We start from the raw sequence: 114,168 nt of genomic DNA on the forward strand, positions 1-114,168 counted from the left end.
TTCTGCAGCCATCCGCCAGGCACGCGAAAAGGCGCCTGCGGTCCAGCCGCACATCTTTAACGTCCAGTGTCCCACGTCCGCGACCCCGCCACCGCATCCCGGCTCGCCCGTGCACGCTGTTTCAACGCCAGCCCCGCCGATAGGCTGTCGGGATGGCCATTGATCTCCGCTCCCTGGGAAACGCCGTCCGCCGCGGCCTGCGCATGCTGCAGAAACGGCCCACGGCCCCGCGGCCGGGCGAGGACCAGCGGCCCGGCGGCAGTCGGCGGGCCGCCGAAGGTGCTCGTGGCGAAGCAGCGTCCTATCCCGGCGATTACCGCGGCCGCGTGTCCGTCCGCTACGCCCCGCAGCCTGACGGCGACCCCGATCCGGGCGAGGTGGTGTGGGCCTGGGTGCCCTATGAGGAGGATCACGGCAAGGGGAAGGACCGGCCGGTGCTGCTGGTGGGGCACAACGGCCCTTTCCTCCTGGGGCTGATGCTGACCAGCAAGGACAGGGTTCCTGCCGGGACGTCGTCCGCGGACTACGTGGATCTCGGCTCCGGGGGTTGGGACAACCAGGGCAGGGCAAGTGAGGTGCGGCTGGACCGTATCCTGCAGATCCGCCCGGACAGCATCCGGCGCGAAGGCGCGGTATTGGACAAGGCGCGCTTTGAAAAGGTGGCGTCCGGGCTTCGGCGGCGACACGGCTGGGCCTGACCCGCTGAAATGGCCAGAGCCGCCGCTGACCTGCTAGTCTTTATTGCTGTGTGTCCGTGCAGGTCGACGGTCACTGATGGTTGGCCGCCATAGGTATCCCCACGCCGCTCAGTCAAGGCCAGCCTGAAAGCCCTCTAGACCATTTCCGCATTACAAAGAGAGTTCACACGTGGCGAATATCAAGTCCCAGAAGAAGCGCATCCTGACCAACGAGAAGGCCCGCCTGCGCAACAACGCAGTCAAGTCTGAGCTGAAGACGGCCATCCGCGCCGTCAACACCGCTGTTGAGTCCGCTGACAAGGAAGCTGCTACTACTGCGCTCGTTTCTGCCAGCCGTAAGCTGGACAAGGCTGTCAGCAAGGGTGTTCTGCACAAGAACAACGCAGCGAACCGTAAGTCGGCGATCTCCAAGAAGGTCAACGCACTCTAAGGTTTCCAGTTCCCACGAACTGATGGTGTGGCCGGTACCCTCGGGTACCGGCCACACGCTTTTAAGCCGGCCGTCCAGGGAGCCACGGCAGCACGCCGTCGGATATTTCCAGCAGTACCGGAACACCCTGCAAGGCGCGTCCGGACCCGATGAACCTTGAGGGGCTATCTGCCCTGGACGGACATGGCGATCACGGTTACGGCATGTTCCACGGCGTAGACCGGGTCCCGGGACAAGCCCTTGACCTGTGCGTCCGCCTCTGCGGTGGCTTGGATGGACCGCACCAGGCCCTCGGGAGTCCAGCGCCGGACGGCCCGCTGCGCCTGCTCCACCAGCCAGGGCTGCATCCCCAGTTCCGCCGCGATCTGCGCGGACGATCCGGAGGCACCCGCCACCCGCGCCACCGTCCGCAGCTTCGACGCGAGGGCCGCCACCAGCGGCACGGGATCCGCGCCGGTGGCAAGGGCATGGCGCAGCGTCGAAAGTGCCACGGGCGCGTTTCCAGCCATGGCGGCGTCGGCCACCTTGAAGGCGGTGGCTTCCACCCGGCCGCCGTAGTACTTGTCCACGGTGTCAGTGGTTACGGTGCTTCCCGCATCGGCGATCAGTTGGGCGCAGGCGGCAGCGAGTTCTGACAGGTCTGCTCCTACGGCATTCACCAGCGCCTGCACGGCGTCCTGGTTGATCCGGCGTCCGGCGCCCTTGAATTCAGCGGTGACGAACTGGACCTTGTCCGCATCCTTCTTCAGCGGCTGGCAGTCGACCACCGGCCAGCCGCCCTTCCTGACGGCGTCGAGGAGCTTCTTTCCGCGGACGCCGCCGGCGTGGCGAAGCACGACGACGGCATCCTCCTCCGGGTGCTGCAGGTAGGCGAGGGCATCGGCAAGGAAGGCATCGTTCATGCCTTCCACGGCTTCCACCTCGATGAGCTTGCTTTCGCCGAACAGTGAAGGGCTCACCTGCATGGTCAGGGTGCCGGCCTCATACCCGGCCGCGTTGACGCGGCTCACTTCCACGTCCGGCGCCGCTGCCCTGACCTGGGACCGGATCCTGTCCATGGCCCTGATGCCCAGGTACTCTTCCGGGCCGCTCACCAGGACGATCCGGGCCGGGGCTACGTCCCGCCAGGAGGCTGAGTTCGACGCCGGGGAGCGGGGTGCTCGCTTTTGCGCAGCGGCCATCGACAGTCCCTTCCGGAGGTTTTATTGCAGTATCCCAGCCTGCCACGTCTGCGGCCGGGGTCCAAGCTGCGCATACCGCGGAACCGTTGCAACCGCAGCTCCAGCAACTCGATGGATGCCACGGTAGCGCTGTGCACTTTCCGGACATTGTGGATGAACCGCAGGGGCCGTGCCGCCGCCCAGATGGCGCCCAGCGACAGCACCGACAGCAACACCATGGACAGCAGCCCGGGCACCCCTTCCGGCCAGGGAAGGGCGGAACCCGGCAGCTGGGCAGCGATCCTGGCCGTGGCGGCGACGCCGGCACTAAAGGTTCCAGCAACAGCTATGAGCGCCGTCGCGGCCCATGGCAGCACGACCACCAAAGGCACCGCTGCTGTCCCCAGCAGGGTCACAGGGGCCACCAGGGGCGAGGCGACGACATTGGCCACCAGCGAGTAGGTTGCGAACTGGGGCTGCAGGAGGACGATGACTGGTCCGCACAGCAACTGGGCGGACAAGGGAACCGCAACCGCGGCAGCCAACCACCGTGGCACTGCCACGGGTATCCAGCCGATGATCCGCCGTCCCAGGAGAATGATCCCCAGTGTGGCCAGCACGGACAGCAGGAAGCCGAAGCTCGCGCCAAGGGCCGGATCCATCAGTAGAAGACCCGTGACAGCCAGGCAAAGGAAGCTCAACCCGCGTCCTGAGCGTCCGCCGGCCAGGGAGGCCACTCCGATGGCACCCATCAGCGCTGCGCGCAGGACGCTGGCATCAGGCCCCACCAGAACCACGAACAGGGCCAGGCCGGCAAGGGCCGTGGCTGCGGCAGGGGCACGAGGCAACCGGACCCGCCGGCATAGCAGCAGCAGCGCTCCCAGCACCAGGCTGCAGTTTGCCCCGCTGACCGCTGTCAGGTGCGTCATGCCCACGGCCTTCATGGCATTGTTCAGTCCCTCGTCCAGCGCACTGGTGTCACCGGTGACCATTCCCGGAAGGAGCCCGCGGGCATCGGGTACCAGGAAAGCTGAGGCTGAAACGAAATGGGCCCGAAGTTCTTTGGCTGACCCTTCCAGCAGCGAGCCGTCCGAGGCCTTGCCGGGAGCCGTTGAGGCGGCCAGGCTTCCTGCCTCCTGCTCTCCGGGGTCCGCCGGCCGCAGCTTGCCCGCTGCGCGCAGTGTTTGCCCTGGCACAACACCGCCCCACCCCTGCCCGCCCATTACGATGAGCCGGGCCCGGGTACGCACCAGGACACCGCCGGTGGTCACTTCCCGCGTCCACACCGGCACCGACCAGCGTCCCGCTGTCCCCCGGGAACCGGCGACGGCCCGCGGGTTTCCGGCAACCTCAACGATGGCCACCGCTGACTTGCCGGCCGCAATCGCATCGGCCAGTGGCCCATTGAACCGCTGGCTGGACGATGTCGCAGAGTGCGCTGCAGCCGCTGCGGCCAGCACAAGGGAGACGCCCAACGCTGCCCGAAGGCTCCGGCCGCTGGCGATGTGGCTCCGCGGCCTTGATGCGCGGCCGACGACGGCACGGACGTTTCCTCTCCGTCCAACCCTCGCCGCCCGGGCCAGGAAGACGCCGCCGAGCGCCGCCAGAGCGCAGCACAGGGCGGCGAGTCCCGCGGGCGGGAGCCAGAGCCCGGCCACCGAGGCGGTCCATACCAGGGCCGCCGGGAGGGCAAGCCGGAGGTCCGTGCGGCGCCGTGGTCCCACGGTGCCGGAGTCAGCCTCCTCCTGGGCCTTGGCGCTATCGGCTATCCGCGTGCGAACGTAGCCCACGCCCTGTTCCCAGTAGCTTTGGTGTTTCCGCGGGCGGCGTGCGGGCAGCCCTGGACGCACTGTTCCTGAGGAAGCCGGGGCTTTCGGCGCTGCCTCCGCGCCCTGAACGGCAGATTCGACGAACCGGCTCCAGGCACTTCGGGCTTCCTTTCCGCCGCGTTGATCCGTCACCGGACGCCCCTGCCCGGTATCCCTGGTGATCCTGCCCCTTTTCGCTGCCACCCGGCGTCCTTACACCGTTACCAGGGGCAGCAGGGTTTCGAGCATTTTCGGCCCGACCCCGTCCACCGCATCCAGCTCTTCGACACTCTTGAAAGGTCCATGTTCTTTTCGCCAGTCAACGATCCGTTGCGCCAGCACCGGCCCGACTTTTGGCAGCGTGTCCAACACCGCCGCATCGGCGGTGTTGAGATTGATCTTTCCGCCGGCGGCGCCGTGTGCCGCCCCCTGCTGCCCTGCGCCGCTGGCCCCCGGGCCGCTGGACCCATCGTCGTTGGGCCCCGCGCCGCCCGGGCCGGTTCCACCGGCTCCTGGGGTATCAGGCGTGGAGGAGGCCGGCTCCCCACGACGTGGGACGTAGATCTTCTGGCCGTCCTCCAGCACGAGGGCGAGGTTAAGCCTGTTCACGTCTGCCTCGGGAGCCGGACCGCCGGCCGCAGCAATGGCGTCGTCAACGCGGCTGCCCTGCTGGAGCCGGATCACACCGGGCGTGGCCACGGCTCCGGCCACGTGCACCACCACCAGACCGCCGGGCGTGGGCTCTCCTTTCCCAGGCTCAGGATCCGATAGCGACGTGCCGTCCGCAGAGGATCCCCCCGGACCTGCGGTGTTCCCGCCGGAACTCACACCGCTGAGGGGCAGGACCTCCGGAGTTGCCGCACCGGCCTGCCACCAGAACCAGGCTCCGGCCGCCAGGGCAAGGGTAGCCAGCAGCAGCGCAACACGCAGCCCTACCCGCCACCGGAACGACGGAACGCCACCGGAACCGCCCTCGGCGCCGCTGACGGCTTCGGTTTCCCCTGTCTCCCCGGCGCCCCGGTACTCAAAACCGCCCGGGCCGGACCCCTCCTCCAGGAGCCCGGGAGGCGCCTCCCCCAGCGTCGCCTGCAGCCGGGCCCTCGCATGCCGGGCCTGCTGACGTGCTGCTCCAGCATCCCGGCGTGACATAGCTCCACCCTAGGAACCGCCCTGTCACACGGCGAGAAGCAAAAGGCCCTATGTGGAAAGGTGTGCCTGCGAATGCACCCAATCGGCCCCTCTGCCCGGGCCGGCTCTTCCCGCCCCGGCGCCGGCGTGTCATCCCCGCATAGTGGCCCGGACTCCGTCGCCAGCGGCACCACCCGGACGGCCCTACAGGGACGGTTGGCCGGCGCCGTCGGGCCCGCTGGCCAGCCTGCCGACAATTACGGCGAGGACACCAAGCCCTGCATGCGCGGCAAGGACCGCGGGAAGGGAGCTGATCTGGGCCGGCGGGCAGCCTGGAAGCGCCGCTTCCAATCTGGCAGCCAGGCTCTCAGCCTCCTCCGGATTACCAAAGTGATGGACGGCCAGGAACACCGAGTCATCCGGACGCGGTTCGGCCGCGGCCACCACGATTTCCTCGAGCCGCGCCACAGCCCTGGCGGCGGAACGCACCTTTTCCAGCGGGACGATCCTGCCGCCGTCGACTGCCAGGATGGGTTTGATGGCAAGCATGGTCCCCAGGAGCGACGCCGCCGCCCCGATCCGCCCGCCGCGCCGCAACTGCTCAAGGCTGGGCACATAGAAAAAGACCTTGGTACGTTCTGCCTGGGCCGCTGCGGCAGCGGCCACCGCGGCCAGGTCGCCACCCGCCGACGCCGCCTCTACGGCCGCCTGGACCGCCATTCCCTGCGCCATGCCAACGGTGCCCGTGTCCACCACTTCCACCGGAATGCCCACCCTGGCCGCAGCCAGCCGGGCTGCGTCCGCGGTGCCCGAAAGTTCCCCTGAGATGTGGACCGAAACGATTCCCTCGAATCCCTGGAGTTCGGCGGCACGGTAGGCGTGCTCGAACTGCCCCGGTGAGGGCCTGGACGTTTTGACGGGCGTCCCGGCGGCCAGGGCCACGGCAATGGTCTCCAGGATGTCGTCCTCACCCTCGCCGTAGATTTCGGCGCCGACCATGACGGGCATCGGAGTCACCGTCAGGATCCCCTCCCGCGGCAGTCCGCTGACATAGTCCGCCGGCAGGGCGGCAGCTGAGTCGGTGACGACGGCGGTGCGCACCACCGCGCTCCCACTAGGCCGCCGGGTTCCCGGCCGGGCCGCGGGACGAAGGCCTGACAGCCGTGCACGGACCCACGGCCAGGCGGCGGCGTTACTGTCAGGCAAGGGGCCTCCTGGAGACTGTGTACGGCTCAACGGGCACCGGCCGCCGGGACATTCCCGGCGGCCGGTGCGTTACTGCGGATGCAGCAGCTATGCCGGAACGATGTTCACCAGCTTAGGGGCCCGGACGATCACCGTGCGGATGCCCCGGCCGTCCAGGGCACGCTGGACGTTCTCCGAGGCCAGGGCCAGCTCGCGCAACTGGTCCTCGGAGACGTCCGGGGACACCTCCAGCCGGTCCCGGACTTTGCCCTGCACCTGGACAACGGCTGTGACCGTGTCCTGGACCAGGAGGGCGGGATCGTGGGCCGGCCAACCAGCGTTGGCAACCGAGGCCGGGTGGCCCAGCAGGTTCCACATGTCCTCGGCGGTGTAGGGCGCGAACAGGCTGAGGATCACGGCAACCGCTTCGGTGGCTTCGCGGACTGCAGGATCAGCTGCGCCTGCACCCGAGTCGATCGCCTTGCGGGTGGCGTTGACCAACTCCATCAGCTTGGCCACCACCACGTTGAATTTGTTGGCATCCAGCAGTTCCGCGGCGTCGGCGATGGTGCGGTGCGTAACCGAACGCAGCCCGCGGTCACCTGTAGTGGCGTCCACGCCGGGCTCGCTGGCCACGTCCTGGGCCAGGCGCCAGGCGCGGGCCAGGAACTTCGCAGAACCCGACGGCGAGACGTCGGCCCAGTCGACGTCGTCTTCCGGCGGGGAGGCGAAGACCATGGTCAGGCGGACGGCGTCCACACCGTACTTGTCCAGCTGCTCGCCGAGGTCAACGCCGTTGCCCAGCGACTTGCTCATGGCCTTGCCGCCGTTGAGCACCTGGCCCTGGTTGAGCAGGGCGCTGAAGGGTTCGTCGGCGTCGATCAGGCCGAGGTCGTGGATGACCTTGGTGAAGAAGCGCGCGTACAACAGGTGCAGGATGGCGTGCTCCACACCGCCGACGTACTGGCCCACCGGCATCCAGTCGTTGATCTTCGCCGGATCGAAGGGTCCCTCGGTGTAGTGCGGGGAGACGAAGCGCAGGAAGTACCAGGAGGAGTCGACGAAGGTGTCCATGGTGTCGGTGTCCCGCTTGGCAGGTCCGTGGCAGGTGGGGCATTCCACGTTAACCCAGGACTCGGCCGCGGCCAGCGGCGAGGTGCCCTTGGGGGCGAGGTCCTCGCCACGGAGGTCCGCGGGCAGGGTTACCGGCAGCTGCTCGTCGGGAACCGGAACTTCGCCGCAGGACGGGCAGTGGATGATGGGGATGGGCGTGCCCCAGAACCGCTGGCGGCTCAGGAGCCAGTCGCGGAGCCGGAAGTTCACGAACTTCTCGCCGGTGCCCTGCTGCTCCAGCATGGCGATGGCGGCCGGGATGGCCTCGGTCTTTGGCAGGCCGTCCAGCTCACCGGAGTTGATCAGGGTGCCCTCCCCCGCCGTGGCGGTACCGGACACGGCCGGATCCTCTTCGCCGGTGTCCAGGACGGCGCGGACCGGCAGGTCGAAGGTCTTTGCGAAGTCCAGGTCGCGCTGGTCGTGGGCGGGCACGGCCATGATGGCGCCGGTGCCGTAATCCGCCAAGACGTAGTCGGCGGCCCAGACGGGCAGCTTTTCGCCGTTCAGCGGGTTGATGGCGTAGCGGCCGGTGAAGACGCCGGTCTTTTCACGCTCGGTGGACTGGCGTTCGATCTCGGAGAGCGCCTTGACCCGTTCACGGTACTCGTCCAGGGCGGCAGCATGCTCGTCAGTGACGAGTTCGACGGCGAGCGGAGCGTCAGCGGCCACCACGAAGAAGGTTGCCCCGTACAGGGTGTCCGGGCGGGTGGTGAACACCGTGACGTCCTTGGCGGGCTTGCCGCCGTCGGCCTCGATCACAAAGTTCACGTGCGCACCCTCGGACCGGCCGATCCAGTTCTTCTGCATGGCCAGGACGCGCTCAGGCCAGTGGCCGCGCAGCTCATCCATGTCGTCCAGCAGGCGGTCGGCGTAGTCGGTGATCTTGAAGTACCACTGGTTGAGCGACTTCTTGGTCACGGTGGTGCCGCAGCGCTCGCAGGCACCGTTGACAACCTGCTCGTTGGCCAGGACAGTCTGGTCCTTGGGGCACCAGTTGACCGGGGAGTTTTTCCGGTACGCCAGGCCGCGCTCGTAGAAGCGCTTGAACAGCCACTGGGTCCAGCGGTAGTACCCGGGATCGGAGGTGTGCAGGCGGCGCGACCAGTCGGCGGAAATGGCGTACCGCTTGAAGGACGCTGCCTGGGTGTCGATGTTGGCGTAGGTCCACTCGCTGGGGTGGGCGTTGCGCTTGATGGCGGCGTTTTCCGCGGGCAGCCCAAAGGAGTCCCAACCGATGGGGTGCAGGACGTCGTACCCCTTCTGACGCAGGTAGCGGGCCACCACGTCACCCATGGCGAACGCTTCGGCGTGGCCCATGTGCAGGTCGCCCGACGGGTACGGGAACATGTCAAGCACGTAGCGGCGCTCCCGGGACCCGTCATCCACCGGGGTGAAGACCTTGAGGTCTTCCCACACCTGGGGCCATTTGGCCTCCATGGCGGTGAAACTGTAGGTGCCCTCTTCAGGCTCCGCCGATACTGTTGTTGCTGTTCCGGTCTCTGTCTCCGGCTGAACGCCCACTGCTGCCCTCTTCTGTTCTGTTACGGCATCTGTGCTGCCATAACGGCCTGATCCCCTGCTGGCGGCCCGGCGCATTGCCCCGGACACACAAAAGCCCCTCTCCATGGAGGGGCTGCCGCTCAGCTGTCCGATATCCGGAAGCCGGCGGCTAACTAAGCAGAAGGATCGCACGCATGGATCTACTTTAGCGCACCGGCAGGTTGCCTGCCTCAGCCGGGCCGTCCGGCCCGTTGCTTTACCCGGGGCAAGCGCGCATGATCATCCCAAAACGTTGGGAGGCGGCACACGATGTCAGATGAAACCACCGCCGGCTCCCCTGACGGGCAACCACTCTCCCTGTGGCTGGCAACGGCCAGCGCCACCGATTTCCCGGAACTGAGCGGCACCGTGGAAGTGGATGTGGCAGTCATCGGCGGCGGCATGGCCGGGCTCACGGCAGCGCTGGCCCTGAAACGTTCGGGCCGCTCGGTGGCCGTCCTTGAGGCGGGCCGGATCGGCACCGGCGTGACCGGCCACACCACCGGCAAAGTGACATCCCTGCACCGCCTTGCGTATACGGACCTGCAGCACAGTCACGACGCGTCCACCGCACGGATCTATGGACTGGCAAACCAGGCTGCCGTCGAACACATCGCCGGCGTGGTGGCAGCGGAAGACATCTCCTGCGGGTTCCGGCGGGTGTCTAACTACACCTTCGCCGCGAGCCATGAAGCGCTGCCGCAGGTACGGGCTGAAGCCGAACTTGCTGCCACATTTGGCCTTCCGGCAACGTTCACTGCCGACGTACCCCTGCCGTTTCCCGTGGCCGGTGCCGTCCGGTTCGACGGCCAGGCACAGATTCATGCTGTCCAATACCTCCAGGGGCTGGCCGGAAGAGTGGACGGAGACGGCAGCTTCGTCTTCGAACGGACGCGCGCGCTGGAACTGCGCGAGGGCACGCCCGTCACAGTGGCCGCCGGGAACGGGACAGTACTGGCCCGGGATGCGATTGTGGCCACGAATGTTCCGTTCGGGGACCATGGCCGGTTCGAAGCACTCTGCCCGCCGCACCGCTCCTACATCGTCGCCGCGCCGGTGGACACTCCTCCCCTGGACGCCACCTTCATCAGTGCCGATGAACCAATGCGTTCTTTGCTGACGGTTGGCCTGAACGGTATGACGTACCTGCTGGCCGGCGGCGAGGGCCACCCCGCAAGCGAGCACGTGGATCCCGCACCGCGCCATGCCAGCCTGGCAGCGTTCGCGCGCAGCCAATTCGGCGCCGGACCCGTTGCCTACCGCTGGTCCACCCAGGACGCGATGCCCCTGGACGGCCTGCCCTACGTCGGGCCGCTGAACCCGGACAGCCGGCACGCCTTCGTCATCACGGGCCTGCGCAAATGGGGCCTGACAAACGGGACCGCCGCCGCCCTGATGTTGGCAGACCTGCTCAATGGCACACCCAACGAATGGGCGGCCCTGTTTGACAGCAACCGGGCACCGTCACGGGCCTCCGTCTCAGCAGCGGCAGCGGCGCCGGCCGGGACCGGGGACGCCGTTTCCCGGGGCGGTTCCGCGCGTCGGCTCGCGGACCTGGGTCCTGACGACGGCACGGTGCTTGAAACCGACGGGACCAGTACGGCCTGCTACAGGGATCATGCGGGTCATCTCCACGCCGTGTCCGCAATCTGCACCCATCTGGGCTGCACAGTCGGCTTCAACCGGGGTGAAAGGACGTGGGACTGCCCCTGCCACGGCTCCCGGTTCGATGTGGACGGCAAGGTCATCCAGGGGCCGGCCACTGAGGATTTGCCGTCGCGCCCCGCGCCCTGACGTGCTGCGCAACCCCAGCCCGACGCCGGCGCACCCCGGAAAGGTTCGCCGGACATGGCAAGGGGCCGCCCTGCCTGGATCGGCAGGGCGGCCCCTTGGGGTGCATGGACTCTACTTGACGTCCTCGTCGACCCAATCCATGGACTTGGTGACCGCCTTCTTCCAGAGCCGCATCTGGCGTTCCTGCTCGGCCTTGTCCATCTGCGGTTCCCAGCGCTTGTCCTCGGACCAGTTGGCGGAGCATTCACCCAGGTCCTTCCAGAATCCAACCGCCAGGCCCGCCGCATAGGCAGCACCCAGCGCCGTGGTCTCAATGACCTTGGGACGGATTACCGGGACGCCCAGGATGTCCGCCTGGAACTGCATGAGGGCGTCGTTGGCGACCATGCCGCCGTCGACCTTCAACTCGCTCAGCGGGACGCCGGAGTCCGCGTTGACCGCATCCAGCACCTCGCGGGTCTGGAATGCGGTGGCCTCCAGCGCCGCCCGGGCGATGTGGTTCTTGTTGACGAACCGGGTCAGGCCCACGATCGCACCGCGGGCGTCCGAGCGCCAGTACGGGGCAAACAGGCCGGAGAACGCCGGGACGATGTACACGCCGCCGTTGTCCTTCACCGACGCGGCAAGGGTTTCCACCTCGGGGGCGCTGCTGATCATGCCCAGGTTGTCACGCAGCCACTGGACCAGGGAGCCGGTGACAGCGATGGATCCTTCCAGGGCGTAGTGCGGTTTGGCGTCGCCCAGCTTGTAGCCCACCGTGGTGAGGAGCCCGTTCTTCGAGTGGACGATTTCCTCGCCCGTGTTGAAGATCAGGAAGCAGCCCGTGCCGTAGGTGTTCTTCGCTTCGCCGGCGTCGAAGGCGGCCTGGCCGAAGGTTGCGGCCTGCTGGTCGCCCAGGATGCCCGCCACCGGCGTCTCGCGGAGCAGCTGGGAGCTGTGGACGGTGCCGTACACCTCCGAGGAGGACTTGATCTCCGGCATCATGCTGCGGGGCACACCGAAGATGCCGAGGATTTCGTCGTCCCACTGCAGCGTTTCGAGGTCCATGAACAGGGTCCGCGAGGCGTTGGTGACATCGGTGACATGCACGCCACCGTCCACGCCGCCGGTCAGGTTCCACAGGACCCAGGCGTCGGTGTTGCCAAAGACCAGGTCCCCGGCCTCTGCTTTTTCCCGGGCGCCGTCGACGTTGTCCAGGATCCATTTGATCTTGGTCCCGGAGAAATAGGTGGCCAGCGGCAGGCCCACTTTCTGCTTGAAGCGTTCCGCGCCGCCGTCCTTGGCCAGTTCGTCCACAATGTCCTGGGTGCGGGTGTCCTGCCACACGATGGCGTTGTACACCGGCTTGCCCGTGGTCTTGTCCCACACCACAGCGGTTTCGCGCTGGTTGGTGATGCCGACGGCGGCGATATCGTGCCGCGTAAGGTTCGCCTTTGAGAGGGCCGAGCCGATGACCTCGCGGGTGTTGTTCCAGATCTCCGCAGCGTCGTGCTCCACCCACCCTGCCTGCGGGAAGATCTGCTCGTGTTCCATTTGGCCGGATGAGACAATGGCGCCGCTGTGGTCAAAGATGATGGCGCGGGTGCTGGTGGTGCCCTGGTCGATGGCGATTACGTACTGGTTCATAATGACGTCCTTGTCTTGTTGGTTGAACTGATTGCCGAGGGTTTAGGAGGCGGCGGTGACGATGATCGGAGCGATCCTTGCAACAACACCGGCCAAGGCTCCGCCTACAAGCGGGCCAACCACCGGGATCCAGGAATAGCTCCAGTCGCTGGAACCCTTACCTTTGATGGGCAGAAGTGCATGGGCGATGCGGGGTCCGAGGTCGCGGGCAGGGTTGATGGCGTAGCCGGTGGGGCCACCAAGGGAAACACCAATGCCCACCACCAGCAGCGCCACTGCGAGCGGCCCAAGGCCGGAGGGTGTTCCGCCGAGGGTGAGGATGACGAAGACCAGGACGAAAGTACCGATGATCTCGGTGATCAGGTTCCACGGGGTGGAACGGATGGCAGGGCCCGTGGAAAAGGTCCCGAGCTTGCCGGCAGGCTCGGGTTCGTCATCGAAATGTTGCTTGTATGCCAGCCAGCAGACCACGGCGCCGAGGAATGCACCCACCATCTCACCCCCGAAGTAGGTCAGGGTTGAGGCGAAATCGACGGCGACTCCCGGTGCGTACTCAGCCTTGCCGTTGAGCAGCAGGCCGAGCGTGACGGCGGGATTCAGGTGCGCGCCCGACTTGGCCGCAACGAAGACACCACAGAAGACGGCAATGCCCCATCCCCAGGTGACCATCAGGAACCCGCCGTTGTTGCCTTTCGTCCCCCGCAAAGCCACGTTGGCAACGACGCCGCAACCCAACAGGGTCAGCATGCCCGTGCCAAAGACTTCGGAGAGGAAGACTATTCCTAGAGACATCTTTGACTCCTTCTTTGTTTAGTTGTCGGTCCTCCTCAGGTGAAGGACCGTTGGGCCGGGACGCTGGCGCGCCCCGGCCGGCCGCCTGGCCTCAGGAGACCAGGCTGTGCGTTTCCACGCGGTGGAAACGCTGGAGCACGTCCTGGGCGTGCTTGATCTCAGCGGCGCGCGCCGACGCGTCCCACTTGAGGGGGACGGACAGCACCTCCGCCACCTCGTTGAGGAGTTCTCCGGTGACCAGCCCCCGGAAGGCCAGGGAGGTGCGCCGGATGAGGACATCCACCAGGTGCCCCACCTGCTCGTTGGCCGCCATGAATTCCAGTTCGCGGACGCTGAGCTCGCGGGTGGACCGCAGTGCCTGGTCGGGTTCGGCGTCGAGGTATTCGATGACGGCTTCGGCCCGGGTCCCGTAACGGGTCAGCAGCCCGCCCGTGCGGTCTGCGTCCCGGCCGGCAGCCATGTGCGCCTTGATCCACTTCTGCACGCCCGCCTCGTCAGCAGGGAATCCGGCGCCGCCGCCGATGGGGAGCTGCGCGGTCGAAACTTTGCGCTGCACGCCGAGTTCGGCGAGGACGTCGTTGGTCAGGTGTTCGGCGAGGGCACGGAAGGTGGTCCACTTGCCGCCCACCAGGCTCAGCACGACGGCGCCGCTTCCGTTTGTCCCGGACGCGCGGCGTTCAATGCGGTAGTCACGGGAGACGAACCCCGGCTGGGTGGCGTCATGGCTCGGCAGGGGGCGCACGCCTGAGAACGTGTAGACGATGTCCTCAGGCGTCACGTCGACGGACGGGAAGACGTGTCCGATCAGGTCGAAGAAGTACTGGATCTCCTCGTCGGTGCAGACGGCGTCCTGGGACATGTCGGCGTCGACGTCGGTGGTGCCCACCAGGACCCGGTCACCCATGGGATAGATGAGGACAATCCGGCCGTCGGTGTGCTCGAAGAAGATTTCCCGGCCGCGGCAGGCGGCGAGGAGGCCGGGGTGGTCCAGCACGATGTGGGACCCCTTGGTGCCGCCCATGAAGGCCGAGGCTGCGCCCATTGCTTCATTGGTCAGGTCCACCCAGGCCCCGGTGGTATTGACGATGATGTCCGCGGTGAAGTCGAACTCTTCCCCCGTGAGTTCGTCGCGAAGCCGGACGGTGCTCCCCCGGCCGGTCCCCGGGTTGGGGGCGGAGGACATGGACTGCAGTGAAAGGTAGTTGCTGGCACGGGCCGTATCACCCTGCCCGCCGGCGCCCTGGGAGGTGCCCGCGCGGCCGGCTTTTTCGCCGTCCTGCAGGACGTCGAGTGTCAGCCGTTCCGGGTTGTGCACGGAGGCGTCGAAGTAGGTGGCGGTGTACTTGACGTCGGGGCGGAGGGCAGGCAGTTCCTGGAGGGCTGCCTTGTGGGTCCGGAACTGGTGCCGCGGCACAGTCCCGCCGTCCCGGGAAAACGAATCGTAGAGGCTGAGGCCCGCCTTGATCAGGAACGCGCCGCGCTCCTTGGGCTTGCCCTGCTGCTTGTGGGTGAGGAAACGCAGCGGGGCGGAGAGGATGCCGGAGAATGTGCTGAAGATCGGGATGGTTGTCTGCAGCGGCTTGACGTAATGCGGGGCAATCTTCAGCAGGCGGTTACGCTCCACCACGGATTCCCGGACCAGGCGGAACTCGCCGTTTTCCAGGTACCGGATACCGCCGTGGATCATGTGCGAGGACGCACCGCTTGCGCCCTGGCAGTAGTCACCGCGCTCCACCAGCGCAACATCGACGCCCTGAAGTGCCAGATCACGGAAGGTGCCCACGCCGTTAATGCCACCGCCAACCACCAGCACCTTTGCGTGCGGCCGGCGCCGCAGGCTGTGGACCGATGCGCGTTCGGCACCTGGCCGGGGGGCAGTAACAGATGGTTGGACAGTTGAATCCTTGGGTCCCAAAACGAACTCCCTTGGGGCTTTGTGTGATGCGGACACACGCTGCGCGGCGCCGCCGTTCTGCTCTATTGTTTGGAGAAATGGAAAATGGAGTCAAGCACTATGCACAAACGTGCAGAAGGGAAGTGAGATGGCACTTTCGCGGGACGCAGATGCCCTCCGAGCTGCACAAATGTACTATCTGCAGGACCTCACCATGGACGCGATCGCACGCGAGCTGCGCACGTCCCGGTCCACCGTTTCCCGCCTCTTGTCCTCGGCAAGGGAGTCAGGCCTGGTGCAGATCCAGATCCGCAACCCGTTGGACACGGGTCCCGAACTTGAGGGCATGATCCGGCGCCGGTACAACCTGGATGTCCACGTGGTTCCCATCCTTGGGACGCTCAATGAAGCCGAGACCCTGGACCGGGTGGCCATGCAGGCCGCGCGGACCATAGGGCCCCTGGTGGACTCCAACGCCATCATCGGCGTGGCCTGGGGATCAACGCTGAGTGCAGTGAGCAGGCACCTCACCAGGAAGATCACCCACGACAGCGTGATCGTCCAGCTCAACGGTGCCGGGAACATGCACACCACCGGCATCACCTATGCGAGCGACATCATGCGCAGGTTCGGCAGCGCCTACGGGGCGCGGGTGGAGCAGTTCCCCGTCCCCGCCTTCTTCGACCATGCCGCCACCAAGACAGCCATGTGGAACGAGCGCAGCGTGCAGCGGGTCCTGGAACTCCAGGCCAAGATGAGCATCGCCATTTTCGGAGTCGGTTCCGTGCACGCCGACTATCCCAGCCACGTCTACGCCGGTGGGTACCTCGACGAGGACGACCTCAACGCCCTTGCCAACTCTGACGTGGTGGGAGACGTTGCCACCGTGTTCTTCCGGGCCGACGGATCCTCCGATGGCATCGTCCTCAACGAACGGTCCACCGGCCCCGCACTTGCCCAGCTCCGCGAGGTGCGCCGCAGGATCTGCGTGGTATCAGGAGTCTCAAAGATCAACGGCCTGCGCGGAGCCCTGGCAGCCAGGCTCGCCACCGACCTGATCCTGGACGAAGCCACCGCACGCCGCCTTGTCGATTACGAGGGCCTGACCAGCTGAAGTGGGTAGAGTCGTTGCCATGAGAACCTCACCCCGGCTCAGCCTGAACAACGGTGTGCTGATAGACCAGCTCGGCTTTGGGCTGTACAAGGTGCCGGCAGCAGACGCGGAAGGGCTCGTGGCCACTGCGCTCGCCGCCGGCTACCGCCACTTCGATACCGCCGCCATGTACGGGAACGAAACCGGGGTGGCCCGCGGCATCAGTTCACAGTTGGGCGACGGGACGGGCAGCGGCGGCTCCGGGGAGCTGTCCCCGTCCCTGACGCGGGAAGATATCTTCATCACCACGAAGGTGTGGAACGACCATCACGGCTACGATGCGACGCTGCGTGCTTTCGATGATTCCATGGTCAACCTGGGCCTGGACTATGTGGACATGTACCTCATCCATTGGCCCTGCCCCCGGCGGGGACTGTTCCCGGATACCTACCGCGCCCTGGAAACGCTGTACCGCGAAGGCAGGGTCCGTGCCATCGGCGTCAGCAACTTCCAGCCGGCCCACCTTGACCGCCTGCTGCAAAGCGCCGAAGTGGTCCCCGCCGTTAACCAGATCGAACTGCACCCTTGGCTGCAGCAGGAGGAACTGCGCAGCAAGCACGCGGAACTGGGTATCCGGACGGAAGCGTGGAGCCCGCTGGGCCGCGGCCAGGTGCTGGCCGATCCCGTCATCCAGGCCTGCGCTGCCGAGCATGGCCGGACACCCGCGCAGGTGATCCTCCGCTGGCACATGCAGCTGGGGAACGTCGCCATCCCCAAGGCCAGTTCGGAGGCGCGCATCCGGGAAAACCTCAACGTCTTCAATTTCGAACTCTCCGAACGCGACCTCACGGCCATCAACGCCCTGGACCGCGGGCAGCGGACCGGGTCCCACCCGGACAACGTCAACTAGGCCCGCCATGGATACCGTGAACCCGGAGACCTCCCCTGTGCCTGCGTACCTAAGCGCTGAACTTTCAACCCGCACCTCTGCCTCCACAGTGACGCTCGACGGCGGCACGGTGGCCTTCTGGACCTACGAGCCCCTGCAGGAGACGCCGGAAACCCGGACCATCCTCGTGGTGCATGGGTTCCGCGGCGACCACCACGGGCTCCTGCGCGTGGCGGACCAGCTGCCGGACATGCGCATCATCATGCCTGACCTGCCCGGCTTCGGCAGTTCGGACGCCTTTGTCGGGGAGCCGCACTCCGTGGCGCGTTACGGGCAATTCATCACCGACTTCATGGCTGCGCGGGAGCTGGGTCCGGACACTGTGCTGCTGGGGCACTCCTTCGGCTCCATCGTGGCCTCGCACTTCGTGGCCAACAACCCTGAAGCGGTGCGCCCCCTGATTCTCATCAACCCCATCGCCGCTCCGGCGCTGGAGGGGCCCAAGGGCGTGATGACCCGGCTGGCGGTCCTGTACTACCGGCTGGCGGCGCGGCTTCCCCGCGGCCCGGGGCTGGCGCTGCTGCGCAATCCACTGATTGTGCGGGTGATGAGCGAGACCATGGCCAAGACCCGCGACCCCGGGCTGAGGGCCTTCATACACGGCCAGCACCACGCCTACTTCAGTTCGTTCGCCGACCGGGAGAGCCTCCTGGAGTCCTTCACCGCCTCCGTCAGCAACCATGTGGCCGAGGTGGCAGGACAACTGGAACTGCCCGTGCTGCTGATTGCCGGCGAAAAGGATGAAATCGCCACCCTCCCCAACCAGCACCGCCTCCTGGAGCTGCTTCCGGACGGTGAATTGAAGGTGATTGCCGGCGTCGGGCATCTAATCCACTACGAAACCCCCGAGCCTGCCGCCCGCTACATCCGCAGCTTCCTGGAGGACCATCCCGCGTGAAGATCGTCATTGATGCCCGTTTCACCCGTACTGACCATCACGACGGCATCAGCCGCTACGGAGCCAGCCTGATCGCCGCCACGGCAAAGATCGCTGATGTCTCCATGCTGGTTTCCGACGAGCGGCAACTCGCCCTGCTGCCGGACGTGCCTTACACGCTCATCAGCAGCCCGCTCTCGCCGCTGGAACTGTTCGTAGCCCGGAAGGTCAACGCCATCGGGGCGGACGTGGTGGTGTGCCCCATGCAGACCATGGGCACCTGGGGCCGGAAGTATGGGCTGATCCTGACCCTGCACGACCTCATCTACTACGAGCACCCCGCTCCCCCGGGATTTTTGCCGGCCCCGGTCCGCCTGCTGTGGCGCCTCTACCACAAGGCGTTCTGGCCGCAGCGGCTCCTCCTCAACCGGGCCGATACCGTGGCCACGATCAGCCGGACCACCGAGGCACTGATGGCCAAATACCGGCTGACCCGCAGGCCGGTGCGCATCATCGCCAACGCCCCGCAGCCGGCGCAGGAACCCCGCAATCCCGCTGGCGGTGCGGATAGAACGATCATCTACATGGGTTCGTTCATGCCCTACAAAAACGTGGAAACCATGGTGGCCGGCATGGCCGGGCTGCCTGGGTACACCCTGCACCTGCTCAGCCGGATTACGCCGCAGCGGCGGGCGGAACTGGAAGGACTCGTCCCGGCGGGTGCCGCCGTGGTGTTCCACAACGGCGTGACGGATGCTGAGTATGACGGCCTCCTGCGCCGGGCAACGGCACTGGTGAGCCTGTCCCGGGCCGAAGGATACGGGCTTCCCCTGGTGGAGGCCATGGCGGTGGGCACGCCCGTGATCGCCAGCGACATTCCCATCTTCCGCGAAGTGGGCGCGGACGCCGCACTCTACGTGGATCCTGAGTCACCCGGGCAGTTCGCGGACGCTGTGCGACAACTGCAGGACGATGCGCACTGGCAGGACATGTCGCGCCGTTCCATTGCGCGGGCATCGGAGTTCAGCTGGGATGAGTCGGCGCGCCAACTGGTGGATGCCGCGCACGAGGTCGTGGCGAAAAGGCGCCGGGCCTAGCGCCCATCAACCCCTAAAGCACATCGACACCGTCCAGCCGCAGCTGCACGGGCTCCATGGCACGCTTGGCTGCCACGGCGGCGCGGGTGACCCGCAGGACGCGGACGACGGCGGCCGCCTGGCCGTACGGAAAGAACAGCAGGGTCCGGACGTCCTCGGCTGAGCGCCTGCCGGAGGGCGGAGCGGTGAGCAGCAGCGGCGCGGGCCCCGCGGTACGCACCGTGATGCCCGCGCCAGCGAGGTCCGCTTCCACCGCACCGGTGTAGTGTTCGACGGCGGCCCGCGGCCCGGTCACCGAAGCAATGCGCACTGCCGGGGGAAGCTGAAGCTCCATCCGCAGCGACAGCTCCCGCTGGGCGTAGCCGGCCGGATCCCACCGCAGCAGCGCCCCGGTAGCGGCCGTGTCCGTGGCCGTGACCACCACCAGGCCTTTGTCTGGAGCGGGGCGGACCAGGGCGGCGGCGTTGAACCAGCGGCGCAGGGTGTCTTCGCCCGCCCGGAGGGTCTCCCGGCGCAGCAGGGAATCGCCGTCCAGCAGCAGGGCGGCGGCATATCCGCCGTCCGCGACAGGTTCAGCCCCCACCGTTGCCACAACGAGCGCCTTGCCGGCACCCACCGCGGCTTTCACCTGGTCCCCCGAGGACGTGATGACGGTGGTGCCGGGAAACGCGCGGCCAAGCTCTTCGGCGGTGCGCAGGACTCCGGTGGCACCTTTTCGAAGCCGCCGCCCGCCGCAATGCGAACATTTCCAGTCCGGGGCCGGGGTGGAACACCAGCGGCACTGGGGCAAGGCGGAGGTCCCGGCCAGCGCCAGGGGCCCCTGGCAGTGCCCGCAGCGGGCAGGTTCGCGGCACGTTTCGCAGACGAGCGAGGGCGCGTAGCCGGCCCTGGCAACCTGGACCAGGACGGGGCCACGCTCCAGCCCTTCTTTGGCCGCCTGCCATGCGGCGTGCGGCAGCCTGGCGATGGTGGCCAGCGGGTCCCGCCCCTGCTCGAAGCTGTCGGCAGTGCTGACCACGCGGGGAACCGTCCTGCGGACGGTGGCACGCTCGGTTTCCACGGGCACTGCCCAGCCGGCCTCCACCAGCCGCTGGACCTCGGTGCTGCGGGCGTGCCCCGCAAGGAGGCAGGACGTACCCTCCTGCTCTGCCCGCAGGAGGAGGACCTCCCGGGCGTGGGCGTACGGTGCGCGCTGCTCGATGTGGAGGTCGTCGCCATCGTCCCAGCAGGCAACAAGTCCCAGGTCCTGTACCGGGGCGAAGGCGGCCGACCGTGTACCGATGGCTACCCTGGCCCGGCCCGCCAGCAGGCGCAGGAAGTTCCGGTACCGGGGAGTGGGACCGTCGTCAGCTGTGAGCCGGGCCACGGCCTCTTCCGGCACCAGGTCCTTAAGCGCCTCTTCCAGGCGGTTCAGGTCCCGGTAGTCGGGCACCACCAGCAGCGCGCCCCTGCCGGAGGCGTAGGCGGCCGCGGCAGCCTGGGCAAGCAGGTCCGGCCAGCCGGCGGGCCCGTAACCTTGGAGCGGATTGATGACGGCGCGCGGAGAGCCCCCGCCGGCCAGGTGCCCCAGGAAGGCAGCACCGGTGCGGTATGCGGCCCACGCTGAAGCCCCGGGGGCACCGGAAGTGGCCGGGGTGCCCGCCGCTTCGGCCGGGTCCAGCGAGGCGGGATAATCCTTTTCCAGCCTTGCCACCCGGGGCGGGACTGCGAGGCGGAGTACGTCACTGACCGTGCCGGCGTACCGTGCAGCGACGGCGGTGGCAAGGTCCCTGACGGCGGGCGTGAGGACCGGAACCGGGGACACCACCTTTGCCAACGGGACCAGGGTGTGTCCGGCGTCGGATTCCGCCACCCGCTCAAGGATGAATCCGTTGAGGTCCTGGCCGTTGAACTTGACCTTGACCCTGACTCCCGGCTGGGCCGCCTGGTCCAGCGCAACCGGCACTGCATAGTCGAAGGGGCGGTCCAGGTGTGGCAGCGAGGACTCAACGAGGACCCTGGCAACGGGGAGCTGTTCTGCCACGGCAACGCCGCCGGGCAGCGCGCGTGCGGGGAAGCCCTGCAGCAGGGACGGCTGGACGGAGCTGTCAGCAACCATTTTGGCTACCTCCGTTCAGCTACCGGGTTGGACATGAACAGCCAAGCACCAGGCACTGACATTGGTCTTCCGGCCTGGGTCTTTGGGCCTACGGCAGGAGCGCCATTAGGCGTTGAAGAACGCCTTCAAGTCGTCCACCCGGTCCAGGCGCTCCCAGGTGAAGTCGGGGTCATCGCGGCCGAAGTGCCCGTGGGCAGCGGTCTTGGCGTAGATGGGCCGCTTCAGGTCCAGGGCGTCGATGATGGCCCGCGGACGGAGATCGAAGATTTCCGCGATGGCTTCGCTGATCCGGGCGGGATCCACGGTCTCGGTGCCGAACGTCTCCACATAGGTTCCCACGGGCCGGGCCTGGCCGATCGCGTAGGCGATCTGGATTTCGGCACGCTTGGCCAGTCCCGCGGCCACGACGTTCTTGGCGACCCAGCGCATGGCGTACGCAGCGGAGCGGTCCACCTTGGACGGATCCTTGCCGGAGAAGGCACCGCCGCCGTGGCGTGCCATGCCGCCATAGGTGTCGACAATGATCTTGCGGCCGGTGAGGCCGGCGTCGCCCACAGGCCCGCCGATGACGAACTCACCGGCAGGGTTGAGGATGTTTGCGGCGCGTGAGATGTCCAGGTTGGCGGCGGCCAGGACGGGTTCGATCACGACAGCGGCGAGGTCGGCGCGCAGCTGCTCAAGGCTTGCCCCCTCGGCGTGCTGGCTGGAAATCACCACTGTTTCCACGGATACCGGGACGTCTTTGTCGTAGCCGACCGTGACCTGGGTCTTGCCGTCCGGGCGAAGGTAGGACAGCTGCCCGGTCTTGCGGACGTCAGTGAGCCGCTCGGAAAGCCGGTGGGCCAGCCAGATGGGCGTGGGCATATAGGAAGGGGTCTCGTCGCTGGCGTAGCCGAACATCAGGCCCTGGTCGCCCGCACCCTGGAGGTCGTAGTCGTCCTCCTGGCGGCCTTCGCGTGCCTCGAGGGAGTTGAAGACGCCGCCGGCGATGTCGTTGGACTGCTGGCCGATGGACACGGAAACGCCACAGCGGGCGCCGTCGAAGCCGTTGGCCGAGGAGTCGTAACCGATGCCCAGGATGGTCTCGCGGACGATCTGCGGGATTTCAACGTAGGCGTCCGTAGTGACTTCGCCTGCCACGTGAACCAGGCCCGTGGTGGCCATGGTCTCAACGGCCACGCGGGACTCGGGATCCGCTGACAGCAGCGCGTCCAGGATGGCGTCGCTGATCTGGTCGCAGATCTTGTCCGGATGGCCTTCGGTGACCGACTCGGACGTGAAAAGCCGGAGCGCGGAAGATGTGGCCCCATGGGTCTTGGGAAGGTGCAGCGGTAAAGTCACTCAACTACCTTACTGGTTGGTGTAGGCACTCCCGTCAGGGAGAAGTCGGCAGATGTCCCCGTGCTAAGCAAAGGTGGCCGGAAACACTTCAGGGGGGCGAAGCAGGTTCAGTCGAAAGAAACCCGGTTCACGTGGATGAAACGCGGTTCAGTTCAAAGCTGATGCGGGTGATGATGGCCTCAGAAACCTCAGTCTTGGTTCCCGACGCTTCCTGTGGTTCGGAGCCGGAGCGCGAGAGGATGACGACAGAGTTGGAATCCTGCCCGAAGACCTTATCCGTCCCCACATGGTTGACCACCAGCAGATCGCAGCCTTTCCGCTGCAGTTTCGCTTCCGCATAGGCCAGGACGTCGCCCTCGCTGTCACCGGTCTCCGCGGCGAAGCCGACGATGAGCTGACCGGACACGGCAGCACCGGCATTGCGCTGCTCAACGAGCTCCTGCAGGATGTCAGGATTGCGGACCAGGGTGATGACGGGATCTGCGGTGTCGTCACGCTTCTTGATCTTGGTATCCGAGACTTCGGCCGGGCGGAAATCGGCGACGGCTGCGGACATGATGACGACGTCGGACCCGGCAGCGGCGTCGAGCGCAGCTTCGCGGAGTTGCAGCGCAGTCTCCACGCGCACCACCTCCACGCCGGCCGGCGGCGGAACGTCCATGTGGGCTGCCAGCAACCGTACTGTGGCGCCGGCGTTCCGTGCCGCCACCGCAAGTGCCACCCCCTGCTTGCCGGACGACCGGTTGCCAAGGAAGCGCACGGGGTCCAGCGGTTCGCGGGTGCCGCCGGCACTGATGGTGACGGTGCGGCCGGCGAGGGGCAACTGGTAGTCAGACTGTCCCTGCAACAGGGCCATTGCCGCGTCGAAGATTACTTGGGGTTCCGGAAGCCTGCCAGGGCCTGAGTCTGCGCCCGTCAACCTGCCCGACGCGGGTTCCAGGACAGCCGCACCGCGGCTGCGGAGCGTTTCAACGTTTGCCCGGGTCGCGGCATGCTGCCACATTTCCGTGTGCATCGCAGGGGCGAACAGCACGGGGCCGTGGGCCATCAGCAGCGTATTGGTGAGCAAGTCCCCGGCCTGGCCTGCGGCGGCCTTCGCCAGAAGGTCCGCCGTGGCGGGTGCCACCACCACCAAGTCCGCCTCATGGCCAAGGCGCACGTGGTTGACCAGGTGCACGTCATCGAAAACGCTGTTGCTGACCGGGTTGCCGGACAGCGCCTCCCAGGTGGCGGTACCGATGAAGCGGGTGGACGCCTCCGTGGGAATCACCGTGACGTCATGGCCGGCTTCAGTAAAAAGCCGGAGGAGCGATGCCACCTTGTAGGCGGCAATCCCTCCCCCGACTCCGAGGACTATGCGCACGTGACCTCCGTCAACAGCAAGTCAGTTCAGCGGCAGGATTACTCTGCGGCTTCGATCGGCGTGGAAACCAGCTTGCCTTCGTTGATCTCGCGCAGTGCGATCGAGAGCGACTTTTCGTTCAGCTTGGTGTCAACCAGGGGGCCGACGTATTCGAAAAGGCCCTCGTGCAGCTGGGCGTAGTAAGCGTTGATCTGACGAGCGCGCTTGGCACCGAAGATCACCAGGCCGTACTTGGAATCAGCTACCTTCAGCAGATCGTCGATCGGCGGGTTGATGATGCCTTCAAGGTTCGTGGACACGAATTCTCCAAATTCCTAGCGGGCTGACGGTTCCGGCAGGTGTGGATGCGGAGTCAGCCCCATGAGTGAAACAAGCTCGTCCGCTGCCCGGCGGACGTCGTCATTGATGACGGTGTGGTCGAACTCCGGTTCAGCAGCAAGTTCCAGTTTAGCGGTTTCCAGCCGCCGCTGCTGTTCTTCGGGTGTTTCGGTGCCGCGGCCCACCAGCCGGCGGACCATCTCGTCCCAGGTGGGCGGGGCCAGGAAGACGAACTGGGCGTCGGGAACGGCGGCCTTGACCTGGCGCGCACCCTGGAGGTCGATCTCCAGCAGCACGGAACGGCCGTCCGCGATGGCCCCGTTCACGGTGCTTTTCAGGGTGCCGTACGTGTTCTGGCCGTGGACCACGGCCCATTCCAGGAGTTCACCGTCGGCAATGAGCTGTTCGAACTCCTCCTTGGTCTTGAAGAAGTAGTGGACGCCGTCCAGCTCCCCCGGCCGGGGCGCGCGGGTGGTGGCTGAGACGGAAAGCCAAACCTCGGGATAGTTGTCCCGGATGTAGGTGGACACGGTGCCTTTGCCAACAGCCGTCGGTCCTGCGAGGACTGTCAGTCCCGGTTTCTTGCTCACGTATTCCTTTTGCCGCAGTTGGGGAAGGACAGGCGCCGCCTGCCTCAGTGCTCGTCTATAAAATCTACCAGCGCCCGGCGCTGGTGGACGCCCAGCCCGCGGACCCTGCGGGACGTGGCAATGCCGAGCTGCTGCATGATTGCGGCGGCCCGCACCTTCCCGATGCCGGGAAGGGCTTCGAGCAATTCCGAAACCCTCATGCGGGCCAGCGCGTCGTCCTCCACCGCGGAGCTGATGATGTCCGCCGCGGACCTGTCTCCGTTCCGGAGGCTCTCCTTGGCAGCGGCACGGGTGGCCCTGGCTGCTGCTGCCTTGCCCAGGGCGTCGGCCCGTTCAGACGCGGATAAAGGTCGCAGGACCATCACGGACACCCCCGAAGTCGGCGGATTTCATCCAAGGGCGGCCGCCCTAGGACCTGTCCTGAAACTACCCTCTGGTGCAGCCCGAATCAATGCATCCGGACAATTGCAGGGCTATCGTCCGCGCAGCCCCTCCAGTGTCCGCCGGGCGGCCTCGCGCAGTCCCCGGGTCTCCGGTCCCGCCGACAGGATGTCACGGCTGGACGTTGCCAGGACCAGCGGGTAGGCGTCGCCGAAGGTGGTCCTCAAGTCCGCGGGCGTTGCTCCCTGGGCACCGAGCCCGGGTGCCAGGATGGGGCCGCGGACTGCAGCCAGGTCCAGTTCCAGCTCCGCCAAGGCGCTGCCAACGGTGGCGCCCACAACCAGGCCCACAGACCCCAGGCCTTCCGCGTACCCGGAGTTTTCCGCTGCTGCCGCAAGGGTAATCCTGCGCGCAACGGAGTCCTTTCCGCCCACGTGCTGGACGGAGGCACCCTCAGGGTTGGACGTCAGTGCCAGCACGAACACGCCGCGCCCGGTTTCCGCCGCGAGGTCCAGCGCAGGGCGCAGTGACTCGAAGCCAAGGTACGGGCTCAGTGTGACGGAGTCCGCCGCCAGCGGGGACTCATCCCTGAGCCAGGCGTCGGCGTAGGCGGCCATGGTGGATCCGATGTCGCCGCGTTTTGCGTCGGCGATGGTCAGTACCGATTGGTCACGCGACTCAGCCAGGACCTCCTCCAGCACCGCCATGCCGGCCGATCCGTGGCGCTCGTAGAGCGCCACCTGGGGCTTCACCGCGGCAGCCAGCGAAGCCACCGCCTCAAGGACGGTCAGGGAGAAGCGCCTGAGCCCCTCGACGTCGTCGTCCAGCCCCCAGCTCTTCAGCAGCGCCGGGTGCGGATCGATGCCCACGCACAGGGGGCCGCGGGCGGCCATGGCCGCGCCGAGCCGGGAGCCGAAGGGCTCCCGGCCGGCGGGCACCGGACGTGTGCCGGGTTGCTGCTCAGGCATGCTGCAGGGCCGCTTTCTGCGACTCGGCAAGCGCTGCGGCGTGCTCCTGCAGGCTGGTGACGGACCACTCATAGGTGCGCATGGCTTCGATGGCCTGGACTGCGGCGTTGAACTCGGCCACGGTGGTGATGCACGGAATGCCGATGGACGTTGCCGCGGCGCGGAGCTCGTAGCCGTCGCTGCGGGCTTCGCCGCCGGAGGGCGTGTTGAACACCATGTCGATCTCGCCGGCCACGATGAGGTCGGCGATGGTGCCCTCACCCTCGGCGCTGCTGCCCTCGGCGACCTTGCGCACCGGAGTGGCCTGGATGCCGTTGCGGCGCAGGACGTCGGCGGTGCCTCCGGTGGAGACGATCTCGAAGCCGAGGTCGGAGAGCCGCTTGACGCCCATGATCACGGAGCGCTTGTCCCGGTTGGCCACGGAGACGAACACCTTGCCCTCGGTGGGCAGGGCGTTGTTGGCGCCGGCCTGGCTCTTGGCGAAGGCGGTGTCGAAGTGCTTGTCGATGCCCATGACTTCACCCGTGGAGCGCATTTCAGGCCCGAGCAGGGAGTCAACGACCTTGCCTTCGAGGGTACGGAACCGGCTGAACGGCAGGACGGCTTCCTTGACGGCGACGGGGGCGTCCAGGGGCAGGGTGGAGCCGTCACCGGTCTCCGGCAGCATCTTGTAGGCGCTGCGGAGCTGGTTGATGGTCACCCCGGTGCCGATCAGGGCGGCCGCCTTGGCCATCTGGACGCCGGTGGCCTTGGACACGAACGGCACGGTCCGGGAGGCGCGCGGATTGGCTTCCAGGACGTACAGGACGTCAGAGGCCAACGCGAACTGGATGTTGATCAGGCCCCGGACGCCCACGCCTTCGGCGATGGCGCGGGTGGCGGTGCGGACGCGTTCGACGACGTTGCTCCCCAGGGTGATGGGCGGCAGGACACATGCGGAGTCACCGGAGTGGATGCCGGCTTCCTCGATGTGCTCCATGATGCCGCCCAGGTACATGTCGGTGCCGTCATAGAGGGCGTCGACATCGATTTCGACGGCGTCCTCCAGGAACCGGTCAATCAGGACCGGGTGGTCTGGAGTGATTTCCGTGGCGTTGGCGATGTAGCGGGAGAGGTTGGGCTCGTCGTAGACAATTTCCATGCCGCGGCCGCCCAGCACGTAGGACGGGCGGACCAGGACTGGGTAACCGATCTCGTCCGCGATCTTCTTGGCGTCCTCGAAGGAGACGGCGGTGCCGTTCTTGGGCGCCACCAGGCCTGCCTTGTCCAGCACGCGGGAGAACGCCCCGCGGTGCTCGGCGAGGTCGATGGCCTCCGGAGAGGTGCCCAGGATGGGCACGCCGGCGTCGGCCAGCTGCTGGGCCAGCTTCAGGGGGGTCTGGCCGCCGAGCTGGACGAAGACGCCCATGACGCCGCCGGTGCGTTCCTCGGCCGCGATGACCTCCAGCACGTCCTCGAGCGTGAGCGGCTCGAAGTACAGCCGGGTGGAGACGTCGTAGTCGGTGGAGACGGTTTCCGGGTTGCAGTTGACCATGACGGTCTCGTAGCCGGCCTTGCGCAGCGCCATGGAGGCGTGGACGCAGGAGTAGTCGAACTCGATGCCCTGGCCGATGCGGTTGGGGCCCGAGCCGAGGATCAGGATGGACGGCTTGGAGTGCAGCGCAACCTCGTCCTCCTCGTCGTAGGCCGAGTAGTGGTACGGCGTGTAGGCGGCGAACTCGGCGGCGCAGGTGTCAACGGTCTTGTAGACCGGGCGGATGCCCAGCGCCTGGCGGACGCCGCGGACAACTGCCTCGGGGTTGTGCGTCAGGGCGCCGATCTGTTCGTCCGAGAAGCCGTGCCGCTTTGCGCGCTTGAGCATGTCAAGCGTCAACGCACCGGCCTGGCGGATTTCATGGGAGATCTCGTTGAGCAGCTGGAGCTGGTCCAGGAACCACGGGTCGATCTTGGTGGCTTCGAAGAGCTGTTCCACGGTGGCGCCGCCCAGGAGGGCGCGCTGGACCTGGTGCAGGCGTTCGGTGGTGGGGCGCTTGGCCTTTTCGATGAGTTCCGGGACTTCCCATTCGGGAACGCTGCTGAAGTCCAGCTGCGAGCCCTTTTGCTCAAGGGAGCGGAGGGCCTTCTGGAGGGCCTCGGTGAAGTTGCGGCCCATGGCCATGGCCTCGCCCACCGACTTCATGGTGGTGGTGAGGGTGTTGTCCGCCGCCGGGAACTTCTCGAAGGCGAACCGCGGGACCTTGACCACCACGTAGTCCAGGGTGGGTTCGAAGGACGCGGGGGTCTTCTGCGTGATGTCGTTGGGGATCTCGTCCAGGGTGTAGCCCAGCGAGAGCTTGGTGGCGATCTTGGCGATGGCGAAGCCGGTGGCCTTGGACGCCAGTGCCGAGGAGCGGGAAACGCGCGGGTTCATCTCGATGACCACAACGCGGCCGGTGGCGGGGTCGATGGCGAACTGGATGTTGCAGCCGCCGGTGTCAACGCCCACCTCGCGGATGACGGCGATGGCAACGTCGCGCAGCTTCTGGTATTCGCGGTCGGTGAGGGTCAGCGCCGGAGCCACGGTGATGGAGTCGCCGGTGTGGACGCCCACGGGGTCGAAGTTTTCGATGGAGCAGACAACAACCACGTTGTCGTTCTTGTCCCGCATCATTTCGAGCTCGTATTCCTTCCAGCCCAGGATGCTCTCTTCGAGCAGCACCTCGGACGTGGGGCTGTACTGCAGGCCCTGGCCGACGATACGGCGCAGGTCCTCCTCGTTGTAGGCCAGGCCGGAGCCCAGTCCGCCCATGGTGAAGGAGGGGCGGACCACCATGGGGTAGCCAAGGTCCACGGCCGCGGTGAGCGCCTCGTCCATGGTGTGGATGATGTGGCTGCGGGCGGATTCGGCGCCGCAGCGCTCCACGACGCCCTTGAACTTCTCACGGTCCTCGCCGAGTTCGATCGCGGCGATGTTGGCGCCGATCAGCTCGACGTTGTACTTCTCCAGGACGCCGTTCTTGTCCAGGGCGATGGCGGTGTTCAACGCGGTCTGGCCACCCAGGGTGGGCAGGACGGCGTCCGGGCGTTCCTTGGCGATGATCTTTTCCACCACCTCGGGGGTGATGGGTTCAACGTAGGTGGCGTCGGCGAACTCGGGGTCGGTCATGATGGTGGCCGGGTTGGAGTTCACGAGGATGACGCGCAGGCCTTCCTCCTTGAGGACCCGCAGTGCCTGCGTGCCGGAGTAGTCGAATTCGGCGGCCTGGCCGATGACGATCGGGCCGGAACCAATGACGAGGACGCTCTTGAGATCTGTACGTTTCGGCATTACTTCTTGTCCTCAGTCTTGTTGTCGTTTTTGGTGTCAGCACCGGCGGGGTGGGCGGCGTCCACCGGTTCCTTGGACAGGTTGGCACTCTTGCCGTCCCGCGTACCCTCCATGAGGTCGATGAACCGGTCGAACAGGTAGGCGGCGTCGTGCGGGCCGGCCGCAGCCTCGGGGTGGTACTGCACGGAGAACGCCGGGATGTCCAGGCAGGCGAGGCCTTCCACGACCTCGTCGTTCAGGCTGATGTGGCTGACTTCCACCCGGCCGTAGCGTTCCTCCGGAGCCTGCGTGGCGCCGTCGAGCGGGGCGTCCACGGCAAAGCCGTGGTTCTGGGAGGTGATCTCCACCTTGCCGGTGCGGCGGTCCATCACAGGCTGGTTGATGCCGCGGTGGCCGTACCGGAGCTTGTAGGTGCCAAAGCCCAGGGCGCGGCCCAGGATCTGGTTGCCGAAGCAGATGCCGAAGTAAGGCAGTTTCTCATCCAGGACCGAGCGCAGCAGCTTCACCTGGGCGTCGGCCGTGGCGGGGTCCCCGGGGCCGTTGGACATGAAGAAGCCGTCCGGGTTCACTGCCTTGACGTCTTCCAGGGTGGCCGTGGCCGGGAGCACGTGGACGCGGACTCCGCGTTCGGCGAAGCGGATGGGGGTCATGCGCTTGATCCCGAGGTCGATCGCGGCGATGGTGAACCGCGGCTCGCCGTCCCAGCCCCAGTCCTTGGGCTCCACGACGTAGGCTTCGTCGACGCTGACCTCCTCTGCCAGGCGTGAACCCTCCATGGGCGCACTGGCCAGGACGGCGTCGAGCAGTTCCTTGTCCGTGGCCTGGGCTGCGTCGCCGGAGAAGATGCCGGCGCGCATGGTCTTGTGCTCGCGCAGGTGCCGGGTGATGGCGCGGGTGTCAACGCCCTGGATGCCTACGATGCCCTGGGCCACCAGCTCCTCATCCAGCGACCGCTCGGAGCGCCAGTTGGAGGGCCGGCGCGCGGCGTCGCGCACGATGTAGCCGGCTACCCAGATGCGCCGGGACTCGGCGTCGTCATCATTCACACCGGTGTTGCCGATGTGCGGGGCCGTCTGCACCACCAGCTGGCGGGCGTACGACGGATCGGTGATGGTTTCCTGGTAGCCGGTCATGCCGGTGGCGAAGACGGCCTCGCCCAGTGCGGTGCCCGTGGCGCCGTAGCTGGTGCCGCGGAAAATGCGCCCGTCTTCGAGAACCAGCGTTGCCGGAGCGGAGGTGGTTGCTGTCAATGTATTCGCTTTCACTGTCTTACTTTCCACTGGTGGCACCAGCCGCTGGGGCTGACGAAATCAAATCCTGAAGGGCCTGGTACAGCTTGTCCTTGTCCGCGGCGCGGCGGGTGCGGAAGCCGGTGTCCAGCTCATGCGCGCCGAGCGTCCACGCCAGCACCAGGAGGCCGTCCTTTTCCACGAACTTACCCGCCATGCCGCTGTCCTGCCGGACATCCGCAAGGGATGCAGCCGGAATGTACAGGGCAGGGGCACCGGACCGCTCGTAGAGGACCCCGTGCGGGTAGACCTCAAGGGTGGAATTGGTGCGGATGCCCAACCCGTGCACTGCGATCCGGTCAAGCCAGTCACCGGCCGTTGTGGTGGCCACGTACTGCCCGTCGGCAGCGGCGGTGGGCTCACCCGGCGCGGCAGGCACCTGGGGCAGTTGTTCGACGTCGGACTGGCGCTTCAGGCGGTTGCGCCAGCCTACTGCGAGGAGGACAAAGACGACGGCGACCACCGCCAGCATGGCGAGTCCGGGAAGAATCTTGTCCATCAGGCAGCGCCTGCCGGGGTTGCGGCGGCATCCGGGTGGGGCGTGTTGAGCGCACCGTCAAGGACGGTGGGGTGCCCCCTGAAGAAGGTGGCCACCACCTTGCCCGGAAGTTCCCTGCCCTTGAACGGCGAGTTGCGGCCCATGGTGGCCATCTTGAAAGGATCAACCGTCCAGCGTGCGGCCGGATCCACCAGGATGAGGTTGGCCGGTTCCCCCGCCTCGATGGGCCGGCCCTGGTCGCTCAAGCGGCCAATCTTCGCGGCTGCGGAGGACGTGACCCTGGCGAAGTCAGCCCAGGTCATCAGGCCGGTCTCGATCATGGCGTGCTGCACCACTGACAAGGCAGTTTCCAGCCCGGTCATGCCCATGGCAGCCTGCGCCCACTCGCATTCCTTGTGCTCGCTGGGGTGCGGTGCGTGGTCGGTGCCCACAACGTCGATCGTGCCGTCTGCCAGGCCGGCGCGCAACGCCTGGACGTCGGCGTCGGTGCGCAGCGGCGGGTTGACCTTGAAGACGGGGTCGTAGCTGCGCACCAGGTCGTCGGTCAGGAGCAAGTGGTGCGGGGTGACCTCCGCGGTGACGTCGATTCCCCGTTCCTTGGCCCAGCGGATGATCTCCACCGACCCTGCCGTGGACACGTGGCACACGTGCAGGCGGGAGCCGACGTGCTGGGCCAGGAGGACGTCGCGGGCAATGATGCTTTCCTCGGCGACAGCGGGCCAGCCGGTGAGGCCCAGGACGGCGGAGACGTCGCCCTCGTTCATCTGTGCACCGGCGGTGAGGCGCGGTTCCTGCGCATGCTGGGCCACCACGCCGTCGAACGCCTTGACGTATTCCAGCGCGCGGCGCATGAGCACGGGGTCGTGGACGCAGATGCCGTCGTCGGAGAACATCCGGACCCGGGCACGGGAATCGGCCATGGCGCCAAGCTCGGCCAGCTGCTCCCCCGCGAGGCCCACGGTGACGGCGCCTACCGGGCGCACGTCCACCCAGCCTGCGGTCTGGCCCAGCGTGTAGACCTGCTCCACGACGCCGGCGGTGTCGGCCACCGGGGTGCTGTTGGCCATCGCATGGACGGCGGTGTAGCCGCCGAGCGCGGCAGCGCGGGTGCCGGTCTCCACGGTCTCGGCATCCTCGCGGCCGGGTTCGCGCAGGTGCGTGTGGACGTCCACCATGCCGGGCAGGACCACCAGGCCGGCGGCGTCGATGACGGTGGCGCCGTCAGCTGACAGGCCGCTGCCGATCTCGGCGATGATGCCGTCGCGGACCAGCAGGTCCGTGGGGTCTCCGCCCAGGATGGCGGCGCCCTGGATGAGGTACGTTCCGGTGTTGCCTGCCATCAGTTGCTCTCCTTGGTGACGGGGGCGGCGGCATAGGCCGGTGCCCGGGTTGCGGCTGGTTCCCGGGTGTCCCCGGAGAGCAGCAGGTACAGTGCGGCCATGCGCACGGACACGCCGTTGCGGACCTGGGCCAGGACGGTGGAGCGGGGCGAGTCCGCGGCGGCCGCGCTGATCTCAAGGCCCCGGTTCATGGGCCCCGGGTGCATGATGATGGTGTCCGTCAGGCCAAGGTCATCCAGGGCACGGAGCCGGTTGTCGTCAAAACCCCAGCGGCGCGAGTATTCACGGGTGCTGGGGAAGAACGACGCGTTCATGCGTTCGCCCTGGACCCGGAGCATCATGACGGCGTCAACGCCGTTTGCCAGGGTCTGGTCAAGGTCGTAGCTGACGCTGCAGGGCCACTTGTCGACGCCGACCGGCAACAGGGTGGGCGGCGCCACCAGGGTGACTTCCGCACCCAGGGTCCTGAGCAGCCAGACGTTGGAACGCGCCACGCGGGAATGCAGGACGTCCCCGGCGATGGCTACGCGCATGCCCTTGAGGTCCGTACCTTCGGAGCCCGTGCCGGCCAGGCGGGCCCAGTGCCGGCGCATGGTGAAGGCGTCGAGCAGGGCCTGGGTGGGGTGCTCGTGGGTGCCGTCGCCCGCGTTGATGACTGCTGCGTCGATCCAGTCGGTGGCTGCCAGCCGGTGGGGAGCGCCGGAGGCCCAGTGCCGGATGACGACGGCGTCGGCGCCCATGGCGGACAGGGTCTGCGCGGTGTCCTTGAGGGACTCGCCCTTGGATACGGAGGATCCCTTGGCCGCGAAGTTGATCACGTCCGCGGACAGCCGCTTGGCCGCGGCCTCGAAGGAAATCCGGGTGCGGGTGGAGTCCTCGAAGAAGAGGTTGACCACGGTGCGTCCGCGCAGTGCCGGTAGCTTCTTCACTTCCCGCTCCCCCACGGCCGACATTTCCTCGGCGGTGTCCAGGATGCGGATGGCGTTCGAAAGGCTGAGGTCCCCGGTGGACAGGAGGTGTTTCATGCGCCCCCCTCGATCACGACTTCGTTCACCGGCGCTCCGGCGTCGGACGTGTCTGTTTCCTCGAGCCGGACCCTGACCTTTTCAGCGGAGGACGTGGGCAGGTTCTTGCCCACGTGGTCTGCGCGGATGGGAAGTTCGCGGTGGCCCCGGTCAATCAGGACTGCCAGCCGGACGATGCGGGGGCGGCCCAGGTCCACGAGGGCGTCAAGGGCAGCCCGGATGGTGCGGCCGGAGTACAGGACGTCGTCGATGAGCACCACTACTTTGTTGTCGATGCCGGTCCGGGGCAGCCTGGTGGGATACGGCGGCCGGGTCCCCTGGTGCGAGAGGTCGTCACGGAACATGGTGACGTCAAGCTGGCCAACGATGGCAGCGGCATCAACGGTGTTGTCCGCGGCCGCAATTTTTTCGGCCAACCGGACAGCCAGCGGGTAACCGCGGCGGGGAATGCCCAACAGGACCAGGTCCCGGGATCCCTTGTTGGCTTCGAGGATCTCATGGGCGATACGAGTGAGGGCCCGGTCAATGTCCGCCTGGCTGAGGACAACCCTGGCTGGAACCGGTGCGCTGGTGACAGAAGTCAACGCTCGTCTCCCCTTTCCCCGCCTCACAGGACGGAATTAAAAAAGGAATGTTTGCTGTTCAAAATTACCACACCGTCCCCGCCGGCCCGGTGCCGGGACAACGCGGTGATGGTCACATCCGGAAGGCCTGGGGGCCGGGATCCTTTGTGGTGCGGCAACGCCCGCTTAGGCTTTCGGGTATGCCGATGTACCCGCAGCAACCTTCTTCCGGGCTCCCCGACGACCCCTACCGCGGCGCCCCTGGCCCGTTGCCCCAGCAGGCCAACCCCAGCTGGATGGGCCATGTGCAACCGGAACACTACCGGCCTGCCCCGGGGCACCAGGGCCAGCCGCTGGCCGTGATGGTTCCTGCGCAGGCCCCGGGGCCGGCGCTGCACGCATCGCGGACCCGCGGCGGCCTCGTGGGGCTCTCGGTTGCCGGCGGCGTGCTCGCTTTCCTGAGCCTGTTCCTGGTGGTGCCTTTCCTGCTGTCCAACACCGGTGCCACAGGATTCCTGATTGGTTTCCTGGCATCCCTGATCCCGCTGGCGGTGGTCCTGACGGCAGTCCACATCATCGACAGATGGGAGCCGGAACCCAAACGCCTGTTGTTCTTTGCCTTCACGTGGGGTGCGGCGGTATCCGTCGCCGTCACCCTCCTGATCCAGCCGTTCTTCGTCATCGCGTTCCAGTTCACCGACCAGCCCGACCTGCAGACATACATGGCCACGGTCCAGGCGCCCGTGGTCGAAGAGTTTGCCAAGTCGCTGGGCCTGCTCATCCTCCTGCTAGCAGCCCGCCGGCAGTTCGACGGGCCCGTGGACGGCGTGGTGTTCGCCTTTACCATCGCCGGCGGATTCGCCTTCACCGAGAACATCCTCTATTTCGGCCGGGCCATCGCGGAATCGGCGTCCCCGGCCAGTGACTTCGCCCAGATCTTCTTCCTCCGCGGGGTCATGTCCCCGTTCGCGCATGCCATCTTCACCGGCACCACCGGCCTCGTCATGGGCTTCGCTGCACGGCGCTGGAGCACCGGCGCGTCGATAGGCGCCTTCTTCGTGGGGCTGCTGCCGGCCATGTTCCTGCACAACAGGTGGAACAGCATGGGCCAGGGCTTCCTGCTGGACTACATCGTGGTCCAGGTGCCGATCTTCATCCTGGCAGTGGGCGGCATCATCTTCCTGCGGGTGGCAGAGAAGCGACTGACCCGCCAGCGCCTGCTGGAGTATTCGGCCGCGGGCTGGTTCACCCCGGCCGAGGTCCAGCTGCTGGCCACCCTCGGCGGCCGGCGCACTGCCCTGGCGTGGGCGGCCAACTCGGGCCGAAAGCGCCAGATGAAGCAGTTCCTGAAGGCAGCCACCCACCTTGCCAACACGCGGCAGCGGATCCTCAGCGGACGGGACGTACCACTGCACCAGGCCGAGGAAAGGCAGCAGCTCCAGCAGATCCTGGCGTTGCGGGCGGCCATCGCCGGCTAAGACAGGCGCTGGTGGCAACGCGAAAGGGCCCCGCCGGCGGCGGAGCCCTTTCGCGTGTCCTGCGGGGCAGGCTAGGCGAGCAGCGAAGGCTTCAGCTGCTGCAGCCGGCCCAGGAGGCCATTGATGAACTGCGGAGACTCGTCCGTCGACAAAGTCTTGGCCAGCGCAACGGCCTCGCTGACCGCAACGCCGTCAGGGACGTCGTCGTTGTAAAGAAGCTCCCAGGTGCCGATGCGCAGGATGATGCGGTCCACGGACGGCATGCGCTCCAGGCTCCAACCCTGCGAGTAGGTCTCAAGGAACTCGTCAATGGCGGCCTGCTGGGACACCACACCTTCGACGATTTCCAGGGTGTAGGGGTTGACCACCTGGTCGGTCTTTTCGCGGCGTGCGCGAAGCACGTCGAACGCCGAAACAGAGCGCTGCTCCGCTTCGAAAAGAACATCCAGTGCCCTGTTGCGGGCTTTACCGCGGGCGCTCACTACTCAGTGACCCGGCCCAGGTAGCTGCCGTCGCGGGTGTCCACCTTGACCTTGGTGTTGTTCTCGATGAACAGCGGGACCTGGATTTCGTAGCCGGTTTCCAGGGTGGCGGGCTTGGTGCCTGCGGAGGAGCGGTCGCCCTGCAGGCCCGGCTCGGTGTAGGTGATTTCAAGGACGACGCTCGGCGGAAGCTCAATGTAGAGGGGGTTGCCGTCGTGGATGGCGATGTTGACCATCTGGTTTTCAAGCATGAAGTTGGTGGCGTCACCAACCGTGGCACCGGACACGGTGATCTGGTCGTAGTCCGAGGTGTCCATGAAGACGAAGTCTGCACCGTCCTGGTACAGGTACTGGTAGTCGCGGCGGTCCACGGTGGCCGTTTCGATCTTGAGGCCGGCGTTGAAGGTCTTGTCGACAACCTTGCCGGACATCACGTTGCGCATCTTGGTGCGGACGAATGCGCCGCCCTTGCCGGGCTTGACGTGCTGGAACTCGATGATGTTCCACAGCTGGCCCTCGAGCTTCAGGACCGTCCCGTTCTTAATGTCGTTAGTGGTTGCCACTGGTTTCCTCTGGTTTCTTTGTCTGGCCGCTCGGGTCAGATGCTGTATGCCGGGCGGGGCACGCCGAAACGGCCCGCCTGCACGTGTTTGTCAAAAATCGCGTGGATGCAAAAATTCCACAACCATTCTACCGGTAAATACCGGGCAGTCTTTCCGCGGCCACTTCCTGAAGGATCAGCAGGCCAGGTCCAGGACGTCCCGGGCCCGTTGCAGGGCCACAGTGGAAGAGTAGATCTGGGCGGCATCTGCCGACTGCGCCACCCGCAGGTCCAGCGCCTTGGAGAAGGATTCGACGGCGGCGGAGGTCTGACCGGCCGCGTACTGGGTCTTGCCCAGGAACTGCAGTGCCAGCGCTTCCCGGGGCGTGCCGTGCACCTCGGCCAGGAGCTGCCGGAACAGTTCAATGGCGCGGTCCATCCGGTGGGTGACGCTCAGGACCTCGGCTTCGAAGACGCGCAGCACGAACGATTCCGGGTCCTTGAACCGTGCTTCCGCCAGGAGTTCAGCGGCTTCGGAGGCGTGGCCCTCGACCAGCAGGACGAAAATGTGGTCGGCCGGATCACTGGAGCCGGCCAGGGCTTCCCTGACGGCGTCCTCGTTAACGATCTGCGGCAGCAGGGTATCGGGGTTGATCCGGACTCCAGGGAACCCGGCCTCGGGCCAGTCGGCGGTGCCGCTCATGTCGCCCTGCATCAGGAAGCAACTTCCTGGTAAGCCGCAAACAGCAGCGATGTGTCCGGGACATCGAGAATCCCCGGCTTGGCGATCCCGTCAAGCACCACAAAGCGCAGCAGGTCACCGCGGGATTTCTTGTCGCGGCGCATTCCGTCCAGCAGGCCCTGCCAGCGGTCCCGCCGGTAGGTGACCGGAAGCCCGAGTCCGTCCAGGATGCTCCGGTGCCTGTCGGCGTCGGCATCGCTGAGCCTGCCCACGCTGCGGGCAAGTTCGGCCGCGAACATCATGCCCACGGACACCGCAGCGCCGTGCCGCCACGAGTAGCGTTCCACCAGCTCGATGGCGTGGCCCAGCGTGTGTCCGTAGTTCAGGATTTCCCGGAGCCCGGACTCCTTGAGGTCCTCCGACACCACCTTCGCCTTGACGGCGATGGCGCGTTCAATCAGCTCGCGCAGGGCGTCCGAGCGGGGGTCCACCACCGCGGCCGGGTCCTTCTCCACGAGATCGAGGATGGCGGGGTCGGCAATGAAGCCGCACTTGATTACCTCGGCGAGCCCGGAAATGATTTCGTTCTTCGGCAGCGTGTCCAGCGTGTCCAGGTCCGCCAGGACGGCTGCCGGCGGGTGGAACGCCCCCACCAGGTTCTTTCCTTCGGCGGTGTTGATGCCGGTTTTGCCGCCCACGGACGCGTCCACCATGCCCAGCAGGCTGGTGGGCATGTGGATGACCTTGACGCCGCGCAGCCAGGTGGCGGCAACGAAGCCTGCGAGGTCGGTGACCGCTCCCCCGCCCACGGCAACAATGGCGTCCGAGCGGGTGAAATCGTTCTGGCCCAGGACCTGCCAGCAGAATGCGGCCACCTGGATGTGCTTGCCTTCTTCCGCGTCCGGAATCTCGGCAGTGAGGGACGTGAACCCCGCCGCTGCAAGTTCGTCGCGGACCGTGTCACCGGTGAGGCGCAGGGCACGGGGGTGTATCACCAGGACTCGGCGGACGCGCTCTCCGAGCAGCGCGGGAAGGTCACCAAGCAGGCCGCGCCCGACGACGACGCCGTAGTTGTTGCCGGCGCCCTCGCCGGTGACGTTGATGACTGTTGATTGCGTGTTCACTTTTCAACTTCCTGTTTGGCAGCTGCGTGGTTCCGCAGTGCTGCTTCCAGCCGGCCGCCGAGCTCGGGGACCGAGCCATGGCGGACGTCCAGGGTGATGTCGGCCAGCCTTTCGTAGACCGGCTTGCGGGTGGCGAACATTGCTGTCCAGCGGCCCATGGCGTCGCCGGCAAGGAGCGGGCGGCCGGAGTTGCGGGCGATCCTGTCCGCCACGGTATCGGCGTCGCACTCGAGATATACAACGGTGCAGCGGCTGATCAGCTGCTGCGTCCCCGAATCGAGCACCGCACCGCCGCCCAGCGAGATGACCGTGGAGGTCCCTTCGGATTCCTCCACGGCATCAGCTACGGTCCGGGCCTCAATCTCCCGGAACGCGTGCTCACCGCGCCCCGCGAAGATATCGGCGATGGATCCGTGGCCGGCAACGATCACGGCGTCGGTATCGATGAACCGGGCCCCGAGCTGCTGCGCGAGCTGCTGCCCGATGGCCGATTTGCCCACCGCCATGGGGCCGATGAGCACAATCGGCCGCTCGCCGCGAGGTCCAGTACTGCTGCGGTGGAGCACTACTGGCCGATCGAGTCCAGGGATGCCGGGATGCTGTCCAGGTAACCCTTGATGTTGCGCGCGGTTTCCGCCACTGAGTCACCGCCGAACTTTTCGATGACGGCCTCGGCCAGGACCAGGGCCACCATGGCCTCGGCCACCACGCCGGCGGCGGGAACAGCACAGACGTCCGAGCGCTGGTGGTGTGCCTTGGCCGGTTCGCCGGTGCTGACATCGATGGTCCGCAGGGCGCGCGGGACGGTGGCGATAGGCTTCATGGCCGCACGGACCCGGAGGACGTCCCCGATGCTCATGCCGCCTTCGATGCCGCCGGCATGGTTGCTGGCCCGGACAATGCGGCCGTCGCCGTCCCTGACGATTTCGTCATGCGCGGCGGAACCACGGCGGGCCGCGGTCAGGAAGCCGTCCCCCACTTCCACTCCCTTGATGGCCTGGATGCCCATCAGGGCAGCAGCAAGCCTGGCGTCCAGCCGGCGGTCCCAGTGCACGTAGCTGCCAAGTCCCGGCGGAAGGCCGTAGGCCAGGACCTCCACCACTCCGCCCAGCGTCTCGCCTTCCTTGTGGGCAGCGTCCACCTCAGCCACCATGGCGTCCGAGGTTTCGCGGTCAAAGCAGCGCAAGGGGTCTGTGTCCAGGGCAATGACGTCGCCGGGCACGGGCAGCGGGCGCCCTTCCGGCACGGTCACGCTGGCGATGGATACGGTGTGGCTGACAAGCTCAATGCCGAGGTGCTTGAGGAACTGCGCGGCCACCGTGCCCAGCGCCACGCGGGTGGCAGTCTCCCGGGCGCTGGCACGCTCCAGCACCGGGCGGGCCTCGTCGAAGCCGTATTTTTGCATGCCGGTGAAGTCGGCGTGCCCCGGGCGGGGGCGGGTCAGGGGCGCGTTGCGGGCCTGGTCGGCGAGGAGTTCGGCGTCCACGGGGTCCGCGGACATGATCTGCTCCCACTTGGGCCATTCGGTGTTCGCCACCTGGATGGCGACCGGACCGCCCTGGGTGAGGCCATGCCGGACGCCGCCAAGGATAGTGACCACGTCCTGCTCGAATTTCATCCGCGCGCCACGTCCATAGCCAAGCCGGCGGCGGGCCAGGGAGTCTGCGATGTGGCCGCTGGTGATTTCAACACCGGCGGGGACGCCTTCAATAATTCCCATCAGAGCCGGGCCATGGGATTCACCGGCAGTCAACCAACGCATAATTTCCATCCTGCCACGTAGGGCGGTCAGAACGCCCGCCGGGCAAGGCCGACTGCGTCACACATCACATCTATGACAGCTGCATTAACGTCTTCCCCGCGCCGGGTAAAGAGCCGGACCTGCTCCACGGCCTGGTACAGCAGCATCTCCAGGCCGGGCACTACAGCGCCGCCACCGGCCTGCCATACCGAGGCAATGAGGCTCGGCCAGGGATCGTAGGCAACGTCGAGCAGGACGCCGGGCGTCGCGGTTTTCAGTGCCGCGATTTCCGAGGCAAGTCCATCTGCCGCGCGCGGCGGCAGGGTGGATATTACGACGTCGGCCTCCGACGTGGGACCTGCGGCACCGGCCAGCGGGCGGACTTCCAGGGCAACACCCAAGCTGTCCGCGGCCGAGCGGACGTCCGCTGTGCGCGAGGAATCGCGGACAAACACCTGCACGGTCCCGGTGCCCAGTTCCTTCAGGGCTGCCACGGCCGATGCCGCGGTCCCGCCGCCGCCAAGGATTACGGCCGAAGGTGCTGCCCGAGTGCCGGCGTGGCACAGGGCGTTGACGATGCCCGTGACGTCAGTGTTGGAGCCCACCGTCTTCACGCCGCCGGCGGATTCCTCGAACGTGACGGTATTCACCACTCCGAGGGTCCGTGCCACGCCGCGTACTTCGTCCACCTCACCGAGCATGGCCGTCTTCAACGGCATGGTCACCGAAAGCCCGCGCCAGCCCGGCTGGTTCCGGATCTGGCGCATGAAGGACGGCAGCAATGCCTCCGTGACGTCGATGGCCGTGTAGCTGATGCCTGCACCCAGCCGCTCGTAGGCGGAGAGGTGCAGCGCCGGGGATTTCGAGTGGCTGATCGGGTGGCCCAGGACGGCAGCCCGCAGGCTCATGTGCAGCGGCCCGCGTTGGCCTGGCACCATGCGTTGTACTGCTCCACGTAGGCGTTGTGTTCGGCAAGCGTCTTGGCGAACTTGGTTTCCTTGGTGTCCAGGTTGACGGTCACCCAGAACAGGTAGTCGTTGGTTTTTGGCCGGGCGGCAGCGTCGATGGCGGTCTTGCCGGGAGAACCGATGGGTCCCGGCGGCAGCCCCGGATTCGCGTAGGTGTTGTAGGGGTTGGATTTGTCCTGCCGCTGCTCATCCGTGAAGTTGAAGCTCCGGGTGCCAAGGCCGTACGTCACGGCGGAGTCCACCTGCAGGAAGCCGCCGGTCTGGTCGTTGGGCTTGAGCCGGTTGTAGATGGCACCCGCCACATCGCCGTAGTCGGCCTGGCCGCCCTCGGCCTGGACAATGCTTGCCACAATGACGGCCTGGTACTGCTTGGCCGGATCCGTGATGCCCTGCGACACCAGTTCATCGGTGGTGGCCTTCACCAGGGCCTGGAGGATGTCCTTGGCGGGGGTGCCCAGGGGGAAGCGGTACTCACCGGGTGCCAGGTAGCCTTCGAGGTTCTTGGCGGTGGCTGGCAGGCCGAACTGGGCGGGCTGGTTGCTGAGCGTCTGCAACTGTTGCACGGACACGCCGGAGCCCTCGGAAATGGCCTGGAGGGACTCGCTGATCCGGAGGCCGGCGCTCAGTGCGAAGTAGATGACTTTGGTTTTGTCCTTGCCGAGCAGGACGTTGACGGCGTCGGCGTTCTTCATTTCCGTCTTGAAGGTGTACTCGCCCGGGGACAGCGTTCCGCCGGACGCGTGGAACGCCTGCATGAAGGTGTCCGCGTTGGCAATGACGTGCTGGTTTTCCAGTTCACTGGCCACAGACCGCGTGCCTTCGCCGCTGGCGACGGTCACCTGGACCTCACCCGATCCGGGACCGGGGAAATCCGATGGCTTGCCGCTGCCCAGGAGTGGCTTGAGGAACTGGGCGCCCACGGCTACTGCCGTGACGAAAACGGCCAGCGTCAGGAACAGGGCCAGCAGCCTGCGCCGGCGCCGGACTTTCTTGGACGGGCGCACTACCGGGGCTGCCGACGAGCCAGGGAGCAGTTCGTGGCCCGGGTCCTGGTGGTGGACATCGTGGTGCGGGGCGTCCACGTGGGCGTCGTCGTGGAAAACGGCGGCGTGGTGGACATGGTCGTCGTGCACTCCCTGGTAGGCGTGGGCGCCGTCCCCGTGGTGCAGGGCCGCTTCGTGGTGCACGCCGGCGTACTGGATCTCGTCCGGGTGGTGGGCAACGTCGTTGTGGTGCTCGACGTCGTCGTGGTGCCGGACGTCGTCGTGGTGCGGGACGTCGTCGTGCTGCTGAAGTGGGGAAGGCGCGTCCGCGCCGGCATCGTTGCCGTAGGAACCGCGCTCAGGCTGGTCGTCCTGGATGGACGGCGGTGTTTCCGGCGCCGCCGGCACATCACCGGCGCCGGGAAGCGGAGCAAAGGTTGATTCGGCTGCGGGAGACGCGGCGGCCGGCGGCGCTGCGGGCGGCGGCGGGACGTCGCCGGTTTCGTAGGCCTGCTCGGGCACGGCGTCGTGGCCTCCGGTGTTGAGGCTTTTCTCCCGGGCCCGCATTTCCCTGCGGGTCAGCGGCCTCGGGGCCCCGGGGTCCAGCGGGCCGGAGGTGTCGTCAATGTTGGCAGGGCTCACTGTTGCCTTCCATTATCTGAAGATTGGGCCGTGTCTGCGGGGATGGCGCGGACGGTCTGGTCCACCCCACCGGCCCCCAGGTCCACGGACGGGGAAGGCGCTGTCACGCGTGAGCCGACATCCGCTCCCCTGGCTTTCTGCATGTCGATGGCGTGCTGAAGAATACCCGCCGCCGCGACCTGATCAACTACTTTACGATGGTCCCTGCTGCTCATGCCAGCTTCGTGCAGGTTCCGGTGCGCCGAGACACTGCTGAGTCGCTCGTCCACCAGGTTGACCGGGATCGCCAGGCCGCGCCCGGCAAGCTCAGCCGCCAGGAGCAGGGCATAATCCGTGGCCATCCTGGCCGAGGCATGCTCCTCGCCCTTCATGGTCCTGGGCAGGCCAACGATAACCTGCACGGCTCCCAGCTCCTCGGCCAGTTTGGCGATGACGCGCACGTCCGAGTTTTTCTTCGCGTTCCGGTCAAGGGTCTTGTACGGCGTGGCCAGGATCGAATCCCGGTCGCAGATGGCCAGCCCTACCCGGACGGTGCCGACGTCCACCCCCAGTTTGACGCCCTGGGGGTAGCCGCCGGCAGCAACAGCATTGGTCATGGCTGGATTAGCGCCTTGAGATGGCGTCGACGACGGCGGCCAGGGCAGCGCCGACCTTTCCGGCATCCGTTCCGCCGCCTTGGGCCACGTCATCCTTGCCGCCGCCGCCGCCGCCGAGCACGCCCGCAGCGACGCGGACCAGGGCACCGGCCTTGACGCCCGCTTCCCTGGCTGCCTCGTTGGTGGCCACCAGGATCAGGGGGCGGTCATTCGCGACGCCGGCCACGGCCACAGCGGCAGCTGCGGAACCGAGGCGGTTGCGCAGGTCCAGGGCCAGGCCGCGGAGGTCGTCAGCCCCGCTCACGGTTCCTGCATCGTGGGCCAGCACCTTGACGCCGCCGGCGTCCTTGGCGCTGCCCACCAGCTGGGCGGCGGCGGCAGCCAGCTGTTCCTTGCGGAGCCGGTCCAGTTCCTTCTCAGTTGCCTTGAGCTTGGCCAGGGTGGCGGAGATCCTGTCGGCGAGCTGGCCGGACGGAACCTTCAGCAGGTCCGTCAGCTCGGTCACCAGGGCACGCTCAGCCGCAAGGTGGCGGAAGGCCTCCATGCCGACGAAAGCTTCCACGCGGCGGTTGCCCGAGCCGACGGACTGTTCGCCCAGGAGGGACAGGCTGCCGATCAGCGAGGTGTTGGCGACGTGGGTGCCGCCACACAGCTCGCGTGACCACGCGCCGTCAATCTCCACCACGCGCACTTCGCTGCCGTAGTTTTCGCCGAAGAGGGCCATGGCACCCATGGCCTTGGCTTCGGCCAGCCCCATGATCTTTGTTTCCACCGCGTAGTTGTTGCGGATGGCCAGGTTGGAGACTTCCTCGATCTCGGACCGGGTGGCTGTGCTCAGGCCTTCGCCCCAGGCAAAGTCGAAGCGCAGGTAGCCGGCCTTGTTGAACGATCCACGCTGGGTGGCCTCCGGGCCAAGGATCTGGTGCAGGGCGGCATGCACGATGTGGGTGCCCGTGTGCGCCTGCTCGGCGGCATGGCGGCGTTCGCGGTCGACGGCGGCGCGCACCAGGGAGTCCGCGCCGATTTCGCCTTCGCGGACAATCGCCTTGTGCACGCTCAGGCCCTTGACGGGGCGCTGGACGTCCAGGACCTCGACGACGAACCCGTCGCCGGTGATCAGGCCGGTGTCCGCAGCCTGGCCGCCGGCCTCGGCGTAGAACGGGGTTTCGGCCAGCACGAGTTCAATCTCGTCGCCGGTGGCTGCCTGCTGGACCTGACGGCCTGCGCTGAGCAGGCCGCGGACGCGTGATTCGCCTTCGAGTTCGGTGTAGCCGGTGAAGACCGTTTCGCCCTGGCCCAGGATCTCCTGGAAGACGCTGACGTCGGCGTGGCCGCCCTTCTTGCCCTTGGCATCGGCCTGGGCGCGCTGGCGCTGTTCCTGCATGAGGCTGCGGAACGCTGCCTCATCAACCTTCAACCCGGCTTCTTCGGCCATCTCGAGGGTGAGGTCGATCGGGAAGCCGTAGGTGTCGTGCAGCGCGAAGGCATCCTCGCCGGAGAGCGGCTTGTTGGCCGCCTTGGATTCCTTGACCGCGTCCTCAAGCCGGGCAGTGCCGGATGCAATGGTGCGCAGGAACGCCTTCTCCTCGGCGTAGGCGATGCGGCTGATCCGGTCGAAGTCCGTCTCCACCACGGGGTACACGCCCTTCATGGCGTCGCGCGAAGCCGGCAGCAACTCGGGCAAGCAGGCCTGTTCGACGCCCAGGAGGCGCATTGAGCGAACGGCGCGGCGGATGAGGCGGCGCAGGACGTAGCCGCGTCCCTCGTTGGAAGGTGTCACACCGTCGGAAATCAGCATCAGGGCTGAGCGGATGTGGTCTGCCACCACGCGCATGCGGACGTCGTCCGTGTGGTGGGGGTCGTCCTCGGATTCAGCGGAGGTGTACTCCTTGCCGGACAGTTCGGCAGCCCTGTCGATGACGGGCCGGACCTGGTCGGTCTCGTACATGTTCTCGACGCCCTGCAGGATCATGGCGAGGCGTTCCATGCCCAGGCCGGTGTCGATGTTCTTCTTGGGCAGCTCACCCACAATGTCGAAGTCGACCTTGGAGCGCACATTCTCGATCTGGTACTGCATGAACACGAGGTTCCAGATTTCGATATACCGGGTCTCGTCAGCCAGCGGGCCACCTTCGACGCCGTAGGCCGGTCCGCGGTCGTAGTAGATCTCGGAGCAGGGGCCGGCCGGGCCGGGCTGGCCGGTTGACCAGTAGTTGTCCGACTTGCCCATGCGCTGGATGCGCTCGGCGGGGACGCCGGTGTTCTTCAGCCACAGTTCCTCGGCCTCGTCGTCCTCCTCGTAGACCGTCACCCACAGCCGCTCGGGCGCAAGGCCGTAGCCGCCGTCGTCAACGCCCGTGGTGAGCAGCTCCCAGGCGAACTTGATGGCGTCTTCCTTGAAGTAGTCGCCGAAGGAGAAGTTGCCGCACATCTGGAAGAAGGTGCCGTGCCGCGCGGTCTTGCCCACTTCCTCGATGTCGCCGGTGCGGATGCACTTCTGCACACTGGTGGCGCGGGAGTAGGGGGCTTCCTCGCGGGCGGTGAGGTAGGGAATGAACGGGACCATGCCGGCCACCGTGAACAGCAGCGAGGGGTCGCTGGAGACCAGCGATGCGGAGGGAACCGGGGTGTGGCCCTTGCTGACAAAAAAGTCCACCCAGCGCTTTGTGATCTCCTGCGACTTCATGAGCTGTTTTCTTACCCTTCTTGGTCCGCGCCGCCAGGCGGCACGGGGATTTCGTTCAGGTGGCGGATCCCGGATAGGGCTCCTGCCGGTTGTTGGCTGGCTGCCGGTGCAACGCCCGTGCGGGGCTTAGCGGCGAACCATTTCCGCGGACTCGATGCCCAAGGCGGCCCTCAAGTCGGTTTCCCGTTCGCGCATTCCTGCGCGGACGGCGTCGGCGAAGTCGTACACCCCGTCGGCCAGCCGTCCTACCGAGCGGTTGAGGCCCTCCGGCCCGAGGCTGGCCTGGGCCTGGCTCACTTTGCGGAAGGCAATGACTCCGATGGCCACGCCGATTCCCATCCAGACAATTCTTTTCATGTTTGTTCTTTTCGAATCTAGCGGCTGCGGCGCCCGGCGGCGGGCTTCCGGCGGTTGGCGAAGGCGCTGCGGACGCCGTAGCTGAAGGCGGCAACCTTGATCAGTGGCGAACCAACCGTTGCGGCGACCAGCGAGGACAGGGCGGAGATATTGGCGGACGCATCAGAGACGTTGGACGAGATGCCATCCACCTTCTTCAGCTGCTGGTTGGTGGTGGAAACGGTGGCCGTGACCTCGTCCATCAAAGGCGTGGCGCCGTCACTGAGGGACCTGATGGTGGTCCGCACCTCATCGAAGACTTTTCCCAGCTTCAGGATGGGGACTGCAAGCAGCAGGACCAGGAGCGCGAACACTCCGGCAGCGATCAGGCCGGCAATATCGCCACCAGACATAGACGTTCATCTCCTCGAAATTCCGTGGTTAGGTTCCATCCTGCACGCGCCCGGAAAGGGGCGCCGCGCAGATGTCCCCCAAGTACCTTACATACAAAGAAGCCCGCGGCGCTTGCCACGGGCTTCTTTGGGTACGCTGCTGGGATTTAGCGTGCGTAGAATTCGACGACGAGCTGCTCTTCGCAGGTCACCGGGATCTCGGAGCGCTTGGGACGGCGGACCAGGCGGGCCTGCAGGGCTTCCAGCTTGACGTCCAGGTAGGCCGGAACGGCAGGCAGGACGTCGCGGTGGGCACCGGCGGCGGCAACCTGGAGCGGAACCATGGTCTCGCTGCGGCTGTGGACGTGGACCAGCTGGCCCTCGCCGACGCGGAACGACGGGCGGTCAACGCGGATACCGTCAACCATGATGTGGCGGTGCACAACCAGCTGGCGGGCCTGGGCGATGGTGCGGGCGAAACCGGCACGCAGGACCAGGGCGTCAAGGCGCATTTCGAGCAGTTCGATGAGGTTTTCACCGGTCAGGCCCTTGGTGCGGCGGGCTTCTTCGAAGGCACGGGTCATCTGTGCTTCGCGGATGCCGTACTGGGCGCGCAGGCGCTGCTTTTCGCGCAGACGAACGGCGTAGTCGGAGTCCTGCTTCTTGCGGGCACGGCCATGCTCACCGGGGCCGTACGGGCGGCGCTCCATGTACTTGGCGGCCTTGGGGGTCAGAGCAATGCCGAGGGACCGCGAGAGGCGGGCCTGACGGCGAGCACGAGTGTTGTTAGCCACTTGTGTCCTTCCAATATCTGCGGTGTGTCAGTGTTACTGGCCTCCACGATGGAGAGCATCGGCCAACCGCTGCCTTTTGCTACTGGGCGCAGGGCATAACCTTCTCAACGTGAATTGGGGAGATTGTGCGTCCGTGCCTTGCCAGACGAACATCGAGCCTACCACGGCATCACTTGCCCCGGACAATCTTCCGCAGCCGCTCCAGCCGTTGGGCGATGTCCCGTTCGGCGCCGTTGCCGGTGGGCTGGTAATAGTCGCGGCCCACCAGGTCATCCGGCGGGTACTGCTGGGGGGCGACTCCATGCGGAGCGTCGTGGGCGTACTTGTAGCCCACGCCGTGGCCCAGCTGCTTGGAGCCCGGATAGTGCGCGTCGCGCAGGTGCGCGGGAATTCCGACGCCGAGGCCCGCCCGGACGTCGGCGATCGCTTTGTTGATGCCCATGTAGGCGGCGTTCGATTTTGGTGCGGTGGCGAGGTGGACCACTGCCTCCGCCAGGATGATCCGGCCCTCCGGCATGCCGATGAGCTGCACCGCCTGCGCCGCTGCCACTGCCGTCTGCAGCGCCGTGGGGTCCGCCATGCCCACGTCCTCCGCCGCGGAGATGACGATCCGCCGGGCCACGAACCGCGGGTCCTCCCCCGCTTCCAGCATCCGGGCGAGGTAATGCAGGGCCGCGTCCACGTCCGATCCCCTGATGGACTTGATGAAGGCGCTGATCACGTCATAGTGCTGGTCACCGGCCCGGTCATAACGGACGGCGGCCGCATCCAGGGCCCGCTCCGTGTGGCGCAGCTCAACGGTGACCGGCTCCTCGGTGGCCGTCCCCGGAGCTGCACCCTCCTCCCCCACGGAACGTTCGACGTCGTCCGCGTCACCAAAGGCCACGCCGGCCGCGGCCTCCAGCGCGGTAAGCGCCCGGCGGGCGTCCCCGCCGGACAACCGGACCAGGTGTTCCAGCGCCTCGTCGCTGAGCCGGACCTTGCCGCCCAGCCCCCGCGGGTCCTCCACGGCGCGCACCAGGAGGCCCTCGATGTCCGCATCGGTCAGGGGCTTGAGCGTGAGGAGCAGGGAACGGGACAGCAGGGGCGAGACCACCGAGAAGGAGGGATTCTCCGTGGTGGCAGCCACCAGTACCACCCAGCGGTTCTCGACGCCGGGCAGCAGGGCATCCTGCTGGGCCTTGTTGAAGCGGTGGATCTCGTCAAGGAACAGCACCGTGGTGGTCTTGTACAGGTCGCGGGCAGTCAGGGCGTCGTCCATGACCCGCCGGACGTCCTTGACTCCGGCCGTGATGGCGGACAGCTCGACGAACTTCCTGCCCGGCCCGCGCGCAATCACGTGCGCCAGCGTGGTCTTGCCGGTACCAGGGGGTCCCCAGAGAATCAGGGAGGTTGGGCCGGCAGGGCCTTTGCTGTCCGCCCCGGCGCCTGCGGCCAACTGCCGCAGCGGCGAGCCCTGGCCCAGCAGGTGCTGCTGGCCCACCACTTCGTCCAGGGTGCGTGGGCGCATGCGGACGGCAAGCGGGCTGCGCGGCGACCCCTGTCCCCGTGCACCCTGGCTCCCCGCACCCTGGCCCCGGGAACCGGCGCCTGCCCCGGAGACGGGACGGTCGTCGTCGTCGTCATTGTCTGGCCCGTTCCCGAAGAGATCATCCACATAGATAGGCTACTTCCAGTCCATCACCTGCTTTTCCCCCGGCCTTCCCGCCGGGCCTTGGTACAGAAGGAAGTCCATGCCCGCCCCAGGTTCACCCGGCGCCCCGCCCTCCGTCCGGACAGCATTCGTGTCCGGCGCCAGGCTGGCTGGTTGGGTTGACCGGTTCGGCGCTTCGCATGGCGGCTACCGGCTGCAGGATGACGACGACGGCCTCCGCCTTGTGGCGGCCGACGGCGCGGAAGCGCTCCTGCAGCCGCCGTGGCCTGCAGAAGGACGTCCGGGACGCGGCGCCGGACCGCTGGAGCGGCTGGCTGCCCTTGCGTCACAGCCGCGCCGGCTGGGACTGCTGCTGGTGCGGCGCGGCGGTTACGGGATCGGGGTGGCAAGTGAGGGCGCCCTGCTGGCGTCCAAGGCAGGCACCCGGTACGTCCAGTCGCGCACCGCGGCGGGCGGCCAGTCCCAGCAGCGGTTTGCCCGCCGCCGGTCCAACCAGGCGGACGCCTTGGTGGCGGCCGTTGCACAGCAGGCGGCAGGGGTGTTCCGGACGACAGCATTCGAGTACGTGGTGCCCGGAGGTGACAGGGCCCTGGCTGACCTGGTCCTCGAGGAACCGTTGCTGCGTGATTACGCCCGCATGCCGCGCCTTGCCTACCTGGATGTTGCTGAGCCCCGGGCCGCCGTCCTGAGGAAGGCTGCAGCGGACGCGTGCTCGGTGCGGGTCCAGGTAACCGACCCGGCGGTTTAGCGGATCTTCCGCGGCAGGCACGCAGCGGCCGTTACTCCGCCGGCGCTGGGCTACCCCCTGCTTGTTGCCCGGAACCCATGCCCACCCGGCGGAAATGGCCGTGGTTCCGCCAAAGTACTGCTCCTTTTCCGCGACGATCACACTTAATCCCCGCGAGGCGGCCTTCAACGCGACAGCCGGGCCTAAAACTTATCCCCCAGTAGAGCGGCTGCCGGCCCCGCACAGGAGGAGGATTACCATTGAGCGGGAATCGAAGGAGCATTGTGGCCAATTCCGCATCGGGCGAGTCGATCATCGGCCGCTTCGTGAAGATCGTGAGTGCATTCGACGACCGCCATAGTTCCATGAGTGTCGCCGAACTTGGGCGCAGGACCGGGCTGCCGGTCACCACCACATACCGGCTGGTCAATGATCTGCTCCAGGAACGGCTGCTCGAACGCGAGCCCGGCGGCGACATCCATGTCGGGACCCGAATGTGGGAACTGGGGTCGCGGGGCTCCAAGACGCTCAGCCTGAGGGAAGCGGCACTGCCGTTCATGGAGGACGTCCAGGCCGTGGTGCAACACTCCACCACGCTTGGCATCCTGGATTCGGACGAGGTGCTGTACATCGAGCGCCTGGGCTCCGACAAGACCATCGTGGACATCACCAAAGTTGCGGGCCGGCTGCCTCTCCACGCAACGTCGTCAGGCCTTGTCCTCCTGGCGCACTCCCCCGCCGCATACCAGGACAGCTTCCTGGCCCGTCCCCTGACGAAGTTCACCGAAACGACATTGACCGACCCGTCCCAGCTGCGCCGCCATCTGGCTGAGATCAGGCAGCGCGGCTTTGCGTCCATGCCGGGCGTAATTGTTCCCGAATCCAGCGGCATCGCTGTCCCCGTTTTCGGGCCTGACAACACCATCCGCGCCGCGCTGAGCGTCGTGGTCCCGCGCAACGAAGAGAACGCAGCCGCCCGGGTGCCCGTGCTGATGGCCTCCGCCCGGGGAATCTCGCGGACTCTCGGCCGGCGGGGCGAGCTGAAAGGCACCCTGCGCCAGAGTCACTGAGCAGGGTCATGGAAACGAATTTTTCCGTTGATCGGCAATTATGTGGTTCCAGTCACATCTCCCCTGCGACTCTGGCTGGGATGCAGCAACGAGGCTGCTGGAGTTACAAGGAGCAGACCACATGAACACCACAGCGAACCGCGCGGCAGGCAAGACTGCAATCGTCACAGGCGGCCGCGGTGATTTGGGCAGCGCCACCGCCGCCCTGCTGGCAGAACACGGCGCAGTAGTCGCCAGCCTGGACGTCGCCGGCATCCCTGCCGCAGCCTCCCACACCAACATCAGCGAGTACGACGTCGATGTCACCAGCGAGGAGAGCGTCGCGGAAGCCGTCCGCCGGGTCCGCGGGGATCTCGGCGCGCCGGACATCCTGGTCAACGCCGCCGGAATCATCGGGCCGGCCGGTGCGTCGCACACCGCCTCGCTGTCCGACTTCGACACGATCTTCAACGTCAACGTCAAAGGTGTTTGGCTTATGACGAAGCACGTGGTCCCCGGCATGATCGAAAAAGGCGCCGGCAGCATCGTCAACTTCTCATCCATTCACGGCATCACGGGCGGCCGGAACGTGCCGTTGTACCACGCCACCAAGGGCGCCGTCCGGCTCTTGAGCAAGTCCGACGCAGCGGCATACGGCGCCCACGGTATCCGGGTGAACTCCATCCACCCCGGCTCCATGGACACCCGGATGAGCCGGCGATCCGCCGAACAGTCCGAGATTGGCCCCGAGGCCTATTACAAGCAACTGGTCGGTTCGAATCCCCTGCCGCGGCAGGGCAAGCCGGAGGAGATCGCCTACGGCGTGCTGTACCTGGCCTCCGACGAGTCCCGCTTCACGACGGGCTCCGAGCTCGTGATCGACGGCGGCTACACCGCCGTCTGACCCGGCCCGGTATCCCGGCGCCGGCAGCCGCTGAAACAGAGCTGCCGCGCTGACCTTTTGCGCACCCAATTATCACTCCTGAAAGGCAACACCCATGAAATTCGTCCATGGAACCGAAGCGGAACGCTACGACGTCGTCGTCGTTGGTTCCGGTGCCGGTGCACTCACTGCGGCGGCCACCGCAGCGCGCGCAGGCAAGTCCGTCGTCGTCCTCGAAAAGAGCGCCCTGCTGGGCGGCACGTCCGCCGTCTCCGGCGGAATGCTGTGGGTGGCGGACAACCACCACGCCCGGGAAGCCGGCATGACCGATTCGAAGGAAGCGGCCGCAAAGTACGTTCGGGCGGTTGCCCGGGGCCGCGGCCGCGACGAATTGCTGGACGCGGCCCTGGCCTATGGGGACCGGATGCTCCGCTTCGTGGAAGACGAGTGCGGCGTCCGCTTCATCTTCCTCAACAATTTCCCGGACTACCGCCAGGACCTGCCCGGCGCCGTTGAGGGCGGCCGCACCGTGGAACCCGAGCTGTTCAACAGCAAGGATGCCCTCGGTGCGCTGGCCGCGCACGTCCGCACGGACGGCCGCGCGCCCTTCACCATGCAGGAATACGAAAACTGGGGTGCGTTTACCAAGTTCCCCTGGGACGACTTGAACCAGCGCCAGGCCGACGGGTTGGTGGCCAAGGGACAGGCGCTCGTGTCCATGCTGCTCGCCAGCCTGGTCCGCGACGGCGCAGCGTTCGCTACCGGGGCCCGCGGCCACCGGCTGCTCACGGACGGCACCCGGGTGACCGGCGTCGAACTGGAATCGGGCGAGGTGTTCCATGCGAACGACGGCGTAGTGCTGGCCACGGGAGGCTTCGAGTGGGACAAGGAGCTGGCCGACTCGATGCTCGCCTCAAGGCTGTACACCATGTGCTCGCCGCCCTCGAACACCGGCGACGGCCTGCGGATGGCCCAGCGGCTTGGCGGTCAGACCCGCGGCACCAGGGAAGCATGGTGGGCACCGATGTCAGTCACCGGCGACACCCGCGACGGGCAGCCCATCGGCACCCTGCTGCGCTTCGAACGCCAAGGCCCTGGATCGATCATGGTGAACCGTCACGGCCGCCGCTTCGCCAACGAGTCGCAGAACTACAACGACCTCGCCCGCAGCCTGCAGTCCTGGGACTCAGCCGCGAACCAGACCCTTAACACCCCGGCACACGTGGTGGTGGACCACGCCTACATGGAGCGCTACGGCATCCTTGCCCACCGCGCCGGCCAGCCCACCCCCGGCTACCTCGTCGAGGCGGACACGCTGGAAGAACTGGCGGCGAAGATCAATGTTCCCGCTGAAAACCTCGCCGCCACGGTGGCACGGTTCAACGAATACGCCGTCAAGGGCGAAGACCCCGACTTCGGCCGTGGCGAAAGCGCCTACGACAAGTACTGGGGCGACGACGGGAACCCGTACCCGAACCCGTCCCTCGGTCCGCTGCAGACCGGGCCGTTCTACGCCATGGAAGTGGTCAACGGCGTCTTCGGCACCAACGGCGGCGTGGCAACGGACGCGCTGGCCCGCGTGCTCGACGTCGACAACCGGCCCATCGAAGGCCTGTTCGCCGCAGGAAACACGACCGAGAACGCCTACGCCGCGGGCTACCCGGGTGCCGGAGCCACCCTTGGGCCGATCATGACCATGGGCTACCTCGCCGGCCGCACCCTCGCCGGCCAGTCCCCGGAGTACCGAGCGGCTGAACGGAACGAAGCCGCCGTGGAACTGGTGGGAGCCTGAGATGATCCGCCATACCGTGCTCTTCAAGTTCAAACCGGACTTTCCGCCCGCTGACAGGCAGGCCTGGATCACCGGACTCAACAAAATGGCCGGAAACATTCCCGGCATGCTCAGCCTGACCCACGGCGCGGACGTGCTCGAGACCGAGCGCTCCTTCGACTACGCCATAGTGGCCGATTTCGAAACGGTCGAGGACATCGCGGTCTACAACACGCATCCCTTGCACGAGCCGCTCAAGTCCTACTCATTCCCCAACAGCCAGCAAATCCTCTCGGTGGACTTCCACCTTGCGGATTCCCGGCAGTCCCCCACTGAGACACCGACGTCCTGAGGAGAACCATGCAGTCCCCATCCCATTCGGCAGCAGACCCCATCCAGCGTAAGACTCCGGGCAAGGCCGCCCTGGCGTCCTTCCTCGGCAGCACGCTGGAATACTACGACTTCTTCATCTACGGGACGGCCGCCGCCTTGGTCTTCCCGCACCTCTTTTTTCCCACCGCAGACCCGGCAATCGGACTGATCAGTGCATTCGCGACGTTCGGCGTGGCTTACGTCGCCCGCCCGGTTGGCGGCCTGGTCATGGGCCACTTCGGTGACAAGCTGGGCCGCAAGAAGATCCTGCTGCTCACCCTGGGCATCATGGGCCTGTCGTCACTGGGTATCGGGTTCCTGCCCGGCTACGAGCAGGTGGGCATTTGGGCACCGATCCTCCTGGTAGCCGGCCGCTTGGCCCAGGGGTTCTCCGCCGGGGCGGAATCGGCCGGCGCTTCAACCCTGACCCTTGAGCACTCGCCCGAAGGAAAGCGGGGTTATTTCACCAGCTTCGTGATGACCGGCTACGCCTCCGGCATGGTGCTCGCCACCCTCATCTTCATTCCGGTGGCAGCCATGCCGCAGGAAGCCATGATGGCCTGGGGCTGGCGAATCCCCTTCTGGCTCTCGATCGTGGTCCTTGCCATTGCATATTGGGTCCGGACCCACCTGGACGAAACCCCGGTCTTCGAGGAAGCCCAGGAAAAAGACCAGGTGGCCCCAATGCCCATCAAGGAGGTCCTCACGTTCCAGGGCACTGACGTGCTGCGCGTGGTAGGCATGTCCATCATGTCCGTGATGCAGACCATCTTCACCGTTTTCGGGTTGGCCTACGCCACGTCCACCGCAGGCTTTGACCGCGCATCCATCCTGACCGTAAACGCCGTAGCCATCGGACTGTCCATGGCCGCCATGCCGCTCGCCGCCAGGCTGTCGGACCGGATCGGACGGCGCCCCCTTATGCTGACCGCCGCGATCGGCTGCTCGGTTACCATCTTCCTGTACTTCCTGGCGCTGTCCTCCGGCAACCTGGCGTTGGTCTTCGTTGCCGCATTCCTGAACATGACCGTGCTCTACTCGTGCTTCAACGGCATCTGGCCCTCGTTCTTCGCGGAACAGTTCGCAGCCCCCGTGCGGTACACCGGCATGGCACTGGGCAACCAGCTGGGACTCGTCCTGGCCGGCTTTGCACCGATGATCGCGGGCCTGCTGCTCACCCCGGGTGTCACCGGATGGATTCCGGTGGCCGTGTTCGCCACGGTCTGCATGCTGATCGCGGCGGCATCGGCCTTCTACTCCCGGGAGACATTCAGGACACCGATTGCCGAACTGGGCGCCCCCTACCTGCAAGGATCCGCATTGCGCCGTGACCTGCTGCCCGCTAACAGGCAGGAACTGCAGGACGCACCAACAGCCGGCACCTCAATCCCCTGAATCCCCCGGTCCCTTAAAGGAACTGGACGTGCGCAAAGCTCCCAGCCCCCGGAAAATGTCCTACGCGTCGGAGGATGGCTAGCAACCAGTCAGGGCGTGGCGGGGGCGTTCCTGCCGGTACAGATAGCGGCCGGCTTCGCTAAACCCGGCCTTAGCGTAAAGTTCCTGCGCGCCATGGTTCGCCGCCGTGACCAGCAGCCAGAAGCCCTCCACGCCCCACTCGCTTCCGGCCCGCAGCAGGGACTCCATGATGGCGGCTCCAAAGCCCTGGCGGCGGGCGGCGGGCAGGGTGGCCATGCAGTAAAGGCCGCCCTGCCTGGTGCCGTCGGGAAGGGCAAGGCGTCCGACGGCGGCGGGCCGGCCAGCGCCGTCCCGGACCAGGGCGTACACAGAAGGGCATCCTTCAAGAATTGCGCGGGCAGTGGCCAGGGCATCTTCCCCGCCGCGGCCGTCCACCTCCCACCAAATCCGCAGCCAGTCCGCGGACGGCTCCGTGGAAAGTTCGACCGGCGAAAGTTCCAGTGCCTGGGTGCCCAGGCTGGCTTCCGGAACCGGTTCCGCCGTAGCAGAGCGGGTCATGACCAGGGTCACGGACTGGCGGGTGAAGCCTTCAGCGTCGAGCAAGTCGTGGAGGGCCCCCGTTGCGGGGGTGTCGAACAGCTGGAAGATCACGGGCAGACGGCGGCTGCGGTACCAGGACCTGGCAGTCCTGAGCAGTCCGCCGAGGTCCTCCCCAGCCGCATCCCCACCGGGTTGCCCAGCCGATAGCGTGCGCGGCCAGATGGAGTTGGCCCGCTGGGTGACGCCTGCCGCCGCCCGCAGGGTCCAGCCTCCGGCGTCCTGGCGTTCCAGTGCAGGCCACGCTGCGTCCATGGCGGACTCGAGGTCCAGGGGTGCAGGACTGGCAGGGCCCGGTGTGGTCATTGGGCTGTTCCTTCGTTAACTGCAGGAGGTCCCCCGGGCTGACCGGGGAACCTCCTGGGCCTGCAGCCTGACGCTGCCTGTTGTGCTCTACTGCTTTGCTTCGGGCTTCTTCTCTTCCGGCTTGCGGGCCTCCGGCTTGAAGTCCACGCCTGCCTCCTTGCGCTGCTGCGGCGTGATGGGGGCCGGGGCCTCCGTCAGGGGGTCATGGCCGCCGCCGGACTTCGGGAAAGCGATGACGTCGCGGATGGACTCAACTCCTGCCAGCAGCGACACCACGCGGTCCCAGCCGAACGCGATGCCGCCGTGCGGGGGTGCGCCGTACTTGAAGCCCTCCAGCAGGAAGCCGAACTTGGTCTGGGCGTCTTCCTTGTCCAGACCCATCAGTTCGAAGACGCGCTCCTGCACGTCACGCTGGTGGATACGGATGGAACCACCGCCGATTTCGTTGCCGTTGCAGACAATGTCGTAGGCATAGGAGAGCGCAGACTCGGGGTCCTTGTCGAAGGTGTCAAGGAACTCCGGCTTGGGTGAAGTGAAGGCGTGGTGGACGGCGGTCCACTGCCCTCCACCCACAGCGACGTCGCCCGAGGCAACGGCTGCGGCGGCGGGCTCGAACATGGGCGCGTCCACAACCCAGCAGAAAGCCCAGTCGGTGGGATCGATCAGGCCGGTGCGGTGGCCGATTTCCACCCGTGCGGCACCCAGCAGGGCACGCGACGGGGTCTTCTCGCCCGCAGCGAAGAAGATGCAGTCGCCGGGCTTGGCGCCGACCGCGTCGGCCAGTCCCGCGCGTTCGATCTCGGTGAGGTTCTTGGCCACCGGGCCTGCGAGCTCGCCGTCCTCCTTGTACAGGACGTAGGCGAGGCCCTTGGCGCCGCGCTGCTTGGCCCATTCCTGCCAGGCGTCCAGGGCGCGGCGTGCCTGCGAAGCGCCGCCGGGCATGACCACTGCACCCACGTAGGGAGCCTTGAACACGCCAAAGTTGGTGTCCTTGAAGAAGTCAGTGAGCTCGGTCAGTTCCAGGCCAAAGCGAAGGTCCGGTTTGTCGGAGCCGTAGCGCGCCATGGCGTCTGCGTAGGTGATGCGCTGGATCGGCGTGGGGATGTCCACTCCGATGAGCTGCCACACCGCCTTGACGATGTTTTCGCCCAGCCTGATGATGTCATCCTGGTCAACGAAGCTTGCCTCAATGTCCAGCTGGGTGAATTCCGGCTGCCGGTCCGCGCGGAAGTCCTCATCGCGGTAGCAGCGGGCAATCTGGTAGTACTTCTCGAACCCGCCCACCTGCAGCAGCTGCTTGAAAAGCTGCGGGGACTGCGGGAGGGCGTACCAGGAACCCGGGGCCAGGCGTGCCGGAACCAGGAAGTCACGGGCGCCTTCCGGCGTCGAACGCGTCAGTGTGGGCGTCTCAATCTCCACGAAGCCCTCCTGGTGGAGCAGGTCGCGCGCCACCCTGTTGGCCTCGGAACGGAGGCGCAGGTTGCGGCTGGGGCCGGGGCGGCGCAGGTCCAGGTAGCGGTGCTTGAGGCGGGCTTCCTCGCCGACTTCCACATGTTCGTCAATCTGGAACGGCAGCGGGTCAGAGGTGTTGAGGATGGTGACGTCCTCGGCGATGACCTCGATCTCGCCGGTGGCCAACGCGGGATTCTCGTTGCCTTCGGGACGCTTGGACACTGTGCCCCTGACCTGCAGGACGTACTCGTTGCGCAGCCCGTGGAACACTTCTTCCTCGCGGACCACCACCTGGGCCACGCCGGAAGCGTCGCGCAGGTCCACGAATGCCACACCACCGTGATCACGACGGCGGCCCACCCAGCCGGCCAGGGTTACGGTTTGTCCAATGTGCTCGGAGCGAAGGGATCCGAGGTCATGTGTGCGCAGCACAGCACGCCTTTCTGCGGGAAAACAGTGGGAAGTCAATATGATCGTTGCGGGAACGATCCCGTCCGAGTTTACCCGCTGGAAAGGGACTGCCGCCGCATGAGCGAACCGCAGCAGCTGCAACGCAGGCTGGGAACCTTTGATGCCACCGCCATCGGACTGGGTTCCATGCTGGGCGCCGGCGTCTTTGTGGTCTTCGCGCCGGCCGCCGCGCTGGCCGGAAATCTGCTGGTCCTGTCCGTGGTGGTCGCCGGAATAGTGGCGTACTGCAACGCCGTGGCCTCTGCCGCCCTCGCCGCCAAATACCCCACCAGCGGCGGAACCTATGTTTATGGCCGGAAACAGCTCGGCGAATGGCCTGGCTTCCTGGCCGGCTGGGGTTTCGTGACGGGCAAGACGGCGTCCTGCGCGGCCATGGCGCTGACATTCGGCAGTTACGTTGCGCGGGACTATGCGGTACCGGTCGCTGTGGCCGCGGTCGTTGCCCTCACCGGTGTCAACCTGCTTGGCATTACCCGGACCGCCCTGCTGACGCGGATCCTGCTGTGCATGGTCCTGGCAACGCTGGTGTTCGTTGCCGTCGCCGCGGTGCTGGGCCCGCACCCGGCGGCAGCGGCAACCGCCACGCAGTCCGGCGGTGCAGCAGGAGTCCTTCCTGCCGCCGGCCTGATGTTCTTCGCGTTCGCCGGTTACGCCCGAATTGCCACGCTGGGCGAAGAGGTCAGGAATCCGGCCCGGGCCATCCCCCGGGCCATCCTGGCGGCACTGGCGGCTGCTTTCGTCATCTACCTGCTGCTGGCAGTGCTCCTGCTGGCCCATCTCGGAGAGCGGCTTGCCGCGTCCAGGACTCCCCTGCTGGAGGCCGTACTTGACTCAAGGCTGGCCGTTGCCGCACCGCTGGTGCAGGCAGGCGCCGCCGCCGCGTGCCTGGGCGCCCTCCTCGCGCTCATCACGGGCGTGGGCCGGACCACGCTTGCCATGGCACGGGAACGCGATCTTCCGGGGCCGCTCGCCCGGGTGGGCGGCACCCACACCGTCCCCTTCGTGGCCGAACTGGCCGTGGCCGCCGTCGTCATCCTGCTCCTGCTGACCACAGACGTGATGACGGTGGTGGGCTTCTCAAGCTTCGGCGTGCTGGTCTATTACGCAGTGGCGAATGCCTCCGCCTATACCCTTGCCGCCCATCCCGGCTACGCTCCCCGCTGGCTCAATGCCGTGGGTTTCCTTGGCTGCGTGGTCCTTGCCTTCACCCTGCCGCCGGCGCCGGTCCTGACCATGGCGGCGGTCCTTGCTGCGGGCGTGGCAGGGCGCTGGCTGGTGCTGCACTTCCGGCAGCACCAACCCCGGCCCTAAAGGCACTGCTAGACGGAAGCTGCCTCATCCGCGGTTGTAGCGACCTGTACAGACAGGTCCTCCAGCGGCGGCATCCAGGTTTCAGGGGCCGCCAGCACCTGTTCGCCGGTGCGGATGTCCTTGACCTGGTGGGTGCCGTCCTCGTCGGTGAACCACACGAACGGGATCCCCCTGCGATCCGCGAACTTGATCTGCTTGCCGAACTTCTCGGCCTTGGCCGCCACCTCGGTGGGGATCCCCCGGCTGCGCAGCAGGGCGGCGACGTCCTGGGCAGCGCCCCAGCTGTCGTCGTGGTTCAAGGCCACCAGCACGGCGGTGGGAACCGACCGGGAAGCCTTGGCCAGGTCCTGGCTCAGGATCCGGGACACCAGGCGGGTGACGCCGATGGAGAGCCCCACGCCCGGGAATTTGCGGTTGCCCTTCGACGCCAGGGCGTCGTACCGGCCGCCCGAACAGATGGACCCCAGCTGTTCGTGACCCACCAGCACAGTTTCAACCACAGTGCCGGTGTAGTAGTCCAGGCCGCGGGCGATGCTGAGGTCTGCCAGGACCTTGCCGGGAGCCCGCTGCACGGCTGCGTCGATGACCTGTTCCAGTTCGTCCAGGCCTTCGTCCAGGAGGTCATCGCTGACGCCCAGCGCACGGACCTGGGCCACGAAGGACGTGTCTTCGGTGCGGATGGCTGCAAGCTGCAGGGCTTTGGCTGCCTGGTCTTCGGTTGCGCCGAGCTCGGTCCGGAGCAGTTCGGCCACCTTGGCGGGACCGATCTTTTCGAGCTTGTCGATGCTGCGGAGCACACCTGCGGTGTCATCGAGGCCGATGCCGCGGTAGAAGCCTTCCGCAAGCTTGCGGTTGTTGATCCGGAGGCGGAAATCGGGGATGGGCAGGGCGCTAAGGGCTTCGGCGATGACAAGCGCAATCTCCACGTCATAGCGGAACGGAAGCTCGCCGTCGCCCACCACGTCGATGTCAGCCTGGGTGAACTCGCGGGCCCGGCCTTCCTGGGGCCGCTCGCCGCGCCACACCTTCTGGATCTGGTAGCGGCGGAACGGGAAAGCCAGGTAACCGGCGTTTTCCACGACGTAGCGGGCGAACGGTACCGTCAGATCAAAATGCAGGGCAAGCGCATTGGGATCCGCTTTGCCGCCCTTGACGGGGTTGTCGCTCTCGTCCTCCTGCAGCCGGCTGAGGCCGTACACTTCCTTGTCGATCTCACCCTTGCGGAGCAGTTGGCCCACGGTCTCCACTGCGCGGGTTTCGATCGAGCCAAACCCATGCAGTTCAAAGACCCTGCGCAGGGTATCGAGCACATGCAGCTCCACCAGCCGCTCCTCGGGAAGCCACTCGGGGAATCCGGACAGGGAGGCGGTGCGTGCCATGGGGAAGGTTCTCCTTAGGGATGGATGGTGCGGCGACGCTGGCGGCCACACCGCGAAGGCGGCGTACGGCGGCAGCACAGCCAGCCATGCATAAACTATGTGCGGCAGCCAGTTTATGCGTCATCCGTGTGCATCTCTAATGCGGCGGACCTGCACGGCCTGGCCTTTAATACCTGCGCCCGGCGGCCGACCGCCGGGCACCAGCAGCCCGACGATGAGGAGGACCCTTGGCGGCCAGTTCACGCAGTGCCCGCGAAACGAAACGGCGCATCCAGCAGATGGAAGCCAAGCGTGACCTCCGGCGCGACCAGGAAAAGCGGCGGAAACGCGACAACCTTGTGGCCGCCGGTGCCGGAACCGCCGCCGTGGTGCTCGCCGTCGTCCTTCAACTCACCGCGTTCGCCGGAAACCCCACCGAGGACGAATATGCTGCTGCGCAGGCAGGGCTGACGGAACCGTCCGCGTCCGCAAGCGCCTCCGCTACTCCGTCCGCCGCAGCAACCAACGCGCCCAACATTCCGCCCGCGGACACCGCCGCCGGCAAGACGTTCGCCGGCCAGCTGGTGCTGAACGGGAGCCCGCTGGGGGTGGAGGTGGACGGCACCAAGGCTCCGCAGGCAGCAGCCGTCTTCAAGTCGCTCAGTGACGAAGGCTATTTCGGTGGCAAGACGTGCCACCGGCTCACCACCGCCGATAAGTTCGGCGTGCTGCAGTGCGGCTCACCCAACGGCGACGGGCAGGGCGACCCGAACTACACGTGGGGCCCGCTGGAGAACACCCCGGCCGACAACGTGTACCCGGCCGGCACCATCGCCGTGGCCCGCACCGGCAACAACGCCTACGGCAATGGGACGCAGTTCTTCATTGTCTACAAGGACACCACCATCCCGGCAGACGCCGCCGGCGGCTATACGGTGGTGGGCAAGGTGACCTCGGGGCTTGATGTCGTGTCCACCATCGCCGCCGCAGGCATCACGCCGGGTGCCAGCGACACGGACGGCGCGCCAAAACAACCAGTCACGATAGACTCGTTTTCTCTGAAGTAGGAGCCGGGGCGCAAGGCCGCGGTGCAGTACGTGAGTATTTCCCTCCAAGCGAAAGACTTTTAGCGGTGACAGACAGTCAAGAATCCGACGAAACAGCAACAGGCGTAACTGAAACAATGGCTCCGGCCGGCGATGACGCTACCGATACTGCTGCACATGCCGAGCAGGCACCTGTGAACCCTGAAGCCATGGCTTCCGGGAAGCGCACCGCGGAAGAAGGTGCTGCGCAGGACGTGGAAGGACACGACGCGGAAGACCAGGCCGGTTCGACCCCCGCCCTGGAAGCGTCCGCGCCTGCCCCGGCAACCGCACCGGCTCCCGGGCCGCGGCCGTCTGCACCGTCGCCTGCTGCCTTCGCGTCACGTCCCAAGCCCGCTGCCGCTGCTCCCGCCGCCGCACCGGTTCCTGCAGCGCCCAGCACGTCTGTCGCCGAGGCCTCCAAGTGGGGCCGCGTGGAAGGGGACGGCCACGTCTACCTGAATATCGATGGCGGCGAGCACCCCGTGGGTCAGTACCCCGGCGTGAGCGGCGATGAGGCGCTGATCTACTTCGCGCGGAAATACGACGACGTCGTGGCCCAGATCGTGCTCCTTGAGCAGCGTGTCAGCTCCAAGGCTCCCAGCACGGACATGCAGAAGACAGTAACGCACCTTCGTGAACAGCTCGCCGAACGGAACATGGTGGGCGACCTTCGGGCAGCCGAAGCGCGTCTGGACAAGCTGGCCGGCCAGATCACCGAGCTGGAGAAAGCCGAAAAGGCCGAGCACGATGCCGTCCGCGCCTCCGAGCTTGCAGCGCGTGAGGCCATTGTTTCCGAGGCAGAGCAGATTTCCGGCCAGGATCCTGCGCAGACGCAGTGGAAGACCTCCAGCGCCCGGATGAACGAGCTCTTCGAGAACTGGAAAACAGCGCAGAAGAGCGGCGTCCGGCTGGGCCGCAGCAATGAGGACGCCCTGTGGAAGCGCTTCCGGGCGGCCCGCACCGTCTTCGATCGTCACCGCCGGGCATATTTCTCCCAGTTGGACAGCAACAATTCTGCTGCGAAGTCTGCCAAGGAAAAGCTGATTGCTGAGGCCGAGGCCCTTTCCACGTCCACTGACTGGGGCTACGCCGCCGGCGAATACCGCCGCCTGATGGACCAATGGAAGGCATCGCCGCGGGCAAGCCGTAAGGACGACGACGCTCTGTGGGCCCGGTTCCGCGCCGCCCAGGACGTCTTCTTCACGTCCCGCCAGGCCGCCAACGACGAAATCGACCAGGAATACGCCGCCAACCTCACGGTGAAGGAAGCGCTGCTGGCCGAGGCCAACACCATCCTGCCCGTGAATGACCTGGCAGCCGCCAAGAAAGCCCTTCAGTCCGTCCGTGACCGCTGGGAAGAGGCCGGGAAGGTCCCCCGGGCGGACATGGGCCGGATCGAGGCCGGGCTCCGGAAGGTGGAGGACGCCGTCCGCCACGCCGAGGAAGAGCAGTGGCAGCGGTCCAACCCGGAGCGCAAGGCACGCACCAACAGCGCGCTGACCCAGCTTGAGTCCGCCATTGCCGGGCTGCAGGAAGACCTTGCCAAGGCCGAGAAGAGCGGCGACCAGCGCAAGATCAAGGCTGCCCAGGAAGCCCTCGAGGCACGCCAGGCCTGGCTTGACCAGATCCAGCGTTCCGCCAGCGAGCTCTCCTGACTCTTCCTGTCATATGCTGACGGGCACAGGCCCGGTCCCGGTTATCCACATAACCCGGACCGGGCCTGTGCCTGTTAACCACGGTCCGGGGAGGATGGAGGTATGGCCACACCTCTTTCCTCCGCCGCCCGCCCGGGCAGGGAACCCTCCACTGCCACCCCACGGCCGGGTTGCCCGGCAAGCGGAGTAGAGGCGGCTGCGGCGCCCCGCTTTCCCGAGCTGTACGCACCCGGCCTGCCCTTTGCCGGTCCAGAACTCCAGTCGCTGGCAGCTGACGGGCTGCTGGCCCGCTTCCATCAACACGGCTACACCCTCCCCGGCCTGCCGGCGTCCCCGCAGCTGCGGGCAAAGGCAGCAGCGGGGGCCGTACCGGCAGCCATACGGCAACGCGTTGTCGCGGGGCGCCTGACGGCGGCCTGGATCTACGGCTGTGCGGCGGAGCCGGACAGGCTGGCTCTGCTGGTGGACGCAAAGCGGCGGGTGTCCAGCCTCCGGAACACCCGCGGCTGCACGCTGCACGAAGTGAAGCTGGGTCCGTTCGATGTCATCAGCCTGGGCGGACTGATGGTTTCCAGTCCCCTGCGGACCGCCCTTGATATCGCCCTGCACGTGGAACCGGAACGCGCCGTGCCCGCCCTCGCCGCCCTGCTGGCAAGGCCCCAGCAGGATGTCCGGCTGGGACTCCTGGTGCGCGCCATCGAGGCGACACCCAGGGTCCCCCACAAACGGGCCGCCCTGGAAAAGCTCGCCCAGCTAGCTCCGGCGCTTGTTTCCGGTAGTGCGGTAGACGTCGAAGACCCCGTCGATCCTGCGGACGGCGCTCAGGACGTGGCTGAGGTACTTGGGGTCACCCATTTCGAAAGCGAACTTTGAAATCGCCACCCGGTCCGTGGAGGTATGGACGCTGGCCGCCAGGATATTGACGTGGTTGTCCGACAGGACCCGCGTCACGTCCGAGAGCAGGGACTTGCGGTCCAGGGCCTCCACCTGGATTTCCACCAGGAAGACGCTCGACTGGGTTGGTGCCCAGTCCACGTCCACAATGCGGTCCGGCTGGTCCTTCAGGTCGGAAATATTGGTGCAGTCGGTGCGGTGCACGGAGACCCCGGACCCCCTGGTCACGAAGCCCAGGATCGGATCCGGCGGAACCGGCGTGCAGCAGCGGGCCAGCTTCACCCAGACATCGCCCACGCCGCGGACCACAACGCCGGAGTCGGAGAAGCGGGCCTTGCTGACCTGGGAGGGGATGCTGACCTCTTCGACGTCATCATCGGCGCTCTCGTTGCCGCCCAGGCTTTCGACCAGCTTCTCCATAACCGACTGGGCGGATGTGTGCCCGTCGCCCACGCCGGCATACAGGCCGGAGATGTCCACGTACTTGAAGTCCTCGGCCACGGCGGCCAGGGCCTCATGCGTCATCAGGCGCTGCAGCGGAAGGTTCTGCTTCCGCATGGCACGGGTCAACAGCTCCTTGCCGCGGTCAATTGCCTCTTCGCGGCGTTCCTTGCTGAACCACTGGCGGATCTTGTTGCGCGCCCTGGCGCTCTTGACGAAGTGCTGCCAGTCCTGGCTGGGCCCGGCACCCTCGGCTTTCGACGTGAAGATCTCCACCCAGTCGCCGTGGTTCAGTTCACTGTTCAGCGGGACCAGCTTGCCGTTGACCCTGGCACCAATGGTGCGGTGGCCCACCTCGGTGTGGACGGCGTAGGCAAAGTCCACCGGCGTTGATCCCGCCGGGAGCGCCATGACTTCGCCCTTGGGCGTGAAGACGAACACTTCCCGGGCGTTGATTTCAAAACGCAGCGAGTCCAGGAACTCGCCGGGGTCCGAGGTTTCCTGCTGCCAGTCCACCAGGGAGCGCAGCCATCCCATGTCTCCGTCGCGGGGGCTTCCGGGACCCACCGCGGTACGGTTTGGCTGGTCCTTGTACTTCCAGTGGGCCGCCACGCCGTACTCGGCCCGGCGGTGCATCTCATGCGTGCGGATCTGGATCTCCACCGGCTTGCCGCCCGGGCCGATCACGGTGGTGTGCAGCGACTGGTACATGTTGAACTTGGGCATCGCGATGTAATCCTTGAACCTGCCGGGCAGCGGGTTCCAGCGCGAATGCATGGCCCCCAGGGCGGCGTAGCAGTCCCGGACGGAGTCCACCAGGACGCGGACACCCATGAGGTCGTTGATGTCGTCGAAGTCCTTGTCGCGGACAATCATCTTCTGGTAGATGGAGTAGTAGTGCTTGGGCCGGCCGGTAATGGTGGCTTTGATCTTGGCGGCGCGCAGGTCCTCGGTGATCTGGTCGCGGATCACGCCCAGGCTCTTTTCCCGCTCCGGGGTCCGGTCGCCCACCATCCTGACGATTTCTTCGTAGACCTTGGGATAGAGCGCAGCGAAGGACAGGTCCTCGAGCTCCCACTTGATGGTGTTCATGCCCAGGCGGTGTGCCAGCGGAGCAAAGATTTCCAGGGTCTCGCGGGCCTTGCGGGCCGACGATTCAGCCGACACGAAGCGCCAGGTGCGGGCGTTGTGCAGCCGGTCCGCCAACTTGATCATCAGGACGCGGATGTCCTTGGCCATGGCCACGACCATTTTGCGGACCGTTTCGGACTGGGCAGCCTCACCGAAGCTGACTTTGTCCAGTTTGGTCACACCGTCCACCAGCATGGCAACTTCCGGCCCGAAGTCCCGCTTCAGGTCCGCGAGGGTGTATGGAGTGTCCTCGACGGTGTCGTGCAGCAGGGCAGCCGCCAGCGTGGTCCCGCTGAGGCCGAGTTCGGCGAGGATGGTGGCCACAGCCACCGGGTGGGTGATGTACGGGTCACCGCTCTTGCGCTTCTGTCCGCGGTGGCTGCGCTCTGCGACGTCGAACGCACGCTGGATGAGGTCAAAGTCTTCTTTGGGATTGTTGGCGCGGACCGTCCGGAGCAGCGGTTCAAGGATGGGCGAGTATGTGGCCGTTGCCCGTCCTGTCAGGCGGGCAAGCCTGGACCGGGTGCGCTCCCGGCGGCCGGGAAACGTGGCTCGTGAGCCTGAATTGTCCACGGGAACCAACGAACCCGGGCGCGCGGAGGATGCCGCACCGGCCTGTGCACCGGCAGGACCTATTTCTTCCTGTGCCGTTGGCGCCGACGCCGAACGTTCTTCCAATGAAGCACCCCTCACCACCGTTTAATTACTCCAGTCTATTCCTCCGGGCAGCCACTTTTATAACCGGCCCCGCATACGCGGAGGCCGGACAACGCAGAGTCTGCGTTGCCCGGCCTTTGATGGATCTACGGCTGCGTTCAGACGCGGGTCAGGCCTTGGCCGCCGACGCCGGAACTGCGCGTTCCGCTGTTCCGGCACGGCGCTGCTCGACGCGCCTGGCCTGCTTAACCAGGTCCGGCTCGCCTTGCCGGAGCCAGGCATACATCGGGGCGGCCACGAAGATGGTGGCGGCCGTGCCGATGAGGATTCCGACGAACAACGCCAGGGACAGGTCGCGCAGGGTTCCCGCACCCAGGAGTCCGGCACCGATGAAGAGGATGGCCCCCACAGGGAGGATGGCCACCATCATGGTGTTGATGGAACGGACCAGGGTTTGGTTGACCGCGAGGTTGACTTCCTCACCGAACGTCCGGCGCGTTGATGCGTCGATTCCGGTGGTGTTCTCGCGGATCTTGTCGAAGACCACCACAGTGTCATACAGCGAGTAGCTGAGGACGGTCAGGAATCCGATGATGGCCGACGGCGTGACCTCGAAATCACTCAGGGCGTACACCCCGGCCGTGATGAACATGGTCACGGCCATGCCGGCCAGAGCCGAAAGGGACATCTTCCACGTGCGGAAGTACAGGGCCATCAGCAGGGCCGCGAGCAGCACGAACACCACCAGGCCGATCAGCGCCTGCTTGGTCACGTCGGCACCCCACGTGGGACCGACGAAGGTTGAAGTCACCTCGTTGTCGGTTACGCCGTAGGCGCCGGTGAGGCCCTGCTTGATCCGGAGGGTCTCGTCGTCCGTCAGCTTGTCCGTCTGGATGCGCATGGTGTTGCCGGCAACGTTTGCAACGCGAGGAACACTTCCGGCCACAACGTCGGTCACGGCTTTCTCGCCGATCGTGGCATCAGTGGTCTTGACGTTCGAGACCGTGAATTCAGAGCCGCCGCGGAACTCAATACCGAGGTTGAAGCCGCCCTTGGCCACCGGGATGAGGATGGACAGGGCCACTCCCGCCGCGGCGATGATGAACCAGATCTTCTTGGCGCCTACAAAGTTGTAGGAACGCTTTCCGGTGTAGAGCTCGTTGCCGAATGTAGCGAAGCCTGACATTACTTGTTCTCCTTCGCGGACGTCTTGGACGAGCCAGCCAGCTGTTCCTGCTTCTCTGCCAGGCGCCGTTCGGCGATGGTCATGCGGCGCTCGGCCTCTGCCGCTGCACCGGTGTTCTTGGTGCGGACCACCACGGGCTTGTCCTCCGGGGTGCGGACGCGGCCTGCGCCGCGGTACAGCGGCACGGCCCCCAGCCGTTCCGGATCCAGGCCGGAGAACTTGTGGCCTTCACCGAAGAATCGGGTGCGGGCCAGGAGCTGCAGCGTCGGGTGCGTGAACATGAACACCACGATGAGGTCGGCGATGGCCGTCAGGCCCAGGGTAAACGCAAAACCGCGGACGTTGCCCACGGCCACGAAGTACAGGACGAGCGCAGCCAGCAGGTTGACAGCCTTGGAGGCCAGGACGGTGCGCTTGGCACGCTTCCAGCCGTTTTCGACGGCGGACACGAGTCCGCGCCCTTCACGCAGTTCGTCGCGGATGCGCTCGAAGTAGACGATGAAGGAGTCCGCGGTCTGGCCGATGGCCACGATGATGCCGGCGACGCCCGCCAGGGACAGCCGGTAGTTCTCCGTCCAGCCCAGGATGGCGATGGCCAGGTACGTCAGGGCACCGGCCACTACCAGCGACGCAATGGTGACGAAGCCCAGGGCGCGGTACTGGAACAGCGAGTAGACCACCACGAGCAGGAGCCCGATCAGGCCGGCCAGCAGGCCCATGCGCAGCTGTTCACCGCCGAGCGTGGCGGAGATCTGCTGTTCGCTCTGGATGTCGAAGCTGATGGGAAGGGCGCCGAACTTCAACTGGTCGGAGAGCGCCTTGGCGGTCTGCTCGGTGAAGCCGCCGGTGATCTGCGGACGTCCGTCGGTGATGACAGCCAGCGAACGCGGGGCGGAGATGACCTGGTCGTCCAGCACAATGGCGAACTGGGACTTGGGGTCGGTGCCCGATTCCCCGCCGGCGGCCACGTAGAACTGGTTGAGGCGCTCGGTGACCGTCTTGAACTTGGCCGTACCGTCGGCGTCGAACTGGATGTTGACGGCCCAGTCGTTGGTCACAGCTCCCTGCGCGCCCTGCTGCAGCTGGAAGGAAGAGGTGACAATGTTGCTGCCCTTCACCTCCACGGGACCCAGGATGTACTTGATGGCAGGCGACTTGTCGGTGGCAGGCTCGCAGGTCACCAGCGGCTTGGTGGGATCTGACCGCTTGGATTTCTCGGCCGCGGGGCTGTTGCAGTCAAGAGCCTCGAACTGCTTGTAGATCTCGGGGGTGATCCAGTTGGTGTCGCTGCTGTTGGCCGGCTCAGCTGTCGGCTTGGGCAGCTGGTCCTCCGGGGTCTGCGACTCAGGCGGCACTGCCGCCCCGTCGCCGTTGAGGAGGACGGGGCGGAAGTTCATGTCCGCGGAAGCCTGGATGAGGTTCCGGGTTTCGGCGGAGGGCGTGCCGGGAAGGCTGACCACCACGTTGCGCCCGGACTGCGTGCTGATCTCCGCTTCGGAGACACCGGAGCCGTCAACCCGCTGCCGGATGATCGCCACGGCCTGGTTGAGTTGCTGTTCGTTGATGTCCGAACCGCCCTCCACCTTCGGCGCCAGGATCATCTGGGTGCCGCCTTCAAGGTCCAGGGCCAGTTTGGGTGCCCAGCTGGCCTGCCCGGCGATGGTGCCGCCGGCCAGGACGGCTGTCAGGGCTGCCAGGAGAACGCCAAGCCAGACCAGGACGCGGAGCCCTGGTTTCTTGCGGCCAGTTCGTGCCATTGTCGATCTTTCTCTTATTCGCGGAAGAACCGCCGACGCGGGCTGTTACCTGCGCCGGCGGTGATCCGCAGCGGTAGAGGGAGGAAAGGGGCCAGCGGGCCTAGCTGTCCTTCTTGCCCTCATCGTTGAGGCGCTTCAGGGTTTCTTCCGGGGTCTCGGCGCCCGTGGCGGTGCTCCCGGCTTCCGGAGTGGTGAGTGAGGACGCATCGTCCGGCACTACCGGGGAAGCAGCTGCGGGCTCGGCAGCAGCCTCCGCGACGGGCTCCACGACCTTGGTCACGGCCTGGCGGTGGACGGTGGCCAGGTTGCCGGGGGAAAGTTCAAGGGTGACTTTGTTTTCGGCTTCGTCGATGTCCACGATCCGGCCGAAAAGGCCAAAACTGGTCATGACCTCCACGCCCGGGCCAAACTTCGACTGGAGCTCTGCCTGCTGCTGCTGCGTCTTCTTGTTGCGGCGGAACATCATGAAGATGAACACGCCGAGCATGACGAACAGGAGAATTGACATTGGATCCAAGGGGGAATTCCGTTCTTTTGCGGGTGCAGCTGGTTTTCCAGCGACGTCGGCTTCGCTTCGGCCGGGGCGGCTGGTGGCGCAGGCAGAACGCCTGACAGTCCTTCCCCAAGCGACGGGGGCGTCAGGGCCACCCGCGAAACAAAGACCCGAACGTGCCGGGCGTCATACCAGTCTAAAGGGAAAAGCTGAACGGAGCCTGCTATTGGCTCTCCGGGGCCCAGTCCCCTGCCTCGCACGCATCCGCGGCAGGCTCGAAAAGGTCCAGCTGCTCCTGCGCAAAGACGCCGGACGGGATGGCGTACCCCAGGTGTGTCCAGGCCGGCGCCATGGCAATCCTGCCGCGGGGCGTACGGCCCAGCAGCCCTTCCCGGACCAGGAAGGGTTCCGCCACTGTTTCCACTGTCTCGGTCTCTTCGCCCACGGCTATGGCAAGAGTGGACAGGCCCACGGGACCGCCGCCGAACTTGGTGATGAGGGCATCCAGGACAGCCCGGTCAAGCCGGTCCAGCCCCTTTTTGTCCACCTCATACATGTCGAGGGCAGCAGACGCGGCCCTGGCATCAATTTGCTCGACGCCGTGAACCAGCGCCCAGTCACGAACCCGGCGCAGCAGGCGGTTGGCGATACGGGGAGTGCCGCGCGAACGGCCGGCGATTTCAGCGAACCCGGCGGAGTTGACCTTCAGGTCCAGCAGGCCCGCTGAACGGCGCAGGACCAGTTCCAGCTCCGCGACGGAGTAGAACTCAAGGTGCCCGGTGAACCCGAACCGGTCGCGCAGCGGTCCCGGGAGCAGCCCCGCGCGGGTGGTGGCGCCCACCAGGGTGAACGGCGGCAGCTCCAGCGGGATGGCGGTAGCGCCGGCGCCCTTGCCCACCACGATGTCAACGCGGAAGTCTTCCATGGCCATGTACAGCATTTCCTCGGCAGGCCGGGACATGCGGTGGATTTCGTCGAGGAACAGGACCTCACCCTCGGACAGCGACGACAGGATGGCTGCGAGGTCGCCGGCGTGCTGGATGGCCGGCCCGCTGCTGAGTCGCAGTGGGGCGTTCATCTCAGCCGCAACGATCATGGCGAGGGTGGTCTTACCCAGGCCGGGCGGACCGGAGAACAGTACGTGGTCCGCGGTGCGTCCACGCATGCGGGAAGCCTGCAGCACCAGCGACAGCTGCTTGCGCACCCGGTGCTGGCCCACGAAGTCATCCAGGTTTTTGGGCCGCAGGGCTGCCTCGATGGCGCGCTCCTCCGGTTCCTCCCCCGCGGCGACCAGTGACGGTTCAACCACGGGTGCCTACGCGGTTGCCGGCCCGTGCGCCGTCCTGCCCCAGCCACCGCAGGGTGGTCCGCAGGATTTCCGGCACGTTCCCGCGGAAGGACACCTCCGGGTCGTCGGCAAGGGCCTTGTCGATGCTGGTGGAGGCGTCTTTTTCGGACCAGCCCAGGCTGGTCATGGCCGCTACCACCTGGGGCTTCCAGGCGGCTTCGGCAGGGGTTGCGGCACCGCCTGGTGCAGGGGTCCCGTGCGGGACCAGCTTTCCGGCCAGCTCCAGCACGATCCGGCCTGCCACCTTGGGCCCGATTCCGGGAACTTTGGTAAAGGTTTTGCTGTCGCCGGTGTGCGCCGCCACCCTGATCGCTTCGGGATCGTGGACGGCCAGGACGGCAAGGGCCAGCCGCGGCCCAACCCCGCTGACACTCAGCAGGATGTCAAACACCTCGCGCTCGTCATCGGAGGCGAAGCCAAAGAGCGTCAGCGAGTCCTCCCGGACGATGAGCGAGGTGAACAGCTGGCCCTGTTCTCCTACGTGCAGCCGGCTGAGCGTCTGCGGGGTGGCGTTGACGCTCATCCCGGCACCGTTGAGGTCTATCACGGCCGTGGACAGGCCAACGTGCGCTACGGTTCCGCGGAGGAAACTGATCAAGGCCGGGCTCCCGTTGTACCGCCGGCCTCGCAAGTGAGAACCCGGCTATCCGAACATATCTACGAATACACTAGCAAGGGGCAGGGACAATCAGCGCGAACGGCGCGCTTTTGCCTCTGCTTCCGCCCAGGCGCGCTGGGCGGGCGTCAGGGATGAGCTGCCGGGACCGGTAGTGGCCACCGCGGCGCCGCTTCCGGCCCGCCACGCATGCGTGATGGCCAGCGCCAGCGCGTCGGCGGCATCGGCGGGGCGCGGCGGGGTGTCCAGGCGGAGGATTTTGGTCACGAGCTTGGTCACGGCGTCCTTGTTCGAGGAGCCGCTTCCGGTCACCGCGGCTTTAACCTCCGACGGCGTGTGCAGCGCCACCGGGATTCCCCGGCGGGCCGCCGCCGCGATCACCACGCCGGACGCCTGGGCGACGCCCATGACCGTGCTGACGTTGAGCTGCGAGAAGACGCGTTCGACGGCGAGGACCTCGGGTTCGTAGCGGTCCAGCCACTCGTCGATGGCCGTGGCGATCACCAACAGGCGCCGGTCAAGGGTTTCGTCCGGGGATGTGCCCACTACACCCACCGCCACCAGGCTGGCCCGGCGGTTGCGCTCGACATCCACCACACCAATGCCGCAACGGGTGAGGCCCGGATCAACGCCAAGGACGCGGAGCGTCACTTCCGCTCCGCTGTGGCCGGGGGGCCCGGCTGAAACTCCCGCAGCGGTCTAGCTGGCAAGGCGGGGCGTCATTCGGATTCCAGGGCAGCCTGGACTTCGTCGCTGAGGTCGGCGTTGCTGTACACGTTCTGCACGTCGTCGAGGTCCTCAAGGGCATCTGCCAGCTTCAGGAACTTGCGGGCGCCGTCGACGTCGAGTTCCACCTGCATGGAGGGGACAAACTCAACTTCGTCGGTGTCGTACTCGATGCCGGCTTCCGCCAGCGCCTGCCGGATGGCCTGCAGGTCACCCGGCTCCGAGTGGATCTCGAAGGTCTCGCCGTTGTCCTTGACTTCCTCCGCGCCCGCGTCCAGGACGGCCATCAGGACGTCGTCCTCGCTCAGGCCGTTCTTAGGCAGGTTAACCACGCCCTTGCGGGTGAAGAGGTAGCTCACGGAACCGGGGTCGGCGATGGTGCCGCCGTTGCGGGAGATGGCCAGGCGGACTTCGGAAGCTGCCCGGTTCTTATTGTCGGTGAGGCACTCGATCAGCAGGGCAGAGCCCTGGGGGCCGCGGGCCTCGTACATGATCTCGGTGTAGTCCACCACTTCGCCGGTGAGGCCGGCGCCGCGCTTAATGGCGCGGTCGATGTTGTCGTTGGGGACCGAGGTCTTCTTGGCCTTGGTCACGGCGAGTTCCAGGCCGGGGTTGCCGGCAAGGTCCGGTCCGCCCATCCGGGCGGCAACTTCGATGTTCTTGATCAGCTTGGCGAACGACTTTGCGCGGCGGCTGTCAATGATCGCCTTTTTGTGCTTGGTCGTCGCCCATTTGGAGTGGCCTGACATGCTTTACGCTTCTCCTCTGATCATGCGGATAAAAAGTTCGTGTACGCGTTTTTCGCCGGTCACTTCCGGGTGGAAGGAGGTGGCCAGCAGCTGGCCGGAACGCACTGCCACAATTCTAGCCGCCCCGGGCAGCGGTACAGCGTGCGACGCCTGGCCGGGATCTGCCGGTTCCACCTGTGCCAGGACCTCCACGTCCGGGCCTACCCGCTCCACCCAGGGGCCGCGGATGAAAACGGCGTGCACGGGTGCCACGCCGGATTCGGTGGCGCTGAAGTCCAGTCCCTTGAAGTCCAGGTCGGTCTCGAAGGATTCACGCTGCCGGCCGAAGGCGTTGCGGCGCACGGTGATGTCCAGGCCGCCGAACGTCTGCTGCGGTGCGCCGGAAAGATCGGTGGCCGGATCGGCGATGTCCGAGGCGAGGAGGATCATGCCTGCGCAGGAGCCGTAGACGGGCAGGCCCTCGGCGATGTATTTGCGGAGCGGGGCGGCGAGATCGAAGGCCCGGGCGAGCTTGTCGATGGTAGTCGATTCCCCGCCGGGGATGATGAGGCCGTCCAGGCCGTCGAGTTCCTCCGGGCGGCGGACTGCCACGCCCTGTGCGCCGGTGGCTTCCGCGGCGCGCAGGTGCTCGCGGAAGTCTCCCTGGAGTGCCAGGACACCAATCCGCAGGCCCGAGCCCGCGCGCGCAGCATCAGCAGAAGGGGGTTTTGTCATCCATCCAGCATACGGGCCCGGCCCCCTGCATGTTGCCGCGGACCGGCTGCCGGCAAGGGTTGCATGCCGCTGCTGGGATATATTCAAAACATGGTCTTCTTCAGTGTTCCGCTCGGCAAGCTGGTCCGCAGGGTGTCCCGGCTGCGCGGCGGCGGGTCCGCCCTTCCAGGACTGGTGGTCGAGAAAATCGACCCCGGTTTCATGAGGCGCACGCTCACCACGCTGCCCCATGGCGTGGCGGTAGTAAGCGGCACCAACGGCAAGACCACAACCACCAAAATGGTGGTTGAACTGCTGGAAAGCCAGGGCCTGAAGGTCTTCACCAACCGCACCGGCAGCAACTTCACCCGGGGGGTGGCGGCTGCCCTCCTGGGGGAGGTGGATTGGCGCGGCAGGCTGGACGCGGACGTCGCCGTCCTGGAACTCGATGAAGCCCACGCGGTCCATTTCGTTAACAGCGTTCCGCCGCGGTACTGCCTGCTGCTCAACGTCCTGCGCGACCAGCTGGACCGCTTCGGCGAGATCGACAAAACAGCGCAGCTCCTGCAGCACATCGCCGCCAAGACCACCGGGACCGTTGTCCTGAACCGCGAGGATCCGCGGGTGGCCAGGATCGCAGACACCCTGACGGGACAGGAGGTCAAGTACTTCGGCCTTGACGACTCCCTCCTGGGCACCTTTCCCAACGACGATGACATGCGCTCCGCTCCCGGCAGCCCTGCTCCGGCGGGCCTGCCGGAAAAGCCGGCTGCCGACGTCGTGCTCCGGAAGGTGGGCACGGACAGCGCCGAGTTTGAGTACGACGGCGGTACGGTCACCACGGCGATGAAGCTGCGCGGCGTGTACAACATCTTCAACGCGGCCGCTGCCCTGGCCCTGGCCCGGAGCATTTGCGGCGCGGGTGCCGCCACCGCAGACCACGCCACCTTGCTGGAGGCGCTGTCCCGGGTGGCACCTGCCTTTGGCCGCGGCGAGAGCCTCACGGTGGAGGGCCAGCCACTGGACCTGGTGCTGGTGAAGAACCCCAGCGGTTTCCGGCTGGGACTGAAGTCCTTTCCCGCCGGCGGTTACGCCACCATGATCGCCATCAACGACAACTACGCGGACGGCCGGGATATGTCCTGGCTCTGGGATGTGGAATTCGATTCCCTGCGCGAGGGTGGCGTGGAGCTGCTGACCGGTTCCCGGGCCTACGACATGGCGCTGCGGCTGCAATATGACCAGGTCCGGGTCGGCGCTGTGCAGCCCGAGATTCCGGCCGCCCTGGCTGCCTTTATCAGGGAAGGCCAGGGCAAACCCAAGCGGATCTTCTGCACCTACACCGCCATGCTTGCCATCCGCCGCGAGCTGTCCAAAATCACCACCGTGGAGGTTGTCTCGTGAGTCCGGCAGAAACAGCGACAGCTGGCGAGCAGTCCAAGGGCACCATCCGCGTGGTTCAGCTGTACCCGCGGGACATGAACATCTACGGCGACTGGGGCAATGCCCTGGTCCTGCAGCGCCGCATCGCCTGGCACGGATACACCCCGGAACTGCTCGAGTACAACGTGGGCGACCCCTTCCCCGAGGCCGTGGACATCATTGTGGGCGGCGGCGGGCAGGACAGCGGGCAACTGGTCATCCAGGACGACCTGCAGGCCCGCGCCGGACAACTCAAGGAGCTGGCCGAGCACGGCGCCCCCATGCTGGTCATCTGCGGGCTGTACCAGCTCTTTGGCCGGTTCTTCAAGACCCGCACCGGAGCCGTCATTCCGGGCATAGCCGTCCTGGACGTTGAAACCCACGGCACCGATGAGCGCCTGATCGGCAACGTCAAGGTCTCAACCACGGAGTTTGGCGAAGTCCTGGGCTACGAGAACCACAGCGGCCAGACGACGCTGGGCAGCGGTGTACGGCCGCTTGGAACCGTGGCCAAGGGAACGGGAAACAACAGCAACGACGGTCATGAAGGCGCGCGGTACCGGAACATCGTTGCCAGCTACCTGCACGGCTCGCTGCTTCCCAAAAACCCCGCCATCGCCGACTTCCTCATCCGTACCGCCGCGGAGCGAAAATTCGGCAGCTTCTCCCCCGGCGAGCCGGACGACACCTACGCGGTTTTGGCACGGGAACACGCCGCCCGCCGCCCCCGCTGAGCTGGAACCGCCAGGGTCACCGCCACTGGAAATACTCCCGGTGGATGTTGGCCCGGCGGACTCCGGCTGCCTGGAAAGCCTTGCGGAACTGCCGCAGCATGGCGTCCGGACCGCCCATGAATACCGAGAGCCGGCGTGGTTCCGTTCCCACGGCCGACATCACCGTGTCCGGAGTCAACCGCCCGTCAGTTTCGGTATCCACCAGATGGACCGTAAGCCGGGGGTGGTTCCTGGCGATGGCGGTGATCTCATCGGCAAAAGGCGACGGCCCCGCCGAGGTTACGAAGAAGTGGACATCCTCGGGCAGTTCGCCGCCCGGCTCCCCGTCCAGCGACCGCAGCCAGCTCAGGAACGGCGTTATCCCCACCCCGCCGGCGATCCAGACCTGGTGGGCCGTGCCCCTGTGCCGGTCAAAGCGGCCGTAGGGCCCTCCGACCACAGCAGGCATCCCGGGCTGGACCACGTCGGGAAGCCTTGTGGTGTGGTCGCCCAGCGCCTTGACCGTGATACTGATTCCGCCCTCCAGAGCGGGCCCCGAGATGGAGAAGGGGTGCCGCTGCCAACCTTCCGCTGTTTCGAGGTAGACCATGGCGAACTGGCCGGGTTTGAACGACAGCGGGCGGCCCAGGGGACGGAGTGCCACCTCCACCAGGTCCGCCGCGACCGGCCGGACCCCTGCCACCTGGTAGTCGTGGTGGGGCAGGAAGCGCCGGGCCAGCAGTTCCCGGTAGGTATAGAACGCCAGCCCCGTTCCGCCGATGGCCACGTAACTCCACCGCAGGGCCGGCGCTGCCTCGAAGGCGCTGGCATCGAGTAGTCCGTGCAGGAAGCCGGCAGCCACGAACAGTCCCGTGAGGCGGTGGAAGCCCCGCCAGCGTTCGTAGCCGCCCAGGAACCGGGCCGCCAGACGGAATGCCTTGGTCTGCAGCGCGGCAATGACTACGCGCCGGACCGGTGCCGGAAGCATGGTCCGCCAACGCGGCAGCACCGCCCACACCACCAGCGCGGCAAGGCCGCAGATGGCCACCACCGCCAGCGTCTTTCCCACGCTTGTTGCCTCGGGGTTGGATGCAAGTTCGATGTGCGGCAGCAACAGGATGGTTGCGGTGACAGCGGCCCTGCGGTGCCAGATGGCGGCGTGGTCGATTCCGCCGAAGGCCGGCTCGACATGAGGGAGGGTGCTGACCAGGACCAGCGCGATGGAGTACAGCAGCACGGACTCCCCGCCGAAGAGTTGGCCCACGTGCCTGAGGACCGGTTCGCCCGCCGGCCTCACCAAGTACCAAAAGATCCCGTACGCCGCCGCCAGCACCATGACGGCGCCCGGTCCAAGCCAACGGAACGGGATGCCAAGCAAGGCGGCTCCCGTCGTCGTACCACGTTTGGTCATGGACCAAGGTCCCTTCGTCAATGCCGACCCGAAGCGCACCCCATGCAGGACGCGCAGAATGCGGCCCGGAATGGACCGCATAGCGGCAATTGTAGGGATGCAGGCTGGGAGCCGGTGCCATTTCCATTAATTGAGAACCGCGCCCCGCTGTGAAAGGTTTACCCCATGACGAACCCGCTCCTTGCCGCCAGTCCCCTGCCCTACGGCCTTCCACCTTTCGCAGACCTTACAGCGGAGCAGTATGGTGCTGCCATCGAGGCAGGACTGTCTGCCCACCTGGCCGAGATCCGGGCCATCACGGAAAATGCAGAGCCTGCCACTTTCGAGAACACGGCACTCGCCATGGAACGCTCCGGGCAGCTCCTGAACCGGGCCGCCGCGGCATTCTTCACCCTGGTGTCGGCTGATGCGTCCACGCAGATCCGGGAACTCGAAACAGAGCTGTCGCCGCGCCTCTCGGCCCACCAGGACGAGGTGTACCTCGACAGGGAACTGTACGAGCGCTTTGCCGCCATCGATACCGCGGGCTTTGATCCCGAGTCAGCGCGCCTGGTGGAGGAATACCTCAAGGAGTTCCGCCAGTCCGGCATCCAGCTCGATGCGCCGGGCCAGGAGCGGCTGCGTGCCATTAATGCCGGGCTGGCCAGGTTGGGCACCGAATTCGGCCAGCGGGTCAAGGAAGGAATGAAGTCCGCAGCCCTGCTGCTGGAGGATGCCGGTGACCTGGCGGGCCTGCCGGCGGACGACGTCGCCAGCGCCGCGGAAGCGGCCCGCGCCGCCGGGCATGACGGCAAGTACCTGCTCACCCTGATCCAGCCCGGCAATCAGCCTGCCCTTGCCTCGCTCGAGAACCGGGACGTCCGCCGTCGGCTGTTTGAAGCATCCGTGGCCAGGGGCAGTGGCGGCGGGAGCCTGGATGTCCTGGACCTGGCCAGGGAAATGGCCGGGCTGCGGGCAGAGAAAGCCCAACGGCTGGGTTTTGCCAACTATGCCGAGCTTGTGGCGGACCGGCAGACGGCGCCCGACTTTGAGGCGGTCCGGACGATGCTGAACCGGATGGCGCCGGCGGTCCTCCGCAATGCCGATGCCGAGGCAGCAGCCCTTGCCGAGGCCGCCGGGCACCCGCTGGAAGCATGGGACTGGGCCTATTACTCGGCAAAGGTGCGGCGGGAAAAATACGATGTCGACGAACAGGCCCTCCGGCCGTACTTTGAGCTGGAGCGGACCATAGCCGATGGCGTGTTCCGTGCAGCCACTGAGCTGTATGGGATCACCTTCCACGAGCGGAAGGACCTCAAGGGCTATCACCCGGACGTGCGTATCTGGGAGGTCCGCAATGAGGATGGAACCGGCCTGGGGTTGTTCCTGGGCGACTACTATGCGCGTGAATCCAAACGGGGCGGCGCGTGGATGAACTCACTCGTGGACCAGTCAGCGCTGCTCGGCACCCGGCCTGTGGTGATCAATACGCTCAATATCTCCAAGCCGCCCGCAGGCGAGCCGACGCTCCTCACCCTGGACGAACTGCGCACGCTCTTCCATGAGTTCGGCCACGCACTGCACGGCTTGTTCTCCAACGTCGCCTATCCCCGCTTTTCCGGCACGGCGGTGCCCCGGGATTTTGTGGAGTACCCGTCCCAGGTGAACGAAATGTGGATCACCTGGCCCGAGGTTTTGGCCAACTACGCACGCCATCACGTCACCGGGGAGCCGCTTCCGCAGGACATCGTGGACCGGCTCGAGGAATCCCGGCTCTGGGGCGAAGGTTTCGCCACTACGGAATACCTGGGTGCTGCCCTGCTGGACCTGGCGTGGCACGTGCTTGAACCCGGCGGCGTGCCGGACGACGCCCTGGAGTTTGAAGCGAAGGCCCTTGCCGCGGCGGGAATCGCCCATCCGCTGATCCCGCCCCGCTACCGGACCGGCTATTTCCAACACATCTTCGCGGGGGCCGGCTATGCGGCGGCCTACTACTCCTACATCTGGAGCGAGGTGCTGGACGCCGAGACGGTGGACTGGTTCAAGGAGAACGGCGGCCTCACCCGTGCCAACGGCGATACGTTCCGCCGCGAACTCCTCTCCCGGGGAAACAGCCGCGACCCCCTGGAATCGTTCCGGACCCTTCGCGGCCGCGACGCGCGCCTGGAGCCGCTGCTAAAGCGCCGCGGCCTCGACTAACCCCATCGAATGCTCCGTACTTGTCGTTTTCGGGCCGGAAAACGACAACTACGGAGCAATCGATATAAAAAGAACGACGCCGGTCCCCGACCAGAGAAGGTGGGGGAACCGGCGTCGTCTAACAGAAAAGCACGACGGTGGGTGCTGATCCGGCAGCGTGCGTAAAAGGGGCCCCGCCCCCAGCCACGCGCCCATATGGCGGCAGCGGGAGGCGGGGAATAGCACGCAAAGGATCAGCGCCCGCCGGGCGCCGAAAGCAACTTACCAGCCGCGCTCGGCAAGGCGGTGCGGTTGGGGGATCTCGTCGACGTTGATGCCCACCATGGCTTCGCCGAGGCCGCGCGAGGCCTTGGCGATGACGTCGGGGTCGTCGTAAAAGGTGGTGGCCTTGACGACGGCGGCGGCGCGCTGGGCGGGGTTGCCGGACTTGAAGATGCCGGAACCGACGAAGACACCGTCGGCCCCGAGCTGCATCATCATGGCGGCGTCAGCGGGGGTGGCGATGCCGCCGGCGGTGAACAGCACCACGGGGAGCTTGCCGGCGGCGGCCACTTCCTTGACCAGTTCGTACGGGGCCTGCAGTTCCTTGGCGGCGACGTACAGTTCGTCCTCGGGCATGGAGGAGAGCTTGGCGATTTCGGAGCGGATCTTGCGCATGTGGCCGGTGGCGTTGGAGACGTCGCCGGTGCCGGCCTCGCCCTTGGACCGGATCATGGCCGCGCCCTCGTTGATGCGGCGCAGGGCCTCGCCGAGGTTGGTGGCGCCACAGACGAAGGGAACCTTGAAGTTCCACTTGTCGATGTGGTTGACGTAGTCGGCCGGGGTAAGGACCTCGGATTCGTCGATGTAGTCGACGCCGAGGGACTGCAGGATCTGCGCCTCCACGAAGTGGCCAATGCGGGCCTTGGCCATGACCGGGATGGAGACGGCATCGATGATCTGGTCGATCATGTCCGGATCTGACATCCGGGACACGCCGCCCTGGGCGCGGATATCGGCCGGAACACGCTCAAGCGCCATGACCGCCACGGCACCGGCGTCTTCGGCGATGCGGGCCTGCTCGACGTTGACGACGTCCATGATGACGCCGCCCTTGAGCATCTCGGCCATGCCGCGCTTCACGCGGCTGCTGCCCGTGACGCTGTTCGCGGAGGAACCGGCCTCGTTGCTTACATCAGGTGTAGACACAAAAACCCCTATGGGTAGACAGATGATCTTCGCCGGGCATGCGGCGGCAGCTGCCGGAGGTGCACGCACGGATTTGCCGGGTCGCTTGACCGGGCACTTATATACTAGTCCCCCGCCGCGCAGCCGGCTTAATCATGCTTAATCAGCCGGCGTGGGTTCCGCAAGCGCCTGCCGCCGGACGGAGAGCACGCGCTGGACCACGGTGATGAGGCTGGCCACCGCCAGGAGCACCAGGGTGACCAGGAGCACTACCGCCGGCAGCCCAAGGCCGGTCAGTCCGGTGACCACCAGCACGGAGACCAGCCGCTCGGCCCGCTCTGCGATGCCGACGTTGGCGGTGAACCCCAGCGATTCCGCCTTTGCCCGGGCGTACGAGACAACCATGCCCAGGACCAGGCACAGCAGGGCAGATGCGGCGATGGCCGTGTTGTTTCCGCCGGTAAAGAACCACGCGGACACGCCGGCGAAGAGTGCGCCGTCGGCGATGCGGTCAAGGGTGGAGTCGAGGAAGTTCCCCCAGCGGCTCTTCATGTCCTGCATCCGGGCCATGATGCCGTCCAGGACGTCGGAAAAGATGAATGCCGTGATGAAGACCGTTCCCCAGAAGAGCTGGCCGAGCGGGTAGAAGACGAGGGCTCCCGCGGCAACCCCTGCAGTACCTAGGATGGTCACCGCGTCCGGGGAAACGCCGATTTTCAGGAGCCAGCGGGCCAGCGGCGTAAACAGCGCAGTGAAGAAGCCGCGGGCATGCCTATTCAGCATCCGACTCCCCGGGCCAGGCGTTAGCCACCTGCTGCCTGACCTCATCAAGGGTCTGGGTGATGGCTTTGGTCTGGGCGATGATGGGGAAGAAGTTACCGTCGCCGCCCCACCGGGGCACGATGTGCTGGTGCAGGTGAGCGGAGATTCCCGCGCCGCCCACCACTCCCTGGTTCATGCCCAGGTTGAAGCCGCCGGGATTGGATACCTTGCGCAGGACCCGCATGGCTGTCTGGGTCAGGTCGGCGAACTCTGCTGTTTCTTCAACCGTGAGGTCTGTGTAGTCCGGGATGTGCCGGTAGGGGCAGACCAGCAGGTGGCCCGGGTTATAGGGGAACAGGTTCAGTACCACGTAGCAGGTCCGCCCGCGGTGGACGATGAGAGCTTCTTCGTCAGTGCGGCCGGGGCCCACGCAGAACGGGCAGTCGTTCTCGTTCTTGAACTGGTGCTGCCCGCCCTTGATGTAGGCCATGCGGTGCGGAGTCCACAGGCGCTGGAAGGCGTCCGGGACACCGGCGAGGTCAAAGTCGTCGGTAACGCCGGCATCGCCTGGATATCCTGCGCCTGTGTTCTCCTGCACTGTTCTGCTTCCGTTCGGCTAGCTGGTCCGGTTGCGGACGGCTTCGGTGATCCGCTTGACTGCTTCAGCCACGGGCACGCCGTTGTCCTGGCTTCCGTCACGGAAGCGGAATGAAACGGCACCGGCCTCCGCGTCGTCGCCGCCGGCGATCAGGACGAACGGGATCTTGTCCTTGCTGGCGGTGCGGATTTTCTTGGGGAACCGGTCCGTGGAAGTGTCCACCTCGGCGCGGATGCCCGCAGCCTTAAGCTGGTCGACGACGTCGAACATGTACTCGTTGAACGCCTCGGCCACGGGGATGCCCACCACCTGGACTGGGGCCAGCCACGCGGGGAACGCGCCGGCGTAGTGCTCAGTGAGGACGCCCATGAAACGCTCCACCGATCCGAAGAGCGCACGGTGGATCATCACCGGACGCTGCCGGCTGCCGTCGGCGGCCTGGAATTCCAGCTCGAAGCGCTCGGGCAGGTTGAAGTCCAGCTGGATGGTGGACATCTGCCAGGTGCGGCCCAGCGCATCCTTGGCCTGCACGGAAATCTTGGGACCGTAGAACGCGGCCCCGCCTGGATCCGGCACCAGCTCCAGCCCGGACTCCTGCGCCACCTCGGAAAGGGTCCTGGTGGCCTCCTCCCAGGTGGCGTCGTCGCCAACGTACTTCTCCGGGTCCTTGGTGGACAGCTCAAGGTAGAAGTCGTTGAGGCCGTAGTCCTTGAGCAGGTCCAGGACGAAGGTCAGGGTCTTGGTGAGCTCGTCCTTCATCTGCTCGCGGGTGCAGTAGATGTGGGCGTCATCCTGTGTCATGCCGCGGACGCGGGTGAGGCCGTGCACCACACCGGACTTCTCGTACCGGTAGACGGAACCGAATTCGAACAATCGCAGCGGCAACTCGCGGTAGGACCGGCCGCGGGCGCGGAAGATGAGGTTGTGCATGGGGCAGTTCATCGGCTTCAGGTAGTAATCCTGGCCGGGCTTGCGCACGGTGCCGTCCTCATTGAGTTCGGCATCCACGTGCATGGCGGGGAACATGCCCTCCTTGTACCAGTCAAGGTGGCCGGAGACCTCGTAGAGGTGGCCCTTGGTGATGTGCGGGGTGTAGACGAAGTCGTAGCCGGCCTCGACGTGCCGCTGGCGCGAGTAGTCCTCCATCTCCTTACGGATGATGCCACCCTTGGGGTGGAAGACGGGCAGGCCGGAGCCAAGCTCGTCCGGGAAGGAGAACAGGTCAAGTTCGGATCCCAGCTTGCGGTGGTCGCGGCGCTCGGCCTCGGCAATGCGCTCCTGGTAGGCCTTCAGGGCGTCCTTGGTGGGCCACGCGGTGCCGTAGATACGCTGCAGCTGCTGGTTCTTCTGGTTGCCCAGCCAGTAGGCCGACGACGAACGGGTCAGGGCGAAGGCGTTGGAGATCATCTTGGTGTTGGGCAGGTGCGGGCCGCGGCAGAGGTCGCACCAGACGGTGGTGCCTTCCTTGCGCTCCACATTGTCATAGATGGTGATGTCACCCGCGCCGACCTCGACGTTCACGCCTTCCCCGGCTTCGGCAGCTTCATTTTTCTTGCCCAGGAGCTCGAGCTTGTAAGGCTCGTTCTTCATGGCTTCGCGGGCCTGGTCCTCGCTGACCACGCGGCGGACGAACTTCTGGTTCTGGTTGACGATCTTGAGCATCATCTTTTCGAGGGTCTTGAGGTCCTCGGGGGTGAAGGGCTCGGCGACGTCGAAATCGAAGTAGAAACCGTCGGTGATGTAGGGGCCGATGCCCAGCTTGGCGCCGGGACGCAGCTGCTGCACAGCCTGGGCCATCACGTGGGCGGTGGAGTGGCGCAGGACGTTCAGGCCGTCCGGGGAATCGATGGTGACGCCTTCCACCTGGGCGCCTTCAGGCAGTTCCTGGTCAAGGTCCTTCAGTTCGCCATTCACGCGGGCTACGACAACGTCACGGCGCTCAAAGAAGAGTTCCGCACCGGTTGTCCCGGTAGTCACCTTGGTCTCTTCGCCATCGACGAGAAGGGTGATCTGCTGGGCATCTGACACGGTTGTCTCCTATTCAAAGTTAAGGCTTCATAGCTTGTGGCGTACGGGGACCACAGCCAGCCACCGTCAATGCTATCGGTTCCGGTAAGGGCCGACCAACGCGGCACACGGGGCTGGTGGAACGGCGGTCACCCATTGAACCCGGTGATCGCCAGCGTCCTGCTGATGCCATCCAGGGGATGCGGCCCGTCCCCGGAGTCCTCCCGATTGAACTCCGGGGTGGACTCCGGGAAGGGCAGGCTCTCGGTCCGGCTCAAGTCCCACGCCATGTTCGCGCTGATGCTGATGCCACGCGGACCCGTCCTTCGGGTGGTCCCGCGGATCAGCAGCAGGCGGGTTCCGAACAGGAGCGGCCCGGCGCTTTCCTGGGCCTCATGGAAGAAAACCGAATCCACGCAGCCGGTTCCGTCGTCAATGCTGATGAACACCACCCGCCTCCCGCCACGCATGGGAGGAGTCTGGGTGGCCACCCTGACTCCTGCCACCAGCACTTCTGTCCCGTTGCGCAGGCTGAGGAGCTTATCGGCAGTGGTGACACCAAGCTTTTCCAGCAGGGGCCGGTGGCTGTCCATCAGGTGGGTACTGACATCGACGGCCATGAGATCCAGTTCCGCCCTGACGTTTTCCACCAGGGTGGGGGCGGGAAGCCCGGGTTTTAAATTGCGTAGTTCGATGTCGCCCAAGGGAAGGGAAAGCTGCCCTTCCAGGACCTCCACGCCTTTTCGAGCGCCTTTGGCTGCTTGAAGCTGCTGCAAATGGTGCACCAGGTCCGCACGGTTGGCAGGGCCTCCGGCTTCCCGGTGCAGGGAATCAAAGGCCCCGAGTTGCGCAAGGCGCCTGATGCTTGGCTTGCTGAGCCGCGAGCGCGCCCGGAGATCTGCCAGAGAGTCATACGGCTGGCCGGCAACGATCCGCTTCAGTTCCGTGGCAGACAATCCGTAGATCCCGTTCAGGCTGAGCCTGATCCCAAGCCTGCCGGCATCCTTGCCGGACCCGACCCGCTCCACCCGGTATTCGGCCTTGCTCCGGTTGATGTCCAAGGGAAGGATGGGAATGCCCAGCCGGCGGGCTTCGGCCACCAGCAGCCGCTTGGGGTACATCCCGGGGTCGTGCTCCCATAAGCCGGCCAGGAAGGCTTCGGGGTGGTGTGTCTTGAGCCAGGCTGACTGGTAGGTGGGGACGGCAAAGGCAGCGCCGTGGGCTTTGCAGAAGCCGAAACTGGCAAAGGACTTCAGCGTCCCCCATACCTTGTCCACTACCTCAGGGGTGTACCCCTTGGCTTTGGCGTTGCGCCTGAAGTACTCCTCCACCTGCGCTTCACCTGCCTCGCTGCTCAAGGCCCTGCGGAACTCGTCGGCTTTTGCCAGCCCGCAGCCGGTCATGATGTCCAGGGTTTTCAGGATCTGTTCGTGGAACACCGTAACCCCATGGGTTTCCTGCAGCACCGGCTTGAGGTCAGGGTGCGGGTAGACCTCAGGGGCGAACCCGTGCCGGTGTTCCAGGAAGGGCCGCACCATGTCGGATTTCATGGGCCCTGGACGGAACAGTGAGATATCTATGATGAGGTCGTTGAACTCCCGGGGCGCCATTTTGCCGATCAGTTCCCGCTGCCCGGGGGATTCGATCTGGAAGCAGCCAAGGGTGTGCGTGCTTCTGATCAGCTCGTAAGTCGCTTCGTCGTCGAGGGGGACGGCGTTAAGGTCTATCTGGCCGTTGGCGGCAATGTAGTCCGGGCCGGAACCTTCAGGACCCGCAGGGTGGTTCCCGGCTTTGACCACTTCTTCCCTGGACGGATGGATCCTGATGATCTCCCGGACAGCGAAAGCCATGGCACTTTGCATGCGGACACCCAGGACATCGAGTTTGAGCATGCCCATGGGGTCCATGTCATGTTTATCGAACTGGCTCATGGGCAGGCCAAGACCGCTTGGCTGGACCGGCGTGCGGTCCAGGAGGGTGGCATCGCCCAGGATCACTCCGCAGGGGTGCATGGAAATGTGGCGGGGCAGCCGGTCGAGCCGTTCGGTCAGGTCCACCAGCAGGTCAAGCTGCTGGTTTCCATTGGCGTCGCGCTGCTCCACCCTGCCGGCAAACTCCCGCAGTTCGGGCTTTTCCTGCAGCGCCTCACGGAACTTCCGCGCCGAGAAGCGCCACAACTGCTTGGCGATCTCCCCTACCTCGACGTCGTCCATGCCCAGCGCCATTCCGGCGTCGCGCACTGCACCACGGGCGCGGTATCCGTTCTGCATGCTCATCAGGGTGACCCGTTCAGAGCCGAAGCGTTCGAAGATCCGCCGGTAGACGGTGTGGCGTTCGGCGCTTTCGACGTCGATATCGATGTCCGGAAGGGTGGCGCGGTCGTTGGAAAGGAACCGTTCAAAAATGAGGTCGTGCTGGAGGGGATTCACGTGGCTGACGTCAATGAGGTAATTGACCAGGCTGGATGCTCCCGACCCCCTGGCTGCCGCCCTGACCCCCATGTCCTGGATCATCCGGGACACCTCCGCAACCGTCAGGAAGTAGGAGGAGAAGCCCAGGTTGTGGATGATGCCAAGCTCATGGGACAGACGGGCCAGCATGTCCTTCTCCGCTTTGCCGCTGATTCCCGGGAACCGCCTGCCGATACCAGCCTGGCAGCGCTGGATGAGTTCGGTGTGCGGATCCTGGCTGATGCCAATAACGGAAGCCTCAGGAACCACTGGCTGCTTCCATCCCATATCCGAGGTGGGGTCTATCCGGCAGAGATCGGCGAGCGCCTCCGTCTGCACCATCAGCTGCGTGAGGTCTGCGGCACCGTAACCGGCAGCGGAAATGATCTCCCTGCCAAGCGCCTGCATCTGTTCCGGGGTTTTCAGCCACCCCTGGCCGGTGGGTTGAAGCAGTGGTTCCCCTGCCAGTTCCGGCAGGGACTTCAACGTCCGGGCGGAGTCAAGGACGTCGGCGGTTGGCGCTCCGTCCGCAGCGCAATACCGGACGGCATTGGTTAGGACCGCCGGGACATGGTGTTCCTCGGCGAGCCTGAGCATGCGCACTGCATGGGCAGTGCTGAACGGGGTACCGGGCGCACTGAGCTGGGAGACGATTTCCGCTACCACCGTTCCGGCGGGCATTGCGTCCAGCCATTGCTTGAACAGGGTCCGGGGACGCAGGTAACGCCGTCCACCCATGGCCCGTCCAACATCTGAATCAGGGCCGAGCAGAACCGTCAGCACCGGTTTCAGGGTTTGGGGGTCAAGGGTGCGGGAGGCCAGTTCGGCGCGGGTGACCGCAGCGGGCACCACTCCCCCGGCTTTCCCAGAGGTCCTGGCGTGGGCATCGGAAACCAGCCGGCACAGCGCACGGTACCCGGCACCGTTGTTATGGCCGCGGGCCAGCACCACCACCCTGCCTGCTACCTCCGTGCGGTGGTCGCCGTCGTCGTCAAATACTGCAAGGTCCACCCCCACAATGGGGTCGATGCCTGCAGCCATGCAGGCCTTGAGGTGCTTGATGGTGCCGTACAGGCCGTCCCGGTCTGTGCAGGCAAGGGCCGTGGCACCGTTGGCGGCGGCTGCCGTGGCCAGTTCCTCCGGCCATGAAACGCCGTAGTGGGCGCTGAACGCCGTGGAAACGTGAAGGTGGGTAAAGGTCATGCTGGTCTGGTCATGCTGATTTAGGGCGAAGAGCGTCATGGATCCGCAGCAGCCGCCAACGGCCACTGCTGATATGGCGGGTCAGGTCAAGGGTGAGGGGTTCCGCGTCTTCCGGTTCTTCCGGCGAAGCGGGACGGGACACCATCAGGGCTGGCAGGACCTGGACCCGCCAGATTTCGTGGTCCACCACGCCTGGCCCGCTTCCCAGCGGAGCCCGGGTGTCCTCTGCCCACCATTGACGGCGTTCATACCACCTGACAGGTTCGGCGCAGACAATGTACGACGTTCCTGCCCACGTCAAGGATTCCGGCTGCCCGCCGGCGGAGCACACTACGTCAACGGACTCGCTGAACATGCCCATGTGTGCGCCTCCCGGACGATACTTCCCTACAGGTATTCGAATATGTGTTCGAATAAATCCAGTCTACGCCGGGCAGGCAGCAAAACATAGGCGGGGGTGGACGGGGCGTGCGGCAGGGAGCAGGATGATGGCATGAGTACCGATGACGCACTCCTGAAGCAGGCAAGCATCAAGACCCAGGACTCCACTCTTGTGGCAAAGTTCGACATTGACGGCGCCATTCCGGATTCCGGCGCGTATGTCGTGGGCCTGATGGGAGCCTCGTCTGACTATTCCCTGCAACGACGGCTGTGCATTGAGTTCATGAACGGGGAGGCGATCGCCTGCTACTCGTTCAACCGGGACCAGGGAATCGAGGAAGATTTCGACCTGTCCGGGGTGTCCCACTCAGAGAACAGCATTACCGGGAGCTTTCCCCTGACGGCCCTGAACGGACTGGGGCAGGGGCATGTCCTGTCAGCCTTCAGCGAGGCCGACGGACGGGAGTTCCAGCACGGGGTGCCGGTGGAGGAAGCCATCTAAGGCTCCTCCACCCCGGGTGAAGCAGCTCAGCTGTTTTCTTTGTGGATCCGCAGTTCAAGTTCGATGAACGCGGAGATCATTGCACGGTAGGTTGACTCGACGATGTCCGGGTCAATGTCCTTTTTCTCCGCGGCGGACCGCACGTGTTCAATGATCCGCTCCACCCGGCCGGGGGCACGCACCTCGGCGTCGTCACCCTTGAGGGTGCCGGCGATCCTGATCAGCCGTTCGCGGCGGGCGATGAGGGTGACAATCTGTTCGTCCACCTCGTCAACAGCAACCCGGACGGCAGCGAGCTGTTCCCTGTCGGCCCGTGCATCCCTATCGTTTCCTTGAATTGTCGCCATCATCTGACAGTATCGAAGCATGGAGCCCAGAGTCGACTTTATCTCCCTAGGTGTCCGCAGCGTTGCGGCCTCGCGCGCCTTCTACATTGACGGCCTCGGCTGGCCCGTCCACCGGGAAGTCGCCGGGGAGGTGCTGTTCATCCAGGTCAACCACGGGCTGGTGCTCTCCCTCTGGGACACCCGCCAGATGCAGGCCGAAGCCGGTACCAGCCCACCCGCCGGCGTCCCCGGCATCACCCTCAGCCACAACCTCGGAAGTCCCCAGGACGTGGACAAGGTCATGGAAGAGGCCGCGGCGGCGGGCGCTGCCATTATCGCCGAGCCCATCACCCAGCCCTGGGGCGGCTATACAGGGTATTTTGCCGACCCCGACGGGTTCCGCTGGGAAGTGGCGTACAACCCCACCTGGGCAGTGGACGACGCCGGCACGGTCACCGTTTAACACCGGCGCACCTTTGGCGGCGGCTGCTGGAACAGGGCTGCTAGAACAGGGCTTCCACCGGGCGGATCAGTTCCGGGCCGTTGTTGCGGACATTGCCCACTTCCTTCCCCACCGATTCCACCTGCCAATCGGCGGCGGCGTCCTTGACCCCTGACCGCACCAAGTCAACCAAAGCAGCGGCATCATCCGCCTGCGGATCGAGCCAGGCTTCCATGGTGGCTTTGTCCATGGGCAGCGGCACCCTGTCGTGCAGCTCAGTCAGCTTCCCGAAGATGGTCGATTCAGTCCCGGGCGGCGGGGTGTCAGCCGTGAGGATGGACGTTGAGAGCAGCCAGCGGCCCGGATCCCCCTCCGGCAGGGACGGGTCCTTCCACCACTCATAGAGGCCGGCGAAAACCAGCCCGCGGTCCTCCCCGGGGTGCACATAGTAGGGCTGCTTCGACTTCCCGGGACCCTGCTTCCATTCGTAGTACCCATCGGCCGGGACGGCACAGCGCCGGGACTGCACGGCCTTCCGGAAGGCCGGCTTCTCCAGCACCGATTCGCTCCGGGCGTTGATCATGCGCGAGCCGATTCCGGGATCCTTTGCCCAGGACGGGACCAGGCCCCAGCGCGCCACATGCAGCTGGCGCACCTGCCGGGGGGCGGCACTGTCATCAACCAGGCGCTCCAGCACAATGGGGACGGCGTCGGTGGGTGCCACGTTCCACGACGGCGGGATGCTCACCTCGTTCTCCAGCTCGGCGTCGAATTCAGCCAGGAGGTCACCCACGGCACGTGCCATTACGTAGCGTCCACACATGGGACCAGCTTGCCACCGCCCGCCACATACTGTCATCCAGCGCCGCTGCTGGCCTTCAACACCGGGGAATACCGGCGGCCGCGCTACGGTTGACGGTAAGGAAACCTTTCAAGCGACGTATAGGAGATCCCTGTGGACTTCACTCCCGAATCCGGCACCATCACCATGTTCTCCACCACCTGGTGCGGATACTGCAACCGGCTTAAGAAGCAGCTGGACGCGCAGGGCATCGGCTACACCGAAATCAACATCGAAGAGGTTGACGGCACTGCCGAGCTCGTGGAGCAGCTGAACGGCGGCAACCGCACCGTTCCCACCGTCCTCTTCCCCGACGGCACCGCCGCTACCAACCCGTCCGCCGCCGAGGTCAAGAGCCGCCTGGCTGCCTGACGGGCTGCGCGGCGTTGCGCCGCATAACTGATGCGGGTCATGCCCCCAGGCTGCTGAAGGAAGCAGTTTCCAGGGTGGCATGGCCCGCATACGTTTTAAGAAGAGCCTGCTCAACGGCCGCCACGTCCAGGCCGGGCACCAGGTCATTCGCGGCGCCGGCGGTGGCAGGGTCCCAGTCCAGGCCGAGCGCGGCATAGCTGTCGGTAAGGACCTTGCGGATCGGGGCGGAATCCTCCACCACGATGACGGAGCTGAAGAGCCAGCCCCCGGAGACCACCCTTTGGGCCGTGCCCACCAGTTTTATCCGCCGGGAACTGTCCGCGGGATCGGTCCCGTGCACGCTGAACTCACCCGGGCAGTATTCCCCCGGGATTTCCCCCACGGCCGCCCTGACCCCCACGCTCCGCAGTGCCTGCGCAAAGAGCTCGCCGAAGTAGCCGAACCGGGCCTTGGACCCGGCGACGGCGTCCGTGTCCGGTTCGATGTGATCCACCACCAGCGTGCCCTGGTGATAGGCGGCAGCACGTCCGCCCGCCCTCCGGACCAGTGGCTCGAAGCCGTTATCCAGGCAGGCCTGGGCGGCAGCCTCGAATCCCGGCAGCCGGGTGTCCCGCTGCCCGAACGCCACGGTGGGAGCAGGCCGGTACAGCCGCAGGGTGGGACCAATGCCGCCGCTCCTGGCCCTGGCCAGCAGCTCCAGGCCGAACTCGAGGTCGCGGCCCGCGCCGAGTGACACGTCCTGCCGAACCACGGTAAGCGTGCTGGTTCCGGTACCGGTGTGGTGCATTATTGCGAAGCTCCTGCATTGAGGGCGGACAGGCCTCCCTTAGGTTACGCCCGACGGCGGCGGCGGCCTTAACGCCCCCGGCGCCCCACCCACAGCGCGTGCAGCAGTGGAACGGCCGATGCCGCCATCAGCACATTGCTGAGCACCGGGTCGTCGGTGCGGACAACGGCCCCGGCCAGCAGCACGGCCCCGAAGACCAGGGCGGAGGCTGAGCGGCGTACCGCCCGGTCCAGCCGTGCAGCCTGGCGCTCCAGGCGAGGGACGGCCACCTGCAGCGATCCTTCCTCCAGCCTGCCGGCCAGGGCGTCCAGCCGGCCCGGGAGTCGGAAGGCAACACCGGCGGCGTCGATGGCCTGCCGCGCCACATCCTGGACCACGTTGCCGCGCTCGTTCCGGAGCAGCTGCGCAGCGTAGGGCTCCACGGAGTCCCAGAGATTGAAGCGCTCGTCCAGGGCGCTGCACACCCCGGATGTCAGCGACATGGCACGGATGATCAGCAGGAAGTTCTCCGGCAGCTGGAACGGCAGCGAGCGGACCACGTCGCCAAACTCCACCGCAAAATCGCGAAACTCCCGCGGGTCCACTTCGCGCAGCTCGGCAAAGCCCATCCCGCCGAAGCGGGCAAAGAGCTGTGTCATGGCGCGCTCCAGTCCCACACTGTCAGCTGACGGCATCAAAACGCCCACATCGTTGATGGCCGCCACGAGTCCCTTGCCGTCGCGGGCGGCGGCGGCGATCAGCAGCTTCCGCAGCCCGCTGCGCGTGGAGGCTGTGACCTCGCCCATCATGCCGAAGTCAATGAACGTCAGTTTCCAGGCAAGTTCCCCTGTGCGTGGAAGGACCGGGGTGACGAAAATGTTCCCCGGGTGGGGGTCAGCATGGAAGAAGCCGTTGGTGAAGAGCTGGTCGAACATGATGGACGCGAACACCGGCGCAACCGCCGCGGGATCGATGCCGGCGGCACGGAGCGCCCGGACGTCCGTGATCTTGATGGCCGTAACGTCCTCCAGGGTGAGGACGCGGCGGGTGGTCCGCTCCCACACCACGCCCGGAACTTCCACCCGGTCATCGCCGGCGAAATCCGCTGCGAAGCGCTCAGCGTTGACGGCTTCATGCAGGTAGTCGATTTCCAGGAGGCTGGTCTGGGCGAATTCCTCCACCAGGGCCGGCACGTCAGCCCTGCGGGACACGAGCCGGATGTGGCTGAGCCAGCCGGCCACCTTGCGCAGGGCGGCGAGGTCGACGTCGACAATGGCGCCGATGCCAGGGCGCTGCACTTTAAGGACCACGGCGTCCAGCCCGGTGTCTCCGGCGTCAACGGCATTAAGGCGGGCCCGGTGGGCCTGGCCCAGGGAGGCAGCGGCGATGGGCGATTGGTCCACGGAGGCGAAGACGGCTGCCAGCGGCGTCCCCAGTTCCTGTGCTGCCAGGGTGGAGATGGCCGGGAAGTCGACCGGCGGAACCTCGTCCTGCAGCCCCTCCAGTTCCTTGGTGATCTCCGGCGGAAGGACGTCGAGCCGGGAGGACAGGAACTGGCCCACCTTGATCATGAGGCCGCCGAGTTCCACGGCCAGGTCATGGAACCGCTGGGCAAAGCGCTGCATCCTCCGTGAACGCGTCCGGGCGGCCACCCGGCCAAGTCCTATCCGCGGCAGGAACAGCTCGAACCACCACGTGGCGGCGAGGTTCCAGGCGGCGAAGCGCAGGATCCGGCGGTACCGCCCGCGGTGTTCCCGCACAGGGCGGGTGGGGTCAACAAGGTCCGGGCCGGTCAGCGCCACCCGCGTCAGTCCTGGGCGAGGATGGCGTACAGGCGGCGGCGGGCCTCGTCCAGCACCGCCACCGCCTGGTGCACCTGCTCCTGGGAACCAGTACGGCCCACCTGCGCTGCAGCCTGGGCCAGTTCGATCCCGGCTTTGGGGAGGGACGCAATGCCGCCGCCGGACGTAGCGGCAGCCGGATCCCATGGAGCAGACCCGTGGTGGGCCGCCGACTCCTCGCGGCCGGCCTCGGTCAACGAGTAGATTTTGCGGCCGTTCGATTCCTCGGCACTGATGGATCCTTCATCCGCCAACAATTGCAGCGTGGGGTAGACAGAACCTGCGCTCGGCTTCCAGCTGCCGCCGCTGCGCTCCTCTATCTCACGGATGATCTGGTAGCCGTGCATTGGTTGCTCCGCCAGCAGGGCAAGGACCGCCGCCCGCACCTCACCTTTCCCTGCGCGGGTTCCCACCCGCTTCTCAAACCGGGAGCGCAGCTCCTCTACGGCCTGCCACATGCCGTCCAGGTTGTTCCCGCCGTATCCGCCTGCAGGGTGTGAAGCACGCATGATGAACTCCTTTGCCAATCGCGAACGATATACAACGATACTCAGCGATACATGCCGGCACCATAGCCAGGCAGGGTCAGGATTTGCGCAATGTCAGGATCTGTTCGGCCCGGCCGAACGGCCCCTGCCGGTCGTGCAGCACGGTGGACGTCAGCCCGATCCCGTCACTGCCGAACGAAACTGCATTGTCCAGCCCCAGCCATTCCCCCTGGGGCCTGCGGTACATGTGGACCTGCAGGTCCAGGTTGGGAAACGCGTAGCTGCCCTTTCCCGGCGGAACCCGCGCGGCGATGCCGTTGGCCGTGTCCACCAGGCCCATCAGGCGCGCAAAGTCGCTGCTGTCGGCGCGGTCGGTCAGGGGGTGGTCGGTGCGGAGCCAGACCTTGCCGGCACCAGGCCGGTGCCCTTCAGCCACCCTCATTTCGAGGGAGCGGATGTAGCCGCCGGGCCAGACCGCGGCGCCGTCGTACGGCTTGCATTCGTCAGGGCCGGGGATCACGGCGTCCTCGACGGCGGCAACTTCAGCGGTGTCGCTGGTCAGCATGCGCCACCCCGTGGCTCGGATGGCGGTCCGGCCTCCGGCCACCAGCTCCGCCTGCACCAGTTCGATGGTCCTGCCGGGCCGCAGGGTGGTGGTGTCGATCCGGAACTCACCACCCGGAATCAGCCCCAGGATCTCGTAGCTGATCCGGGCCATCCGCATGTCCTCCCGTGGCTGGTGCCGTTCCAGGACGTCTGCCATGAGGCCTGACGCCGGGGCCATGTGCTGTTCGTGGACGTTCCAGGCACCCTGGGCGTGGATGGTGGACCGGAACAAGCCGCCGCCCAGGTCCTGGTAGTAGAAGTTGCCCCCGGCGAGTTCGGGCAGGTCTGCAGTCAAGGCTGGCCCCTTACGGAAAGTCAGTGAATTGCCACTAACTCTATCCTCCTGCTTCCACGGCGCGCTGCGGCAGGGCAACGAAATGTTGGAAGGTGCGGGTGGCAATCGGACTAGAGTAAGGAACTGGTCCTGTCAGCAACCCTCAAAAGAGGTGTTTCATGCGCGTCATCAGCTACAACCTCCGCAAGCACAAGGCCAGCGGCGAACTTCTCGCCCTGGCCCGGAACCATGACATCGATGCGCTGTGCCTCCAGGAAGTGGACGCCAGCGACCTTCCGGAGACCTTGGGCCCCCTGCATTTGGCCGATGCCACCAAAGGCAACCGGCTGGGCCTGGCCATCTACTACCGGAGCAGCCGTTTTACCGCGCTGGACACGCAGTCCTTCGCGTTGAAGAAATCCATGCATGACAGGGTGCTGGCCCCGGCCCATGAGCGGCTTATCGGCACCAGGGTGATGGACAACGAAACCCAGCATGAGCTGGTCATCGGGTCGTTCCATGCAGCTCCACTGACGGCGTCGAACTCGCTGCGGCGGAAGCAGATCCACGCAGCCCACGCCGAGCTGCTGAGCATGGGCAGGGGCCTGATGACCCTGATGGTGGGGGACTTCAACTACCCGTTCTTCACCAAGAACCTTGACATGCACATGAAGAACTCCGGGTACGCACTCTCCCTGAGCAACAGGAGGACCTACACGCGGTACAAGGTGTTCAAGGGCCACTTTGACTTCGCCACGTCACTAGGCCTGGACATCGCGGGCGTGGAAACGCTGCCGCGGGGAAATTCGGACCACCTGCCCATCCTGGTGACCGCCGAGTACGGCGAGGGATACTAGCCGGCGGCTCCTGCGGAGGAGTCCGGCACCGGCCTACCAGGGCTCGTCGGTGTCCAGCTGTGCCAGCAGGTCCGGCCACGCGGCCGCGAAACCGGGGTGCAGCTCAAGGGCATCCACCTCGGCCACCGGAATCCAGAGCAGGGCGATGCTCTCGGGGTCGCTGATCACCGGCTCAAAGGATTCCCGCACCCGCACCACCACCGTGGTGTAGGACCAGTAGCCGTGGTCCAGCACGGAGGTGAACAGCACTTCCACGCTCTCCGATGGGACGGCGGCCTCCTCGTAGGCTTCACGGAGGGCCCCGTCAACCGCTTCTTCACCCTGGTGCAGGGCCCCGCCAGGCAGGCCCCAGGTACCACCGTTATGGCTCCACACGGCGCGGTGCTGCAGGAGTACTCCCCTGGCAGGATCCCAGGCCAGCACGCCTGCCGCGCCGAACCTGCCCCAGAACCGGCCGCGGTCCCCTTCCACCCACGCGTCGCCGGGGTCTCGCGGCCCCAGGCGCGGGGGCGGCGTTGAGGACATGCTGGAGGGCTGGAAATGATCCATTGCCCCAGTCTGACAGGTGGAGCGGCGCTGCGCAGTAAACCGGGGGCGTCAGGTGCCGTGAGCGCGGTCGACGGCGAAATCACCGCCGGGATACATCACCGTTTCGTGACCGTCGTCAAAGCGGACAAGATAGGGCGGGCTTCCGCCCTGGCCGCGGACCTCCAGGATCACCCCGTGCCGGTCCGCGGACCCCACGTTCCTGCCGCGAACGACGATCCGGTCGCCTTGGGCTGCCTCCATGGCAATCACCTCCAGGCCCCAGACTACGACTCGCGGCCGCCCCGGAACAGGGCCTCATGGCAGGATTCCGGTATGCCGTTGAACCTCCTCCTGATCGCCGATACCCATGTACCCAAACGCGCCCGGGACCTGCCGGAACAGGTGTGGTCCGCCGTCGAAAATGCCGATGTGGTGTTCCACGCGGGCGACTGGGTGGAGGCAGCCCTGCTGGACGAATTCGAACGCCGGAGCAAGCGTCTGCTGGGTGTTTTTGGCAATAACGATGGGCCCGAATTGCGCCGGCGCCTGCCCGAAACGGCAACTGCCACCCTGGACGGAGTCCGCTTTGCGATGGTCCACGAGACCGGCCAGGCCAAAGGACGCGAAACTCGGTGCGAAGCGCTGTACCCCGACGCCGATGTCCTGGTGTTCGGCCATAGCCATATCCCCTGGGACACGGTGTCACCGCGCGGGCTTCGGCTGCTGAACCCCGGTTCGCCTACAGACCGCCGCCGCCAGCCGGCCTGCACTTACATGGAGGCAGTGCTCGACGCCGGGCGCTTGGCCGGGGTCAGGCTGGTGGAGGTCCACCGCGATTGACCAGGCGGAGCGGCTTGGCAGGGCAGGGAATCAGCGCCTAGGCTAGAAACCGTAAGCATGCTTAGCTTTTCGCGATTGCCGTTGGGCGGCGCAGGCTGCATAAGTTACCCGGGCAACGAACCAGCCCGTGTCCCGCACGAACAGGAGTACCACCATGACTGACCAGTACACCTTCCGTAATCCCGTGACTGCGTACGAAAAGATTTCCCCGCCCAAGCAGCACCAGCCCGAGCCGGGGCTTGATGCGGAGCTGGAGCCGAAGGCTGACCTGGGCGAAGAGACCTACCGGGGTACCGGGCGGCTGCAGGGCCGCCGGGCCATCGTGACCGGCGCGGACTCAGGCATCGGGGCAGCAACGGCGATCGCCTTTGCCAGGGAAGGCGCCGACGTCGTGCTTTCCTACCTGCCGCAGGAAGAGGAGGACGCCTCACGCATCGCCGGGATCATCGAGGCCGCCGGCCGCAAGGCCGTCAAGGCGCCTGGCGACCTCAAGGACTCCGCTGCGTGCCGGGACCTGGTGGACACGGCGGTTGCCGTCCTGGGCGGGGTGGACATTTTGGTCAACAACGCCGGCAAGCAGGTTGCGCAGGAGGACCTGCAGGACATCACCGACGAGCAGTTCGACCACACGCTGAAGACCAACGTCTACGCCATGTTCTGGGTGACCAAGGCCGCCGTGCCGCATATGCCGGCCGGCTCAACCATCATCAACACCACATCCATCCAGGCCTACAACCCGTCCCCCACCCTGGTGGATTACGCCACCACCAAGGCGAGCATCAACAACTTCACCAAGGGCCTGGCCCAGCAGCTGGCGCCCAAGGGAATCCGGGTGAACGCCGTGGCGCCGGGCCCCATTTGGACCCCCCTGCAGGTCAGCAGCGGCCAGCCCAAGGAGGAACTGCCGGAGTTCGGCCAGTCCACTCCCCTGGGACGCGCGGGCCAGCCTGCTGAGCTCGCCCCCGCCTACGTCTTCCTGGCCTCACCCGAGTCCAGCTACGTGGTGGGTGAAACGCTCAACGTCAACGGCGGCAGCCCCACGCCGTAGCGCCCCGGGGCGCCCGTGACCGGAACCGGAGCCGGAGCCGGGGCTCAGCCGGCCTCGTCCTGGCCGGCCAGGAGCTCGTCGGTAGCCGGGTCCGGCTCTCCATTGAAGAACTGGGCCAGGACGGTCTTGAACACTGTTTCTCCGGGTGCCGCCCGGAGAAACAGTGTCATGGAGGAGCGGAGTTTCCTGGCGTCGATACCGCCGAAAATGTCTTCGGCGGACTGGTCGGCGTGGTTTGCCAGGACCAGCGCACACTCCAGGAGCCGCGGGCCCAGGACCTCGTGATCCAGGTAGGCGCGGGCCTCTGCCAGGGAGGAAATGGCATACCGGCGTGAGGTGGCACTCTGCCCCAGTCCGGCAATCTGCGGGAAGACGAACCACATCCAGTGCCCGGACTTCCTGCCGACCTGCAGCTCCCCCAGCGCCTGGTTATAGGTTCCGCCGGTGTCCTGGGCAGCGACAAAACGGTCAAGGTCAAACGGCTCGTTCATTCAGGTCTCCTCGTTACGATTCACATGGATAAGTCCTTTTCAAGGGCATCGGCTGCCGCCCGCAGCTGTGGGTCGGGATCTTCCCGCCACCGCGCCAGCACAACACCCGCCCGCTGCCGTTCGCGCTCCCCCAGCCCTGCCAGGAGCGGGACCAGAACGTCAGCAAGAAGGGGCTCCGTCAGGTCCGCTGCCCGGGCGGAGCGAAGGAAGCCCTCCAGGCGGGTCAGGTCCGAGTGCCGGAGAAGCTGCACCCTTGACTGCAGCAGCACCACGGCGGCCAGGCGGCGCTCGAACACCGGACGGGAGCCGGGCCGGGGCTGTCCCCACAGGGCGGAGGCCAGCATGACCGTGCCGTCGTGGTCCAGGTCCTTGAACTTGCGCAGGGCATCGCGGACCGTTCCGCGGACGGCCCCCACGGACGAACCATACGAGGCCAGCACCCCGCCCAGCCGGTTCCCCACGTCGTCCGCCCGGTACCAGGCACCCTCGTTCTGCAGGGTCCTGTCAACGAAATCCGCAGCCGCGGACACCACGTCCGCCGCAGCCGTCACCGCCCGCGCCCCGACGATGCGTGCTGGATGCAGAACGGGGTCCACGGCCGGGCTTCCAGCCTGCCCTCGGCGATGGGCTCTCCGCACACGGCGCAGCTTCCATAGGTTCCCGCGGCCAGCCGGGCCAGGGCCGCCTCAATCTGGTCCAGGCCCGCCGAACTCTGCTTCAGGAGCGCCGCGGCCTGCGAGAGTTCGAAGGCGATGGTGGCCCCCTCGGGATCATGCTCGTCGTCGACATTGGAGTCCTGGCGCGCCGAGTTTGCTGCCTCGATGTCTGCCCGCAACGCCGGCAACAGTGCCAGGCGCCGCGCCCGCTCCTCTTCGAGCAGCACACGGAACCGTTCGAAATCTGGCATGGGGACAGCCTAACGCGTCAGTCAGTACCAGTTCAGGGATACGGAGTGGCTCCAGGCCCCGCACGGCGAACCGTAGCGGTCCCGGATATAGCCCAGGCCCCACTCAATCTGGGTCCGGTAGCTGGTCAGCCAGTCGCTGCCGGCGCTGGCATATTTGCCCGGCGGCAGCGCCTGGGCTATCCCATACGCCCCGGAGTAGGCGTTGGTGGCCGTGGTCAGCCAGTTGGACTCCTTGGTCCACAGCTGGGCCAGGCACTGGAACTGGTCCTGGCCCCACCCATAGGCAGCCAAGCGGCCGGAAGCGTAGTTTCTCGCCCCGGCCGGATCGTTGACCGCCCCGCCGGGAACGGAAGGCACGACGACGGGGGGCGGGCTTGGCAGGGCAGGTGCCGGCGGCGCCTCCGGAGCAGGAGGGACAGGATTGTTGACGGGGTCAGGGTTGGGCGGGGCAGGATTAGCCTGGACGGGGTTTGCGGCGGGTGCGGGCACCCTGGGCTGCTGGGCTGCCACTGCGGCTGCCTTGGCCGCAGCTTCCGCCTGCCTGCGGGCCTGCTCCTCCGCGGCGGCACGCTTGGCCTGCTGGGCCGCCTCGTAGGCAGCCAGCGCAGCCTGGCCGTGGCGGTACTCACCCTCAAGGGCCGCCGTCGTGCCCTTCAGGGTGGCGAGCTGGGCGGTCAACTCGCCGCCGCGCCGCTGCTCCTCGGTGACCTGACGGGCCAGCGCATCCTGGGCGGAACGGGCGGCATCCAGCTTTGCCTTCGCCTCCACCGACAGGCGCGCCCGCTCGTTCCTGGCAAGTTTTTCCTGTTCCGTGAGGGAAGCGGCCACCTTTTCGGCGGCCCCCGCATTGTTCACCAGGGCGGCGGTCTTGTCTCCTGCGAGCTTGACCAGGTTGAGCCCCTGGACGCTGTTGGTTCCCAGGGCATCCAGCGCCACGAAGAATCCCGCGTTGGTCCCGCCGGTCTTGTAGGACTGAGCGGCAAGGGCGCCGATGTCCTTCCGGTGCCGGGCCAGCTCATCATTGGCGTGCGCGGCCCGGGCGGAGAGGGTTTCCAGGCGGGAAGTGGCTGTCTGAAGCTCGGCATCCGCCACCGCGTAGTCGGCGGCGAAACGCACGGCCGTTTCGCCTGCCGCCTCCGACTCCGCCTGCAGGCCGGTCAGGAGTCCATTGATGGTGGTGATTTCCGCACTTTTTGCCGCTTCGGAGGACTGGGCCTTCTGCACGTCCGCCCAGGAAGGATACCGGCCGGGCGGAGGCGGTTCGTCGGCCGTGGCCGCCGGCAGCGCCGTGCCGGCAGCCACGGCAATGGCCATGAAGCCCGCGAGCAAGGGGCGCGTGGCGAAGGTCACGAACAGGGGCATAGTCCCGAAGCTTACCGTTGGTTTCGCGGTCCACACAGGGGGCCGTATCCGCATTGTTACAGCTTTCCCGGCGCCGGTAGACAACGCGAGGTCGGCACCGAAAAATCGGATAACGTCCAGACGTTTGCGCAATGCGAGAGAACAACCTCGTATGTTATCCAAATGTGACAATGGCGCTGCGTGTGGGTTATTGTCTTCTGGTGTCCCTCTCAGTCGGGACATTCCCGTCAGCATGCCGAGCCCTGCCGCTGATCATGGGATCCAACCGCTCCAGTTGGCAGGGACGGGGGAACCAAGTTTCCACGGCCACACGTGGCCTAGGGGTTAAGTCGATAGTGCTTCCGTTTGTCGCGGAGCCGCTCCCGGCCGGGTATCTCCAGCCCGAACCCGACAGCTCACCCCGCAGGCATGGGAGAGGCGATCAACCGTGTCAAAAAATTCCATTTCAGCCCGTCACCGCGCAACCCCGGCCCGCTCCATTGTGCTCGAGGGCCTCGCCGTAACAGCCAAGTCCCAGGCCCGCTCGCTGGGCCGCCCGGCCCTCGCCGTTGCTGCAGCGTCCGGCATTGCGTTCGGAGTCGGCGCTCCGGCCCACGCCGGTGTAACCGCCCCGGACACCACCGGCCAGGCCAGCGTCCAGGCCTATTCAGCACCGGCCGCCCCGGCTGCAGCCCCCGCCGCAGCAGCAGGTAACGTCCACACCGTCGTTTCCGGCGACACCCTTGGCGCCATTGCCGCAGCCTACGGCGTCAGCCTCAACGACGTCCTGTCAGCCAACGGCCTGGGACTGTCCTCAGTTATTTACCCGGGCGACCAGATCCAGATTCCGGGCGCAGGCTACACCGCAGCCCCGGCGCCTGCCCGCGCCGCAGCACCCGTCCAGGCGGCTGCTGCCTCCGCACCGGCCAACACCGGCATGAACATGTCCTACGCGTCCGCCACCCCGGTGGCATCCACCACGGGCTCGGGCACCGGTGCTGCCATCCTCGCGTCGGCTTATGGCCAGCTGGGTGTCCAGCAGGACTGCACTGCCATGGTTGAAAAGGCCCTGCGTTCCGTCGGCAAGTCCGTCGGCGACCTGGCCCCCACCCAGTTCTTCCAGTACGGCACCGTTGTGGGCTCTCCCGCCCCCGGTGACCTGATCATCACCTCCGGCCACGTGGGCGTTTACGCGGGCAACGGCCAGGTTGTCAGCGGCGGCGTCAACGGTTACGACACGCAGGTGCACTCCATCAGCTGGCTCGGTGGCTACTCCGCAGTTCGCGTAGCCTAGTCTTCGCGCAGTCCGGCCCGCTTGGCGGGACCGGCTGAATCAGGAGGGTGGCAGCCGGGAAATCCGGCTGCCACCCTCCTGTCGTTTTGCCACGCGGCGCTCCGCGGCGGTCAGGTACCGCAGAAGGTCGTATAGCTGCCGAAATCCTCGGGAGCACCTTCCGCGTAGCGTTCCAGCCCGGGCCGCTCGGTGAAGGGGTCGCTGACGGCCTCGAGCAGCTGCTGCAGTGGAGCCAGGTTTCCGCCCGTGGCAGCGGACAGCGCCTCCTCCACGAGGTGATTGCGCGGAATATAGGCCGGGTTCACACTGTCCATCAACTCGGCGTCAGGTTTGAGCGCCTTCCAGCGCTCCAGCCAGGCGTCAACAGCGGCCAGGTCAAGAACCATGCCGCGCACCGGACGGAAGTCCCCCCGGGCCGCCTTTCCCAGGTTCCGGAAGAACACCGTGTAGTCCACCGGGCCGTCTTTGAGGATGGCGATGGCATCATCCACCAGGGCGGACACAGCGGCGTCGTCGTCACGTCCGTCGACGTTGTCCAGGCCGAGCTTGGTCGTCATGCCGCCGAACCACGCCCTGCCGTACTGTCCGCGGAATCCGCCCAGCACCTCCACCGCCGGGGCGACCGCCTTTTCCTGGTCTTCGTCAATGAGCGGCAGCATCGCCTCCGCGAGCCGGGCAAGGTTCCATTCGGCCAGCACCGGCTGGTTGGCGTAGGCATAGCGCCCGTTGACATCGATGGAGCTGTAGACGGCGGCCGGATTGAACGTGTCCATGAACGCGCAGGGGCCATAGTCGATGGTTTCCCCGGAGATGGTCATGTTGTCCGTGTTCATGACTCCGTGCACGAATCCCACCAACATCCACCGGGCCACCAGGTCCGCCTGGGCCGAGACGACGGACCCGAACAGCGCCAGGTAGGGGTTGGCGGCTTCCGCGGCGTGCGGATAGTGCCTGCTGATGGCGTGGTTCGCCAGCCGCTTCAGGAGGTCCATATTTTCGGTGGCACGCGCATATTGAAAGCTGCCTACGCGCAGGTGGCTGCTTGCCACCCGTGCCAGGACGGCGCCGGGCAGCATGTCATCGCGCCGCACCTGCCGCCCGGTGGCGACGACGGCGAGCGAGCGGGTGGTGGGAATGTGCAGTGCATGCATGGCCTCGCTGACGAGGTACTCACGCAGCATAGGTCCGACGACGGCACGGCCGTCCCCGGCACGGGCGAACGGCGTGCGCCCCGAACCTTTGAGGTGGACGTCCAGGAGGCGGCCGCTTCTGTCCGTGACCTCGCCCAGCAGCAGGGCCCGTCCGTCACCGAGCAGGGGCGAGTACCCACCGAACTGGTGTCCGGCGTATGCCTGTGCCACGGGTGTGGCGCCGACGGGAACGTGGTTTCCCACCAGGAGCCGCACACCTTCGGGACTGCGCAGGTACCGAGGGTCAAGGCCAAGGTCCCTTGCCAGCCTGTCATTCAGGACGAGAAGCTCGGGGCTGGGTGCTTCCTCGGCCTGCCAGGGCACCGCGAGTTCTGCCAGTTCCCGGGCGAAACGGCCATCAAAAGTCACCGTGGATTCAGCTGCTGCCGTCATGGTTTAACCCTATCGCCGTTGTTTCGCCCGCTGCCTCCCGCTCCGGTTGCCGACGCCGCGGAACGGGAATACGCTCCAGATCGTTGGCGGCGATCACTGTGACCCCTGGGGCCCTGGCCCGCGCCTGCTCCCTGAGCAGCGGGACGTCGTCGCCGTACCGTGACGAGAAGTGGGTGAGCACAAGGGTGCGTGCCCTGCCGGACGCCGCCAGCTCCCCGGCCTGCCCGGCAGTAAGGTGGAGGTACTGCTGAGCCAACCCGGCGTCGTCGTCACTGAACGTTGCCTCGGTGACCAGCAGATCAGCCCCGTCCGCCAGTTCTTCGGCGCCAGGGCACGGTGCAGTGTCCATGATGAAGGCGAAGCGCTGGCCCGGCCTGGGGATGCTCACCTCCTCCAGCCTGACGGCCCCCAGGACCCCATTGCGTTGCAGCCGACCGACGTCAGGCCCCTCAATTCCCGCCGCCCGCAGCCGCTCCGGCAGAAAGGTGCGGGCGTCCGGCTCAGTGATCTGGTAGCCGTAGGTCTCGATGCGGTGCTTCAAAGGACGGATGTGGAGGCCGTCCGCCACGGACCCGGTGCCGGAGTGGGGGTGGAGCCGCAGGTCGATGGCGGGTGAACTGACAGCCACGAGGGCCCGGACCACCTGGTCACCGGACGCCGGATAGTGCAGGTGGACCGGATGCCCGACGCCGTCCAGGGCCATCCGTGACAGGACTCCGGGCAGGCCGTAGCAATGGTCTCCGTGCACGTGGGTAAGGCAGATCCTGGAGATATGGCTGGCCGCCACCCCAGCATGGATCATCTGGCGCTGGGTGCCTTCACCGGGATCGAAAAGTAGCCCTTCGCCGTCCCAGCGCAGGAAGTAGCCGTTGTGGTTCCGGGTACGGGTGGGGACCTGGGATGCGGTGCCCAGCACCACGAGTTCACGCACCGCCGGTGTCTGCCGTTTCGTGGTTTAGCCCCCTGGCGTAGGCGGCCTGGCCGACGTGCTGGAGGCAGTCCCCCAGGATGCTGACGAGCCGCACACCGAGGGTCACTGGCGGATCCCAGTGCCTGTCGACCACGCGGTCCAGGTCGACATCGCCTATACCCTCCAGGACCTTGGCGGTCTGCCGGTGGACGGCCTCGTAGTACTCCTGCAGGAGTTCCCGGGGCGCCCGGACGGCGTCCACCTGCTCGCTCGAGTGCCCGTAGCCCGTGTCATTTCCCGCCAGCGGAAGGCCAAAGCGGCTGACGAATCCCTCAGCCCTCCAGACCTGTTCCAGGCCCGAGGCCGAGGCTATCTGCGCATCTTCCACCCTGCCCGTGTGCCAGACCAGCCAGGCAATGGAATTGCCATGGCCGCCGGGGCGATGCTGCAACTGTGCCGCATCGAGCCCGTCGAGTGCCTGCCGGACCAGGCCCGGGAGGCGCTCGAAGGCTTCGAGCAGCAGTTCCTTGGAGTGCATGGGTCTCCCTCCCTGCCGGCCGGGCCTGCGTGGCCCAGTCAGCGGGGTTGCTAGCGTTCCAGGTCGTCAGGCTCGAACTCGCTGAGCGGCGAGCCGCCGAAGTTTTCCTCGTCATCGCTGGCGTCAGCCTCAAGGCCGGTTGGGGCCTCACCAAAATCGACATCCGCTGCGGCTTCCCCGAGGGTGGGGGCGTCCGGCGGCACTTGCTCATCGCCGGAGCGGTACCGCGCCTGCGCGCTTTCGTCCCGCAGCGTCTGGTCGCTCAGGAAGTCTTCCTCCTCACCGCTCACCGCCTCGTCCTGCAGCAACGGGTCCTCCTGCCAGCGGTCTGGGTTGTTCTCGGCGGCGCCAGGGTAGCTGTCCGGCTCACCTGAAACGGGGTCCAGTTCCAGGGACGACGCCGCGCCGGGAGTTTCGTCGAGAAGCACGTCGTTTTCCTCCACGACTTCCAGCTCATCGTCGGGGACGTTCTGTTCAGTCATGTTGCTGCCTTTCTCCTTGACCGTTGGGCGACAATAGTAAGCATACTGACCAACCGGGGCGGATGTGAACCTTGGTAGCAGCGGATTCGGGCACTTTTCCATGGTCCCCCAGGTTCCGCTGCGACAGAAGAGCTGCGGCGGAAGACAGACGTGGCAGGGAGGCGCCATGCTGCGATTTCCTGAATGTTCGGCGCTGCCGAAGTTCAGTACCGGAGATTAGGGGTAAACAGGGACAGTAGAGACGCAATTTTTTGAGCCTGGTCCCAATCGCAGGCAAGGAGGAGACCATGGAACGCAGTGTGCCCCCCGACGGGGACCCGGCAGGCCAGTCCCGTCCGGGGTCCTTCACCGGCAGGATGTCAGTTCTTTGGACCGATGGCCTGGGCCGGGCAAGCATCCGGGCGGTCCAGACGCTCTCCGTGCTGGCGCTCGCCTGGGTAGCGGTGACTGCCGCCGCCCGGGTTCCACTGGTCACCATTCCGGTGCTGGTTGCACTAATCCTGGCCTCGGCCATGGCTCCTGCGGTCCGGTGGCTTGCGGCGCGGGGCTGGCCCCGCGCCCTTGCCGTCCTGTCGTCCTTCCTGGTGATCCTGGCGGTGGCTGCCGGCGTGGTGGGAGGCATCACCGCACTGGTCAGGCAGCAGGCCTCCGTCCTGGCAGCCCGGGCAGAAGCAGGAATAGGCCAGCTGCAGCAATTCATCACCACCGGCCCCGTCGCGCTGACAAATGACCAGATCAACGCCGCCCGCAGCGAGTTCCAGAAATTCCTTGCCGGCGGAAGCCTGGGCGCCGATGCCTTGACAGGGCTGCGGACTGCCGGGGAGATTGCGGCCGGCACTGTCCTGACGGCGGTCATCCTGTTCTTCTTCCTCAAAGACGGCGACAAGATCCGGTCCTTCATGATTGGCTTTCTCCCTGGACACCACCAGGGCAGGGCATACCTCGCGGCCGAACGCAGCATTGTTGTGCTGGGCGGTTACGTCCGCGGAACCCTGATCATCGCTGCCGTCGACGCTGTCATCGTCCTGATCGGGCTGCTGATCCTTCGGATTCCGTTGGCTGTCCCCCTGGCAGCGGTAGTCTTCCTGGGCGGTTTCATTCCCATCATCGGAGCAACGGCCGCCGGCAGCCTCGCCGTACTGGTGGCCCTGGTGGAGAACGGACCGGTTCCCGCGCTTATTGTCCTGGTGATCCTGGTAGCCGCCAACCAGTTTGAACACCACATCCTCCAGCCCCTTTTCATGGGCCGGGTCCTGCGGATCCACGGGCTGGTGATCATCCTTGCCCTGGCCGCGGGGGCAACCCTGGCCGGCGTCATCGGTGCGCTGCTCGCTGTGCCCCTGGCCGCCGTCGGCTGGACCATCTACAAGACCCTCGCAGAACGGGACACGCCCGGCCCGGAGCCCATTGCTCCAGCTGCACCAGGTGCATAGGGGCGCTTGAACAGCGCTTCCGTGACTTTTGGCCCTACAGTGCCGGTGCCGCCGGGGCCAGTCTTGAAAGGCCGGAAGACCGGTTCAAGACGAGCAGGAAGTGCGGCCATGACATCCCAAAAACCCATCGCTGTGGGCACAAACGACTCCGCCCAAAGCCAGGCCGCAGTCCTGTGGGCAGCCCGCCGCGCCCACCGTGCGGGCCTGCCGCTGGTGGTCCTCCACGTGGTGGACGACCGCTGGGTTGCCGAACCCTATCCGTGGTTCGGAACACTCCAGCAGGCGGGCGAGGAACTCCTTAAGACCGCCGCCGGCCGGCTTGAAGGAACCGTGCCCGTCACCCCGGCCACCGAACTGCTCACCGGAAGCGTGGGCGCGCAGCTGGCCAAGTATTCGAAGAAGACCTCGATGATGGTCATCGGCTCCGGCAGCGGGCACCTGGGCGGCACGCTCGCGGACCGCGCACTCCAGGTGGCCACCGCCGCCAAAGTCCCTGTCGCCGTCGTCGGAACCCACGACCTCGAAGGCAGGTCCGGAGTGGTGGTGGGCGTTGACGGATCTGCCGAGGCAACGCAGGCCGTCGCCTTCGCAGCCGCCGAGGCAGACCGCGAGGGAGATGAACTCACCGTCGTTTATGCCGTCAACGTGCCTGACCCCATCATCGACGCCGGCCTGACCCCCGGAGCGCTCGCGGACCTCATGGTGGACGAGGAACGCATTGTGCTTTCCGAAACGGTCGCCGGGCTCAAGGAAGACTACCCGGACCTGACCGTGCACCAGCGGCTCGAGAGCGAAAAGGGCGCGGTGGACGCCCTTGTCGAGGCCGCCGCCGGGGCAAGGCTGCTCGTGGTGGGCAGCCGTGGCCGGGGCGCCTTCAAGCGCCTTCTGCTCGGTTCCACCGCCCACGGCGTGCTGAAGCACCTCCCGTGCCCCACGATCATCACGCGCACTGACACCGTGCACGGCACCATCTAGGCGGCAGCGCCTGCTGATCCTCCTCCACGCTTCACTTGTCCCCCACGGGGAAGGTTCGACGCCATGAAAAAGCCCGCCGCCATCATCCTGCTGATCCTCGGGATCCTCATAACGCTCCCGGGCCTGGCTGCGCTGGCGGGCGGAGCTGTGGCGTCAGCAGTGGGATCAATCCAGGGGGATGGATACCTGACGTCAGGCACGTCGCGTTTCTCCGTCAGCTCCTTCGCCCTGACCTCTCCGCGGGCCGACGCCATCGGCGAGGATGTTCCCGGCAGGCTTCCCTTTGATGTGGGCACCCTGCGGCTGCGCGTTGAGTCGGGGACCCCGGATAAACCGGTGTTCATTGGCATTGCCCCGCAGGCCGACGTCGAACAGTACTTGTCAGGCGTGCACCACTCGGAGCTGCTCAACATCCGCCAGCGGCCATTCCGTGCCGAATACCGTGACGTAGCAGGCGGCAGCCCGGGATCACCGCCGGCGGACCAGCGCTTTTGGACCGCCTCCGTGTCCGGCTCCGGAGAGCAGGAACTCACCTGGAACATCACGCCCGGCGCCTGGGAAGTAGTGGTGATGAACGCCGACGCCTCCCCGGGCGTTGACGTCCAGGCGCAGGCCGGCTTCCGCTCCGACCTGATCCGGCCGGCAGCCACAGGGCTGCTGGTGGGCGGCATCATCGCCCTGCTGATTGGTATTCCCCTCATCATCTTTGGGGCTGCGGGACTGGGCCGGCATGCAGGACCGCCAAACGCCGCGGCTCCGGCCGGCGGGCCACCGGTGAGCGGGCCATCGATGGTCGGGCCGGGCTATCCGGGAGCCCAGGCAGTACCGGCTGCACCAGTGGCCGTCCCCCCGCCGCCGTCATCCAGCATGGCGGCGGGAGGGCGCCCCGGCTACCCCTCAACGCTCTTTGGTGAACTCGATCCCGGCCTTTCACGGTGGATGTGGCTGGTCAAATGGTTCCTGGCCATACCGCACTTCATCCTTCTCTTCTTCCTCTGGTTCGCGTTCGTCATCACCACCATCGTGGCGGGGTTCGCCATCCTGTTTACCGGCCGGTACCCGCGGGCACTGTTCGACTTCAACGTGGGCGTCCTGCGGTGGAACTGGCGGGTTGCGTTCTACGCCTACGCGGCCGTGGGCACCGACCTCTACCCGCCGTTCACACTCAAACGTGCCAATTACCCGGCCGATTTTGAGGTGGAGTACCCGCAGCGGCTTTCACGCGGGCTGGTCCTGGTGAAATGGTGGCTCCTGTCCATTCCACACCTGCTCCTGGTTGCTGCCTTCGCGGGAACCACGGGAACTATTTGGCGGTGGCAGGCAGAGGACAACGTCATCGGCAGCACTTACGAACGGGGATCCGGACTGTCCCTGCTGGGGCTGCTGGTCCTGATCGCGGCCGTGATCCTGCTGTTCACCGGCCGCTACCAGCGCCCGCTGTTCGATTTCATCCTGGGTATCAACCGCTGGATCTACCGGGTCCTGGTGTACACCGCACTTATGCGGGATGAGTATCCGCCGTTCCGGCTGGACCCGGGCGCCACCGAACCCGGGTGGCCCGCGGAGGCCATTCCCGGGCCCGGAGTGCCACCCGCCGGCGCGCCGTGACCTTCGGCCCTACCCCGCCCATCATGCCTGCAGGCATGATGGGCGTGACAACGCGGGTCCGACAAGGGAGCAGACATGAGCATTGCCGGGGCACCAATAGCCAGGATCGTGGTGGGCGTCGACGGGTCGGAGGCGTCCGTGGAGGCACTTCGGCAGGCCCAACGGATGGCCACTCCCTTGGGCGCCAAGGTCCAGGCGGTCGCCTGCTGGGAGTATCCGCAGATGTACAGCGGCTACGTCATGATGGGCGTCGAGGGTTTCGAGGAAGGTGCCAGGAAGGTCCTGGACGATGCCGTGGCGCAGGCCTTCGGAGCCGAAACACCGGCCAACGTCACCTCAACCCTTATCCGCAGCCATCCCCGGGAAGCGCTGATCGATGCCAGCCGCGACGCCGACATGATCGTTGTGGGGCGCCGGGGGCACGGCGGGTTCGGCGGCCTGCTCCTGGGCTCGGTCAGCTCCGCAATCGTGGCCCACGCCCATTGCCCGGTCCTGGTGGTCCACAGCCCCGACAACGAGTCCGGCGGTTCCACGGGTTCCTGAACGGACCAACGGCGACAACGACATTAGCCTCCAGGGCAGGTGATGGTGGTGCCGTCCAGTGAAGCACGACGGCGGGCGCCCGCCATAGCGCTCGCTGTCGCCCTGGTGGTCCTCGCCATCACCCTGGCCCTGTTGCTTCCGGCACCCACGGCCGGTCCGCCGTCGGCCGCTCCGTCCGCTTCGCCGGCGCCCCCTTCGTCGGCGCTGCCCGGCACAGCCGGCCCGGCCAGCCCCGGCGCTGCCCCGACAGCGCAGGCAACGGACACGCCCGAGGCCGGCCAGACCCCGCTGGAGCCACCCGTCGTCATACCGTCGGTTCCAGTGCCGCCGGTTCCCGAACCACAGCCCCCGGAAGGGCCGGACCAGCCAACGGCATCGACGGAGCCGGGTATTCCCCCGCAGCCGGCACCGTTTCCGGTGTCCCTCCGGGGCCAGGACCTGACCGTCATTCCGGGGGCCGGCCACGTGGTGGCACTGACCTTCGATGCCGGAGCCAACGCGGCAGGACTGCCGAAAATCCTCTCCGCCCTCGCCGCCCGCGGTGTTGCCGGGACCTTCTTCCTGACCGGAAACTGGGCCGCGAACAACCCGGCGGCCGTGGCGCAGATCACGACGGCCGGCCACCGGGTGGCAAACCACTCCATGACCCATCCGGGATTCACCGGCCTGGGCAACGACCTGATCGCCCAACAGGTGCGCGGCGCCGAGCAGGCCATCCTCGCGGCCGGTGCCGATCCCCGGCCGCTGTTCCGCTTCCCTTACGGCGAACGGGACGCCCGGACCATCGCTGCGGTCAACTCCCTGGGCTACGTGGCCGTGAGGTGGACGGTGGACACCCTGGGCTGGAAAGGCACCAGCGGGGGTGCAAGCGTCCAATTGGTGGCCGATCGCGTCCAGGCAGGGCTGCAGCCCGGCGAAATCGTCCTCATGCACATCGGGTCCAATCCCGATGACGGGACCACTCTTGATGCCGACGCCCTCCCGCAGGTCATCGACCACATCGTAGCGGCGGGGTACGGTTTCGCCACCCTCGACGCCCTGCTGGGGCACTGAGGCCGCGGCACCCATGGCGAAGACCAGGCCCTCCCGGAACGGGCAAGGGCGCCTCCCACGCCGGGAGTCGTCCGGCAGGCGCCGAGAGCCGGACGGCGTCCCGGATCCGGCCCACCATGGGCTGCCGGTCCACGAGGTAGTACTGCTGCTGGAAACTGATTCCGCCAGGGGCCTGGCCCACGAACTGGTAGCGCGCAGGCACGCCGAATTCGGCGCGAACGAGCTTCCCCGATCCAAAGGCGTGGGCATTCTCCGCAAACTGGGACGCCAATTCAACAACCCGCTTGTCTATGTGCTGCTGGCCGCCGCCGCGGTCACCTTGTTCCTGGGCGAATTCCTTGACTCGGGCGTCATCCTCGCGGTGGTCCTGGTCAACACGCTGATCGGTTTCATCCAGGAGGTACGGGCCGAAGCGGCCCTGGATGCGCTCCATTCGCTGGTCCGCACGCGCGCAGCGGTGATGCGCGGGGGCGAGCGGAAGCAGGTCCCCTCCGAGGACCTGGTCCCCGGCGACCTGGTCCTGCTTGAAGCCGGAGACAAAGTTCCGGCCGATCTCCGCCTGGTGCGCCTGTCCGCCCTGCGGGTGGACGAATCCGCGCTGACCGGAGAGTCCGGGCCCGTGTCCAAGGACGAGGTGGTGCTTCCCCGGGTCACGCCGGTGGCGGACCGGAGGAACATGCTGTACAGCGGCACGCTGGTGACCGGCGGCACCGGCGCGGGAATCGTCGTCGCCATCGGCGGCGAAACCGAGCTCGGCGAGATCCACCGCCTCATCGGCGCGGTCCGGCCCGTGGCCACGCCGCTGACCCTGAAACTGGCGCGGTTCAGCACCACGCTCACCATAGCCATCCTGGCCCTCGCCGCCGTGGCGTTCCTCGCCGGCCTGGCGCACGGCGAACGGCCGGGGCAGATGTTCACGGCCGCCGTCGCCCTGGCCGTGGGGGCCATCCCGGAGGGGCTGCCCGCCGCCGTGACGGTCACGCTTGCCATCGGCGTCCGCCGCATGGCCCGGCGCCGTGCCGTGGTCCGCCGGCTGCCGGTGGTGGAAACGCTGGGCAGCACCACGGTGATCTGCTCGGACAAGACCGGCACCTTCACCGAGAACCAGATGACGGTCCGTGCGCTCTGGACTGCCTCGAGTATGTACGACGTGACGGGTTCCGGCTACGGTCCCGAGGGACACATTTCCCGGTCAACCCCACAGCAGCCGGCCGGCGGGCACCTGCCGGAAGCAACAACACGGCCCGGGGACGCTGCGCTGCATTGGTCCCTGCTGGGCGGAGCGGCCTGCAACGACGCCAGCGTTCGGAGGGAGGGAACCGGTTGGCAGGTGCGCGGTGACCCAACCGAAGCCGCGATGCTCGTGGCGGCAGGGAAAGGCGGCATCGATGTGCCGGGCTTCCTGGCTACTAACCCACGGCAAACAGAGATGCCGTTTACGTCGGAGCGCCAGTTCATGGCCACCCTGCATGCTTCCACCCTTCCGCAGGGCGGCGGCACAGTATTCGTCAAAGGCGCTGTGGAACGCGTCCTGGAACTCTGCTCCCATGAAATGGATATGCAAGGAGTCAGCAGGCCCATCCGCAGGCACGCCGTGCTCAGTGCCGCCCACGCGCTCGCGGACGACGGGCTGCGGGTACTCGCCACGGCCATGATGCTCCTTCCCGCTCACGGCCCGTCTCTCTCCGCCACCGAATTGCGGGCCCGGATGACCCTGACAGGGCTCCAGGCCATGCACGACCCGCCGCGGGAAGCGGCCGCGGCGTCCGTCGAGGCGTGCCAGCGAGCCGGCGTAGCGGTCAAGATGATCACCGGAGACCATCTGCGGACTGCCGTGACCGTGGCCGCGGCGGTGGGGCTGACTGCAGACAGTTCCGACGGGACGGCCCTGACCGGCGCGGAACTGGACGCCATCCCGGCTGAGAAGTTACCGGATGCGGTGGAGCGGGCCACGGTTTTCGCCCGGGTTTCGCCGGAACAGAAGCTACGCCTCATCGGTGCCCTGCAGTCCCGCGGCCATGTGGCCGCCATGACCGGGGACGGTGTCAACGATGCGCCCGCCCTTCGGCAGGCGAACGTGGGCATTTCGATGGGACGCAGCGGCACGGAAGTGGCCAAGGAGGCATCGGACATCGTGCTGACCGATGACGACTTTGCCACCATCGAGGCAGCTGTCGAAGAAGGCCGGAACGTCTTCGACAACCTGACCAAATTCATCGTCTGGACGCTGCCCACCAACATGGCTGAGGGGCTGGTGATCCTCGTGGCCATCCTGCTGGGGTCAACGCTGCCCATCCTGCCCACCCAGATCCTCTGGATCAACATGACCACCGCCGTCGCCCTCGGATTGATGCTCGCCTTTGAACCGAAGGAACCAGGACTGATGTCCCGTCCGCCACGGCCGCCGGACCGCCCCCTGCTGACGTGGGCGCTCACCGTGCGGATCCTGCTCGTTTCCGCCCTCCTGGTCGCGGGG

The 114,168-nt window shown here is 66.5% G+C and carries 104 protein-coding genes, 1 pseudogene and 1 riboswitch (1 of these 106 cut by a window edge); of the genes and pseudogenes, 34 read left to right on the top strand and 71 right to left on the bottom strand.

The window, feature by feature from the left end:
* Positions 1-152 precede the first annotated feature (152 nt).
* Together ACTAQI_RS06435 and rpsT are read left to right on the top strand one after the other, a co-directional pair.
* Positions 153-698, top strand: coding sequence for a type II toxin-antitoxin system PemK/MazF family toxin (locus ACTAQI_RS06435; RefSeq protein WP_457950236.1), 546 nt, complete (start codon positions 153-155; stop codon positions 696-698).
* A 169-nt stretch (positions 699-867) separates the two neighbouring features.
* The gene (gene rpsT / locus ACTAQI_RS06440; protein ID WP_018761400.1) at positions 868-1,128 is read left to right on the top strand and encodes a 30S ribosomal protein S20; all 261 of its coding nucleotides are present in this window, start codon (positions 868-870) and stop codon (positions 1,126-1,128) included.
* A 164-nt stretch (positions 1,129-1,292) separates the two neighbouring features.
* Here rpsT and holA read toward each other — a convergent pair whose 3' ends face one another.
* The 5 genes from holA to leuS form a co-directional block, all read right to left on the bottom strand.
* Positions 1,293-2,309, bottom strand: coding sequence for a DNA polymerase III subunit delta (holA, locus tag ACTAQI_RS06445; protein WP_457950237.1), 1,017 nt, complete (start codon positions 2,307-2,309; stop codon positions 1,293-1,295).
* Positions 2,243-4,300, bottom strand: a complete 2,058-nt coding sequence (locus ACTAQI_RS06450; RefSeq protein WP_457950238.1) for a ComEC/Rec2 family competence protein — start codon at positions 4,298-4,300, stop codon at positions 2,243-2,245. Before ACTAQI_RS06450 ends, holA begins: the two co-directional genes overlap by 67 nt.
* A gap of 9 nt (positions 4,301-4,309) precedes the next feature.
* Positions 4,310-5,245, bottom strand: a complete 936-nt coding sequence (locus tag ACTAQI_RS06455; protein WP_457950239.1) for a ComEA family DNA-binding protein — start codon at positions 5,243-5,245, stop codon at positions 4,310-4,312.
* Between the two features lie 183 nt (positions 5,246-5,428).
* Complete coding sequence (locus tag ACTAQI_RS06460) at positions 5,429-6,430, bottom strand: DegV family protein (protein WP_457950240.1); 1,002 nt, start codon at positions 6,428-6,430, stop codon at positions 5,429-5,431.
* Positions 6,431-6,517: 87 nt separating this feature from the next.
* Positions 6,518-9,043: a leucine--tRNA ligase gene (gene leuS / locus ACTAQI_RS06465; protein ID WP_457950241.1), complete on the bottom strand. Its 2,526-nt coding sequence runs from the start codon at positions 9,041-9,043 to the stop codon at positions 6,518-6,520.
* A 288-nt stretch (positions 9,044-9,331) separates the two neighbouring features.
* Between leuS and ACTAQI_RS06470 the strand changes: the two genes are divergently transcribed.
* On the top strand, positions 9,332-10,855 hold the full coding sequence (locus ACTAQI_RS06470; RefSeq protein ID WP_457950242.1) for an FAD-dependent oxidoreductase: 1,524 nt from the start codon (positions 9,332-9,334) through the stop codon (positions 10,853-10,855).
* Positions 10,856-10,966: 111 nt separating this feature from the next.
* Here ACTAQI_RS06470 and glpK read toward each other — a convergent pair whose 3' ends face one another.
* From glpK to ACTAQI_RS06485, 3 genes are all read right to left on the bottom strand, one after another.
* Positions 10,967-12,481 (bottom strand): glycerol kinase GlpK, encoded by a 1,515-nt coding sequence (gene glpK / locus ACTAQI_RS06475; protein ID WP_457950243.1) that lies wholly within the window; start codon positions 12,479-12,481, stop codon positions 10,967-10,969.
* Between the two features lie 42 nt (positions 12,482-12,523).
* Positions 12,524-13,273 carry an MIP/aquaporin family protein gene (locus ACTAQI_RS06480; RefSeq protein ID WP_457950244.1) on the bottom strand — a complete coding sequence of 250 codons (750 nt, stop codon included), beginning with the start codon at positions 13,271-13,273 and terminating at the stop codon, positions 12,524-12,526.
* Positions 13,274-13,364: 91 nt separating this feature from the next.
* Positions 13,365-15,188, bottom strand: a complete 1,824-nt coding sequence (locus ACTAQI_RS06485) for a glycerol-3-phosphate dehydrogenase/oxidase (protein WP_457950245.1) — start codon at positions 15,186-15,188, stop codon at positions 13,365-13,367.
* Between the two features lie 127 nt (positions 15,189-15,315).
* On the opposite strand from ACTAQI_RS06485, the gene ACTAQI_RS06490 reads away from it, so the two are divergent.
* The 4 genes from ACTAQI_RS06490 to ACTAQI_RS06505 are packed head-to-tail and all read left to right on the top strand — an operon-like array spanning position 15,316 to position 19,183.
* Positions 15,316-16,281, top strand: a complete 966-nt coding sequence (locus ACTAQI_RS06490) for a sugar-binding transcriptional regulator (RefSeq protein WP_457950246.1) — start codon at positions 15,316-15,318, stop codon at positions 16,279-16,281.
* A 19-nt stretch (positions 16,282-16,300) separates the two neighbouring features.
* Positions 16,301-17,170 (top strand): aldo/keto reductase, encoded by an 870-nt coding sequence (locus ACTAQI_RS06495; RefSeq protein ID WP_457950247.1) that lies wholly within the window; start codon positions 16,301-16,303, stop codon positions 17,168-17,170.
* A 7-nt stretch (positions 17,171-17,177) separates the two neighbouring features.
* Positions 17,178-18,107, top strand: a complete 930-nt coding sequence (locus tag ACTAQI_RS06500; RefSeq protein WP_457950248.1) for an alpha/beta fold hydrolase — start codon at positions 17,178-17,180, stop codon at positions 18,105-18,107.
* Complete coding sequence (locus ACTAQI_RS06505) at positions 18,104-19,183, top strand: glycosyltransferase family 4 protein (protein ID WP_457950249.1); 1,080 nt, start codon at positions 18,104-18,106, stop codon at positions 19,181-19,183. The genes ACTAQI_RS06500 and ACTAQI_RS06505 overlap by 4 nt, the downstream gene beginning before the upstream one ends.
* A gap of 13 nt (positions 19,184-19,196) precedes the next feature.
* Here the strand turns inward: ACTAQI_RS06505 and ACTAQI_RS06510 are convergent, their stop codons facing one another.
* The 13 genes from ACTAQI_RS06510 to pyrR form a co-directional block, all read right to left on the bottom strand.
* Complete coding sequence (locus tag ACTAQI_RS06510; protein ID WP_457950250.1) at positions 19,197-21,281, bottom strand: primosomal protein N'; 2,085 nt, start codon at positions 21,279-21,281, stop codon at positions 19,197-19,199.
* A 105-nt stretch (positions 21,282-21,386) separates the two neighbouring features.
* Positions 21,387-22,622, bottom strand: coding sequence for a methionine adenosyltransferase (gene metK, locus ACTAQI_RS06515; RefSeq protein WP_457950251.1), 1,236 nt, complete (start codon positions 22,620-22,622; stop codon positions 21,387-21,389).
* A 127-nt stretch (positions 22,623-22,749) separates the two neighbouring features.
* Positions 22,750-23,985: a bifunctional phosphopantothenoylcysteine decarboxylase/phosphopantothenate--cysteine ligase CoaBC gene (gene coaBC, locus ACTAQI_RS06520; RefSeq protein ID WP_457950252.1), complete on the bottom strand. Its 1,236-nt coding sequence runs from the start codon at positions 23,983-23,985 to the stop codon at positions 22,750-22,752.
* A gap of 38 nt (positions 23,986-24,023) precedes the next feature.
* Positions 24,024-24,284, bottom strand: a complete 261-nt coding sequence (gene rpoZ / locus ACTAQI_RS06525) for a DNA-directed RNA polymerase subunit omega (protein ID WP_026264487.1) — start codon at positions 24,282-24,284, stop codon at positions 24,024-24,026.
* A 15-nt stretch (positions 24,285-24,299) separates the two neighbouring features.
* Entirely contained in the window at positions 24,300-24,893 is a 594-nt protein-coding gene (gmk, locus tag ACTAQI_RS06530) for a guanylate kinase (RefSeq protein ID WP_457950253.1), read from the bottom strand.
* Positions 24,894-24,937: 44 nt separating this feature from the next.
* Positions 24,938-25,255 carry an integration host factor, actinobacterial type gene (mihF, locus tag ACTAQI_RS06535; RefSeq protein WP_457950254.1) on the bottom strand — a complete coding sequence of 106 codons (318 nt, stop codon included), beginning with the start codon at positions 25,253-25,255 and terminating at the stop codon, positions 24,938-24,940.
* 111 nt (positions 25,256-25,366) lie between these two features.
* On the bottom strand, positions 25,367-26,242 hold the full coding sequence (gene pyrF, locus ACTAQI_RS06540; protein ID WP_457950255.1) for an orotidine-5'-phosphate decarboxylase: 876 nt from the start codon (positions 26,240-26,242) through the stop codon (positions 25,367-25,369).
* Positions 26,235-29,549, bottom strand: coding sequence for a carbamoyl-phosphate synthase large subunit (gene carB / locus ACTAQI_RS06545; RefSeq protein WP_457950256.1), 3,315 nt, complete (start codon positions 29,547-29,549; stop codon positions 26,235-26,237). Before carB ends, pyrF begins: the two co-directional genes overlap by 8 nt.
* Positions 29,549-30,838: a glutamine-hydrolyzing carbamoyl-phosphate synthase small subunit gene (carA, locus tag ACTAQI_RS06550; RefSeq protein WP_457950257.1), complete on the bottom strand. Its 1,290-nt coding sequence runs from the start codon at positions 30,836-30,838 to the stop codon at positions 29,549-29,551. The genes carB and carA overlap by 1 nt, the downstream gene beginning before the upstream one ends.
* Positions 30,819-31,337: a PH-like domain-containing protein gene (locus ACTAQI_RS06555; RefSeq protein WP_457950258.1), complete on the bottom strand. Its 519-nt coding sequence runs from the start codon at positions 31,335-31,337 to the stop codon at positions 30,819-30,821. The genes carA and ACTAQI_RS06555 overlap by 20 nt, the downstream gene beginning before the upstream one ends.
* Entirely contained in the window at positions 31,337-32,677 is a 1,341-nt protein-coding gene (locus ACTAQI_RS06560) for a dihydroorotase (protein WP_457950259.1), read from the bottom strand. Before ACTAQI_RS06560 ends, ACTAQI_RS06555 begins: the two co-directional genes overlap by 1 nt.
* Positions 32,677-33,702 (bottom strand): aspartate carbamoyltransferase catalytic subunit, encoded by a 1,026-nt coding sequence (locus ACTAQI_RS06565; protein WP_457950260.1) that lies wholly within the window; start codon positions 33,700-33,702, stop codon positions 32,677-32,679. Before ACTAQI_RS06565 ends, ACTAQI_RS06560 begins: the two co-directional genes overlap by 1 nt.
* Positions 33,699-34,286, bottom strand: a complete 588-nt coding sequence (pyrR, locus tag ACTAQI_RS06570; protein WP_141160350.1) for a bifunctional pyr operon transcriptional regulator/uracil phosphoribosyltransferase PyrR — start codon at positions 34,284-34,286, stop codon at positions 33,699-33,701. Before pyrR ends, ACTAQI_RS06565 begins: the two co-directional genes overlap by 4 nt.
* A gap of 179 nt (positions 34,287-34,465) precedes the next feature.
* Between pyrR and ACTAQI_RS06575 the strand changes: the two genes are divergently transcribed.
* Entirely contained in the window at positions 34,466-35,743 is a 1,278-nt protein-coding gene (locus tag ACTAQI_RS06575) for a PrsW family intramembrane metalloprotease (RefSeq protein WP_457950261.1), read from the top strand.
* A 71-nt stretch (positions 35,744-35,814) separates the two neighbouring features.
* On the opposite strand, the gene nusB is transcribed toward ACTAQI_RS06575, so the two are convergent.
* The 14 genes from nusB to ACTAQI_RS06645 form a co-directional block, all read right to left on the bottom strand.
* Positions 35,815-36,225 (bottom strand): transcription antitermination factor NusB, encoded by a 411-nt coding sequence (gene nusB / locus ACTAQI_RS06580; protein WP_018761427.1) that lies wholly within the window; start codon positions 36,223-36,225, stop codon positions 35,815-35,817.
* The gene (efp, locus tag ACTAQI_RS06585; RefSeq protein WP_018761428.1) at positions 36,225-36,788 is read right to left on the bottom strand and encodes an elongation factor P; all 564 of its coding nucleotides are present in this window, start codon (positions 36,786-36,788) and stop codon (positions 36,225-36,227) included. The genes nusB and efp overlap by 1 nt, the downstream gene beginning before the upstream one ends.
* Before the next feature lie 174 nt (positions 36,789-36,962).
* On the bottom strand, positions 36,963-37,481 hold the full coding sequence (locus tag ACTAQI_RS06590; protein ID WP_457950262.1) for a tetratricopeptide repeat protein: 519 nt from the start codon (positions 37,479-37,481) through the stop codon (positions 36,963-36,965).
* The gene (gene aroB, locus ACTAQI_RS06595) at positions 37,481-38,572 is read right to left on the bottom strand and encodes a 3-dehydroquinate synthase (protein ID WP_457950263.1); all 1,092 of its coding nucleotides are present in this window, start codon (positions 38,570-38,572) and stop codon (positions 37,481-37,483) included. Before aroB ends, ACTAQI_RS06590 begins: the two co-directional genes overlap by 1 nt.
* Positions 38,569-39,138, bottom strand: a complete 570-nt coding sequence (locus ACTAQI_RS06600) for a shikimate kinase (protein ID WP_457950264.1) — start codon at positions 39,136-39,138, stop codon at positions 38,569-38,571. The genes aroB and ACTAQI_RS06600 overlap by 4 nt, the downstream gene beginning before the upstream one ends.
* The gene (gene aroC, locus ACTAQI_RS06605; protein WP_457951002.1) at positions 39,138-40,337 is read right to left on the bottom strand and encodes a chorismate synthase; all 1,200 of its coding nucleotides are present in this window, start codon (positions 40,335-40,337) and stop codon (positions 39,138-39,140) included. Before aroC ends, ACTAQI_RS06600 begins: the two co-directional genes overlap by 1 nt.
* 23 nt (positions 40,338-40,360) lie before the next feature.
* Positions 40,361-41,221 carry a shikimate dehydrogenase gene (locus ACTAQI_RS06610; protein ID WP_457951003.1) on the bottom strand — a complete coding sequence of 287 codons (861 nt, stop codon included), beginning with the start codon at positions 41,219-41,221 and terminating at the stop codon, positions 40,361-40,363.
* On the bottom strand, positions 41,218-42,906 hold the full coding sequence (mltG, locus tag ACTAQI_RS06615; RefSeq protein WP_457950265.1) for an endolytic transglycosylase MltG: 1,689 nt from the start codon (positions 42,904-42,906) through the stop codon (positions 41,218-41,220). Before mltG ends, ACTAQI_RS06610 begins: the two co-directional genes overlap by 4 nt.
* On the bottom strand, positions 42,903-43,502 hold the full coding sequence (ruvX, locus tag ACTAQI_RS06620; RefSeq protein ID WP_457950266.1) for a Holliday junction resolvase RuvX: 600 nt from the start codon (positions 43,500-43,502) through the stop codon (positions 42,903-42,905). Before ruvX ends, mltG begins: the two co-directional genes overlap by 4 nt.
* A 7-nt stretch (positions 43,503-43,509) precedes the next feature.
* Entirely contained in the window at positions 43,510-46,188 is a 2,679-nt protein-coding gene (gene alaS, locus ACTAQI_RS06625) for an alanine--tRNA ligase (RefSeq protein WP_457950267.1), read from the bottom strand.
* Positions 46,189-46,314: 126 nt separating this feature from the next.
* Positions 46,315-46,545, bottom strand: coding sequence for a DUF6167 family protein (locus ACTAQI_RS06630; protein WP_457950268.1), 231 nt, complete (start codon positions 46,543-46,545; stop codon positions 46,315-46,317).
* 17 nt (positions 46,546-46,562) lie between these two features.
* Positions 46,563-46,937, bottom strand: coding sequence for a DUF948 domain-containing protein (locus tag ACTAQI_RS06635; RefSeq protein ID WP_141160339.1), 375 nt, complete (start codon positions 46,935-46,937; stop codon positions 46,563-46,565).
* Positions 46,938-47,083: 146 nt separating this feature from the next.
* Complete coding sequence (gene rpsD, locus ACTAQI_RS06640; protein WP_043454433.1) at positions 47,084-47,710, bottom strand: 30S ribosomal protein S4; 627 nt, start codon at positions 47,708-47,710, stop codon at positions 47,084-47,086.
* 169 nt (positions 47,711-47,879) lie between these two features.
* Positions 47,880-49,367 carry a replication-associated recombination protein A gene (locus ACTAQI_RS06645; RefSeq protein ID WP_457950269.1) on the bottom strand — a complete coding sequence of 496 codons (1,488 nt, stop codon included), beginning with the start codon at positions 49,365-49,367 and terminating at the stop codon, positions 47,880-47,882.
* A 76-nt stretch (positions 49,368-49,443) separates the two neighbouring features.
* Here ACTAQI_RS06645 and ACTAQI_RS06650 point away from each other — a divergent pair, with 76 nt between their 5' ends.
* Positions 49,444-50,112: an acVLRF1 family peptidyl-tRNA hydrolase gene (locus ACTAQI_RS06650; protein WP_457950270.1), complete on the top strand. Its 669-nt coding sequence runs from the start codon at positions 49,444-49,446 to the stop codon at positions 50,110-50,112.
* Positions 50,113-50,178: 66 nt separating this feature from the next.
* On the opposite strand, the pseudogene ACTAQI_RS06655 reads toward ACTAQI_RS06650, so the two are convergent.
* A pseudogene (locus ACTAQI_RS06655) lies at positions 50,179-50,280 on the bottom strand (FAD-binding protein); the annotation flags it as partial.
* Positions 50,281-50,375: 95 nt separating this feature from the next.
* Between ACTAQI_RS06655 and ACTAQI_RS06660 the strand changes: the two are divergent.
* The 5 genes from ACTAQI_RS06660 (at position 50,376) to ACTAQI_RS06680 (ending at position 55,561) form a co-directional block, all read left to right on the top strand.
* The gene (locus ACTAQI_RS06660; protein WP_457950271.1) at positions 50,376-51,161 is read left to right on the top strand and encodes an IclR family transcriptional regulator; all 786 of its coding nucleotides are present in this window, start codon (positions 50,376-50,378) and stop codon (positions 51,159-51,161) included.
* A 121-nt stretch (positions 51,162-51,282) separates the two neighbouring features.
* On the top strand, positions 51,283-52,044 hold the full coding sequence (locus ACTAQI_RS06665) for an SDR family NAD(P)-dependent oxidoreductase (protein WP_457950272.1): 762 nt from the start codon (positions 51,283-51,285) through the stop codon (positions 52,042-52,044).
* Positions 52,045-52,138: 94 nt separating this feature from the next.
* A complete protein-coding gene (locus ACTAQI_RS06670) occupies positions 52,139-53,815 on the top strand; it encodes an FAD-dependent oxidoreductase (RefSeq protein ID WP_457950273.1) in 1,677 nt (558 codons plus the stop codon).
* A gap of 1 nt (position 53,816) precedes the next feature.
* On the top strand, positions 53,817-54,146 hold the full coding sequence (locus ACTAQI_RS06675; protein WP_457950274.1) for a Dabb family protein: 330 nt from the start codon (positions 53,817-53,819) through the stop codon (positions 54,144-54,146).
* 8 nt (positions 54,147-54,154) lie between these two features.
* Positions 54,155-55,561, top strand: a complete 1,407-nt coding sequence (locus tag ACTAQI_RS06680) for an MFS transporter (RefSeq protein ID WP_457950275.1) — start codon at positions 54,155-54,157, stop codon at positions 55,559-55,561.
* Between the two features lie 78 nt (positions 55,562-55,639).
* Here ACTAQI_RS06680 and ACTAQI_RS06685 read toward each other — a convergent pair whose 3' ends face one another.
* Both ACTAQI_RS06685 and aspS read right to left on the bottom strand, forming a co-directional pair.
* Positions 55,640-56,485, bottom strand: a complete 846-nt coding sequence (locus tag ACTAQI_RS06685) for a GNAT family N-acetyltransferase (RefSeq protein ID WP_457950276.1) — start codon at positions 56,483-56,485, stop codon at positions 55,640-55,642.
* A gap of 87 nt (positions 56,486-56,572) precedes the next feature.
* On the bottom strand, positions 56,573-58,369 hold the full coding sequence (gene aspS / locus ACTAQI_RS06690) for an aspartate--tRNA ligase (RefSeq protein ID WP_457950277.1): 1,797 nt from the start codon (positions 58,367-58,369) through the stop codon (positions 56,573-56,575).
* Between the two features lie 96 nt (positions 58,370-58,465).
* Here aspS and ACTAQI_RS06695 point away from each other — a divergent pair, with 96 nt between their 5' ends.
* On the top strand, positions 58,466-59,719 hold the full coding sequence (locus ACTAQI_RS06695; RefSeq protein WP_457950278.1) for an APC family permease: 1,254 nt from the start codon (positions 58,466-58,468) through the stop codon (positions 59,717-59,719).
* An 8-nt stretch (positions 59,720-59,727) separates the two neighbouring features.
* Here ACTAQI_RS06695 and hisS read toward each other — a convergent pair whose 3' ends face one another.
* Entirely contained in the window at positions 59,728-61,098 is a 1,371-nt protein-coding gene (gene hisS / locus ACTAQI_RS06700; RefSeq protein WP_457950279.1) for a histidine--tRNA ligase, read from the bottom strand.
* Positions 61,099-61,325: 227 nt separating this feature from the next.
* Between hisS and ACTAQI_RS06705 the strand changes: the two genes are divergently transcribed.
* The 3 genes from ACTAQI_RS06705 to ACTAQI_RS06715 all read left to right on the top strand — a co-directional run bounded on the left by ACTAQI_RS06705 (position 61,326) and on the right by ACTAQI_RS06715 (position 64,693).
* The gene (locus ACTAQI_RS06705; protein ID WP_457950280.1) at positions 61,326-62,144 is read left to right on the top strand and encodes a peptidylprolyl isomerase; all 819 of its coding nucleotides are present in this window, start codon (positions 61,326-61,328) and stop codon (positions 62,142-62,144) included.
* A 65-nt stretch (positions 62,145-62,209) separates the two neighbouring features.
* Entirely contained in the window at positions 62,210-63,820 is a 1,611-nt protein-coding gene (locus ACTAQI_RS06710) for a DUF349 domain-containing protein (protein ID WP_457950281.1), read from the top strand.
* Between the two features lie 102 nt (positions 63,821-63,922).
* Positions 63,923-64,693, top strand: coding sequence for a hypothetical protein (locus ACTAQI_RS06715; RefSeq protein ID WP_457950282.1), 771 nt, complete (start codon positions 63,923-63,925; stop codon positions 64,691-64,693).
* On the opposite strand, the gene ACTAQI_RS06720 is transcribed toward ACTAQI_RS06715, so the two are convergent.
* From ACTAQI_RS06720 to pdxT, 9 genes are all read right to left on the bottom strand, one after another.
* Positions 64,574-66,964 carry a RelA/SpoT family protein gene (locus ACTAQI_RS06720; protein ID WP_457950283.1) on the bottom strand — a complete coding sequence of 797 codons (2,391 nt, stop codon included), beginning with the start codon at positions 66,962-66,964 and terminating at the stop codon, positions 64,574-64,576. The genes ACTAQI_RS06715 and ACTAQI_RS06720 overlap by 120 nt on opposite strands.
* Positions 66,965-67,112: 148 nt before the next feature.
* Positions 67,113-68,129: a protein translocase subunit SecF gene (secF, locus tag ACTAQI_RS06725; protein ID WP_457950284.1), complete on the bottom strand. Its 1,017-nt coding sequence runs from the start codon at positions 68,127-68,129 to the stop codon at positions 67,113-67,115.
* The gene (secD, locus tag ACTAQI_RS06730) at positions 68,129-69,886 is read right to left on the bottom strand and encodes a protein translocase subunit SecD (protein WP_457950285.1); all 1,758 of its coding nucleotides are present in this window, start codon (positions 69,884-69,886) and stop codon (positions 68,129-68,131) included. The genes secF and secD overlap by 1 nt, the downstream gene beginning before the upstream one ends.
* 100 nt (positions 69,887-69,986) lie before the next feature.
* Positions 69,987-70,394, bottom strand: a complete 408-nt coding sequence (yajC, locus tag ACTAQI_RS06735) for a preprotein translocase subunit YajC (protein ID WP_457950286.1) — start codon at positions 70,392-70,394, stop codon at positions 69,987-69,989.
* Between the two features lie 208 nt (positions 70,395-70,602).
* On the bottom strand, positions 70,603-71,688 hold the full coding sequence (gene ruvB, locus ACTAQI_RS06740) for a Holliday junction branch migration DNA helicase RuvB (RefSeq protein WP_457950287.1): 1,086 nt from the start codon (positions 71,686-71,688) through the stop codon (positions 70,603-70,605).
* Complete coding sequence (gene ruvA, locus ACTAQI_RS06745) at positions 71,681-72,325, bottom strand: Holliday junction branch migration protein RuvA (protein ID WP_457950288.1); 645 nt, start codon at positions 72,323-72,325, stop codon at positions 71,681-71,683. The genes ruvB and ruvA overlap by 8 nt, the downstream gene beginning before the upstream one ends.
* 90 nt (positions 72,326-72,415) lie before the next feature.
* Positions 72,416-72,994: a crossover junction endodeoxyribonuclease RuvC gene (gene ruvC / locus ACTAQI_RS06750; protein ID WP_457950289.1), complete on the bottom strand. Its 579-nt coding sequence runs from the start codon at positions 72,992-72,994 to the stop codon at positions 72,416-72,418.
* A gap of 68 nt (positions 72,995-73,062) precedes the next feature.
* Positions 73,063-73,818, bottom strand: a complete 756-nt coding sequence (locus ACTAQI_RS06755) for a YebC/PmpR family DNA-binding transcriptional regulator (RefSeq protein ID WP_457950290.1) — start codon at positions 73,816-73,818, stop codon at positions 73,063-73,065.
* Between the two features lie 3 nt (positions 73,819-73,821).
* Positions 73,822-74,532 (bottom strand): pyridoxal 5'-phosphate synthase glutaminase subunit PdxT, encoded by a 711-nt coding sequence (gene pdxT, locus ACTAQI_RS06760; protein ID WP_457950291.1) that lies wholly within the window; start codon positions 74,530-74,532, stop codon positions 73,822-73,824.
* A 90-nt stretch (positions 74,533-74,622) separates the two neighbouring features.
* Here pdxT and ACTAQI_RS06765 point away from each other — a divergent pair, with 90 nt between their 5' ends.
* Together ACTAQI_RS06765 and ACTAQI_RS06770 are read left to right on the top strand one after the other, a co-directional pair.
* Positions 74,623-75,915 (top strand): MurT ligase domain-containing protein, encoded by a 1,293-nt coding sequence (locus ACTAQI_RS06765; RefSeq protein WP_457950292.1) that lies wholly within the window; start codon positions 74,623-74,625, stop codon positions 75,913-75,915.
* On the top strand, positions 75,912-76,667 hold the full coding sequence (locus tag ACTAQI_RS06770; RefSeq protein ID WP_457950293.1) for a type 1 glutamine amidotransferase: 756 nt from the start codon (positions 75,912-75,914) through the stop codon (positions 76,665-76,667). The genes ACTAQI_RS06765 and ACTAQI_RS06770 overlap by 4 nt, the downstream gene beginning before the upstream one ends.
* 16 nt (positions 76,668-76,683) lie before the next feature.
* Here ACTAQI_RS06770 and ACTAQI_RS06775 read toward each other — a convergent pair whose 3' ends face one another.
* A complete protein-coding gene (locus tag ACTAQI_RS06775) occupies positions 76,684-78,057 on the bottom strand; it encodes a ferredoxin reductase family protein (protein ID WP_457950294.1) in 1,374 nt (457 codons plus the stop codon).
* A gap of 165 nt (positions 78,058-78,222) precedes the next feature.
* On the opposite strand from ACTAQI_RS06775, the gene ACTAQI_RS06780 reads away from it, so the two are divergent.
* A complete protein-coding gene (locus ACTAQI_RS06780; RefSeq protein ID WP_457950295.1) occupies positions 78,223-80,235 on the top strand; it encodes a M3 family metallopeptidase in 2,013 nt (670 codons plus the stop codon).
* A 261-nt stretch (positions 80,236-80,496) separates the two neighbouring features.
* Here the strand turns inward: ACTAQI_RS06780 and pdxS are convergent, their stop codons facing one another.
* The 6 genes from pdxS to ACTAQI_RS06810 all read right to left on the bottom strand — a co-directional run bounded on the left by pdxS (position 80,497) and on the right by ACTAQI_RS06810 (position 88,783).
* Entirely contained in the window at positions 80,497-81,423 is a 927-nt protein-coding gene (pdxS, locus tag ACTAQI_RS06785) for a pyridoxal 5'-phosphate synthase lyase subunit PdxS (RefSeq protein WP_457950296.1), read from the bottom strand.
* Positions 81,424-81,561: 138 nt separating this feature from the next.
* Complete coding sequence (gene pgsA, locus ACTAQI_RS06790) at positions 81,562-82,185, bottom strand: phosphatidylinositol phosphate synthase (RefSeq protein WP_457950297.1); 624 nt, start codon at positions 82,183-82,185, stop codon at positions 81,562-81,564.
* Positions 82,175-82,762 carry an HIT family protein gene (locus tag ACTAQI_RS06795; RefSeq protein ID WP_457950298.1) on the bottom strand — a complete coding sequence of 196 codons (588 nt, stop codon included), beginning with the start codon at positions 82,760-82,762 and terminating at the stop codon, positions 82,175-82,177. Before ACTAQI_RS06795 ends, pgsA begins: the two co-directional genes overlap by 11 nt.
* A gap of 18 nt (positions 82,763-82,780) precedes the next feature.
* Positions 82,781-84,790, bottom strand: a complete 2,010-nt coding sequence (gene thrS / locus ACTAQI_RS06800; protein ID WP_457950299.1) for a threonine--tRNA ligase — start codon at positions 84,788-84,790, stop codon at positions 82,781-82,783.
* Positions 84,791-84,918: 128 nt separating this feature from the next.
* The gene (locus ACTAQI_RS06805) at positions 84,919-88,422 is read right to left on the bottom strand and encodes a DNA polymerase III subunit alpha (RefSeq protein WP_457950300.1); all 3,504 of its coding nucleotides are present in this window, start codon (positions 88,420-88,422) and stop codon (positions 84,919-84,921) included.
* A 10-nt stretch (positions 88,423-88,432) separates the two neighbouring features.
* A complete protein-coding gene (locus ACTAQI_RS06810; RefSeq protein WP_457950301.1) occupies positions 88,433-88,783 on the bottom strand; it encodes a DUF6504 family protein in 351 nt (116 codons plus the stop codon).
* Positions 88,784-88,915: 132 nt separating this feature from the next.
* Between ACTAQI_RS06810 and ACTAQI_RS06815 the strand changes: the two genes are divergently transcribed.
* The gene (locus ACTAQI_RS06815) at positions 88,916-89,305 is read left to right on the top strand and encodes a hypothetical protein (RefSeq protein ID WP_457950302.1); all 390 of its coding nucleotides are present in this window, start codon (positions 88,916-88,918) and stop codon (positions 89,303-89,305) included.
* A 26-nt stretch (positions 89,306-89,331) separates the two neighbouring features.
* Here ACTAQI_RS06815 and ACTAQI_RS06820 read toward each other — a convergent pair whose 3' ends face one another.
* Positions 89,332-89,655, bottom strand: coding sequence for a chorismate mutase (locus ACTAQI_RS06820; RefSeq protein WP_457950303.1), 324 nt, complete (start codon positions 89,653-89,655; stop codon positions 89,332-89,334).
* A gap of 16 nt (positions 89,656-89,671) precedes the next feature.
* Between ACTAQI_RS06820 and ACTAQI_RS06825 the strand changes: the two genes are divergently transcribed.
* Positions 89,672-90,094: a VOC family protein gene (locus ACTAQI_RS06825; protein WP_457950304.1), complete on the top strand. Its 423-nt coding sequence runs from the start codon at positions 89,672-89,674 to the stop codon at positions 90,092-90,094.
* 40 nt (positions 90,095-90,134) lie between these two features.
* On the opposite strand, the gene ACTAQI_RS06830 is transcribed toward ACTAQI_RS06825, so the two are convergent.
* Entirely contained in the window at positions 90,135-90,896 is a 762-nt protein-coding gene (locus ACTAQI_RS06830) for an SOS response-associated peptidase (protein WP_457950305.1), read from the bottom strand.
* 132 nt (positions 90,897-91,028) lie between these two features.
* On the opposite strand from ACTAQI_RS06830, the gene ACTAQI_RS06835 reads away from it, so the two are divergent.
* A complete protein-coding gene (locus ACTAQI_RS06835; RefSeq protein WP_141941622.1) occupies positions 91,029-91,286 on the top strand; it encodes a mycoredoxin in 258 nt (85 codons plus the stop codon).
* Positions 91,287-91,323: 37 nt separating this feature from the next.
* Here ACTAQI_RS06835 and ACTAQI_RS06840 read toward each other — a convergent pair whose 3' ends face one another.
* From ACTAQI_RS06840 to ACTAQI_RS06855, 4 genes are all read right to left on the bottom strand, one after another.
* Positions 91,324-92,073 carry a lipoate--protein ligase family protein gene (locus ACTAQI_RS06840; RefSeq protein ID WP_457950306.1) on the bottom strand — a complete coding sequence of 250 codons (750 nt, stop codon included), beginning with the start codon at positions 92,071-92,073 and terminating at the stop codon, positions 91,324-91,326.
* A 68-nt stretch (positions 92,074-92,141) separates the two neighbouring features.
* Complete coding sequence (locus ACTAQI_RS06845) at positions 92,142-93,854, bottom strand: ABC1 kinase family protein (RefSeq protein ID WP_457950307.1); 1,713 nt, start codon at positions 93,852-93,854, stop codon at positions 92,142-92,144.
* 5 nt (positions 93,855-93,859) lie between these two features.
* Complete coding sequence (locus tag ACTAQI_RS06850) at positions 93,860-94,402, bottom strand: PadR family transcriptional regulator (protein WP_457950308.1); 543 nt, start codon at positions 94,400-94,402, stop codon at positions 93,860-93,862.
* A gap of 76 nt (positions 94,403-94,478) precedes the next feature.
* Positions 94,479-95,282, bottom strand: coding sequence for a thioesterase family protein (locus tag ACTAQI_RS06855; protein WP_457950309.1), 804 nt, complete (start codon positions 95,280-95,282; stop codon positions 94,479-94,481).
* A 158-nt stretch (positions 95,283-95,440) separates the two neighbouring features.
* Between ACTAQI_RS06855 and ACTAQI_RS06860 the strand changes: the two genes are divergently transcribed.
* Positions 95,441-96,118, top strand: a complete 678-nt coding sequence (locus ACTAQI_RS06860; RefSeq protein ID WP_457950310.1) for an endonuclease/exonuclease/phosphatase family protein — start codon at positions 95,441-95,443, stop codon at positions 96,116-96,118.
* Between the two features lie 33 nt (positions 96,119-96,151).
* Here ACTAQI_RS06860 and ACTAQI_RS06865 read toward each other — a convergent pair whose 3' ends face one another.
* Both ACTAQI_RS06865 and ACTAQI_RS06870 read right to left on the bottom strand, forming a co-directional pair.
* Entirely contained in the window at positions 96,152-96,667 is a 516-nt protein-coding gene (locus tag ACTAQI_RS06865; RefSeq protein WP_457950311.1) for an NUDIX domain-containing protein, read from the bottom strand.
* 48 nt (positions 96,668-96,715) lie between these two features.
* Positions 96,716-96,907, bottom strand: a complete 192-nt coding sequence (locus tag ACTAQI_RS06870; protein WP_457950312.1) for a DUF1918 domain-containing protein — start codon at positions 96,905-96,907, stop codon at positions 96,716-96,718.
* A gap of 72 nt (positions 96,908-96,979) precedes the next feature.
* Here ACTAQI_RS06870 and ACTAQI_RS06875 point away from each other — a divergent pair, with 72 nt between their 5' ends.
* Positions 96,980-97,486 (top strand): metallophosphoesterase family protein, encoded by a 507-nt coding sequence (locus ACTAQI_RS06875; protein WP_457950313.1) that lies wholly within the window; start codon positions 96,980-96,982, stop codon positions 97,484-97,486.
* Between the two features lie 154 nt (positions 97,487-97,640).
* Positions 97,641-98,534 carry a glucose 1-dehydrogenase gene (locus ACTAQI_RS06880; protein ID WP_457950314.1) on the top strand — a complete coding sequence of 298 codons (894 nt, stop codon included), beginning with the start codon at positions 97,641-97,643 and terminating at the stop codon, positions 98,532-98,534.
* A gap of 44 nt (positions 98,535-98,578) precedes the next feature.
* Here ACTAQI_RS06880 and ACTAQI_RS06885 read toward each other — a convergent pair whose 3' ends face one another.
* From ACTAQI_RS06885 to ACTAQI_RS06900, 4 genes are read right to left on the bottom strand one after another with little or no spacing between them, the layout of a single operon-like run.
* The gene (locus ACTAQI_RS06885; protein ID WP_457950315.1) at positions 98,579-99,025 is read right to left on the bottom strand and encodes a DUF1810 domain-containing protein; all 447 of its coding nucleotides are present in this window, start codon (positions 99,023-99,025) and stop codon (positions 98,579-98,581) included.
* Positions 99,026-99,045: 20 nt separating this feature from the next.
* Positions 99,046-99,576, bottom strand: a complete 531-nt coding sequence (locus ACTAQI_RS06890) for a DNA alkylation repair protein (RefSeq protein WP_457951004.1) — start codon at positions 99,574-99,576, stop codon at positions 99,046-99,048.
* Positions 99,573-99,932, bottom strand: coding sequence for a TraR/DksA family transcriptional regulator (locus ACTAQI_RS06895; protein WP_457950316.1), 360 nt, complete (start codon positions 99,930-99,932; stop codon positions 99,573-99,575). Before ACTAQI_RS06895 ends, ACTAQI_RS06890 begins: the two co-directional genes overlap by 4 nt.
* 21 nt (positions 99,933-99,953) lie before the next feature.
* Positions 99,954-101,294 (bottom strand): aggregation-promoting factor C-terminal-like domain-containing protein, encoded by a 1,341-nt coding sequence (locus ACTAQI_RS06900; protein ID WP_457950317.1) that lies wholly within the window; start codon positions 101,292-101,294, stop codon positions 99,954-99,956.
* A 253-nt stretch (positions 101,295-101,547) separates the two neighbouring features.
* Positions 101,548-101,718, top strand: a riboswitch (cyclic di-AMP (ydaO/yuaA leader).
* A gap of 3 nt (positions 101,719-101,721) precedes the next feature.
* Between ACTAQI_RS06900 and ACTAQI_RS06905 the strand changes: the two genes are divergently transcribed.
* Positions 101,722-102,567: a LysM peptidoglycan-binding domain-containing protein gene (locus ACTAQI_RS06905; protein ID WP_457950318.1), complete on the top strand. Its 846-nt coding sequence runs from the start codon at positions 101,722-101,724 to the stop codon at positions 102,565-102,567.
* Between the two features lie 110 nt (positions 102,568-102,677).
* On the opposite strand, the gene ACTAQI_RS06910 is transcribed toward ACTAQI_RS06905, so the two are convergent.
* Genes ACTAQI_RS06910 through ACTAQI_RS06925 form a run of 4 tightly spaced genes read right to left on the bottom strand, consistent with a single transcriptional unit; the run spans position 102,678 to position 106,080 of the window.
* Complete coding sequence (locus tag ACTAQI_RS06910) at positions 102,678-104,150, bottom strand: protein adenylyltransferase SelO (RefSeq protein WP_457950319.1); 1,473 nt, start codon at positions 104,148-104,150, stop codon at positions 102,678-102,680.
* Entirely contained in the window at positions 104,134-105,081 is a 948-nt protein-coding gene (locus ACTAQI_RS06915; protein WP_457950320.1) for a ribonuclease Z, read from the bottom strand. The genes ACTAQI_RS06910 and ACTAQI_RS06915 overlap by 17 nt, the downstream gene beginning before the upstream one ends.
* Complete coding sequence (locus ACTAQI_RS06920) at positions 105,074-105,598, bottom strand: mycothiol transferase (RefSeq protein WP_457950321.1); 525 nt, start codon at positions 105,596-105,598, stop codon at positions 105,074-105,076. Before ACTAQI_RS06920 ends, ACTAQI_RS06915 begins: the two co-directional genes overlap by 8 nt.
* Before the next feature lie 50 nt (positions 105,599-105,648).
* Positions 105,649-106,080, bottom strand: coding sequence for a hypothetical protein (locus tag ACTAQI_RS06925; protein ID WP_457950322.1), 432 nt, complete (start codon positions 106,078-106,080; stop codon positions 105,649-105,651).
* 287 nt (positions 106,081-106,367) lie between these two features.
* On the opposite strand from ACTAQI_RS06925, the gene ACTAQI_RS06930 reads away from it, so the two are divergent.
* The 6 genes from ACTAQI_RS06930 to ACTAQI_RS06955 all read left to right on the top strand — a co-directional run.
* Entirely contained in the window at positions 106,368-107,513 is a 1,146-nt protein-coding gene (locus ACTAQI_RS06930; protein WP_457950323.1) for an AI-2E family transporter, read from the top strand.
* Between the two features lie 108 nt (positions 107,514-107,621).
* A complete protein-coding gene (locus ACTAQI_RS06935) occupies positions 107,622-108,488 on the top strand; it encodes a universal stress protein (RefSeq protein ID WP_457950324.1) in 867 nt (288 codons plus the stop codon).
* Positions 108,489-108,551: 63 nt separating this feature from the next.
* Positions 108,552-110,096, top strand: a complete 1,545-nt coding sequence (locus tag ACTAQI_RS06940) for a DUF4389 domain-containing protein (protein WP_457950325.1) — start codon at positions 108,552-108,554, stop codon at positions 110,094-110,096.
* A 75-nt stretch (positions 110,097-110,171) separates the two neighbouring features.
* Positions 110,172-110,639, top strand: a complete 468-nt coding sequence (locus ACTAQI_RS06945; RefSeq protein WP_457950326.1) for a universal stress protein — start codon at positions 110,172-110,174, stop codon at positions 110,637-110,639.
* Between the two features lie 42 nt (positions 110,640-110,681).
* Positions 110,682-111,692 (top strand): polysaccharide deacetylase family protein, encoded by a 1,011-nt coding sequence (locus ACTAQI_RS06950; protein ID WP_457950327.1) that lies wholly within the window; start codon positions 110,682-110,684, stop codon positions 111,690-111,692.
* Between the two features lie 13 nt (positions 111,693-111,705).
* On the top strand, positions 111,706-114,168 hold the 5' portion of the coding sequence (locus tag ACTAQI_RS06955; RefSeq protein ID WP_457950328.1) for a cation-translocating P-type ATPase. 345 nt of this gene lie beyond the right edge of the window; 2,463 of the gene's 2,808 nt are visible here — the first part of the coding sequence; its start codon is at positions 111,706-111,708; the stop codon falls past the right edge of the window.

This window comes from Pseudarthrobacter sp. alpha12b (assembly GCF_054130495.1).

What these genes read in the sequence shown, in the direction of transcription:
- ACTAQI_RS06765 (WP_457950292.1), top strand. Translation starts at nt 74,623, where the DNA reads ATGGTCTTCTTCAGTGTTCCGCTCGGCAAGCTGGTCCGCAGGGTGTCC.
- ACTAQI_RS06775 (WP_457950294.1), bottom strand. Translation starts at nt 78,057, where the DNA reads ATGACCAAACGTGGTACGACGACGGGAGCCGCCTTGCTTGGCATCCCG.
- ACTAQI_RS06805 (WP_457950300.1), bottom strand. Translation starts at nt 88,422, where the DNA reads ATGACCTTTACCCACCTTCACGTTTCCACGGCGTTCAGCGCCCACTAC.
- ACTAQI_RS06590 (WP_457950262.1), bottom strand. Translation starts at nt 37,481, where the DNA reads ATGCAGGGCGACATGAGCGGCACCGCCGACTGGCCCGAGGCCGGGTTC.
- ACTAQI_RS06875 (WP_457950313.1), top strand. Translation starts at nt 96,980, where the DNA reads ATGCCGTTGAACCTCCTCCTGATCGCCGATACCCATGTACCCAAACGC.
- ACTAQI_RS06930 (WP_457950323.1), top strand. Translation starts at nt 106,368, where the DNA reads ATGGAACGCAGTGTGCCCCCCGACGGGGACCCGGCAGGCCAGTCCCGT.
- secF (WP_457950284.1), bottom strand. Translation starts at nt 68,129, where the DNA reads ATGTCAGGCTTCGCTACATTCGGCAACGAGCTCTACACCGGAAAGCGT.
- ACTAQI_RS06435 (WP_457950236.1), top strand. Translation starts at nt 153, where the DNA reads ATGGCCATTGATCTCCGCTCCCTGGGAAACGCCGTCCGCCGCGGCCTG.
- yajC (WP_457950286.1), bottom strand. Translation starts at nt 70,394, where the DNA reads ATGTCAATTCTCCTGTTCGTCATGCTCGGCGTGTTCATCTTCATGATG.
- ACTAQI_RS06650 (WP_457950270.1), top strand. Translation starts at nt 49,444, where the DNA reads ATGCCCGCCCCAGGTTCACCCGGCGCCCCGCCCTCCGTCCGGACAGCA.
- ACTAQI_RS06455 (WP_457950239.1), bottom strand. Translation starts at nt 5,245, where the DNA reads ATGTCACGCCGGGATGCTGGAGCAGCACGTCAGCAGGCCCGGCATGCG.
- glpK (WP_457950243.1), bottom strand. Translation starts at nt 12,481, where the DNA reads ATGAACCAGTACGTAATCGCCATCGACCAGGGCACCACCAGCACCCGC.
- ACTAQI_RS06925 (WP_457950322.1), bottom strand. Translation starts at nt 106,080, where the DNA reads ATGACTGAACAGAACGTCCCCGACGATGAGCTGGAAGTCGTGGAGGAA.
- ACTAQI_RS06680 (WP_457950275.1), top strand. Translation starts at nt 54,155, where the DNA reads ATGCAGTCCCCATCCCATTCGGCAGCAGACCCCATCCAGCGTAAGACT.
- ACTAQI_RS06755 (WP_457950290.1), bottom strand. Translation starts at nt 73,818, where the DNA reads ATGTCAGGCCACTCCAAATGGGCGACGACCAAGCACAAAAAGGCGATC.
- ACTAQI_RS06815 (WP_457950302.1), top strand. Translation starts at nt 88,916, where the DNA reads ATGAGTACCGATGACGCACTCCTGAAGCAGGCAAGCATCAAGACCCAG.
- pgsA (WP_457950297.1), bottom strand. Translation starts at nt 82,185, where the DNA reads ATGCTGAATAGGCATGCCCGCGGCTTCTTCACTGCGCTGTTTACGCCG.
- ACTAQI_RS06945 (WP_457950326.1), top strand. Translation starts at nt 110,172, where the DNA reads ATGAGCATTGCCGGGGCACCAATAGCCAGGATCGTGGTGGGCGTCGAC.
- ACTAQI_RS06850 (WP_457950308.1), bottom strand. Translation starts at nt 94,402, where the DNA reads ATGCGTGCTTCACACCCTGCAGGCGGATACGGCGGGAACAACCTGGAC.
- ACTAQI_RS06840 (WP_457950306.1), bottom strand. Translation starts at nt 92,073, where the DNA reads ATGCACCACACCGGTACCGGAACCAGCACGCTTACCGTGGTTCGGCAG.
- ACTAQI_RS06555 (WP_457950258.1), bottom strand. Translation starts at nt 31,337, where the DNA reads ATGGACAAGATTCTTCCCGGACTCGCCATGCTGGCGGTGGTCGCCGTC.
- ACTAQI_RS06910 (WP_457950319.1), bottom strand. Translation starts at nt 104,150, where the DNA reads ATGACGGCAGCAGCTGAATCCACGGTGACTTTTGATGGCCGTTTCGCC.
- ACTAQI_RS06480 (WP_457950244.1), bottom strand. Translation starts at nt 13,273, where the DNA reads ATGTCTCTAGGAATAGTCTTCCTCTCCGAAGTCTTTGGCACGGGCATG.
- ACTAQI_RS06780 (WP_457950295.1), top strand. Translation starts at nt 78,223, where the DNA reads ATGACGAACCCGCTCCTTGCCGCCAGTCCCCTGCCCTACGGCCTTCCA.
- ACTAQI_RS06500 (WP_457950248.1), top strand. Translation starts at nt 17,178, where the DNA reads ATGGATACCGTGAACCCGGAGACCTCCCCTGTGCCTGCGTACCTAAGC.
- ACTAQI_RS06820 (WP_457950303.1), bottom strand. Translation starts at nt 89,655, where the DNA reads ATGATGGCGACAATTCAAGGAAACGATAGGGATGCACGGGCCGACAGG.
- ACTAQI_RS06825 (WP_457950304.1), top strand. Translation starts at nt 89,672, where the DNA reads ATGGAGCCCAGAGTCGACTTTATCTCCCTAGGTGTCCGCAGCGTTGCG.
- ACTAQI_RS06610 (WP_457951003.1), bottom strand. Translation starts at nt 41,221, where the DNA reads ATGAGCCTGCGGGCTGCCGTCCTGGGCCACCCGATCAGCCACTCGAAA.
- mihF (WP_457950254.1), bottom strand. Translation starts at nt 25,255, where the DNA reads ATGGTCCTGCGACCTTTATCCGCGTCTGAACGGGCCGACGCCCTGGGC.
- ACTAQI_RS06870 (WP_457950312.1), bottom strand. Translation starts at nt 96,907, where the DNA reads ATGGAGGCAGCCCAAGGCGACCGGATCGTCGTTCGCGGCAGGAACGTG.
- alaS (WP_457950267.1), bottom strand. Translation starts at nt 46,188, where the DNA reads ATGAAGTCGCAGGAGATCACAAAGCGCTGGGTGGACTTTTTTGTCAGC.
- ACTAQI_RS06495 (WP_457950247.1), top strand. Translation starts at nt 16,301, where the DNA reads ATGAGAACCTCACCCCGGCTCAGCCTGAACAACGGTGTGCTGATAGAC.
- ACTAQI_RS06950 (WP_457950327.1), top strand. Translation starts at nt 110,682, where the DNA reads ATGGTGGTGCCGTCCAGTGAAGCACGACGGCGGGCGCCCGCCATAGCG.
- ACTAQI_RS06885 (WP_457950315.1), bottom strand. Translation starts at nt 99,025, where the DNA reads ATGAACGAGCCGTTTGACCTTGACCGTTTTGTCGCTGCCCAGGACACC.
- ACTAQI_RS06560 (WP_457950259.1), bottom strand. Translation starts at nt 32,677, where the DNA reads ATGGCAGGCAACACCGGAACGTACCTCATCCAGGGCGCCGCCATCCTG.
- ACTAQI_RS06940 (WP_457950325.1), top strand. Translation starts at nt 108,552, where the DNA reads ATGAAAAAGCCCGCCGCCATCATCCTGCTGATCCTCGGGATCCTCATA.
- ACTAQI_RS06510 (WP_457950250.1), bottom strand. Translation starts at nt 21,281, where the DNA reads ATGGTTGCTGACAGCTCCGTCCAGCCGTCCCTGCTGCAGGGCTTCCCC.
- ACTAQI_RS06810 (WP_457950301.1), bottom strand. Translation starts at nt 88,783, where the DNA reads ATGGGCATGTTCAGCGAGTCCGTTGACGTAGTGTGCTCCGCCGGCGGG.
- ACTAQI_RS06695 (WP_457950278.1), top strand. Translation starts at nt 58,466, where the DNA reads ATGAGCGAACCGCAGCAGCTGCAACGCAGGCTGGGAACCTTTGATGCC.
- carB (WP_457950256.1), bottom strand. Translation starts at nt 29,549, where the DNA reads ATGCCGAAACGTACAGATCTCAAGAGCGTCCTCGTCATTGGTTCCGGC.
- ACTAQI_RS06630 (WP_457950268.1), bottom strand. Translation starts at nt 46,545, where the DNA reads ATGAAAAGAATTGTCTGGATGGGAATCGGCGTGGCCATCGGAGTCATT.
- ACTAQI_RS06490 (WP_457950246.1), top strand. Translation starts at nt 15,316, where the DNA reads ATGGCACTTTCGCGGGACGCAGATGCCCTCCGAGCTGCACAAATGTAC.
- ACTAQI_RS06860 (WP_457950310.1), top strand. Translation starts at nt 95,441, where the DNA reads ATGCGCGTCATCAGCTACAACCTCCGCAAGCACAAGGCCAGCGGCGAA.
- ACTAQI_RS06865 (WP_457950311.1), bottom strand. Translation starts at nt 96,667, where the DNA reads ATGGATCATTTCCAGCCCTCCAGCATGTCCTCAACGCCGCCCCCGCGC.
- ACTAQI_RS06575 (WP_457950261.1), top strand. Translation starts at nt 34,466, where the DNA reads ATGCCGATGTACCCGCAGCAACCTTCTTCCGGGCTCCCCGACGACCCC.
- hisS (WP_457950279.1), bottom strand. Translation starts at nt 61,098, where the DNA reads ATGGCACGCACCGCCTCCCTGTCCGGATTCCCCGAGTGGCTTCCCGAG.
- ACTAQI_RS06880 (WP_457950314.1), top strand. Translation starts at nt 97,641, where the DNA reads ATGACTGACCAGTACACCTTCCGTAATCCCGTGACTGCGTACGAAAAG.
- ACTAQI_RS06830 (WP_457950305.1), bottom strand. Translation starts at nt 90,896, where the DNA reads ATGTGTGGACGCTACGTAATGGCACGTGCCGTGGGTGACCTCCTGGCT.
- ACTAQI_RS06665 (WP_457950272.1), top strand. Translation starts at nt 51,283, where the DNA reads ATGAACACCACAGCGAACCGCGCGGCAGGCAAGACTGCAATCGTCACA.
- pdxT (WP_457950291.1), bottom strand. Translation starts at nt 74,532, where the DNA reads ATGACAAAACCCCCTTCTGCTGATGCTGCGCGCGCGGGCTCGGGCCTG.
- ACTAQI_RS06565 (WP_457950260.1), bottom strand. Translation starts at nt 33,702, where the DNA reads ATGAAACACCTCCTGTCCACCGGGGACCTCAGCCTTTCGAACGCCATC.
- ACTAQI_RS06935 (WP_457950324.1), top strand. Translation starts at nt 107,622, where the DNA reads ATGACATCCCAAAAACCCATCGCTGTGGGCACAAACGACTCCGCCCAA.
- holA (WP_457950237.1), bottom strand. Translation starts at nt 2,309, where the DNA reads ATGGCCGCTGCGCAAAAGCGAGCACCCCGCTCCCCGGCGTCGAACTCA.
- ACTAQI_RS06895 (WP_457950316.1), bottom strand. Translation starts at nt 99,932, where the DNA reads ATGCCAGATTTCGAACGGTTCCGTGTGCTGCTCGAAGAGGAGCGGGCG.
- secD (WP_457950285.1), bottom strand. Translation starts at nt 69,886, where the DNA reads ATGGCACGAACTGGCCGCAAGAAACCAGGGCTCCGCGTCCTGGTCTGG.
- ACTAQI_RS06470 (WP_457950242.1), top strand. Translation starts at nt 9,332, where the DNA reads ATGTCAGATGAAACCACCGCCGGCTCCCCTGACGGGCAACCACTCTCC.
- ACTAQI_RS06685 (WP_457950276.1), bottom strand. Translation starts at nt 56,485, where the DNA reads ATGACCACACCGGGCCCTGCCAGTCCTGCACCCCTGGACCTCGAGTCC.
- ACTAQI_RS06670 (WP_457950273.1), top strand. Translation starts at nt 52,139, where the DNA reads ATGAAATTCGTCCATGGAACCGAAGCGGAACGCTACGACGTCGTCGTC.
- ACTAQI_RS06920 (WP_457950321.1), bottom strand. Translation starts at nt 105,598, where the DNA reads ATGCACTCCAAGGAACTGCTGCTCGAAGCCTTCGAGCGCCTCCCGGGC.
- ACTAQI_RS06675 (WP_457950274.1), top strand. Translation starts at nt 53,817, where the DNA reads ATGATCCGCCATACCGTGCTCTTCAAGTTCAAACCGGACTTTCCGCCC.
- ACTAQI_RS06900 (WP_457950317.1), bottom strand. Translation starts at nt 101,294, where the DNA reads ATGCCCCTGTTCGTGACCTTCGCCACGCGCCCCTTGCTCGCGGGCTTC.
- ACTAQI_RS06715 (WP_457950282.1), top strand. Translation starts at nt 63,923, where the DNA reads ATGGCCACACCTCTTTCCTCCGCCGCCCGCCCGGGCAGGGAACCCTCC.
- ruvX (WP_457950266.1), bottom strand. Translation starts at nt 43,502, where the DNA reads ATGACCAATGCTGTTGCTGCCGGCGGCTACCCCCAGGGCGTCAAACTG.
- pyrF (WP_457950255.1), bottom strand. Translation starts at nt 26,242, where the DNA reads ATGCCTGAGCAGCAACCCGGCACACGTCCGGTGCCCGCCGGCCGGGAG.
- ACTAQI_RS06635 (WP_141160339.1), bottom strand. Translation starts at nt 46,937, where the DNA reads ATGTCTGGTGGCGATATTGCCGGCCTGATCGCTGCCGGAGTGTTCGCG.